The organism is Bartonella sp. HY328 (assembly GCF_025449335.1).
Classification (GTDB): Bacteria; Pseudomonadota; Alphaproteobacteria; order Rhizobiales; family Rhizobiaceae; genus HY038.
Genome location: NZ_CP104883.1, coordinates 1,996,616 through 2,111,958 on the forward strand (window position 1 = coordinate 1,996,616; position 115,343 = coordinate 2,111,958).

88 protein-coding genes and 3 tRNA genes (2 of these 91 running past the window's edge) are annotated in these 115,343 nt (G+C 40.7%); 44 read left to right on the forward strand and 47 right to left on the reverse strand.

Annotated features, from left to right (window positions below):
• The 3 genes from N5852_RS08495 to N5852_RS08505 all read left to right on the forward strand — a co-directional run.
• Positions 1–1,173: the 3' portion of a peptidoglycan L,D-endopeptidase MepK gene (locus tag N5852_RS08495; protein ID WP_262097384.1), read on the forward strand. The gene continues 498 nt to the left of window position 1, outside the view; 1,173 of the gene's 1,671 nt are visible here — the last part of the coding sequence; its start codon lies off the left edge, out of view; its stop codon occupies positions 1,171–1,173.
• Positions 1,174–1,345: 172 nt separating this feature from the next.
• A complete protein-coding gene (locus N5852_RS08500) occupies positions 1,346–3,832 on the forward strand; it encodes a heavy metal translocating P-type ATPase (RefSeq protein ID WP_262097385.1) in 2,487 nt (828 codons plus the stop codon).
• Between the two features lie 125 nt (positions 3,833–3,957).
• Positions 3,958–4,920, forward strand: coding sequence for a COG2958 family protein (locus N5852_RS08505; protein WP_262097386.1), 963 nt, complete (start codon positions 3,958–3,960; stop codon positions 4,918–4,920).
• Between the two features lie 12 nt (positions 4,921–4,932).
• On the opposite strand, the gene N5852_RS08510 is transcribed toward N5852_RS08505, so the two are convergent.
• The 7 genes from N5852_RS08510 to panB all read right to left on the reverse strand — a co-directional run bounded on the left by N5852_RS08510 (position 4,933) and on the right by panB (position 13,290).
• The gene (locus N5852_RS08510) at positions 4,933–8,388 is read right to left on the reverse strand and encodes a chromosome segregation SMC family protein (RefSeq protein WP_262097387.1); all 3,456 of its coding nucleotides are present in this window, start codon (positions 8,386–8,388) and stop codon (positions 4,933–4,935) included.
• Between the two features lie 146 nt (positions 8,389–8,534).
• Positions 8,535–9,395, reverse strand: a complete 861-nt coding sequence (locus N5852_RS08515; protein ID WP_262097388.1) for a VOC family protein — start codon at positions 9,393–9,395, stop codon at positions 8,535–8,537.
• A 153-nt stretch (positions 9,396–9,548) separates the two neighbouring features.
• Positions 9,549–10,274, reverse strand: a complete 726-nt coding sequence (locus tag N5852_RS08520) for a DsbA family protein (RefSeq protein ID WP_262097389.1) — start codon at positions 10,272–10,274, stop codon at positions 9,549–9,551.
• Between the two features lie 290 nt (positions 10,275–10,564).
• The gene (locus N5852_RS08525; protein WP_262097390.1) at positions 10,565–11,071 is read right to left on the reverse strand and encodes a DUF721 domain-containing protein; all 507 of its coding nucleotides are present in this window, start codon (positions 11,069–11,071) and stop codon (positions 10,565–10,567) included.
• Positions 11,072–11,311: 240 nt separating this feature from the next.
• Positions 11,312–11,386: transfer RNA gene (locus N5852_RS08530), tRNA-Glu, on the reverse strand.
• 175 nt (positions 11,387–11,561) lie between these two features.
• Positions 11,562–12,380, reverse strand: coding sequence for a TrmH family RNA methyltransferase (locus N5852_RS08535; RefSeq protein ID WP_262097391.1), 819 nt, complete (start codon positions 12,378–12,380; stop codon positions 11,562–11,564).
• Between the two features lie 100 nt (positions 12,381–12,480).
• On the reverse strand, positions 12,481–13,290 hold the full coding sequence (gene panB, locus N5852_RS08540; protein ID WP_262097392.1) for a 3-methyl-2-oxobutanoate hydroxymethyltransferase: 810 nt from the start codon (positions 13,288–13,290) through the stop codon (positions 12,481–12,483).
• Positions 13,291–13,646: 356 nt separating this feature from the next.
• Between panB and N5852_RS08545 the strand changes: the two genes are divergently transcribed.
• Together N5852_RS08545 and N5852_RS08550 are read left to right on the forward strand one after the other, a co-directional pair.
• Positions 13,647–14,621, forward strand: a complete 975-nt coding sequence (locus N5852_RS08545) for an SPFH domain-containing protein (RefSeq protein WP_262097393.1) — start codon at positions 13,647–13,649, stop codon at positions 14,619–14,621.
• 384 nt (positions 14,622–15,005) lie between these two features.
• The gene (locus N5852_RS08550; RefSeq protein WP_262097394.1) at positions 15,006–15,467 is read left to right on the forward strand and encodes an NfeD family protein; all 462 of its coding nucleotides are present in this window, start codon (positions 15,006–15,008) and stop codon (positions 15,465–15,467) included.
• Between the two features lie 117 nt (positions 15,468–15,584).
• On the opposite strand, the gene hemH is transcribed toward N5852_RS08550, so the two are convergent.
• A complete protein-coding gene (hemH, locus tag N5852_RS08555; RefSeq protein WP_262099732.1) occupies positions 15,585–16,598 on the reverse strand; it encodes a ferrochelatase in 1,014 nt (337 codons plus the stop codon).
• Between the two features lie 194 nt (positions 16,599–16,792).
• Positions 16,793–17,170 carry an outer membrane lipoprotein Omp10 gene (locus N5852_RS08560; protein WP_262097395.1) on the reverse strand — a complete coding sequence of 126 codons (378 nt, stop codon included), beginning with the start codon at positions 17,168–17,170 and terminating at the stop codon, positions 16,793–16,795.
• Between the two features lie 592 nt (positions 17,171–17,762).
• On the opposite strand from N5852_RS08560, the gene N5852_RS08565 reads away from it, so the two are divergent.
• Together N5852_RS08565 and N5852_RS08570 are read left to right on the forward strand one after the other, a co-directional pair.
• Positions 17,763–19,127 carry a sigma-54-dependent transcriptional regulator gene (locus N5852_RS08565; protein ID WP_262097396.1) on the forward strand — a complete coding sequence of 455 codons (1,365 nt, stop codon included), beginning with the start codon at positions 17,763–17,765 and terminating at the stop codon, positions 19,125–19,127.
• A gap of 178 nt (positions 19,128–19,305) precedes the next feature.
• Complete coding sequence (locus tag N5852_RS08570) at positions 19,306–19,548, forward strand: hypothetical protein (RefSeq protein WP_262097397.1); 243 nt, start codon at positions 19,306–19,308, stop codon at positions 19,546–19,548.
• A 162-nt stretch (positions 19,549–19,710) separates the two neighbouring features.
• On the opposite strand, the gene N5852_RS08575 is transcribed toward N5852_RS08570, so the two are convergent.
• From N5852_RS08575 to N5852_RS08590, 4 genes are all read right to left on the reverse strand, one after another.
• Complete coding sequence (locus N5852_RS08575) at positions 19,711–19,854, reverse strand: DUF1127 domain-containing protein (RefSeq protein ID WP_262097398.1); 144 nt, start codon at positions 19,852–19,854, stop codon at positions 19,711–19,713.
• 236 nt (positions 19,855–20,090) lie between these two features.
• A complete protein-coding gene (locus N5852_RS08580; RefSeq protein WP_262097399.1) occupies positions 20,091–21,545 on the reverse strand; it encodes a glutamate synthase subunit beta in 1,455 nt (484 codons plus the stop codon).
• Between the two features lie 77 nt (positions 21,546–21,622).
• A complete protein-coding gene (gene gltB, locus N5852_RS08585; protein WP_262097400.1) occupies positions 21,623–26,347 on the reverse strand; it encodes a glutamate synthase large subunit in 4,725 nt (1,574 codons plus the stop codon).
• A 740-nt stretch (positions 26,348–27,087) separates the two neighbouring features.
• Positions 27,088–28,728, reverse strand: a complete 1,641-nt coding sequence (locus tag N5852_RS08590; RefSeq protein ID WP_262097401.1) for a Na+/H+ antiporter — start codon at positions 28,726–28,728, stop codon at positions 27,088–27,090.
• A gap of 341 nt (positions 28,729–29,069) precedes the next feature.
• Here N5852_RS08590 and N5852_RS08595 point away from each other — a divergent pair, with 341 nt between their 5' ends.
• The gene (locus N5852_RS08595) at positions 29,070–29,570 is read left to right on the forward strand and encodes a hypothetical protein (protein ID WP_262097402.1); all 501 of its coding nucleotides are present in this window, start codon (positions 29,070–29,072) and stop codon (positions 29,568–29,570) included.
• On the opposite strand, the gene N5852_RS08600 is transcribed toward N5852_RS08595, so the two are convergent.
• Positions 29,563–29,982: a SufE family protein gene (locus N5852_RS08600; RefSeq protein WP_262097403.1), complete on the reverse strand. Its 420-nt coding sequence runs from the start codon at positions 29,980–29,982 to the stop codon at positions 29,563–29,565. The genes N5852_RS08595 and N5852_RS08600 overlap by 8 nt on opposite strands.
• A gap of 556 nt (positions 29,983–30,538) precedes the next feature.
• Between N5852_RS08600 and N5852_RS08605 the strand changes: the two genes are divergently transcribed.
• Complete coding sequence (locus N5852_RS08605; RefSeq protein WP_262097404.1) at positions 30,539–31,021, forward strand: hypothetical protein; 483 nt, start codon at positions 30,539–30,541, stop codon at positions 31,019–31,021.
• A 228-nt stretch (positions 31,022–31,249) separates the two neighbouring features.
• On the opposite strand, the gene N5852_RS08610 is transcribed toward N5852_RS08605, so the two are convergent.
• Positions 31,250–31,558: a DUF5330 domain-containing protein gene (locus N5852_RS08610; protein ID WP_262097405.1), complete on the reverse strand. Its 309-nt coding sequence runs from the start codon at positions 31,556–31,558 to the stop codon at positions 31,250–31,252.
• A gap of 579 nt (positions 31,559–32,137) precedes the next feature.
• Here N5852_RS08610 and N5852_RS08615 point away from each other — a divergent pair.
• Both N5852_RS08615 and N5852_RS08620 read left to right on the forward strand, forming a co-directional pair.
• Complete coding sequence (locus N5852_RS08615; RefSeq protein WP_262097406.1) at positions 32,138–33,334, forward strand: sensor histidine kinase; 1,197 nt, start codon at positions 32,138–32,140, stop codon at positions 33,332–33,334.
• Complete coding sequence (locus N5852_RS08620; RefSeq protein WP_262097407.1) at positions 33,297–34,022, forward strand: peptidoglycan-binding domain-containing protein; 726 nt, start codon at positions 33,297–33,299, stop codon at positions 34,020–34,022. The genes N5852_RS08615 and N5852_RS08620 overlap by 38 nt, the downstream gene beginning before the upstream one ends.
• A gap of 331 nt (positions 34,023–34,353) precedes the next feature.
• Here the strand turns inward: N5852_RS08620 and N5852_RS08625 are convergent, their stop codons facing one another.
• The 4 genes from N5852_RS08625 to N5852_RS08640 form a co-directional block, all read right to left on the reverse strand.
• Positions 34,354–35,979 (reverse strand): DUF2497 domain-containing protein, encoded by a 1,626-nt coding sequence (locus N5852_RS08625; protein WP_262097408.1) that lies wholly within the window; start codon positions 35,977–35,979, stop codon positions 34,354–34,356.
• A 534-nt stretch (positions 35,980–36,513) separates the two neighbouring features.
• Positions 36,514–37,860, reverse strand: coding sequence for a TolC family outer membrane protein (locus tag N5852_RS08630; RefSeq protein WP_262097409.1), 1,347 nt, complete (start codon positions 37,858–37,860; stop codon positions 36,514–36,516).
• 229 nt (positions 37,861–38,089) lie between these two features.
• The gene (locus tag N5852_RS08635) at positions 38,090–38,764 is read right to left on the reverse strand and encodes a protein-L-isoaspartate O-methyltransferase family protein (RefSeq protein ID WP_262097410.1); all 675 of its coding nucleotides are present in this window, start codon (positions 38,762–38,764) and stop codon (positions 38,090–38,092) included.
• A 239-nt stretch (positions 38,765–39,003) separates the two neighbouring features.
• Entirely contained in the window at positions 39,004–39,717 is a 714-nt protein-coding gene (locus tag N5852_RS08640; RefSeq protein WP_262097411.1) for an SDR family NAD(P)-dependent oxidoreductase, read from the reverse strand.
• A gap of 530 nt (positions 39,718–40,247) precedes the next feature.
• On the opposite strand from N5852_RS08640, the gene N5852_RS08645 reads away from it, so the two are divergent.
• Positions 40,248–41,009, forward strand: coding sequence for an NAD kinase (locus tag N5852_RS08645; protein WP_262097412.1), 762 nt, complete (start codon positions 40,248–40,250; stop codon positions 41,007–41,009).
• 110 nt (positions 41,010–41,119) lie between these two features.
• Here N5852_RS08645 and N5852_RS08650 read toward each other — a convergent pair whose 3' ends face one another.
• Entirely contained in the window at positions 41,120–41,950 is an 831-nt protein-coding gene (locus N5852_RS08650; protein WP_262097413.1) for a TrmH family RNA methyltransferase, read from the reverse strand.
• 192 nt (positions 41,951–42,142) lie between these two features.
• Here N5852_RS08650 and N5852_RS08655 point away from each other — a divergent pair.
• The 3 genes from N5852_RS08655 (at position 42,143) to map (ending at position 43,355) form a co-directional block, all read left to right on the forward strand.
• A tRNA-Tyr gene (locus N5852_RS08655) sits at positions 42,143–42,226 on the forward strand.
• 26 nt (positions 42,227–42,252) lie between these two features.
• A tRNA-Gly gene (locus N5852_RS08660) sits at positions 42,253–42,326 on the forward strand.
• A gap of 243 nt (positions 42,327–42,569) precedes the next feature.
• On the forward strand, positions 42,570–43,355 hold the full coding sequence (gene map / locus N5852_RS08665) for a type I methionyl aminopeptidase (protein WP_262097414.1): 786 nt from the start codon (positions 42,570–42,572) through the stop codon (positions 43,353–43,355).
• Between the two features lie 66 nt (positions 43,356–43,421).
• On the opposite strand, the gene rarD is transcribed toward map, so the two are convergent.
• Complete coding sequence (gene rarD / locus N5852_RS08670) at positions 43,422–44,324, reverse strand: EamA family transporter RarD (protein WP_262097415.1); 903 nt, start codon at positions 44,322–44,324, stop codon at positions 43,422–43,424.
• Between the two features lie 292 nt (positions 44,325–44,616).
• Positions 44,617–44,913, reverse strand: coding sequence for a DUF1344 domain-containing protein (locus tag N5852_RS08675; RefSeq protein WP_262097416.1), 297 nt, complete (start codon positions 44,911–44,913; stop codon positions 44,617–44,619).
• A gap of 385 nt (positions 44,914–45,298) precedes the next feature.
• Between N5852_RS08675 and aroC the strand changes: the two genes are divergently transcribed.
• From aroC to N5852_RS08690, 3 genes are read left to right on the forward strand one after another with little or no spacing between them, the layout of a single operon-like run.
• Positions 45,299–46,387: a chorismate synthase gene (gene aroC, locus N5852_RS08680; protein ID WP_262097417.1), complete on the forward strand. Its 1,089-nt coding sequence runs from the start codon at positions 45,299–45,301 to the stop codon at positions 46,385–46,387.
• Between the two features lie 53 nt (positions 46,388–46,440).
• A complete protein-coding gene (ribB, locus tag N5852_RS08685; RefSeq protein WP_262097418.1) occupies positions 46,441–47,556 on the forward strand; it encodes a 3,4-dihydroxy-2-butanone-4-phosphate synthase in 1,116 nt (371 codons plus the stop codon).
• Between the two features lie 56 nt (positions 47,557–47,612).
• Positions 47,613–47,882 (forward strand): exodeoxyribonuclease VII small subunit, encoded by a 270-nt coding sequence (locus tag N5852_RS08690; protein ID WP_262097419.1) that lies wholly within the window; start codon positions 47,613–47,615, stop codon positions 47,880–47,882.
• A 109-nt stretch (positions 47,883–47,991) separates the two neighbouring features.
• Here the strand turns inward: N5852_RS08690 and pip are convergent, their stop codons facing one another.
• The 7 genes from pip to N5852_RS08725 form a co-directional block, all read right to left on the reverse strand.
• The gene (gene pip, locus N5852_RS08695; protein ID WP_262097420.1) at positions 47,992–48,939 is read right to left on the reverse strand and encodes a prolyl aminopeptidase; all 948 of its coding nucleotides are present in this window, start codon (positions 48,937–48,939) and stop codon (positions 47,992–47,994) included.
• A 27-nt stretch (positions 48,940–48,966) separates the two neighbouring features.
• Positions 48,967–50,316, reverse strand: coding sequence for a bifunctional UDP-N-acetylglucosamine diphosphorylase/glucosamine-1-phosphate N-acetyltransferase GlmU (gene glmU, locus N5852_RS08700; RefSeq protein ID WP_262097421.1), 1,350 nt, complete (start codon positions 50,314–50,316; stop codon positions 48,967–48,969).
• A gap of 42 nt (positions 50,317–50,358) precedes the next feature.
• Positions 50,359–51,096, reverse strand: coding sequence for a cytochrome c biogenesis CcdA family protein (locus N5852_RS08705; RefSeq protein WP_262097422.1), 738 nt, complete (start codon positions 51,094–51,096; stop codon positions 50,359–50,361).
• 148 nt (positions 51,097–51,244) lie between these two features.
• The gene (locus N5852_RS08710; RefSeq protein WP_262097423.1) at positions 51,245–52,189 is read right to left on the reverse strand and encodes a phosphodiester glycosidase family protein; all 945 of its coding nucleotides are present in this window, start codon (positions 52,187–52,189) and stop codon (positions 51,245–51,247) included.
• Between the two features lie 222 nt (positions 52,190–52,411).
• A protein-coding gene (gene prfB, locus N5852_RS08715) for a peptide chain release factor 2 (RefSeq protein WP_262097424.1) occupies positions 52,412–53,540 on the reverse strand; the annotation gives its coding sequence in 2 pieces (ribosomal slippage) (positions 52,412–53,470 and positions 53,472–53,540; 1,128 coding nt in all).
• Positions 53,541–53,740: 200 nt separating this feature from the next.
• Positions 53,741–56,218, reverse strand: a complete 2,478-nt coding sequence (locus tag N5852_RS08720; protein WP_410004207.1) for a penicillin-binding protein 1A — start codon at positions 56,216–56,218, stop codon at positions 53,741–53,743.
• A 340-nt stretch (positions 56,219–56,558) separates the two neighbouring features.
• Positions 56,559–57,716: an N-acetylmuramoyl-L-alanine amidase gene (locus tag N5852_RS08725; protein WP_262097425.1), complete on the reverse strand. Its 1,158-nt coding sequence runs from the start codon at positions 57,714–57,716 to the stop codon at positions 56,559–56,561.
• Between the two features lie 934 nt (positions 57,717–58,650).
• On the opposite strand from N5852_RS08725, the gene N5852_RS08730 reads away from it, so the two are divergent.
• Positions 58,651–61,476, forward strand: coding sequence for an Rne/Rng family ribonuclease (locus N5852_RS08730; RefSeq protein ID WP_262097426.1), 2,826 nt, complete (start codon positions 58,651–58,653; stop codon positions 61,474–61,476).
• A gap of 119 nt (positions 61,477–61,595) precedes the next feature.
• Positions 61,596–61,943, forward strand: a complete 348-nt coding sequence (locus tag N5852_RS08735; RefSeq protein WP_262097427.1) for an ADP-ribosylation/crystallin J1 — start codon at positions 61,596–61,598, stop codon at positions 61,941–61,943.
• A gap of 164 nt (positions 61,944–62,107) precedes the next feature.
• On the opposite strand, the gene N5852_RS08740 is transcribed toward N5852_RS08735, so the two are convergent.
• The 4 genes from N5852_RS08740 to N5852_RS08755 form a co-directional block, all read right to left on the reverse strand.
• Entirely contained in the window at positions 62,108–65,539 is a 3,432-nt protein-coding gene (locus tag N5852_RS08740) for an AsmA-like C-terminal domain-containing protein (protein ID WP_262097428.1), read from the reverse strand.
• Positions 65,540–65,864: 325 nt separating this feature from the next.
• Positions 65,865–66,500, reverse strand: a complete 636-nt coding sequence (locus N5852_RS08745; RefSeq protein WP_262097429.1) for a hypothetical protein — start codon at positions 66,498–66,500, stop codon at positions 65,865–65,867.
• A 334-nt stretch (positions 66,501–66,834) separates the two neighbouring features.
• The gene (glnA, locus tag N5852_RS08750) at positions 66,835–68,244 is read right to left on the reverse strand and encodes a type I glutamate--ammonia ligase (RefSeq protein ID WP_262097430.1); all 1,410 of its coding nucleotides are present in this window, start codon (positions 68,242–68,244) and stop codon (positions 66,835–66,837) included.
• 104 nt (positions 68,245–68,348) lie between these two features.
• Positions 68,349–68,687, reverse strand: a complete 339-nt coding sequence (locus N5852_RS08755) for a P-II family nitrogen regulator (protein ID WP_182419131.1) — start codon at positions 68,685–68,687, stop codon at positions 68,349–68,351.
• Between the two features lie 233 nt (positions 68,688–68,920).
• On the opposite strand from N5852_RS08755, the gene N5852_RS08760 reads away from it, so the two are divergent.
• The 6 genes from N5852_RS08760 to N5852_RS08785 all read left to right on the forward strand — a co-directional run bounded on the left by N5852_RS08760 (position 68,921) and on the right by N5852_RS08785 (position 74,852).
• Positions 68,921–70,450, forward strand: coding sequence for an NAD(P)H-hydrate dehydratase (locus N5852_RS08760; RefSeq protein ID WP_262097431.1), 1,530 nt, complete (start codon positions 68,921–68,923; stop codon positions 70,448–70,450).
• A gap of 317 nt (positions 70,451–70,767) precedes the next feature.
• Positions 70,768–71,166 (forward strand): 30S ribosomal protein S6, encoded by a 399-nt coding sequence (rpsF, locus tag N5852_RS08765; protein ID WP_182419129.1) that lies wholly within the window; start codon positions 70,768–70,770, stop codon positions 71,164–71,166.
• Positions 71,166–71,414, forward strand: coding sequence for a 30S ribosomal protein S18 (gene rpsR, locus N5852_RS08770; protein WP_182419128.1), 249 nt, complete (start codon positions 71,166–71,168; stop codon positions 71,412–71,414). The genes rpsF and rpsR overlap by 1 nt, the downstream gene beginning before the upstream one ends.
• A 194-nt stretch (positions 71,415–71,608) precedes the next feature.
• Complete coding sequence (locus N5852_RS08775) at positions 71,609–72,658, forward strand: YybS family protein (protein ID WP_262097432.1); 1,050 nt, start codon at positions 71,609–71,611, stop codon at positions 72,656–72,658.
• A 30-nt stretch (positions 72,659–72,688) separates the two neighbouring features.
• The gene (gene rplI / locus N5852_RS08780; RefSeq protein ID WP_262097433.1) at positions 72,689–73,261 is read left to right on the forward strand and encodes a 50S ribosomal protein L9; all 573 of its coding nucleotides are present in this window, start codon (positions 72,689–72,691) and stop codon (positions 73,259–73,261) included.
• Positions 73,262–73,619: 358 nt separating this feature from the next.
• The gene (locus tag N5852_RS08785; RefSeq protein WP_262097434.1) at positions 73,620–74,852 is read left to right on the forward strand and encodes a cyclopropane fatty acid synthase; all 1,233 of its coding nucleotides are present in this window, start codon (positions 73,620–73,622) and stop codon (positions 74,850–74,852) included.
• Here the strand turns inward: N5852_RS08785 and N5852_RS08790 are convergent.
• From N5852_RS08790 to N5852_RS08810, 5 genes are all read right to left on the reverse strand, one after another.
• Positions 74,841–75,584 carry an SDR family NAD(P)-dependent oxidoreductase gene (locus N5852_RS08790; protein ID WP_262097435.1) on the reverse strand — a complete coding sequence of 248 codons (744 nt, stop codon included), beginning with the start codon at positions 75,582–75,584 and terminating at the stop codon, positions 74,841–74,843. The two genes, N5852_RS08785 and N5852_RS08790, sit on opposite strands and share 12 nt — an antisense overlap.
• Before the next feature lie 27 nt (positions 75,585–75,611).
• On the reverse strand, positions 75,612–77,159 hold the full coding sequence (gene purF / locus N5852_RS08795) for an amidophosphoribosyltransferase (RefSeq protein WP_262097436.1): 1,548 nt from the start codon (positions 77,157–77,159) through the stop codon (positions 75,612–75,614).
• Between the two features lie 82 nt (positions 77,160–77,241).
• Positions 77,242–77,820, reverse strand: coding sequence for a CvpA family protein (locus N5852_RS08800; protein WP_262097437.1), 579 nt, complete (start codon positions 77,818–77,820; stop codon positions 77,242–77,244).
• A 356-nt stretch (positions 77,821–78,176) separates the two neighbouring features.
• Positions 78,177–79,577 carry a DNA repair protein RadA gene (radA, locus tag N5852_RS08805; RefSeq protein WP_182419120.1) on the reverse strand — a complete coding sequence of 467 codons (1,401 nt, stop codon included), beginning with the start codon at positions 79,575–79,577 and terminating at the stop codon, positions 78,177–78,179.
• 190 nt (positions 79,578–79,767) lie between these two features.
• Entirely contained in the window at positions 79,768–81,264 is a 1,497-nt protein-coding gene (locus N5852_RS08810; protein ID WP_262097438.1) for a replicative DNA helicase, read from the reverse strand.
• A 460-nt stretch (positions 81,265–81,724) separates the two neighbouring features.
• Here N5852_RS08810 and N5852_RS08815 point away from each other — a divergent pair, with 460 nt between their 5' ends.
• Both N5852_RS08815 and N5852_RS08820 read left to right on the forward strand, forming a co-directional pair.
• Positions 81,725–83,926, forward strand: a complete 2,202-nt coding sequence (locus N5852_RS08815) for a TonB-dependent siderophore receptor (protein WP_262097439.1) — start codon at positions 81,725–81,727, stop codon at positions 83,924–83,926.
• A 123-nt stretch (positions 83,927–84,049) separates the two neighbouring features.
• Positions 84,050–85,759, forward strand: a complete 1,710-nt coding sequence (locus N5852_RS08820; protein ID WP_262097440.1) for an ABC transporter ATP-binding protein/permease — start codon at positions 84,050–84,052, stop codon at positions 85,757–85,759.
• Positions 85,760–85,848: 89 nt separating this feature from the next.
• Here N5852_RS08820 and N5852_RS08825 read toward each other — a convergent pair whose 3' ends face one another.
• Complete coding sequence (locus tag N5852_RS08825; protein WP_262097441.1) at positions 85,849–86,169, reverse strand: heme-degrading protein HmuQ; 321 nt, start codon at positions 86,167–86,169, stop codon at positions 85,849–85,851.
• A gap of 191 nt (positions 86,170–86,360) precedes the next feature.
• Here N5852_RS08825 and N5852_RS08830 point away from each other — a divergent pair, with 191 nt between their 5' ends.
• From N5852_RS08830 to N5852_RS08860, 7 genes are all read left to right on the forward strand, one after another.
• Positions 86,361–88,568 (forward strand): TonB-dependent hemoglobin/transferrin/lactoferrin family receptor, encoded by a 2,208-nt coding sequence (locus N5852_RS08830; RefSeq protein WP_262097442.1) that lies wholly within the window; start codon positions 86,361–86,363, stop codon positions 88,566–88,568.
• A gap of 224 nt (positions 88,569–88,792) precedes the next feature.
• Positions 88,793–88,978 carry a hemin uptake protein HemP gene (gene hemP / locus N5852_RS08835; RefSeq protein ID WP_262097443.1) on the forward strand — a complete coding sequence of 62 codons (186 nt, stop codon included), beginning with the start codon at positions 88,793–88,795 and terminating at the stop codon, positions 88,976–88,978.
• A 9-nt stretch (positions 88,979–88,987) separates the two neighbouring features.
• Positions 88,988–90,049 (forward strand): hemin-degrading factor, encoded by a 1,062-nt coding sequence (locus tag N5852_RS08840; RefSeq protein WP_262097444.1) that lies wholly within the window; start codon positions 88,988–88,990, stop codon positions 90,047–90,049.
• 178 nt (positions 90,050–90,227) lie between these two features.
• Positions 90,228–91,139 (forward strand): heme/hemin ABC transporter substrate-binding protein, encoded by a 912-nt coding sequence (locus N5852_RS08845; protein ID WP_262097445.1) that lies wholly within the window; start codon positions 90,228–90,230, stop codon positions 91,137–91,139.
• Positions 91,140–91,147: 8 nt separating this feature from the next.
• Positions 91,148–92,254, forward strand: a complete 1,107-nt coding sequence (locus N5852_RS08850) for a FecCD family ABC transporter permease (protein WP_262097446.1) — start codon at positions 91,148–91,150, stop codon at positions 92,252–92,254.
• Positions 92,254–93,042: a heme ABC transporter ATP-binding protein gene (locus N5852_RS08855; RefSeq protein ID WP_262097447.1), complete on the forward strand. Its 789-nt coding sequence runs from the start codon at positions 92,254–92,256 to the stop codon at positions 93,040–93,042. The genes N5852_RS08850 and N5852_RS08855 overlap by 1 nt, the downstream gene beginning before the upstream one ends.
• Positions 93,043–93,213: 171 nt before the next feature.
• The gene (locus tag N5852_RS08860) at positions 93,214–94,197 is read left to right on the forward strand and encodes a TerC family protein (RefSeq protein ID WP_262097448.1); all 984 of its coding nucleotides are present in this window, start codon (positions 93,214–93,216) and stop codon (positions 94,195–94,197) included.
• An 88-nt stretch (positions 94,198–94,285) separates the two neighbouring features.
• Here N5852_RS08860 and hemF read toward each other — a convergent pair whose 3' ends face one another.
• On the reverse strand, positions 94,286–95,200 hold the full coding sequence (gene hemF, locus N5852_RS08865) for an oxygen-dependent coproporphyrinogen oxidase (protein ID WP_262097449.1): 915 nt from the start codon (positions 95,198–95,200) through the stop codon (positions 94,286–94,288).
• 209 nt (positions 95,201–95,409) lie between these two features.
• Complete coding sequence (locus tag N5852_RS08870; protein ID WP_262097450.1) at positions 95,410–95,871, reverse strand: tRNA (cytidine(34)-2'-O)-methyltransferase; 462 nt, start codon at positions 95,869–95,871, stop codon at positions 95,410–95,412.
• Positions 95,872–96,203: 332 nt separating this feature from the next.
• Between N5852_RS08870 and N5852_RS08875 the strand changes: the two genes are divergently transcribed.
• Complete coding sequence (locus N5852_RS08875; protein ID WP_262097451.1) at positions 96,204–98,045, forward strand: ABC transporter ATP-binding protein; 1,842 nt, start codon at positions 96,204–96,206, stop codon at positions 98,043–98,045.
• Positions 98,046–98,279: 234 nt separating this feature from the next.
• Here N5852_RS08875 and msrB read toward each other — a convergent pair whose 3' ends face one another.
• Complete coding sequence (msrB, locus tag N5852_RS08880) at positions 98,280–98,687, reverse strand: peptide-methionine (R)-S-oxide reductase MsrB (RefSeq protein WP_262099734.1); 408 nt, start codon at positions 98,685–98,687, stop codon at positions 98,280–98,282.
• Between the two features lie 377 nt (positions 98,688–99,064).
• On the opposite strand from msrB, the gene N5852_RS08885 reads away from it, so the two are divergent.
• Positions 99,065–99,505 (forward strand): Ros/MucR family transcriptional regulator, encoded by a 441-nt coding sequence (locus tag N5852_RS08885; protein ID WP_262097452.1) that lies wholly within the window; start codon positions 99,065–99,067, stop codon positions 99,503–99,505.
• A gap of 420 nt (positions 99,506–99,925) precedes the next feature.
• Here the strand turns inward: N5852_RS08885 and N5852_RS08890 are convergent, their stop codons facing one another.
• The 4 genes from N5852_RS08890 to N5852_RS08905 all read right to left on the reverse strand — a co-directional run bounded on the left by N5852_RS08890 (position 99,926) and on the right by N5852_RS08905 (position 104,923).
• Positions 99,926–101,329 carry a hypothetical protein gene (locus N5852_RS08890; RefSeq protein WP_262097453.1) on the reverse strand — a complete coding sequence of 468 codons (1,404 nt, stop codon included), beginning with the start codon at positions 101,327–101,329 and terminating at the stop codon, positions 99,926–99,928.
• Positions 101,330–101,382: 53 nt separating this feature from the next.
• Positions 101,383–102,756 carry a hypothetical protein gene (locus N5852_RS08895; RefSeq protein ID WP_262097454.1) on the reverse strand — a complete coding sequence of 458 codons (1,374 nt, stop codon included), beginning with the start codon at positions 102,754–102,756 and terminating at the stop codon, positions 101,383–101,385.
• Positions 102,757–102,995: 239 nt separating this feature from the next.
• Positions 102,996–104,264, reverse strand: coding sequence for a CCA tRNA nucleotidyltransferase (locus N5852_RS08900; protein ID WP_262097455.1), 1,269 nt, complete (start codon positions 104,262–104,264; stop codon positions 102,996–102,998).
• On the reverse strand, positions 104,261–104,923 hold the full coding sequence (locus N5852_RS08905) for a CoA pyrophosphatase (RefSeq protein ID WP_262097456.1): 663 nt from the start codon (positions 104,921–104,923) through the stop codon (positions 104,261–104,263). Before N5852_RS08905 ends, N5852_RS08900 begins: the two co-directional genes overlap by 4 nt.
• Positions 104,924–105,270: 347 nt before the next feature.
• Between N5852_RS08905 and N5852_RS08910 the strand changes: the two genes are divergently transcribed.
• From N5852_RS08910 to N5852_RS08930, 5 genes are all read left to right on the forward strand, one after another.
• On the forward strand, positions 105,271–106,299 hold the full coding sequence (locus N5852_RS08910; RefSeq protein WP_262097457.1) for an AAA family ATPase: 1,029 nt from the start codon (positions 105,271–105,273) through the stop codon (positions 106,297–106,299).
• Positions 106,299–107,213, forward strand: coding sequence for a DUF58 domain-containing protein (locus N5852_RS08915; protein ID WP_262097458.1), 915 nt, complete (start codon positions 106,299–106,301; stop codon positions 107,211–107,213). The genes N5852_RS08910 and N5852_RS08915 overlap by 1 nt, the downstream gene beginning before the upstream one ends.
• Positions 107,210–110,053 (forward strand): DUF4159 domain-containing protein, encoded by a 2,844-nt coding sequence (locus N5852_RS08920; RefSeq protein WP_262097459.1) that lies wholly within the window; start codon positions 107,210–107,212, stop codon positions 110,051–110,053. Before N5852_RS08915 ends, N5852_RS08920 begins: the two co-directional genes overlap by 4 nt.
• A 10-nt stretch (positions 110,054–110,063) precedes the next feature.
• Positions 110,064–112,256: a glutamine amidotransferase gene (locus tag N5852_RS08925; RefSeq protein ID WP_262097460.1), complete on the forward strand. Its 2,193-nt coding sequence runs from the start codon at positions 110,064–110,066 to the stop codon at positions 112,254–112,256.
• Between the two features lie 667 nt (positions 112,257–112,923).
• On the forward strand, positions 112,924–113,442 hold the full coding sequence (locus N5852_RS08930; protein ID WP_315973215.1) for a lytic transglycosylase domain-containing protein: 519 nt from the start codon (positions 112,924–112,926) through the stop codon (positions 113,440–113,442).
• Between the two features lie 194 nt (positions 113,443–113,636).
• Here the strand turns inward: N5852_RS08930 and N5852_RS08935 are convergent, their stop codons facing one another.
• The gene (locus tag N5852_RS08935; RefSeq protein WP_262097461.1) at positions 113,637–114,344 is read right to left on the reverse strand and encodes a metal-dependent hydrolase; all 708 of its coding nucleotides are present in this window, start codon (positions 114,342–114,344) and stop codon (positions 113,637–113,639) included.
• Between the two features lie 282 nt (positions 114,345–114,626).
• Between N5852_RS08935 and ruvX the strand changes: the two genes are divergently transcribed.
• Entirely contained in the window at positions 114,627–115,091 is a 465-nt protein-coding gene (ruvX, locus tag N5852_RS08940) for a Holliday junction resolvase RuvX (protein WP_262097462.1), read from the forward strand.
• 52 nt (positions 115,092–115,143) lie between these two features.
• On the forward strand, positions 115,144–115,343 hold the 5' portion of the coding sequence (locus N5852_RS08945) for an HAD family hydrolase (RefSeq protein WP_262097463.1). Its footprint extends 457 nt past the window's final position; the window shows 200 of its 657 coding nt (coding positions 1–200); the start codon lies at positions 115,144–115,146; the stop codon falls past the right edge of the window.

A 115,343-nucleotide genomic window follows, 5' to 3' on the forward strand; every position in this document is an offset into this window, starting at 1 on the left:
ATGGATGTCGGCAATGTGCGCCACTGGCCGCGTATGAGCCGTAGTGAACTTATGGCATTGTTTCCAGATGGTAAAACCATTCACGTTCCAAGCGATGGCAAGCCATTAGCGCGCTATCAACAAGCCATGGCAGAATATAATGCACGTAAAGGCCGCCCTGCCCAAACAGTTATTGTAAAAGATGAAGGCAGCTCAGGCGGTGGTTTATTTGCCAAGCTTTTTGGCGGCAAAAAGAAAGATCCAGCTCCGCAAAAGCAGACTGTTGTAGCTTCCCGCCCTCAAAATCTGCGCCCACAGGCACCACAAATTATCCCACAAGAGGTTGAACAAGAAGCAATTGACGATATGATTGATTTGCCAGAAGGTGGTCAAGCGCCAATTCCTTTAGCCTCCCCTGCGCGTACACAAGAAATACCGACACCTAACACACCAAATGATAACATAGCTGCACCCCAAGATAGCGTTAATGATCTCATCGCTAATTCAAATTCGATTCCAGTGCCCGGCTTCAAGCCAGGTGATATTCCTGTTTTGGCGGTTGCTGCGCAGCCTAATGCCAACAGCAACAATCAAGCGGTTAGTGCGGTAAATGATGCAATTGGCGACACAATTAATGCGCATATGGCTCAACCAAACACGTTAACGCCTTCCGACGATACGATGACAGCCTATAATATTCCGATCCCAACCATGCGCCACCAATCGCCGGAAATCGCTCAAAAAGGTGATCAGATAGCCGCTGCCATTGCTAGAACAAGCGCAAATCAACCAAAGTTGGAACCAACGGCAAATAAGGCTCCTATTCGCGCCGATGAAGTCAACAGCATTATTAATGGTAATAGTGAGCTTATTCCACTACCAGATGAAGATTATGCTGATGGATATAATGGCTCAACACAAACAGCTAATACTGGCCAAAAGTCTGCCATTGATAATAGCCTATCAGTCGCATCTGTAACTCCAAATAAAAACACCAGCAGAGCACCAAGCACTAATCCTCAAACTGTAGAACAGCTAATCAGTAGTGATGATAAGGGGGCTGCCCAAGAGCTTCACAAGATTCCCGCTTTGGTATTTGCCGCAGGCCTAAAGAAAGAAAAAGCCCAGCTGCAAAATGCAAAATTAACTGGACGTGCTATCAACTTTCAGGCCATAGCTCGTATTAACAACTAAAACTACTATGTATTTTATTGAATTTATTAGACTTAACGGATCAGATTTTTATCTGGTCCGTTTTATTTTTGCTTGACCCTACTTAATAATAAAACCAGATTTTTATAAAATCCCCCTTGACCTTCCCATGATAGCAAGCCCTATCTTATAACTAAGATGAAAGGGATATATCATGTCTGAAATAAAATCAGGCTCTTTACAGCAGCAAAATACATCAGGGCAATTTACCACCAATCTTCCGATAGATGGCATGACTTGCGCAAGTTGCGTGCGCCACGTTGAAAAGGCAATTAGCAAATTGCCAGATATTGATGAAGTGAGTGTAAACCTTGCCACCAATATGGCGACAGTCAAATCGCACCAAAAACCTGATATTGCTGCAATCAAGAATGCTGTCGAAAAGGCTGGCTACAATATAGACGAAAAAACACTGGACTTTGATATTGAAGGCATGACCTGCGCAAGCTGTGTGCGCCATGTCGAAAAAGCCTTTAAAAATACCGCTGGTGTTCGTGATGCAAGCGTAAACCTTGCAACAAACCGCGCCCATATTATCTATATCGGTGACGACAACGCGATCACATCTATGGAAAAGGCCGTAGAAAAAGCAGGCTATAAGGCAACCCCAATATCAGACAAAACACCGCCAATCGACCGACAAGAAGTTGAATCAAAAAGCCTTTGGCGATCATTTATTATTGCCATTGCATTAACATTGCCTGTTTTTATCGTTGAAATGGGTGGCCATATGGTGCCGCCATTTCATCATTGGCTATTGATGACTTTTGGTGAAATGCCAATTCGGCTATTTCAATTTCTATTAACAACCCTTGTGGTTTTTGGCCCGGGTTTACGTTTCTTTAAAGCTGGCATTCCTGCGCTTTTACGCGGTGTCCCCAATATGAATTCATTGGTTGCAGTTGGTTCGTTTACGGCATGGGGCTATTCAACCCTTGCAACCTTTGCTGGTCAAATATTGCCAGATGGCGCAAACCACGTTTATTTTGAAGCCGCCGCAGTTATTGTTACCCTTATTCTTCTTGGCCGTTGGCTTGAGGCAGGGGCACGTGGACGCACCAGCCAAGCCATTCGCGCTTTGGCTGGGTTAAAACCAAAAACAGCACGGATTGATGTTGATGGCACGCCTAAAGACATTGCACTTGAAGATGTGGCCATCGGCGATCATGTTATTATTCGCCCGGGTGAAAAGCTACCCGTTGATGGCGTGATTATTGCTGGCTCATCGCATATTGATGAGTCAATGATGACGGGGGAACCGATTGCCGTTGCTAAGAATATTGGTGACCAAGTATTTGGTAGCACAGTGAATGGTCAAGGCACCCTTACCTATCGCGCGGAAAAAGTTGGCGCAGATATGCTTATTTCGCAAATTCAAAAAATGGTTGAAGATGCGCAAAGTTCAAAACTACCTATTCAAGCCATGGTTGATAAAGTGACAGCCATCTTCGTGCCAGCCGTTTTTGCAGCGGCTTTTTGCACCTTTTTAATTTGGCTATATATTGGCGGCACCAGCCATTTAAGCCAAGCGATTGTTGCCGCAGTATCTGTTCTTATTATTGCTTGTCCCTGTGCAATGGGCTTAGCCACGCCAACGTCTATCATGGTTGGCACAGGACGCGGCGCACGCCTTGGTGTCTTATTTCGTAAGGGCGATGCGTTGCAATCTTTAAACGAAACAAAATTGGTAGCTTTTGATAAAACTGGAACTTTAACCCTTGGTAAGCCAGAACTCATTTACTTTGAAACTGCAGAGCCTTTTAATCAAAACGAAATTCTTGCGATGGTTGCCTCAATCGAAGCAAAATCAGAGCATCCACTTGGTAAAGCTATTATTGATGCTGCGCAGCAAAAAAAATTATCGCTTTTAAAGGTTGATGAATTTGCTTCAAAAGCCGGCTATGGATTAAGCGGCACTGTCGAGGGCAAAAATATAGCCATTGGCAATGCTCACTATATGGAAACTTTAGCCGTGGATATTGAAGCTTTTTCTCAGCTTTCACAAAGCTATGGTAAGGAAGGCATGACCCCATTTTATGCAGCAATAGATGGCAAGATTGCCGCAATATTTGGTGTTGCTGATCCAATTAAACCACGCGCTATTGAAACAATTAATGCCTTGAACCGCATTAATATTGATGTTGCAATGATAACAGGTGATAACCGCCTTACAGCGCAAGCAATTGGTCAAAAGCTTAATATTAAGCATATTGAAGCCGAAGTTTTGCCTGAAGGCAAATTGGATGCCGTCAAACACCTGCAAGAAAAAGCCAAGAAAGTTGCCTTTGTTGGCGATGGCATCAATGATGCACCTGCCCTTGCAACTGCCGATACGGGCATTGCTATCGGCACGGGCACCGATGTAGCAATTGAAAGTGCGGATGTAGTTTTAATGTCTGGTGATCCGGCAGGTGTAATCAATGCCATTGCTTTATCACGCGCAACAATAAAAAATATTAAGGAAAATCTATTTTGGGCCTTTATTTATAATATTGCCCTTATTCCAATTGCTGCTGGCATATTATACCCAATATGGGGAATTTTATTATCGCCAATGTTGGCTGCAGGTGCCATGGCATTATCGAGCATATTTGTTTTAACCAATGCATTACGGCTTAAAAGCTTTAAACCGGTCATTTAATCATTATTTATCTTTAAAATAGAGGCGCAATGCCTCTATTTTACAATATGTGTTTATAACCAACTTACTGTAATTGACAATTGCCGCAAGATTATCCGAAATTAACAACGTCAAGGGGATATATCATGGCATTGCATTTAGTTGATAAAGTCGCAGAATTTTTAACAAATAATCCAAATCAAAAATTTACTGCACGTGAAATTGCTCAATGGATTTACGATACTTATCCAAACGAATGTAAAGTAAAACAGAAAAATTCAAAAGCACTCAAAATGCCATTGGATACTCCTGAGGCTTTAATTCAGCAACTCATAAAAGAAATTGGAGCAAGACGCCATCCTATCGAACAACAAGATATTAAACTTACTGAGGGTCGGCCACGCAAATACTATTTTACTCACGATAGTGAAACTGCAGAGGTTACCGAAGCCGAAACCCTGACAATTCCAATTACCATACAAAATAATAAATCAACGACGCCAACAGGCGAACATGCGCTTTACCCATTATTAGCAGATTATTTAACCCAAGAATTTGGCATCTATAGTAAACGCATAGATGAAAAGCGTTCTTCTAACAAACGCGGCCCCAATGGTAACAAGTGGCTTTATCCAGACTTGGTTGCCATGGAAAATCTCAGCAAAGACCGGAATCAAGAAATCAAAAATTGCGTTAAAGAATATTTTGACAAGAAAACACGGCTTTGGTCATTTGAAGTCAAAATACTTATCAATAGTTCTAATGTTCGTGAGGTGTTTTTTCAAACGGTTAGCAATTCCTCATGGGCAAATTTTGCCTATCTTGTTACTAACGAAATTAATAGTGATGCCCTTAAAGAAATAAGAATATTATCTGGCGTTCATGGTATTGGTCTTATTGTGCTTAACATTAAAAATGGCGACGATATTAGTGAAAGCCAAGTTTTAATACCAGCGCGCGAAAAAAGTGACGTGGACTGGAACAGTGCTAACCGACTTGCTGAAGAAAACAAGGATTTTTTAGAATTTATTAAACAAGTGAGGCACTTTTACCAAACTGGCGATATCATTAAAAATAATTGGTTTAAGGAGCAGATTTTATTTGATTAATTCGTTAACGGTTTAAACGTCTCGGAGTGTTTCAGCTGTGCGCAAATCAACCGATACCAATTGCGATACGCCCTGCTCGCCCATCGTCACACCAAAGAGTCGATCCATGCGCGCCATGGTGATTGGGTTATGGGTAATAATAACAAAGCGTGTATCGGTTAATTTTGTCATTTCATCCATGAGGTTGCAGTAACGCTCGACATTATGGTCATCCAATGGCGCATCAATTTCATCAAGCACACAAATGGGCGCAGGATTAGTTAAAAACACCGCAAAGATTAGTGCCATTGCCGTCAATGCCTGTTCACCGCCCGATAACAGCGTCATGGTTTGCGGTTTTTTACCAGGGGGACGCGCTAAAATTTCAAGCCCTGCATCCAATGGATCATCAGACTCTATCAGTTGCAATTCAGCTGTACCACCACCAAATAAATGGGTAAATAATCTTCGAAACTCGCTATTCACCTTAGTAAAAGCTGCAAGCAGGCGTTCTCGCCCTTCACGATTTAGGGCATGAATGGCTTGACGTAATTTTTTTACAGCTTCAATCACATCATCCCGTTCTACCGTCATTGAAGCATAACGTTCTTGTAATTCGCTACTTTCTTCCTCTGCCCGCAGATTAACGGCACCCAAGCGCTCGCGCTCAATACGGGCACGATCGAGGTCACGCTCTAAGTCAGCAATATCTGGCATTGTATCAGACAGGTTAAAGCCAGCCATTTTTAGCGTTTCTATCGGCTCAACATTTAGGGCTTCGAAAATACGTGTTTCAATATCTTTACGCCGGTCAATCGCGGCATTGAAACGCTCTTCATTACGGGCGCGTTCCTCCCGCGCATGAGAAAGGGCTTGAATGGCATTGGTTGCCTGAAGATCCAATCGATTTTGAGTATTTTCAGCAAGTGCCAAAGCGTCACTAACCGACTTTACCTCATCTTCCGCTTTAGCAATTAGCTGAAATAATCTATCACGCTTCTCGTCAAAATCATCCGGTGCGCTTGCAAGGTCTTCCATTTCCATCATGGCTTCACTCACACGCTCTTGCAAATCTGTAAATTGCTGATTGCTAGCGCTTAAACGCGCTTGCCAAGTTTTTCGTTCTGGTGCAATAGCTTCTAAGCGCCGTTGTCTTTGGAAATTATCCCTTTGCCAAGTTTCAAGGCTAGACCGCATCTGCGCAAGCATTGCCCTCTCACTTTGCAAAAGCGCTTGAAGGGCAGCGATTTTAGCATCCAATTCATCAAGTGGTGCTAGTTCTTCCAGCTTAATTGCCGTCTCTTCATTTAAAATAGCATTTTCTTCAAGTTCTAGTTCAAGGCGTTGATAATTTTCCTGCAAATGGTTTAAGCGGCTAAGACGCGCATTAAGGCTAAGTTCAAGCTCTTTTAACGCTGACTGCTTTTGGCTATGGCTATCTCGCATTTGGCGTAAACTGGCGCGACAATCTTTTTCAAGGCTTAATAATTCTTGCAATTGCTGATAAGCAATTGCTTCATCGCTTTTTGCACGCTCTGCTTGCTGTTGGCGCTCTAAAATAAACTCCTGCACTTCAGCAAGCCTATTTTTTTGTGCTAAGCGTTGCGCACTAGCTGTCGGTGCATCTGCCTTAGCAACCAAACCATCCCAACGCCAACATGCCCCTTCACGGCTTACTAAAACTTGACCTAATTGCAAATCTTTTTGCAAGCTATCACCATCATCTGCTTTAACTAAGCCGATTTGCTTTAAGCGGCGCAGCATATTATCAGGCGCTTTAATATAATCCGCAAGAGGTTCACAGCCAATTGGCAATTGCGGATCCGTACCAATAAACTTTAAATCCCGCCAAAATAGCAAAGCATCTTCATCAAGGGCAGCTTGCAAATCATCACCAAGCGCTGCGCCCAATGCTGCCTCATAGCCTTTTTCAACACTCAAATGCTCAACAACAGTATCCCCGCCATTTAATGAAGATGCAGCAATAATTTGTTCAAGCGTTCTTGCTTCGGCCTCAAACCCGCTTAACTGCCGCTTTAATTCATCATGATTTTTGCGGCACTGATCATAATTATTTCTCTTTATTCCTATTTCTTCTTCAATTTGCGGCAATTGCTCTTCAAGACTATTTAACTGTTCAAGGATCGCTTCTAACGCCTCGTTTAATTCATCTGCTTGCTTTTGACCTTCAGTCTCTTTTTCCAAAGCTGCAATAGCATTTGCTAAGGCTTGCAAGTCTTGGTTTAATTTATCACGGCGGCGACCAAGATCAGATAATAGACGTTGCAATTGCTGCTCACCTGCATTTAACTCGGCACGCTCAGTATTAAGATTAGCAAGATCCGCCTCTTTGTTTTGAGTAATTTGTTGTAAATCTTCATATTGGATGCGTAGTTCTTCTCCCTCCGCACCTCCATCACTTTGAATATCTTTTAGCTCTTGCTCTTCACTATCAAGGCGGCTGATAAACTGCTTATATTCGCCAATTAGCCCTTCTTCGCGTGTAACGTCACGTTGTAATTGCTCTATGCGCCGCATTAACTCTGATTGACGATGGAGGCTTCTTGATTTTTCATCTTCCAGCGCCTGCACTTCTAACGTAATGCGTTGGTGGCCTGCCCTTGCCTTGGCCATATTATCACGCAATGGCGCTAGAAGAGTTTTATTTTCCGCCTGCTCGCGTGCGAAACGCATTTGCGCTTCCGCTTCTGAGCCAACTTTTAAGGTTGCCTTGGTTAAAGCCGCTTCCATTTCAGCTTCTTGGCTTTTAGCTTGTGACCAACGCAAATAAAATAAGCCTGCCTCTAATTGCCTAATCTCGGCTGACAGTGTTTTAAAACGATTGGCTTGCCGGGCTTGTCGCTTTAAGCTTTCAATACGACTACTTACATCAGCAACCACATCATCAATCCGCTCAAGATTGGTTTCTGCTGCACGTAGGCGCAATTCGGCCTCATGACGGCGGCTATGAAGCCCGGAAATACCAGCCGCCTCTTCCAACAAAGCACGCCGCGCTTGCGGCTTAGCTTGGATAAGCTCACCAACGCGCCCTTGCCCCACCATTGACGGAGAACGCGCGCCAGTGGATTGATCCGCAAACAGCAATTGCACATCTTTTGCGCGCACTTCTTTGCCATTTACTCGATAGGTAGAGCCTGCACCGCGTTCAATACGGCGCGAAACCTGCAACTCATCAGCGTCATTAAAACCGCTTGGTGCGCTATGATCGCGATTATCAAGATATAACGTAACTTCTGCAAAATTTCTTGGGGGGCGGGTATTATTACCTGAAAAAATAACATCATCCATGCCAGAGGCACGCATATTCTTATAGGAATTTTCACCCATAACCCAGCGCAGCGCTTCGACGAGATTAGATTTGCCACAACCGTTCGGGCCAACAACACCTGTTAGCCCGCCCTCGATGAAAAATTCCATCGGCTCGACAAATGATTTAAATCCCACCAGTCGCAGCTTGCTAAACTGCATATAGCGCACCCACCATGCTTATCCTACTTAAGTGTATCCTGCTTGTTTTATATTATAGCTGCTACACTATTTATCAGTAAAATGTAACTGAAATAATGGGGATTACTGGCTGTTAACCGTAAAACTAACCGAACTATAAACACATATTACGCGACAAATTCCAAAATTGCACCATTAGCATATTGCGGATCAATATATATTGTTTGATGGGACGTTTCATGCCAAGCAATATTTTGCGCTTCCAATAGCTGCTTTACCTTGCCAAGATTATTAACCACAACGGAAAAACCTGCATAGGCTTCATGCGGCAAGTCATCAAAATTAATATGACCAAAAATACGGTTTAACTCATGGGGCGGGAAAATAAATAATTGCGCGGAGTTTTCTCCTGTTACAAGTTTAAAACCATCACCGTCTTGCGTTATACTACCATTAGCAAATAAAGCCGCATAGGCCTTTGCAGTATGATGTGGATCTTTGGATGCAATATAAATTGTTCCAAGCGCCTTTGCGCCATTTTCATGTTGCATCAAATCAGCTTGCCAAACGGTGTGTCTTGTTTTTTGCTCACACAAAAAGAAAATACCATTAGGAACATGTTTGGCGTCAATCGTTACTGTTTCAAAAGCCGCAATATCTTCCTCGCCATTGGGCATAATAACCGGCCTTGAAAAGCTTTGCACATCGCCAACATCAATACCAAGCGCGATTAAAGCATCGTGAGCGCGTTTTGCGCTGTCTATACGTCCAACAACGGCGTGCAAGCCCTCGCCTTGCTTAGCAAGCTTTACCCGTTGAAGATCACTTAATGGTGTTTCACTCACCACACCCAAAAGCTCAAAATAATCGTGACTTAGCATAATTGTATAATTGGCAGTCCCCATATGACTAGAGTGTAAACCACGTGGACTTAACGTAAAGCCAAGTTTTTTATAATCCTGTGCAGCCTTTTCGAGATCATTTACAAGAAGATAACAATGATCAATACCTTTTACCGGATGTGTCATACTCAAAAACCCTTTAAAACAAGATTATGATACCTCATGCATATATAGCGCATGAATGTTTTTAGTAAAATAAAAATCCCGCTATAAACAGTATTATAGCGGGATTTCAAATATTATATTAAATTCCGTGTTAGCAGTATGTAAACGCTTATATTATTGAGCGTCACTCTTTGGTGCATCACTTACACCAAGTTCTTTAAGTTTTGCATCAATTAAAGCAGACATCTCGGCGAAAGACTTAGTTCCCTGCACAGGATCACCATTAATGAAGAATGTTGGTGTTGCTCTCACACCGAATTCCTCTAAACCACGCTTTAAGTTAGCGCGCAAAGCATCATACATTTTTTGATCGGTTACGCATGCCTTAAATTTATCATCATCAATACCAGCAAGCTTGGCAAGCTGCTTAAGTGGTGTTTCAGCATCTGGTACAAATGCCCATTCAGCCTGCTTTTCAAACAATAATTGAATAAATGGGAAGTAGCGATCTTCAGGCACACAGCGTGCTAACATAAAACCTACCGCTGCACGATCATCGCCTGCAAATTCACGAAATACGATACGTACCTTGCCAGTATTGATATATTTTTCGCGAATTTGTGGCAAAGTATTTACAACAAAATCGGCACAATGACTGCAAGTTAATGACGCATATTCAACGATGGTTATTGGGGCGTTTTCATCACCCTCAACCATGTCCTTTATCTGGCCAGGTCTTAACAACTCTTCAGCAGCAACATGAGCTAAAGGTTTTAGCTGCTGCAATTGCTGTTGTGGCGTTGCATTTTGTGCAAAAGCAAAACCACTTACACTCCCCAAAAAGATCGCTGTTGCAGCTGCAAGTGAAGCGAAATATTTTTTCTTGTTAATGATGGCCATATGACTTTCCTTTAATTATCCTCAAAGCATGCAGGCATTAAGGATCCAAATTTTGTAAAACGCAATTTAACTTGCTTGCATAAAGCGTCAAGCACTAGTTGATAAACTTACTGTCAATTAGGAAATGACAATAAAAAGCCATCAACCCAATCTGTATTTGTACTAAAGACTAACCTTAGCAGTTTTAATCATTGTGTCACATGCTATTTTATTAAAAAAATTTAACTGAATATGTTACACAATATATCGAAACCTTAATGAAATTAAACCTAGCTAACAATTCATTGTGACTATTTTGAGTTAGCATCCTTTGATAAGATGTGGCAGCCAAGCTCAGTAAGGCATTTGCGCAACCTATCTGAGTCAATATCGGCAGTATTTTTTTCCACTTGCGCGATGCAAGCCTTATCTATAATTTTAGGTGAATGCTGCTTCTTTTTAAAAGACGACACCGGCTTTTGTTCAATCTTCAAACGATCAATAGCATGGAACCCAAAGAAAACATTGACCTTTTGGACAATTTCCATACTTTGGTGTTGAATAGACATAGCGGAAAAACCTTCACATGCCACCAATAGCGTTGCAGGTTCATAAGAATCATATTGGGAAACGCGCCGGCGCCAATTAATTTTTAGAGGTAGGCAATTATTTGCAATATCATCACCAACAATTTGCGACCAAGCCTCAATAAGCTCGATGCCTATGCCTGCCCTTTTACGCAATAATGGATCAATCAGAGGTGATGTTGTATCGGCAAGCGGTGTAAAACCAAACTTTTTATGTTTGTCGGGCTGCACTTTTAAATCACCTTACTGCTTTATATTAAATTTCAAAAAAACACATTACACTTTTATTATTCATTATAAATAACAGCAAATATAGAAGTTGATATTTTATATCATAGCTTAAAAAATAAGGGAATAATTTAACTTCAGATACAAATTAGAAACCAAATTGCACGAAAATCAAAAGTGGCAATAATCATAAAATAACTTATTAGAATCCAACAAAAACTCAATAAAAAATAGAGAGTAAAGTGGTACGCCCAAGGGGAATCGAACCCCTGTTTCCGCCGTGAAAGGGCGGCGTCCTAACCGCTAGACGATGGGCGCCCATGCAGTGATTGCGCTTATAAACACAGATTTTAAAAACCGCAAGCCGTATTTTAGAAAAAAATCATTTTTTTTTACAAAATGTGGATATCTTTTTCAAATTTGCAAAAATCTCACTCTACAGCACTCACTTTCAATTTGCTGTTTTTTCAAAAAAGACACTAAACATATCATTTTAAAAAATTCGCTCAGGCACAGCAAAATGCGATAAAGCTATGGCAGCAGCAGTTGCGACATTGAGGCTATCAAAATCTGCAGCCATTGGTATTCTTAAAGTTTTAAATTGTTGCAATATTTGGTGCGGTAGCCCTTCGCCTTCCGTGCCAAAAAGCAAAGCGGTGCGTTTTGCCGGCTGGCTATCCAATAATTTTTGTTGAGAGGATGGGCTAAAAGCAAATACCTCAAAACCAGCATTTTGCACTTTATCAATGATGTTAAAAATATTATCACTTTTAATATGCGGTATTTTAAGCGCTGCGCCAACCGATACTCGAATGGCCTTACGATAAAGCGGATCGCAACAGGTTTCATCCAAAATAACGCCATCAGCTGCAAATGCCGCGCTATTTCTAAAAATGCCACCAATATTATCGTGGTTAGAAATACCACATAAAAGCACCAATAGTGCTTGCGGAGGTAAATCGTCCAGAAATTCATCCAATGTAGCTGGGCGTTTTCGCTGGCCGATTGCCAAAATACCGCGATGAAGGTGAAAACCAGCAATTGCGTCAATGACATCTTGGCTCGCCACATAGATTGGACAATGAGCCGCTTTACCTTCTAATAAAGGTAAAAGCCCATTTAAACGATTTTGCGCAATAAGAATCGATTGCGCTTCAAAGATTGTAGAATTTAGCAAAACATTCAATACAACCCTTCCCTCCGCAATAAAAAGATCATTGCGGCCGACAAGATCCTTCTCTTTGACATTCATGTAGTCAGCAATACGCACATCATCAGCATTTTCAATTATAATCGGATTTATTGTGGTCATTTATATAATTCTTTGGAAATGAAACGGTAAAATAATTTGCTAAATTCTATAGCAATGGCGCAACTGCACATCATTACGATAGAATTTATTATGTCAGCGTTTATTTATATATTTCGTCTTCATTGGGAAAAGAACGCGTTTTTACATCTTCCGCATATTGGGAAAATGCCTTATCCATCGCCTGTTGAAAATTTGCATATTGGCGAACAAATTTAGCTTTGTGATTGCTCATGCCAAGCATATCTTCCATCACTAATACCTGCCCGTCACACGCATTAGACGCACCAATACCAATTGTTGGAATTGTAACCATCTTGGTTATTTTATTAGCCAATGGCTCAACCACGCCTTCAATAACAACCGCAAAGGCACCAGCTTCTTCAATGGCTTTGGCATCCGTTTCAATAGCTTGCCAGCTTTCTTCGCTGCGCCCTTGTGTTTTAAAGCCGCCAAAGGTGTTAAAAGATTGCGGAGTTAAACCAATGTGGCCCATTACAGGAATGCCACGCTCAGTTAAAAATTTTACGGTTGCAGCCTGCCTAACACCGCCTTCAAGCTTAACACCGCCACAGCCCGTTTCCTGCATGATACGCGCCGCATTGCGAAAAGCCTGTTCTGGTGATTCTTCATAAGAACCAAAAGGCATATCAATAACCACCATAGCCTTTTGCGTACCACGCATGACAGCTTGACCATGCGCGATCATCATCTCAAGTGTGACCGGAATTGTGGATGGTAAACCATGTACCACCATGCCAACACTATCACCTACCAGCAGGAAGTCGCAATATTGGTCAGCAATCTGTGCCATAAAAACGTGATAAGCGGTCAAGGACACAATAGGTGTCTGCCCCTTTTGTGCTTGAATTTGTGGTGCAGTTTTACGGCGAATGGCGATGGGTTTGCTCATAACGGAGCCCTTTATGCGATGATAACTTAAAATGCGAATAGATATTTATGCCAAACCATATTTTAACCCAATAGGCAAATCGACAAAGATAAAATCTTCAACACGCCTTTACTGATATTGCGATTTTATCAATTTCAACAATCTAATTTGGCTGAAAATATAGTATTAAAACCAGGTTTTTAGTTAACAAAGGCCTTTTGATCAAAATTTTAGTTAATATATTATTAAAAAGCCTATTTTTTGCTTTTTTATATCGGTAAAATATGAACTTATAGGCGCACTTATAACAATGCTTAATAATAGTTTTAAAAACAACATTATAAGCGTTAACCAATTAACTTAGAAAGAAATGTATCATGGCATTACAAGGAATGGGCATCGCCCTTATTATCTTAGCTGCCCTTATCATTCTTACCTTATTCAAAGGTATTAAAACGGTACCGCAGGGCTATAATTATACGGTCGAGCGTTTTGGTCGTTATACACGAACAATGGCACCCGGCCTTAATCTTATTGTGCCATTCATTGACAGTGTGGGTGCAAAGATTTCCATCATGGAACAAGTTCTTGATATTCCAACGCAGGAAGTTATCACCAAAGACAATGCATCGGTATCGGTTGATGCTATTGCCTTCTATCAAGTACTGAATGCCGCACAAGCTGCCTATCAGGTATCTGATCTTGAATATGCAATTATCAACTTAACCATGACCAATATTCGTACTGTTGTTGGTTCTATGGATCTTGATGAGCTTTTATCCAACCGTAACATCATCAATGACCGTCTATTACAAGTCGTTGATGTTGCAGCTCATCCATGGGGCTTAAAAATGACCCGTGTGGAAATTAAAGATATTCAACCACCACGCGATTTGACCGAAGCGATGAATCGCCAAATGAAGGCAGAGCGCGATAAACGTGCGCAAGTTCTTGAAGCAGAAGGTGACAGAAATGCCAATATTCTGCGCGCTGAAGGCTTGAAGCAAGCACAAATTTTGGAAGCTGAAGGTAAAAGAGAAGCTGCATATCGTGAAGCTGAGGCACGTGAACGTTTGGCTGAAGCAGAAGCAAAGGCAACCGAAGCTGTATCTAAGGCTATTGCTGACGGCGACGTGCAAGCGATCAACTATTTCGTAGCGCAAAAATATACCGAAGCTTTAGGCAAAATTGGCTCTGCCAATAACAATAAAATTGTGTTGATGCCATTTGAAGCATCATCGCTTATTGGTTCTCTTGGTGGCATCGGCGCCATCGCCAAAGAAGTATTTGGCAGCGATTCAAAACCATCTACCAAGCCAGTACAACGGCGCACGGGTTTTGATAACGAATAGGCGCAAGTTGATCATTCACGATTATTGATCATTAACAATTATAGTCTGCAATTTCTTAATTTTCATTTGCAGACTATATAAATTATATCAATTGTTTTTGCTTACGGTTTTTACAAAAATCAAATGCGCTTATAAAGTTAAGGTGACATTCAATCGAGCCGTATTCTCACCCTATTCTTTTCTAACTTGTAAGAAATTTTTAAATTATTTCACCCAATATCAAATTTTACACTTTATCTTGGCTTAAATGCCAATATATATTATATTTTATATTGAGATTGCATTTTTTCTTTTGGCTACAATATAAGATAAAAAGCAATTTAAAACATGATTTTACTTCATCATATTTGAAGTTGTTCTAAAATATGCAAATGGATAGGCTGAATGTTAGACTTTTTGGAAATGCTTGGTTATTGGTGCTGGCTTATTGTAGGCTTTATATTGCTGGTTTTGGAGCTGTTTGTCGCTGGCGTCTATCTTATGTGGTTTGGCTTAGCTGCAATTGCTACAGCAATTGTTGTTTGGCTGTTAGAAGGTCATTTTCCAATTTTTGCAATGTGGCAAACACAGCTTTTCATATTTATTATTTTTTCAGTAATCACCGTATTAATTGGTGTTAAGCTCAACCAAAAAAGCAAAATGACCGATGCACCATTTTTAAATAACCGCACTGAAGAATTGATCGGTTATATCTCCACCTTAGAAGAACCAATTATTAACGGCAAAGGTCGGTTGAGAATTGGCGATTCCTTATGGAATATTGTAGGGCCAGATCTGCCGTCAGACACAACGGTTCGCATAAAATCTTATCAAAATGGATTTTTTGAAGTTGAGAGCGTTAATTAAACTAAGATTTTAGATCAGAAGCAAAACCCCATAATTTGTATTATGGGGTTTTTATTTTATGCTATAAAATATAGAACTTGCTTTTTTAAATGCGTTCCAACGTAATTTGGTTTTTTCCTATTTTACCCAACCAGACAACTCTTGGCGAACCAGCGATTCAATAACCTTCATGCCCAAATCACTCGCATTAAGACATGGAATATGCGAAAAATTAATCCCACCATTTTCATGAAAACTTTCGGCTGCTTCGTGGCCGATTTCATCAACAGTTTCAAGACAATCCGCCACAAAACCTGGATTAAAAACCGCAATTGATTTAATACCTTTAGCTGGCAATTCATCTATAGTTTTATCGCTATAGGGCTGCAACCATTCTTCAGGCCCAAATCGTGACTGGAAGGTCATTAGCAGTTTATCCTCACCCAAACCCATTCTTTGCCGTAAAGCATTGGTTGTTTTTGCGCAATCTTGCGGATAAATATCACCGCGTTTTGCGTAGCTTTGTGGAATCCCGTGATAAGAAGCGATCAGAACATCTGGCGTAAAATCAAGAGTTGCCAAATGGTTGTCAATGGATTGCGCCAAAGCATCGATATAAATAGGATTGTCGGGATAAGGCGGCACTGTACGAATAGCTGGCTGCACACGTTTGGTCTTTAACGCATCAAAAAATGCATCATTAACTGTTGCCGTTGTGGTTGCTGAATATTGCGGATAAAGCGGAAACAGTGTAATTTTGTCACAACCCTGCTGCTGTAGCTTAGCCGTCACCTCGCTTATAGATGGCTGTCCATAACGCATCGCCCAATCGACGATGATAGTATTGTCATTGTTAAGATCGTGTAATTGCTCAGCCAATCTTTCCGCTTGCAAGCGCGTATAGTGGCGTAATGGCGATTCGTTAGTTTCCTTAAACCAAACACGATCATAGGCTGCACCAGATTTTTTAGGCCGAACACTCAAAACAATAGCCTGCAAGATAGGCTGCCAAATGATGCTCGGCCATTCGATCACACGTTTATCCGATAAAAACTGCGAAAGATATTTACGCATATTCCAATAATCTGTTCCATTTGGCGTTCCTAAGTTAACAAGAAGAACACCTATTTTTGACTTAGGCACTGGCTGCATCATATTGAAACTTTCATCATTTTATAAAAGGTTTAAATAACATATTTCGTTTAAATAGGTAATTTTTCTCAAGTTTTAAGAGGAGTCCTAGAATTTGTCAAAAATATAAAAACCCTGCATTCAACGATGTTAATGCAGGGCAAAACAAAACAAAAATGATTGAATAAATCCAGTTAAAACAATATCAAAGCCGATTATTGCCTTGCAAGGGTAAAATGAGATCCAGATTCAGTGGTGCATAATAATCTGCTATTCCCAGATAAAGAACAATTGACACGTGACACTGTGCCACGCACCAATGAGCGCATTTCAAGAGAAACCAACTCTGGTGATGTCATAGCATAATTACCTTCCGATAATTTCTCCTGTGTATCAACCGAGCGTGTTTCGAAAATACCGTTGTGAAATGTAGAAAAAGCGACACCTTCAGAATCAATCCATTGCCCCTCAATACCGCGATTAACCTGTGGCTGCACAATAGGATTAATTGGCCCTGTCACTTCTGGTGCAATACACCCGCTAAGGGCAAGGCCGATTACTGCAGTTGAAACGAGGGATAAAAAAAACTTCATTTTTAACTCCAAACCCATTTGGGCAATTATGATGGATAAAATAACTATTCCCAGTTTGGGCTAAAATAATGGATTGCATTTTTTAGAAGAAGCATTTTAAGCAATGGTTCAACCTTATAGTGCAATTTCCATCATAATTTTTCAAAGCGTTTATTTTACCGTTTATCATCTTCATAAAATTAACATTTCTTTATTAAATAAAACTGTTTTTTTTCAAAGCAATGGAAACTTTAAAAAATACGTTAAAAAAGTGTTAACTGTTGCAATTATTCATCAATAGCCAAATATAAGCAAATTTGAATATATAACTGTTTTTCTGCTAAATACCATATACAATCCATATATATACGTTTACCAAAAGCGTTAGCATTTTACCACTCAGTCTAAAACAGCACTGGAAATTGATAAAGGTTAAACCATATTAGCTATATAAGCATATGCCCCTAATTTATACGGCAATTAGACTACTTTTTGCATGCCCGTTTTCTTTCTATACGGATAGGTATGTAAAAATTTTGAGAATTGATGTGATCCAAAATGCAACTAATTTATCTACTGACCGTTATACTGGTAACTAGGAGTATTAAATATAATGGTTAGTACAGTTTTAGTTGCTATGGAAGATTTAAGCCGTAGGCAACGCATATCCAAGTTGCTGATTAATCAAGGTTATCGCATAATCGAGGCTAGTAGTGGCTATCATACATTAGACCTACTTCGTCGGCGTCCTAATATTATTTTAGCACTGTTGGACTTACAAATGTCTGACATTAATGGTTTAAATTTTATTGATACTTTGCGCACAGCCGGTATTCGCTCGCCTATTGTTATCGTTTCAGCTAAAGACGATAGCAAAGAGTTGGTGCGCGCTCTTGAATCAGGCGCGAATGATTTTATAATTGACCCATTTTCAGATATTCGTTTGATGGTAACTATCAAAAACACCATGCAGAGAACCGCAATTGAACGCGAGATAAAAAGCATGCACAGGTGTTTTGAGGGAAACTTGCACTTTTCTGACTTAGTTGTGAATAGCCTTGCTATGCAAACAACTATAATGGTAGCCAAAGATATAGTCGAACATGAACATAATGTTTTAATAACAGGTGAACAAGGCACTGGACGAAACAGTATCGCAACGATCATGCATCGAGAAGCTGGCAATGATAGTTCCACTTTGCGTAGTATTCAATGTCGCTATACCTTAAATCATGAAGAATATGCTGAGGAGTGGCAACGCAATGTGCAAAGATCGCTTAGTGATTTTTCGCAAGGCACTTTGCTTTTTATCAATATAGAAAGCCTCAATCAAAAAAACCAACAATTTTTATATGATAGTTTACTTGCGTTAAATGTTGAGAACAACCGTAATATTCGTTTGATTGCGACTGCAACACCTGAATTAAATGAAATTTTCAATGATGGTCATTTTAATAAAAAGCTTTATAAACTATTTGCAGAACGGCAATTATCTATTCCTCCGCTTAGAAATAGGCGCGAAGACATAGTTGATATTGCAAAAAATCTATTAGTCCATATTATTACTGAGACAGGCTATTCACATGTTTCGGGGCTGTCTAATTCTGCAGTTAATTTTTTATCACAATATGATTGGCCAGATAATATATTAGAATTGGATAGGATATTATTTCGCGCCATCCTTATGAGCTCTGGACCACTTTTATCTATAACTGATTTTCCACAGCTCGTAAAAGGCGAAGTTACCGAGCCGGAAATAAAGGAAAAAAGCAATAATTCGGGAGTTGAAGATTTTATTTTTGATAAAACCGGCCATGTTGTTTCTCTTGATACTTTAGAACGGGTCGTCATTCAAGCTGCGATGACCCGATATCATGGGCGTATCAGTGAGGTTGCTCGGCGCTTAAAAATCGGTCGATCGACCCTTTATCGTAAGCTGGTAGAACTCGAGATTGAGACTGAAAAAAACGATATGTAAAATATTGCCAGTTTTAAAATGGTAATAATAATTTTGGTCTAAAACCGCTCCCGATATTAATTGATAAGCATCGGGGGCGCGTTGGATTGTATTTTGATATAATAGTACTTGCAAACACACTGCATCTGTAATGTTGTTAATTTTACTATAAAAATTGCGTAAATTCACAAAAATACAAATGCAATATTTACTTTCCGGTTCAAATTTTCCTTCGACAGTGACCGCCTTAACCTTTTTATTTTTTTTCATAATAGATAAACAAAAATATAGCATTACTACAGAGCCGCAAAGCCAAAGATTTAAATATGCAACTATATTTTGCGCGATCTTAAAAAATAAGCAGCGATATATAAAACAGCCAAAAATAAATTTTGCGCATAAAAAAACACCTGCTGCGGGAGGAGGTGCAGCAGGTGTTTGAATTGAAAACCGACTGGGAGGAGGAGGAGATGCCGGTCTTCGAAAACTTCCATGGCTTGGGAGGAAGAAATAAGCCCCGAAAAAATATTAGACATTAATTTAATGTCTGTATCCCATTTAATAAGCACTCAGCCAATCAGCGAGCGCTTTAATTAAACTTTAATTAGCGTGTTGCACGACGAGCAATTGAAGGAATCTCAGCGCGATTTATGCCAAGGTCGTTAAGCTCACGTGTTGAAAGGCGATTTAATTCATTAACCGTTGTACGGTAACTACGCCAATTGTTGAAAGAGCGAACCAAATTCATTTTAATCACCTAGATATTGTTTATTAAGCTTTATTGCTTTGTTAAATAATATATAGGACTTTCACTCAATTTTGAGTAGAGCTAAATTTGCATGGCTGCCTAACCGATTTGGCAAAGATCACAGGCCAAACCATAACAGTCCCGAACACCATAGTTTAGGTGAAGGTTTAGCGTGTAAATAATCTATGACATCCAAAAGCGCACCTAAAAAGACAGCTAGATGCGCTTTTAATCGCCTAACGAGGTAATAAAGTTGACCCCATAAGGTATTTATCAATCGCATGAGCAGCTTGACGACCTTCACGTATAGCCCAAACTACCAAAGATTGACCACGGCGCACATCACCCGCAGCAAAAAGCTTGTCAATACTGGTTTGATAATCGCGGTCATTTGCATTAACCGAACTACTGCCACGACGGTCAACAGTAATATTTAATGCATCACCAAATTCATCAAGCACGCCTTTTTGGTAAGGGCCAGAAAAGCCAATAGCAATAAAAGCAAGATCAGCACGGATAAAAAATTCGGTACCGGCAATGGGTTTGCGCTTTTCATCAACATGGCAGCATTTCACATGGGTTAAATTGCCCTCTTCACCAATAAATTCAAGCGTCGCCACCTGAAACTCGCGAATAGCCCCTTCAGACTGGCTGGTGGAAGTACGCATTTTGGTTGCCCAGTAAGGCCAAACAGCTAGCTTATCTTCTTTTTCAGGTGGTTGTGGACGAATATCTAACTGCGTTACCTTAACTGCACCTTGGCGAAATGCTGTTCCAACACAGTCAGAAGCGGTATCACCACCGCCAACAACAACCACATGCATACCATCAGCTACAATAGCAGGCGATGGCCAACCAGCAGAATCGATATTTTCGCGGCCAACACGGCGATTTTGCTGAACAAGATAATTCATAGCATCATGAACGCCATAAAATTCTGATCCTGGAATACCAGCAGGGCGCGGCGTTTCTGAACCACCGCAATAAAGCACCGCATCATATTCATCAAGCAATTCCTTAGCGGGTTTATTGACACCAATATTAACGCCGCAATGAAATGTTACCCCCTCGCCCTTTAATTGCTCCAAACGGCGATCGATCAGTGATTTTTCCATCTTGAAATCAGGAATACCATAGCGCAGCAAGCCTCCTGGGCGGCTTTCACGCTCATAAACATCAACATTATGCCCGGCGCGCGCTAATTGTTGAGCTGCCGCCATTCCTGATGGACCAGAACCGATAATGGCAACGCTTTTACCAGTACGCATGGCAGCAGGTTGCGGATTTAAAAAGCCAAGTTCATAAGCCTTATCAGCAAGAGCCTGTTCAATTGTTTTAATATTAACTGGGGCATCTTCCAAATTAAGGGTACACGATTCCTCGCATGGAGCAGGGCAAATACGGCCGGTAAACTCTGGAAAATTATTTGTAGTGAGAAGATTACGAATAGCTTCTTCCCAACGGCCATTATAGGTTAGATCATTCCAATCTGGGATTTGGTTATGGACAGGGCAGCCTGTTGGCCCATGACAATAAGGCACACCACAATCCATACAACGAGCGGCCTGTTTCTTTATTTCATCAGAACTTAATGGAATGGCAAATTCGCGAAAATGGCGAATACGATCGGCCGCAGGTTGATATTTTTGCGACTGGCGGTCAATTTCAAGAAAACCGGTAACTTTTCCCATAATATTTTATCTTTCTTTAATCTGCATAAGGCGATGGGCTGCGCGGTTCTTTGCCGCGCAATCCCGTTAAAAGCAGTCTATTCGGCTGCTGTGCCCACACGCAAAATTTCCATTTCTTCCAATGCACGGCGATATTCAACAGGCATAACTTTTACAAATTTTGGACGGAACATTTCCCAATTATCCAAAATTTGTTTTGCCCGCGTTGAGCCAGTATAATGGTGATGATTAGCTATCATCTGCATCAAACGCTCTTCGTCATGACGCGTCATATTGGCTGACACATCGACACGCCCCTTATGCATAAGGTCGCCACCGCGATGATGCAGCTTTTCAAGCATATCATCTTCTTCTGGTACTGGCTCCAATTCAACCATCGCCATATTGCAGCGGCGTGAAAAATCTCCTGCCTCATCAAGCACATAAGCAACGCCGCCCGACATGCCAGCAGCAAAGTTTCGCCCTGTTTGGCCAATAACAACTACAACACCGCCAGTCATATATTCGCAGCCGTGATCACCAACGCCTTCAACAACAGCAGCAACACCAGAATTGCGCACCGCAAACCGCTCACCAGCAACACCACGGAAATAGCATTCACCTTCAATGCCGCCATATAGAACTGTATTGCCAACAATGATTGAATCCTCGGCAATGATTTTGGAATCATCCGATGGTCTGATGATAATGCGGCCGCCTGACAAGCCTTTACCCACATAATCATTACCATCGCCAATGAGTTCAAAAGTAATACCTTTGGACAAAAACGCACCAAATGATTGCCCAGCCGTGCCGAAAAAACGAGCCGTAATTGTATTATCAGGCAAACCGCGATGGCGATAACGCTTTACCAACTCGCCTGAAAGCATAGCACCTGTTGAACGATCAACATTGCGGATGACCGTCTCGATTTCAACCTTTTCACGCCGTTCCAACGCAGGCTCAGCAAGTTTAATTAATTTACGGTCAAGAACATCATCAATCGGATGGTACTGCAATTGCGTATGATAAGTATCTTCTTTTTTAGCCTCTGGCATATGGAACATTTTGGAAAAATCTAAGCCCTTAGCTTTCCAATGGTCCACTAATGCTGTTTTATCCAATAGATCAGACCGACCAATAATATCGTTTAAATGACGATACCCCATCGCAGCCAAGAAACCCCGTACTTCTTCCGCCAAGAAAAAGAAGAAGTTTATCACATGTTCAGGCGTACCCTTAAAGCGCTTACGTAAAACAGGATCTTGGGTGGCAACACCCACTGGGCAGGTATTTAAATGGCACTTACGCATCATGACGCAACCAGCAGCGATAAGTGGCGCAGTGGCAAAACCAAATTCGTCAGCACCAAGCAAAGCACCAATAATCACATCGCGCCCCGTACGCAAACCACCATCAACTTGCAAAGCAATGCGTGAACGAAGACCGTTTAAAATAAGGGTTTGCTGCGTTTCAGCAAGACCAATTTCCCAAGGGCTACCAGCATGCTTTAGTGATGTTAAGGGCGCAGCACCAGTGCCACCATCATAGCCAGACACAGTAATATGGTCAGCTCTTGCCTTAGCAACACCGGCAGCAACTGTACCAACCCCAACTTCAGACACCAATTTCACCGAAATATCAGCGGCAGGATTGACGTTTTTAACGTCATAAATAAGCTGTGCCAAATCTTCAATCGAATAAATATCATGATGCGGCGGCGGCGAAATAAGACCAACGCGCGGCGTTGAGTGACGGGTTTTAGCAATGGTTGCATCAACCTTATGACCAGGAAGCTGCCCGCCCTCGCCCGGCTTTGCACCTTGCGCTACCTTAATCTGGATCATATCAGCATTGACAAGATATTCAGTCGTCACACCGAAGCGACCTGATGCCACCTGCTTGATTGCAGAACGCTCAGGATTTGGTGTACCATCCGGCAATGGATAAAGCCGATCTGGTTCTTCGCCGCCCTCGCCAGTATTAGATTTTGCGCCAATGCGGTTCATGGCAATAGCAAGAGTGGTATGGGCTTCACGCGAAATGGAGCCAAAGGACATTGCACCAGTTGAAAAGCGTTTTACAATATCAATTGCTGGCTCAACCTCATCAAGAGCAACGGGTTCTAAACCGCGCTCGCTAGCAAGCTTAATATGGAAAAGACCGCGAATATTTCTGTTTCTTGCGCTTTCACCATCAATACGTTCGCAATAGGCTTTAAACAATTCTGGGCTAGTTGTGCGCACAGAATGTTGCAATTCGGCAATTGCATCGGGTGTCCATGCATGTTCTTCACCGCGCATACGGTAAACATATTCGCCGCCCACATCGAGAAAATTCTTCAACACTGGGTCATTGCCAAATGCCCCCTTATGGCGAAGCGCGCTTTCTTGGGCAACTTCCGCAAGATCAATGCCTTCAATAGTCGTTGCCGTACCAGTGAAAAAACGATCGACAAAGGATTGCTTTAAACCAATGGCATCAAAAATTTGCGCACCACAATAGGATTGATAGGTAGAAATGCCCATTTTAGACATAACTTTAAGCATGCCCTTACCAATAGACTTAATGAAACGATAAACAACTTCATCATCGCTTACTTCTACTGGAAATTCGCCGCGCCGATACATATCGATAAGTGTATCAAAAGCAAGGTAAGGATTAATTGCTTCAGCACCAAACCCCGCAAGACAGCAAAAATGATGAATTTCGCGCGGTTCACCCGATTCAACCACCAAACCAACAGAGGTACGCAAACCACGGCGGATAAGATGATGATGCACCGATGCCGTTGCCAGCAGCGCTGGAATAGGAATACGATCTGGCCCAACTTGGCGATCTGAAAGAATAATAATGTTATAGCCACCATGCACCGCAGCCTCGGCACGTTCACAAAGGCGGCTAACCGCACCCTCCATACCATTTGCACCTTCTTCAGCCGCATAGGTCATATCAAGTGTTTTGGTATCAAAACGGTCTTCCGTTTGGCCAATAGCACGAATTTTTTCCAAATCACCATTGGTCAAGATCGGCTGGCGCACTTCCAAACGCTTGCGCCGCGATGTGCCAACAAGATCAAAAATATTAGGACGCGGCCCAATAAAAGACACAAGGCTCATCACCAATTCTTCACGGATTGGATCAATTGGCGGATTGGTCACTTGGGCAAAGTTTTGCTTAAAATAAGTATAAAGCAGCTTTGACTTTTCAGACATGGCCGAAATTGGCGTATCAGTTCCCATTGAACCAACAGCTTCTTGCCCCGTGGTTGCCATAGGCGACAATAATAGCTTGGTGTCCTCTTGGCTGTAGCCAAAAACTTGTTGGCGGTTAAGCAGTGTCACATCTTTGCGCAGCGAGCGCGGTTCAACCGGACTTAGCTCTTCCAAAATAAGCTGCGTGTTATCCAACCACTTTTGATATGGGTGACGTGTTGCAATTTCAGACTTTACTTCCTCGTCAGAAATGATGCGGCCTTCCTCAAGATCAAGCAGCAACATGCGACCGGGCTGCAAACGCCATTTACGCACGACTTTTTCCTCAGCTACTGGCAGCACACCAGCTTCAGAAGCTGCAATGACAAAATCATCATCGGTGACAATATAGCGCGCTGGGCGCAAACCATTACGATCAAGGGTTGCACCAATTTGGCGACCATCGGTAAAAATAACCGCAGCAGGTCCGTCCCAAGGTTCCATTAACGCCGCATGATATTCATAAAATGCGCGCCGTTCATCGCCCATAAGTGCATTGCCAGCCCAAGCTTCTGGCACTAACATCATCATGGCATGAGCAACGGAATAGCCACCTTGCACCAAAAACTCTAAAGCATTATCAAAACAAGCAGTATCGGATTGACCTTCATAGGAAATAGGCCAAAGCTTAGAAATATCATTGCCAAATAATTCTGAATCAACCGATGCTTGGCGCGCCGCCATCCAATTAACATTGCCGCGCACAGTATTAATTTCACCATTATGGGCCACCATGCGGAAAGGGTGCGCAAGCTTCCAAGATGGAAAAGTATTGGTTGAAAAGCGTTGATGCACCAAAGCCAAGGCACTTTCAAAACGCTTATCTTTCAAATCCTTATAATAAGCACCAACTTGATAGGCAAGAAACATGCCTTTATAAACAATAGTACGAGATGAAAGCGAAGCGATATAAAAACCATCATCGCGCCCTTCTGTCTCGTCAAAAATGCGGTTTGAAATAACTTTACGCAAAACAAATAAACGGCGTTCAAAATCATCCTGCGTGGTTAAATTGGCATTGCGACCAATGAAAACCTGACGATGAACCGGCTCAGTTGCGACAATTGCGGCTGCTTTAGATAGGGATGCGTTATCAACGGGCACATCACGAAACGCAATAAATTGCTGCCCTTCTGCAATGATCACTTCACGGATGATATTTTCAATATGGGCGCGCATAGTTGCATCTTGCGGCATAAAAATATGACCGACACCATATTGCCCCACTTCTGGAAGAGTTACATCTTGAAGCGCCATTTCTTCACGAAAAAAGCGATCTGGTATTTGCACCAATATGCCTGCGCCATCGCCCATTAATGGATCGGCACCAACGGCACCACGATGGGTTAAATTTTCAAGAATAAACAAACCATCTTCAATAATCTTATGGCTTTTTTGGTTCTTTAAATGGGCAATAAAACCAACGCCGCAAGCATCACGTTCATTAATGGGATTATAAAGACCTTGCGCATCAGGAAAACCGAAAGGCTTCGTAGTTTTTTTTTGTGCTGTTTTGGCTAAAACAGTACTGGAAAAACCATTTGAAGAGGATGGCGTAAACTGCGTCATCGTGAAGCCTTTCTTTAAACATGTTCCTATTTTTTAACAATTACAAGGAACGGATTATTCATATGCTTGCTTTTCATAAAAATAGTGGCTTAAACTTATTGCTTTGCTGAATTTTCTTTACAATTCAAAAAGATAAAATACTCGCCCCAAGTGCCAATTGCTCTAACTCAATATGCTTAATGCCACTTATGACAGCAATACTGTCCTATTTATGGCAGAAAAATTAGAACTCTTCAAGTACTTAATGAAAACTATTTATGCAAATTGGGTAATTTTATTGCTTAAAAGGCGGGCATTTATTGCAAAAAAAATCATCATATTTTTGACGATCGTCTATTATTTATGCGATAAGCGCGCATTTTTGAGGGCATCGTACAAATTTTGCCCTAATTTTGATTATTTAATGAAGAGTTTTTAGAAAAGTTGCACAAATTATAAGCAGTACAAATTTTAGTCATTGTGGTGATTTTTTTATGCAACATGTGGAAAAAAGCATCTTTTGATCAAAAAATTAGCATAAATCAATTGAAAATCCGCTTAAATGCCTAAAAATTTGATTTTTTTCACACAGAAATTAGTGGTGATCTTCTTTAATCGCCCTATTGAAAAGTTGAAGCCTATTAAACGCAGCTTTTATTGCTATCGTAGAAGAAGCGATTAACAACATAAATTACACATTTATGGTTTGAGCATAGTAAATATGATTATCCTATGCTCAAACTAGCAGCAAATATCAGCACTCATGCATTAGAAAAGCGCGTTTCAAGCAGATCAACTTCACGAATAAATTTATCAACTGCTTCTTCGGATAATTGATGGCGGCGGCCATAATTATAATAGACCTCACGTTCTGCTTTCAATGCAACAAGGCGTAATTTTCGCTCAATTTCAGCGGCATGCAAATTCGCACTCACTTGCTCATCGGTTGCAGAAAGTTCTGCTAAGCGGTCTCGATACCCCTCCATCACTCGCGATCCCGCAAGCGTATAAAGGTCGGCATCATTGCGCCCCTCACTCATGCTATGGACAGCTTTTTCAACCGCTTTAATGGCTGCTTCTGCTGCACTTGAGCGCGCCTTTTCTTCTTCTTTTTGATGAGATGGCTCAGGTGGCAATTCGATATTATTCAATAAATAAGGCAAGCTGATACTCGCAACAATTAATGATAATAAAATAACGCCAGCTGCTAGAAAAATGGCGAGGTCACGACCGGGAAATGGTGAATTGTCGGGCAAAAACAAAGGAAATGTTAAAACACCCGCAAGGGTAACAGTTCCACGAACACCTGCCAGAGATGTTGCAGTAATCAAACGCCAACCCGGCGCATAAGGCTTTAATCCCTTTTTATGGGCGCGCGCCAAGGTAAACTTTAGAGAAATCCAAACCCAGATAAAGCGTAAAACTGCCAAAGTTGCGTTAATTGCCACTACATAGAAAAGTAGCCAAAGCGGATTTTCATGCCCAGCTTGCTCAACCACAGAATGAGCACTGGCGATAATTTGCGGCAGTTGCTCACCAAGCAATACGAAAATAATACCATTTGCAGTAAATTGAACCGTATTCCAAACTGCGTTTCTTTGTATGCGAATAGCGGCAAGGTTTTTTAACTTATCTTCGGTGAAACTCATTGAAATGCCAGCAGCAACGGCGGACAAAATACCAGATGTATGGGCTTCTTCTGCCAATAGATAAGCAGCAAAAGGAATAAGTAAGCTAACCAACACATTAGATCCGGCTTCATCGCCGAATTTTCGCGTCCAAAAACTTGTGAGCTTTGTAATAATAAAAGTAGTTGCAACACCAATTACCAAACCACCGACTGCCGTCCATAAAAAAGTTGATATAACAACAGTAATTGAAAAAAGACCATACATTGCCGCGTCAAGTGCAAAGCGCATGCTAACAAGACCTGACGCATCATTTAGAAGCGATTCACCTTCCAAAATATGCATAAGCCGTTTTGGCACTGCTACACGTTTTGCAATGGCTGAAACAGCTACTGGATCGGTTGGGGAAATAACCGCCGCCAATGCGAAACTTACCGCCAATGGCATTGTTGGAATAAGCCAATAGATAAAAAAGCCCGCGCCAATAACAGTTGCTACCACCAAGCCAAGGGCCAAGGCTAAAATTGTCCATTTATCACGCTGCAAGCCTTCCTTAGGAATGCGCCAGCCATCAAGAAACAGTAAAGGAGGTAGAAACAAAAACATAAACAATTCAGGTCTTAACTTAACGCCAAGATCTGCAACGCTGGCGATAAAAAAACCAACAGCAATTTGAATAAGCGGGATGGGAATAGGAATTGGGGAAGCGCGTGAAATACCACTGCTTATCACGACCGCAACAAGAAGAATAAGAACAATAAAGACAGATTCCACAACCAAACCCCAATATGCAACACTTTAATCAAGGGGTACCCCCCTAGCCTAAAGACTCAAATTTAAAAATGCTATAAATCATCTGATAGATAAGGACAAATGTGATTTAGAAAAAACTTCAATCATTCTTGTGTCAGCAATAGGGCTAAAATCATCTATATTTTATGACTACTCAATCACAGTTATGTTAAGTATAATAAACGCATGGGATTTTAGATAATAAATTTAATCATTAAAGCGGAGCAATGCCAACAAATATAGATTTATCCATTATAGCTTAAGGATGGGATTGTATATATTAGTCGTTTTTAAAAAATATTTTCTTGATAAGTGAATTTTTAATGATGAAATCAAAGATAAAAAGCCAATACGCAGTTTTGATGTCAACTTATGTGCTAATCGGACCATTTTTTGGGGCGCTACCCTATCTTGTTGTTCTCTTCATATTCGGCATTATAAAAAGCGAAACACTTTATTCCTTGATTAATCTTGATTTTTACATTGGTTTTATTAAGCTTATATCAGAACTTATACCTGTGGCTTATCTGCTAGGCTTGCCTGCAGCAATGCTACAAGGCTTATACAGTTGTTGGCACCTAAAAAACCATACTGCACCAAAAAAATCATTAAATTTTCTGTTTCTTGTTATAAGCTCATTCATCATCTCAATGAGCATTATAACATATTTTACGTATAAAGAGACGTCCCTTGCGATGCTCTTATTACGCAGCATTTTAATGACTTTTCCTTATGCATTGTCATCTTTGCTCGCTATTTACTTATGCAATAAAACCATAAAGCGCTTAATGGATAAAAAGCCCATTAAGCAGTATGTCATTTAATTTGCAAACGCGCTTCTTGCTGAACTCGCCCAACCATAGAGCGCAATCCGTTTGATCGTTGCGGCGTTAAATTTTCATCCAAGCCTAATTTTTTCAATAATGCTTCAGCATCGATTTCTAAAATTTCTGAAGCCTTATGGCCAGAATATAATGCCAATAAAATATAAACGAGGCCACGCACAATATGCGCATCGGAATCGCCGATAAAATACATTACCGGATCATTTTCACCATCAACCTTATAGTCTAGCCACACTTGGCTGACACAACCTGGCACCTTGTGAACATCATCACGCGATGTTTCTGGATAGGGGGACAATTCATGACCAAGTTCGATGACATAACGATAACGATCCTCCCAATCGGTTAGGAATGAAAAGTTTTCAATGATTTCATCAATTGTCTCAGTCATTTTTACTTCTTTCGCTTTTTACGCGCTTACCGCTCCGCATTTTTACAAGCACAAGCTGTCATTTTACTATCACTTCACCGCACTCATTCACGTGTTACAGCTTTTACATCAGATAGATTCCCAAGCAAGATGCAACACGGCTTTATTTGAAGCATAATTTGATGCCTTTTCCAAGCTCTTTCATAAAGGCTTAAAATGGTATTTGATAGTAAAGGCACTTTCTCCATGTGGTGTCTGACGGTTATTATCACTTCCTAGTGGGATAGAGCATCAAGATGCGTTTTTCTAGGACCTTCCCTAGTACATAAGCTTTCCACGCCACCAATTTTTAACCAATCGCTGATCTGTTGGCGTGCCCTGTGCTTTGATAAGCATTCACCAGTAAGCCTTAACATAATACTAACTTTTCAAAACGACCAAAAAGTTTGTGATTTTAATGATAGTGCCCTTTAGACCTAGCTTACCCTATTAATGACTTTAAGTTGAATTTTACACTTAACAAATATGTTTGATTGTATAATCATATTTCTTGACTAAATTTTAAATGGGTTTAGCTATGGAACCAACAAAAATACAAAAAGCTAGTACATTAATAATAGCTTATATCTCATTAGGCCCGTTAATCGGAGTGTTACCCTATATTTTTTTTATCGCAATAACGATGATAATAGATGATGGAGTTTCTGCTACATTATTAAATTTAGAGTTTCATAAAACCATTCTGGGTATTGCATTTGGTATGACATTTTTAGCCTATATTTTGGGCTTACCGGCGGCTATTATTAATGGATTATATTATTGGTGGTATGTCGAACATAACCGTCCATTAAGTTTCGTTCGCAAAACTTTATTTTGTATTATAACATCATTTATAATTGTTTTTGTTATGGTTCGTTTTATCCATACAAAACAAGTCACTATGTTCACTTCACTTTATGTAAGTTTAATATCTGCTATTTTCTATTCAATGTCATCGCTTTTAGCGATTTATTGCTGTGACAAACTAAGCAGTTACCGCTTAAAAAAACGAATACGCTAGATTTTACTTAAATCACGTTAGCTTGTAAGCGCACTTCTTGCTGACCACGACCAACCATAAAACGCAATCAGTTTGAGAATTGAAATATTACATTTCAATCAAGTCCCAATTTTTTCAATAATGATTGAGGATTATTTTACGCGCTTTGACATGAAAATTTATAATCTTTAACAGCCAAGGAAAAAATAATGTCGACAACATTTTAATTATACTACCAATCAAAAAACTTTATTGAGCTTCCAAATTGTTTTCTGTTTCTCCGCCTAATTTTTCATTTAAAAATTCATAGGAAATGCGTGCGCCTTCAAGCGCTTTATCTTTTAAACCAGCAAAAAATGTTTTTCCTGTAGCACAAGTTTCAGGATTTCGATCACAGAATCCACTTAAATCATTAAGCGTAGATTGGAACGCAAATACACCATCAAGGGTCGAATGAGACTCTCCGCTGTTATGCGCTCTTTGCTCAGAAGGGGCGAAATAAGCGACTGCTATAAAAAGCAATATGAGAAAAAAAGTTACCTTAATCAAGAATCTCATGCAAGATACACCCCAATAGTTATGACCAATCAAAAAAGATAACATGTTGATTATAATATATATAATCAACATATATTTATTTAAAGCTTTAAATATTTTCAACCAATATGGATTACTCTCAAGCGCGTTAAATTACCTGCACTATAATTAGTCGATAAAAGCTGTAAAACTATTCCAGCCTCAACATAAAATTCAAACCCATGATAAATCAATAAGTCTGAAATGAGGCTAATTTGTCCACACTATATCAATAAAATATTGATGAATCATTTATCAAAACAACATCAATATAATTTCAGCTTTTAATAAGAGATATCACCATCCTCTTTAAATATCGGTACAAATAAATAGTCGCATTGCCCAATAAAAATTAAATTAGATATATAATTTGCTTATTTTAAAGCGGATCTATGTTCATAGAAAATTACGGTTTTAAACCATATTTTGTTAACCATAATTGCAGGTTTGCGGACTAAATGCGGCAAAAAAAAGATCAGTTATCATTTCATTAAGCCCTTAAAGGCAATTTAGCATCACCGCCAAGTACACAATACTTAGCAATAAGCAGCTATCACACAAATGGTAATTATGGAACATCAAGCATCTATTAAACTCACGGTTTCAACTCAAGGCTACATTCGCGCCTATCAAGGTGAAACCCCAAATTATGGCTTTTTTCAAAAAGGAAAACACCTTTCCGAAACAGCTCATATTAATGATAAGATAGCTTTGATGACATTGCTTGATAATGCCCGAATGGGGAAAAAGGATAATAATAGCCAATCTTTCCGTTTTTTAGACATTGATGGCACGTTTACTAGCTTTCAAATGAGCAATGCGACCCTTGGCATTAATGGTATAAGCATTGACTGCCAATTGGTGGATGAAAAAGCGGCAATGGAGATATCATCTGCCGAAAGTTTCAGCAGTAATAAAACGAGCAATGACATACAAAATCAACTGCCACTATTTACACTTGCTGCGCACGAAATGCGTGAACCGCTTAACGCGATAATAGGCTTTAGCGATTTTCTTATTCATGAGTTTGCGGGAACACTTGAAACTCAGAAACAACGCCAATATGCACAGCATATTAAAGATTCAGGCAACCACCTTCTTGAACTGATAATAGCCTATCTTGAAAAACAAGAATTGCAAAACGCCCCAATAGATCAAGATGTTGATAGCACTATTGCAGAGGCTATAGCTATAACTGGCCATCGCACAAAAAATCGGAAAGTCGTATTTGAACCGAGCTGCCACAAAAATTATTATACAACATTGAAGAGTTTCCAGCTAAAGCAGGTTTTAATTAATCTCATTACCAATGCTGCAAAATATAGTGACGATGACTCCATTATCACGATACAGCAGCGTGTATTAAAAAATAACAATCTGCTCATTACAGTTAGCGACACGGGTACAGGAATTGCCGAAGAGGACATAAAAGAACTCTGCCAACCTTTTAAAAGAGCCGACAATGTATTATCCTCCGATATTGACGGCCAAGGCATTGGTCTTTCACTGGTATTTGGGATTGTTGAAGCAGCTAAGGGTAGTGTTACAATCAGCAGTAGGAGAAACCGAGGCACCACAATATCTATTACACTGCCCCTTGGTAACGGACCAATGATTGATGAACACCTTAAACAACAAAAAAGTGACTGTAACAATTTGCATCTTTTGTCAATGAACGATAAAAACCAAGCAGCAAAACTTCATGAAAAATATTTAGGCGATGGCAAAAGCAAAAACCAAATCAACAAAACGGCGTAAAACAAAGAAAAAAAGCCAACAGCGGATTACCAATGTAATCTCGTCACGTGTAGCACTGCTATTAAAATGGCTTATTTATTCTGCGGGAAAAACAATTAAAAATAACCCACTGCTATCCTTTGGCTTTTTTCTATTTTTATGCTTGACTTTATTTCTAGCATTTAGCAGTTTTTTTAACCAAAATATGATTGCGCGAAGCTTTTTCTTCACTTCCCATATCGAAAAAAACCCAACGACAACTGCAAACTCTCTTACTATTGAAAGCTTGTTGAGCGAAGAGACCAATAGCCAACAAGCCCAAAATCATAATTCTATTCCAGCTTTGGAAAATCAAATCGTTCCATCACCTCGTCCACAGCCCTCTCAAAACTCAGCAATACCACGCCAGCAAACGCCGTCATTGATGGGGGTACCACAAGTTAAACCCAAACCATTAACAACGAATAATTTGCCGACAACAATATTATCAAAGGAAAAAGCCCAAATTATGCGTGTGCAAACTGCATTACGTAATTTTGGCAATATAGACCTTATTGTAAATGGCGTCATCGATACCCCTACAAAAAAAGCAATTATCGCCTTTCAAAAAAAATTTATGATGAATGAGACGGGCATAATTAATCGCCAGTTACTCAATAAACTTCGCGAACTCGGCCTATTAGAAAACGACACGAATGGGCTTTATTGACCACTTTGCAGATTAAAACTAGTTCGCAAAAACGTGCAATTAATGGGACTTATGCAAGATTTTCAATTAAATATTTCTAGCAATAGCTGAAATAACGATTGCGGGGAAACTATTTCCCAATAAATAACCAAGCTTAATAAGCCGTTTCTTCAATAATTAAACAAGTGCTAAATCAAAATAAAAACACCCTGTATTCATTTAATACAGGGTGTTTTCAAATTTTATTGCCATTAATATACTGCTCAAATGCTGCTTACTTTTATCACTTTAATAAGCTGCAAAAATCTCGCATTTTTGCTAATTTTTTTTAATCAATGTATAATTCAATAGACTATCGAAGTTGAGCTTGAATAACGCGCTTTATCTCTTCCCTTAAAACCTTTTCAAAAAGGTCGCTAAAGTGCTCATCAAGCCATTTGGCGATGTAAGGACGCAATAAGTTTTCAGCTGACCTTTCAAAATCAGCATCCAACGCTTTATCCATATTGTCCATTTCGCGCTTAACCTCTGCCTCGATCATCTCTGTGGCTTTCTGCTCTACGCGCGTTTGCGGTGTGCTTCGCGTAGACACACTTTGCGGACGAAGCGGGGCTTGCGGTAAAGATGAGGCGGTTTGAAACGCTGTATCTTTCGCAGGAATACTCATAAAAGCAGAACGCAGTGCCTGACTCAAAAAATGAGGTTTTTGAGGTGCTGAACGAGGAAACGGTACATTATTGTGAGCACTACGCGCACTATTATCTGCTTCACGCGGTTCGGCTTGAGCCTCAGGCGCCACCAAATTTTGCATCTGTTGGTTATCCACCACTTGGCGCTCGCTTTGCGCCACATCAACATTAGGCCGATGCATGCTAACATTAGCAGGCCGCTGATTGGGATTTAATTCATTGGGAACCTGCGGATCTACCGGAAACTGTTGCGGATTGATCCGCGCTTCGTGTCTTTCACTAGCCTGTGGTTCAGCATTAAAATTCGGCTGCTGTATTGGTACTCGTCTTTCTGCGAGGGGATTTTGCCGAACACTACTTTGCGGTGGTGCAGCATTTAGCCGTGTATCAGCATTTACAGTGCGAGGCTGCGGTGGCATAGGACGATTGGTATTTGGTTGCGACGCTGCATTGGCTTGCATTTGCTGATTACGCATTGCCGCATCATTTGGCTGGCCAATATCTCTTTGCTGAGGCGCAGGCCGCGCTTGTGGCATTTCACGTGCTCGCATTGCTTCCATTGCGGCTTGCGGTGCTGAATGTTGGGGTGGAATTGCTTGATTTGCGGAAGGATTTAGCGCTTGAGCATTGCGTTGCTGCAATGGCTGCCCTTGAAATTTTACAGCCTGATCTGGTGTGTTTTGTGGGCGCGGCTGGCCAGCCACCATTGGCTTATTGACTGAGCTTTGCAAAGCATTGCCTTGAACTGGTGGTTGATTGATATTGCCGCCATGGGAAGCTCCGTTAACAACACGTGACTGGGGAATGGCACTTGGATTTGGAACTTGTGACGCACGCTCTGGTGATGGGGTTTTAACCATCATTACTGCAGGTGGAGGTGCCACGTGTTGGCGTTCATCATGAACAGCATTAGCTTCCATTGGGCTATCACTGTCTTCGCTATGGCGTAAACCAATACGCGCTGCTAATGCGTTCATAGCATCCTGCACAGGTGGAGCTTCGGCATTACTTGGACTAACATCACCATATTGTTGAACATTAAGTCGAGAACTGCGCTCGTCTCCTACCGACATACGCGCCATTGGATCAGGCGATAAGTGATTTTGATTTGCTCTCGTTTGATTATCACTAGTATTATCACGCTGTACTGAAACGGCGGGTGCGGTCGTTTCTTGCCTATTTAAATTTCTATTCGGTGAAGGCCCCGTATTTTCTTCGATGATCTCACGAATAGATGCGAGAAGCTCATCCATGCTTGGCTCTTGCATTGCATTTGGACTTTGTGCCATCAATCCCACCTAACTCTCAGTAACTGCCGAAACATAATTTGAATATATGATATCTCTTATTTACTCGTAACCATGAGATAATCCAGCGTAAACAGACAGCCTTTCATATTTTGTAAAAAACTTGTTAAATCTAAAAAATAACCACAACATTAGTATATTTTTTTTAATTATTACATTCCAGTCCCAAAAGGCTTTTTTCATCAAACTTAACATTTATTTTTTGAAAATGACCCAATATCGGACATATTAGCTAAGAAAAAGCTATAAGATAGGCAAATTATAATTTGTTAAAACAAAATCAAACCAACAACATTCTAAAATACATTTGATTCGATTTAACATAGCCCACAAACTTGTTAAACATCCTCGTAATTCACCAAAACTGAAACAATACCTCGAAGCATCAACCAGTTACTGCGCGACAAACTTTATAAAAGAACATAGGTCCCCGCCGCAAAGTAAAATAAGCTAAAACTAATATATATTAGCTATTTTATTGAAAACGCCCCTTAAATAGATGCTTACCGTAAATTATTAGCGTGGAAATGGTGGACGCAAACCAAACCATTTAAATTGCACCGCATCAAAATGAATTTTAGGGTCGTAATAAGTTACTTGTAAGTTCAATTGTTGAGCGCTCATACGACCAATTGCAACAACTAGCCCATAACTTGCAACAACAGCATCACGCTCTGCCGATACTAGGCTTACTTGAGAATCAATAAGCATACCGCGAGAATTCAATACATCGAGGGTAGTAGCCTGCCCTACCCTATTTTCCTCGATACGACCATTAAGAGCAATTTTATTAGCAGCAACACTATCGCGATAGGCGGCAACAGATGCCTTAGCACCATCTAATTGTGAAAGCGCAGCACTTAACTCTTGGCGAACTTGATCAACATAAAGGTCAACCTGAATTTGCGATAAACCAAGCTGTTCTTTAGATTGGCGAATCTGTGCGGAGGTGCGACCACCTTGATAAAATGGCACATTTAACGCAAGCCCAATCGAGTTAGCTCTACCGCTGGTACCTGGACCATCATAAACTTCATTATAAGAACTCGCCAATCGCAAGCTAACCTGCGGAAGCAAGGCCCCTTCATTAGCTTTCACGCGATAAGAAGCGGCGTCAACTGCATAACGTGCAGATAAAATTGCAGGATGCTCTACCCTTGCAATTTCAAAACCCGATTTCGCATTGCGAGGAAGACCACTTGCCGATGTTGGATTATCAAGTTTTTCAGCTTCGACACCAATAACCTGACGATATATTGCTTCTTTAGACTTCACATCAGCTTTTGCCAGATGCAATTGTGAAACAGCAAGAGCACGTTGGGCTTCAGATTGCGCAAGGTCAGTTCTAGTGCCCTCACCAACCTCTAGCTTAGCTCTATCGGCACGAACTTGCTCATCAAGCGCGGCAAGATTTTCTTGGCGCAATGCAGCAATGCGCCGTGCCATATAAACATCAGCATAAGCTTCAACAGCTGAATATAGCTGATTTTGTTCACTATTGCGCAAAAATTCACGCTGTGCTGCTGCCTGCAACTCTGCGGCGCTAATATTATTTTTTGTTGAAAAACCGTCAAAAATTACTTGATCAAGCTGAATACCGACGGAGCCAACAGTTGAATAATAGGGATTTCCAGCACTATTCCCACGAGTATAGCTAGCAAATGCTGCTATGGAAGGACGATAACCAGACCGCGCTATTGCAACATCCTCATCTTTAACGCGGACTGAGGCACGGTCGGAATTGAGGCGACTATTATTATTGTAAGCCTTTGAAAGCGCTCCCATCAAATTTTCTGCCTTTGATGGCGCGCTTGAAAGAATCGTGCCTGAAACCAGCAGAGCTGCCAACAGTGCTTTTTTCATATTTTTCACAATCCCAACCAATCTCAATTATCACTTTATTTATTGCTATAGCCTAGCTGCGAATTTCGCAATACCAAGCTTATTTTTTTTAAAGTCACAGATAGCCTATCGCTCATAAAATCAGCAAGCGTTGCATGAAAACAACTAGATTATAACTCAACTTTAAAAGGCGTTGCTTATCAATGAACCTATACTCAAGCAAATTTAACAAAAAGGCATTGATATAATATTAAAATACAAATTCTTGTTTCTTTAAAAAGCCAGCCAATGGTTTAACAGCAAGATTAAAACCACGGCGCACAGATATTACACCATCTTCTTTAATGAAGAGGCGAGCAACACCTGCATTACCGTGCCCGACAACAGCAACGAGGCGTCCACCTTCACGCAATTGAGAAAACAAAATTTCCGGCACAAAATCAACAGAACCTTCAATCACAATAACGTCAAATGGTGCCTCTTTCTTATAACCTTCCTGCAATGGTCCATTAACAACAACAACATTATCATAACCATTATTTTCAAGATTATTTTTCGCAGTCTGCGCTAAAGCCTCATCACTTTCAAGCGCAATAACCGAACTTGCCAATTCCGAAAGAACAGCAGCACTATAGCCCGTCGTAGAGCCAATATCGAGAACTATATCGCTTTTGGAAACATCTACAAGCTGCAAAAGTTTGGCAAATGGTGCAGCCTCCATGATAAAGCGGGCTGGCTCGCCATTGCCTACAGGCTTTACCTCAACATCTTCATCAATATAGGAAAATTTCTTAAAATCTTCTGCGACAAAATTTTCACGCGGCACGGTAAGAAGAGCCGACAATACAGAAAGGCGTGTTACATCAACAGTGCGAACTTGATTATCAACCATTTTGCGGCGAAGTTCAGCATAATCTATATTCATAAGAAATCCTTCCGGCATTTTTTTATAAAGACGGCAACCTGCCTCTATTTATCGCTATGCGAAGCAGAAGTCCACTCAAAATCAAAAAATAAACTTGATATTAAAAATGACATCGACTTTTTCAATTTGCACCCTTTAAACATGGTTAATGGCAAGAGCAACTAAAATAACAACATTATAAGCAGATTCACACTCTATGAGAGTGTCAAGCCTTTCACAAAATCCAATTAGCGAAGGCTTTACCATATTTCCTTATAGGGCCGCAATTCAACATTAAACGACCAAGCACCGCGCGGCTGGTGCGCAATATGCCATAATTCCTCAGCAATATCATTGGGTTGAATGAAATAATCGTCATTATTATTGCGATTCATCGACCATTGCACATCGATGACAGCATCTATAACCACATAAGCAACGTGGATCCCTTTGGGGCCCAATGAGCGGGCAATTGATTCTGCCAAAATTCTTTGTGCAGCTTTTGTCGGCGCAATACCGGCAAAATTGCTTTTACCGCGAATAGCTGCTGCATTGCCTGTAACAATGAAAACACCATGGCCAAGTTCAAGCATCAAAGGTGACAATTTGCGTGTCACATGCAAAAACGCCATAACATTAGTGTTAAAATTCATCGCAAGTTGCTGTGGATCTATCTCCAAAAAATCGCCAAAAACACCTTGAAACGCGTTAAAGACAACAACTTGCGGCAAACCATGATTTGCAATAATTTCATCGAGCTGACGATCAAATGCTTCCATATCAGTAATATCAACTGGATATCCAAAAGCGCCTTCAATTTCAGCTTCATATTTTTCTAGCCGGCCGTGATTTCGCGCAATCATCGCAACATCATAGCCACCAGCAGCAAAACGCTTTACGGCCTGATAACCAGTCCCCACACCAACACCAATCACCAAGGCGCAAGGATTTTTGTGCATGACTGGCTCTTCCATTATGTGCTCCATAACCGTTTTGTGCAAAAAGCACATGACCTAAATTTGACTGACCATTTAAAAAATCTTTAAGACCTTTTGATAGCATAAGCCATATTTTTTTTCATTTAATTGCAAAAAGCAATTTTTAAAGCAAAAGCTCAGCTATAATAAATAGATAATCGCTTCTTCAAAGACATTGATTGTCACAACTGCTAAGCTACAAACAGCGACGCTCCAATGATTGCTTAAACTCAAAAAGCTCATTTATAAATCTGCTGTCACAGATATTTATAAAAGATACAATGCCTTGTTCAAGCTTTTTAATTTCAATATTGCGATTTAAAACTGTTTTAATACCCAAGATCAAAAGCGATAATTCTTGAACGACAAAAAAACACTTTCATAAAGTAAAAATTATTCTGATCCCAAAACTACCAGATTTTTAAATTTGCTTATGACACTGATTTGAAGCATATTATCGCCTGATTATAAAATTTAATATATTTTTCCCATTAATACCAAATTTTAAATTAAAAAGTTCACACTCAATGGTAAAATTTCACTTCATTGCTGCGCAAACGCCAAATGCTGCAAAAGCAGCGCAAGCCCTTATCAAACGCTATGGGCAAAATAGCGCTGAAGAAGCAACAACTATCATTGTCCTAGGCGGCGATGGAACCATGCTACAAGTGGTGCGCGATTTTATGAATAGTCAAAAACCAATTTATGGTATGAATCGCGGCTCCATTGGTTTTTTAATGAATGAATATGAAATAAAAAATCTTCCCGAACGTGTTGCCGTTGCCCATATGGAAGAAATTCATCCATTAGAGATGATTGCAGAATCAAAACTAGAAGGAAGCATTAAAGCCCTTGCCATCAATGAAGTGTCGTTGTTTCGCCAATCCTATCAGGCCGCAAAAATTAAAATCAGCATTGACAACCAAATCAGAATGGAAGAATTGATTTGTGATGGCATTATGGCAGCAACCCCTGCCGGTTCTACCGCCTATAATCTATCGGCACAAGGACCTATTTTACCGCTATTGGCACCACTTATTGCGTTAACACCCGTAAGCCCATTTCGCCCACGCCGTTGGCATGGCGCGCTTTTGCCAGATACTGCAACCATACGTTTTGATATGCTTGAGCAAGATAAACGACCCGTTAATGCCGCCGCTGACAATATTGAGGTTAAAACGGTTACCAGCGTAACCATTTATTCAGCCAAAAATATCACTGCACGTATATTATTTGACCCCAACCATTCTTGGGATGAGCGAATCCTATCTGAGCAATTCAAATATTAATTTTTTGATTCGCACAGATTTTGCAGAACCTTTAAAAAAACCACGAGTAATCCATTACTCGTGGTTTTAAGTGCTAAAAATCTGAGTAGTCGATAATAAGAGCTAAAAAACTATTTAGCTTTTAAAAAATTGCGTGCCGCATAAAGAGCAATAGCAGTAGCATTAGAAACATTGAGCGATTTTATTTCACCAGGCATATCAAGACGCGCAAGATAGGATACGGTTTCGCGTGTTTTTTGCCGCAAGCCCTTTCCTTCTGCACCCAAGACCAAGGCGATTTTTTTGCCTGTAAAGGTATCTTCCAATGCAAGCGGCCCTTCAGAATCAAGACCAAAGGTCGTAAAACCTGCCTTGTGCAACTGCTCAATTGCAGTAGCAAGATTACCGATACAAATATGATCAATAAGTTCTAGAGCACCAGAAGCAGATTTAGCTAAAACGCCTGATTCAATTGGCGAATGGCGTGCAGTCGTTATTAATGCGCCGCCATTAAACGCTACTGCCGAACGCATAATTGCCCCAACATTATGGGGATCAGTTACTTGATCCAATACAACGACAAGCTCACTATCACCGAGGGCTGAAAGCGCACGCGGACGTAATGGCAAAGCTTCAAGCATGGCGCCTTGATGCACGGCATCAGACCCTAGCAACCGATCTATCGCCCGTGGTTCAACGAATTCTGGCTCAATCGGCAAATCCTCTTGTGCAATTTCAAGCCGCGCAAAAGCATTTTGGGTTAGCAAAAGCCGCTTAAGCTTACGGCGAGGATTAGCCAAAGCTGCCCGCACAGTATGCAAACCATAGAGGCGAACGAGTCCATCAGGCACAGTTTCAGGTGAAAGTGCCGGACGATTTGATTTAGGGCCGCTATTTTGGCTGTCTCTATATTGACGGCGCAAACGGGCATAATGGGAATCTTTAGGAGTTTTTGAGTTCATGAGCCATTTATAGGCGTATTTACTATCCACGGATAGAACTAATTTTTCACATTTTTATATTTTTTTTCATTTTTTTTGAAATAGGCTGTTGACTTCTGCTCAACTTATCGCCATAACCCACTCCGCAAGCTGCAACGAATTAAGGTTCTACAGATTGCAAAGTTAAAAGCTGGTTCAGCTAGCTTGAAAAGTGGAGTGGTGCCCGAGGGGTTAAAGGGGACGGACTGTAAATCCGTTGCGTAAGCTACGTTGGTTCAAATCCAACCCGCTCCACCATTTTTCTTTAGCTGACATATTAGCTTGCGGGTATAGCTCAGTGGTAGAGCAGCAGCCTTCCAAGCTGAATATGCGGGTTCGATTCCCGCTACCCGCTCCAAATAAATTTCCCAAAAAATAGATTATCTTTAATTTCGTTGCTTTTATTTGCATCTGGCCTTTTGTTCTTTGATGTAAATTATTACGTGATGCCAGCAATTGATTCTTTATAATTTAGCATATTTATTTGTTTACCTGACAATGAATGAGCATTAGGACGCTAAGCTAATCAAAACTTAAAAAAGTTTGATTCTTTTATTTTAAGTTGATTCGATAAAATGCTATAAGGGCCGGAAAAACCAACATGCTTAAAAGAAAAAAAGTTCCGATTAAGGGCGAAAAGGAAATCGCCAAAATGCGGGTTGCAGGCGCATTAACTGCCAAGGTGCTAACGGCAGTAAGCCCTTTAATAAAGGCTGGAACAACTACGGCTGAAATTGATAGTTTTTGCCACAATTATATTATCAATCAGCTGCATGCTATTCCCGGCAGTCTTGGGCAATATGGCTATCCCCATACTGTAAATACATCAATTAATGAAGTTGTTTGCCATGGCTGGCCAAGTGATCGAAAGCTTGTAAATGGCGATATTATTAATGTCGATGTAACTGTAAAAAAAGATGGTTTTTATGGCGATAGCAGCGTAACCTTTATTGTAGGTGATACGAGTGAAGAAGGCCAAAAACTAATTAAAACAACTCAAGAATGTCTTTATAAAGCGATTAGATTGGTAAAACCGGGTGCAACCTTGGGTGATATTGGTGCTTGCATACAAAATCATGCAGAAAAAAACGGCTATTCAGTGGTGAGAGAGTTTTGTGGCCATGGCATTGGCAGTAAAATGCATGAAGAGCCTAACGTGCTTCACTATGGCAGTCGCGGTAAAGGATTGGTGCTACAAGAAGGTATGACCTTCACAATTGAACCTATGATCAACCAAGGCACTGAGGATACTATAACCTTAAAGGATGGTTGGACAGTAATAACTGCTGATAACAAGCTTTCTGCCCAATTTGAGCATACTGTACTGGTGACCCAAAAAGGCGTGGAGGTTTTAACCCTGCGTAGCGACGAAGATTTTAAAGTTTAAGTATTGGGTTATAAAAATAAAATATTCTCATCATGTTTAAAGCTGCTCAGTTAGGTAATTACTGCTCTAGTTTTTTTCTTTTGCTATGAGGGCGCGATAATTAATTATCGACGAAGCGGTATAAATAATAAGGGCCAACCAAATAAGCGAAAATGCAATCAACTCAACATGGCTAAACGGTTCATCAAATAGAAAGACCGCGAATAAAAATAGAATCGTCGGTGTTATATATTGCATAAGCCCCAAGGTCATTAAATTTAGTGCCTTGGCGCCGGTTGCAAATAATATGAGTGGAATGGCGGTTAACGGCCCTGCCCCAATAAGCAATAATGTATCCAATGCGCTACCATCAGCAAAATGGTCGGTGCCGCCAGCTATAAAATAGGCCTGCATGAGAACAGCCGGTATAAAAAGAATAAGGGCTTCTAACATAAAACCTTGTGCTGGACCTATTGGCAAAGACTTACGAAATAAAGCATAAAGGCCAAATGTAAACGGCAAAACCAGAGAAACCCATGGCAAACCACCTTTATTAATGGCAAGAATCGCAACAGCACAAACAGCCAAAACAACCGCCAGCCATTGAACAGGAGTTAAACGCTCTTTTAAAAAAATGAAGCCTAGCAAAACATTTAATAGCGGATTTATATAATAACCAAGGGCTGCATCAACCGCATGATTATTACCAATTGCCCAGATGTAAACACTCCAATTACAGGTAATAAGTGCCGATGTTACACATGCCATAGCAAGAATCTTGGGGCTTTTTAGTGCATTTAATAAATCACCAAATCTACCAAGATACAGCAAAATAAGTCCGGCTACGGGCACAGACCAAATAATACGATTGGCAACCACCTCTAACACGTCAATATGCGCAACAGCTTTCATATAAAGAGGAAAAAGCCCCCAAAGGCCATAAGCACCCAATGCCGCTAACAGGCCGCGCATATTTGATGTTTGCATCATCGCCATACCCAAATTATCAAAGATTTTAAGCGGTAAACTAGCCGCGCGAATAATAAGAAACTAAAATAGCATGTTCCACTATTTTTTAACTCTTACAATAGTTATAACTCTTGGCAAGGCAAATAAAATACTCAACTTCGATTTAATATCTGTTCAACCGTTAAAGATAAAAAAAGCCTAGCATTCATAATGCTAGGCTTCGCCTCACTTAACCAAAAAATACTTAAATATACGAAATACAAGCAGTTTGTCGCCGTAAATAACTAAGCCGCAAACAGCTCAAAGACTTCAATCAGTTCGCCTGTGTTTGCCCATCGGGAAGTTCTACATGCGTATTTTCTCCCTCAGGCTCGATATCAGTGACATAGCGCTTTGATCCATCTACATCGTAAAATACAGTCACTTTCATTCCCGGCTGAATGACACTAAAATCAAATTCACCAGGCAAAGCATAGCTTTTGCCATCGGTTAATTGCATCGTATTTGTGTCGGGATCAATTGCTGTAATTGTTCCTTGAGCACTATCAGCAAATGCAGAAAATGGAAAAACAACGGCAGCTAAAGCACCTAAAAATAAAAGTTTGCGCATAAAAATTCCTTTTATGGGAACTCGGCCCATAACTCTAGTAATTAAAACCCCCAGCCAAAATAACCAAGTCGACCTTGAGTTACATTGCCCCGCTAACGAAAATTCTCAAATTGATAATATCAATTAAACCAACAAATAGCATCAATCTCTATAAAAATTCCTAATAACTTTACTCATTATATAAAGCACAATCAAATGGGCTAGTGATTAAGATTATATGAAAGGCGATATTAATGCTGGATGAATTTATATAAAGCAGCTGAATGTGACGAAAGATTGTAAAAAAACATCAAATTTTGATTATATAGTGTTATCATATTTGACCAAGCCCCAAAACACCAATAAAACATCCCTATCAGAATTTTAGATGAGTTGAGCAATTATCATGTCTTTCAATACATTTGGTCATATGTTTAAAGTTACAACCTGGGGAGAAAGCCATGGTAGCGCAATTGGTTGCGTAATTGATGGCTGTCCGCCCGGCATTATATTTTCGCTTGATGACATTCAAAAAGAGCTGGACCGCCGAAAGCCTGGACAATCGCGCTTTACCACCCAACGCCGAGAAGATGATATTGTAAAAATACTATCTGGCGTTCTAGCTGATGGTGACAACCTCATCACCACAGGTACACCCGTTTCAATGCTTATTGAAAACACTGATCAACGCTCAAAAGATTATGGCACTATCGCTAATAATTATCGGCCGGGCCACGCTGACTACACCTATGATGTTAAATATGGCATTCGTGATTATCGTGGGGGTGGCCGTTCATCTGCTCGTGAAACTGCTATGCGCGTAGCAGCAGGCGCATTAGCACGCAAAATTTTGCCAGAAGTTAAGATTCGTGGTGCCATTGTACAAATTGGTAATCTATCAATTGATAAAAGCCGTTGGAGTTTTGACGAAATTGATAATAATCCATTTTTTTGCCCCGACCCGATGATGGTAGAGCCTTTCACCAACTATCTTGACGAGATTCGCAAAAGCGGTTCATCAATAGGTGCAGTTGTAGAAATCATTGCTGAAAATGTACCAGCTGGACTTGGTGCACCAATTTACGCCAAACTGGATCAAGATATTGCCGCTTATATGATGTCAATCAACGCAGTTAAAGGTGTTGAAATTGGTGATGGATTTGCCTCTGCAGCGCTGCGCGGTGAAGAAAATGCCGATGAAATGCGTATTGGTACTGATGGCAAGCCAATGTTTTTAGCCAATCATGCTGGCGGTATTTTAGGTGGTATTTCTAACGGGCAACCCATAATTGCTCGCTTTGCTGTTAAGCCAACCTCGTCAATGTTAACACCGACTAAATCAATTGATAAAGATGGTAATGAGGTAGATGTTATAACCAAAGGCCGTCACGATCCATGTGTAGGAATTCGTGCTGTTCCCGTGGGCGAAGCAATGATGGCTTGCGCCCTAGCCGATCATTTTCTTCTTCATCGTGGCCAAACCGGCCGAATTTAAAAGATCAAAAAAAAACTGAGATTTAACTTGTAGATTTATAGAAAGTCCTTCAAATGAATCAAAAACAAAAACATGTGGTTGATGCCATTCGCGCTTTTGAACGCGGAGAAATGGTTGTTGTCATGGATGATAACGGCCGCGAAAATGAAGGCGATCTTATCGTAGCCGCAAGCCTTTGCACGCCAGAGCAAATGGCATTTATCGTGCGCCACACATCTGGCATTGTTTGTGCGCCAATGCCGCATAGCGAAGCAAAACGTTTAAATCTAGCACCAATGGTTGCCGAAAATGATTCTCCCCATTCCACTGCTTTTACAGTGACTGTTGATTATCGCCACGGGACCACTACTGGTATTTCAGCCAATGACCGCACATTAACCGTACGCAACCTTGCAAATCCCAATAGCGGTGCTGCTGATTTTGTTCGCCCTGGCCATATATTTCCATTAATCGCTCGTGAAGGCGGCGTTTTAATGCGCTCAGGCCATACAGAAGCAGCAGTTGACCTATGCCGCCTTGCCGGCTTGACGCCAATAGGAGTATTGTGTGAACTTGTTAATGATGATGGTACAGTGATGCGTGGGCCACAAGTGTCCAGCTTTGCCAAAGAGCATAATCTTCATGAAGTGACGGTAGCAGATTTGATCGCTTATCGTCAAAGACAAGAAAAGCTTGTTGACCATATTGGTGAAATAGCGGTTACCACTGCGGCAGGCCCTGCTATTGCCCACACCTATCAATTACCTTGGGAGCCTATGCAACATGTTGCAATCGTTCTTGGCGATATACGTGATGGTGAAAATGTGCCTGTACGCCTTCACCGCGAAAATGTTTTAAGCGATGTTTTTGGTACAAAAGATGAAATAACAACAATTTTGACAAAAATGATGGCAAAGGAAAAACGCGGCGTTCTTGTTTATTTGCGTGAAGGCTCAGTCGGCGTCGGTTTTGATGCCCATGACATGCGCAGCCGTGAGCTTATTCTTGAAGGCCATGAAGCCCATAGCGAAGCAGTAACCCGCGAGGATGAATGGCGACAGATCGGCCTTGGCGCGCAGATTTTAAAGGATTTGGGCATCAACTCTATTGTGCTTTATGCTTCAAAAGAACGCCATTATGTTGGCCTAGAAGGATTTGGCATCCATATTAGCCGCACAGAAATTCAATAAGTCTTGGTCTGCTATAAGGCACGCAAGATAGTTTTTAAACTTTTAGGTATATAGTAATGTCAGAACAAACAGCCCCTAATCAAGACAATAGCGATGTTTCAACCATGAGCTTTGAAAAAGCTTTAAGTGAACTAGAGCATATTGTTGAAAATCTTGAACGCGGCGATGTACCGCTTGAACAATCTATCCTTATTTACGAGCGTGGGGAAGCATTAAAAAAACATTGCGACACCTTGCTAAAAACTGCTGAAAATAAGGTTGAGAAAATTCGCCTTAACAAAAACAACGAAGCAGATGGTGTTGAACCACTTGATCAGCAAGACTAAAATAAAGGGCGTTTTAAACGCCCTTTATTTTTATAAAATGTTCAAGGCCAACTATATTCAGTATGGTATGACATTCTTTTACGGTAGTGCATTACTTAACTTAGGTTTATTACCCAAATCGTTTTGTTGCTGCAATGAGTGCTTTTGCAATACCGGGTTCATTCACGGCATGACCTGCATCTTCAATGATGTGCAATTCAGCTTCTGGCCATTTTTGCTTCAACTGCCATGCATTGATGAAAGGCGTACACATATCATAGCGACCGTGAATGATGATTGCTGGAATATGCCGGATTTTATCAACATCTTCTAACAACTGATCGTCTTTTTTCCAAAAACCACGATTTTGAAAGTAATGGCTTTCAATACGCGAAAAAGCAATCACAAAATCATCATTGCTAAAAGCTGCAACCTGTTCTGGATTAGGCAATAAATTAATTGCCGATCCTTCCCATTGCCCCCAAAGCTTAGCCGCAGCTAACTGCACGTTTTTATCATTACTGGTTAAGCGCCGATAATAGGCTGCAATCATATCGCCCTGCTCTTCTAATGGGATGTGATCGCGAAAGGCTTCAAAACGATCCGGGAATATAAGGCTTGCACCACGTTGATAAAACCACTCCACCTCAAAACGACGCAGCATGAATATGCCGCGTATGATCAGCGAACTCACATAATCTGGATGGGTTTGCGCATAAGCAAGAGCAAGGGTTGAACCCCAAGAACCTCCAAACACTTGCCATTGATCAACGCCCAAATGGATACGGATTTTTTCCATATCGCCAACCAAATCCCAAGTGGTATTTTCCCGCAATTCGGCATAGGGGGTTGATTGTCCGCAGCCGCGTTGGTCAAACAAAATGATACGATATTTTTGCGGATCATGTAAACGGCGCAAGGTCTTTGTAATACCAGTCCCCGGTCCGCCATGCAGCATAATCACTGGCTTCCCATCAGGATTACCACATTGCTCAACATAAAGACTATGAATCTTTGAAACTTTTAGCATCTCTTGATGAAAAGGTTCTATTTCAGGATAAAGACAATCAAGGCTCATAATCACATTCTCAAATAGTTGGACGCTTTATTTTTGCGCTTTCAATGATGAAAAATAAGCACGCAATGACTTAGCCTTATCTTCCTTATTAACCTGTCGTGCCCTTGCCAAAGCTAAAGCATCGGATGGCACGTTATCGGTAACCACACTGCCCGATCCAACATAAGCACCATCACCAATGACAACAGGTGCAATTAATGCACTATTTGAACCAATAAATGCGGCATCGCCAATTTTTGTTTGCCATTTATTAAAGCCATCATAATTGCAAGTAATTGTACCCGCACCAATATTAGCGCGCGCACCAATCTCGGCATCTCCAATATAGCTAAGATGATTAACTTTAGCATCCACACCGATTTGCGCATTTTTAATTTCGCAAAAATTGCCAACGCGTGACTTTGCGCCAAGTTTTGCACCCGGTCGAAGCCGCGCGAATGGGCCAATAGACGCTTTTTCACCAATAAATGCGCCCTCAAGATGGGAAAAGCTATGAATAATAGCTCCCGATGAAACTTCAACTTTAGGGCCAAAGACTACATTTGGCTCAATTTCGACATCTGCCGCAATTTTGGTATCAAAAGAAAAATATACGCTTTCAGGTGCCTGCATGGTAACACCATCAAGCATCATAGCTTTGCGGCAGCGTTGTTGCCAAATTTGCTCGGCTTGGCTTAGTTCCAAGCGGTTATTAATACCAATGACATTATCAAACGGAATTTCAATGGCGCGAACATCAAGGCCAGCTTTTGCTCCAAGCGCAACAATATCGGTTAAATAATATTCGCCTTTGGCATTATTATTTTCTATTTTTTCCAATAATGACAGGGCATGCTTGCCATTAACAGCCATTAAACCACCATTGCAAAATTTTATTTTCTTTTGTTCGCTGGTTGCGTCTTTTTCTTCTATAATGGCTTGTAGTTTACCGTTTTCGATAATTAATCGACCATAACCATGAGGTGTCTCACTATAAAAACCCATCACCACAATATCAGCACCCGCCTTAAGCTCTTGACGCGCAAGGCTTAAAGCTTCCGCTTGAATTAATGGTGTATCACCAAATACAATCAAAACATCGTCATAATTTTTAGCCAATATTTCACGAGCCGCCAATGCAGCATGGGCTGTACCAAGCCGTTCCTTTTGCTCAAAAAAGGCTGCATTGGGCGTTAAGGTAGATACAAAATCCTGCACGTCTTGCGCGCCACGTCCCACTACAACAGCAAGCTGATTAGAGCCTGCCTTTTCCATAGCCTGAACCACATGCCCAATAAGCGGCAATCCTGCAATTTTATGCAAAACTTTTGGCAAACTGGATTTCATGCGAGTACCCTCACCCGCACCTAAAACAACAGATAAGCAAGAACGTGACATGAAATCCTCTATATAACAATTTTAGTATGCAGTTTTACTTACCTAACCTAATTTAAGTAAAAACGGAAATGTATCAATAATCCAATTAGACACATTTTGCATTTGGCCAGTAATGAAGGCAAGTCCGGCAAGAATTAACAAGACACCAATTATTTTTTCAACAACACCAAGATGAATACGCATTGAAGCTAAGGCTGACATAAAACCTGCTGAAAAAACAGCAGCGATCAAAAATGGAACGCCAAGTCCAAGGGAATAAACAGCAAGCATTGACGCCCCTGTCCAAACGGTATCGGACCCAGCTGCTATTGAAATGATCGGCATTAGAATTGGACCAATGCACGGCGTCCAACCAAAAGCAAAAGCTAAGCCCATGATAAATGCACCAACTGGGCCTGATTTGGTTTGCTTTGTTTGGAACCTTGCTTCACGCAACAATAGTGGAATGCGAAAAACGCCTAAAAAATGCAATCCCATAATAATGATAATAATACCGGCACCGATAGCTATTTCAGATTGCCAACGCCGCAAGAAGTAACCGATAAAAGAGGCACTTGCTCCCAACAGCACAAAAATAAGCGTAAAACCCAAAACAAAAGCAATTGCAGGAATAAGAATTTGCTTATCAATAGCAAAGCCTACTTTTTTATCTTTGTTTCGTAACTCTTCGTAACTCACGCCCGCCATATAGCAAAGGTAAGGGGGAACCAACGGCAAAACACAAGGAGACAAAAAGGATAAGATACCCCCAAAAAACGCCCCCCAAAATGATACTTCCATCGCTAACCTATCGATCTTCAAAAATTAATTTTACAAAATAAGGACGAGTTTAAAAGTATATACAATTACCCAAGTCATGAACCGTCAACAAGCTTATTTTCTTGTCTAAATCATGTCCACCATGAATAACTTTATTAACAAAGCCATATCAATCATTCTTGTCAAGAGTTACAGCAATAATTGGCCCCAATCCGTGCCACCAGTCTTTACGCGAAAGTTCTGGTGAATAAAGACTCGAAATTGAGCCATCAAAAAATAATGCATTTGGTGTTTTTAGCTTATCTCGGAAAAAACGCGCCATCTCATCAAAATTGACCTTTTGTTCAGAAATAATAAAAATTACTTCACCATCATTCGTAACACCAACGCCATTGCGATATTCAAGGTAGGGAGATTGCGGAATAAACCGGTGATGAATCTCATTATTAATAACCAGCATCGGTCCAGATTGAGTGGCAAGTTGTGGTTTTAAACCACGAGCAATAAAGCTATCTGTATCCAATATACCAGCTTTACCATTATTAATGAAAAAGACCCCATTGGGTTTCATATGGAAGTTACCCGGACCATCCTTGGTGGAAATAGAATGAAGTTCTTTGCCATTTTCAACATAAAGCCCCACAGCAGTGTAATCAGCATGATACATGCCAGCATTCATCGCAAAAGCAATTGTTTTATTTTCAGCATTTAGGGCATTTTCTAACCGGTAAAACCGCTTATAGGGCTTACCATCAGCGCCATTTAAAAAGAGTTCAATTCTATCAAGACTGGGATTGGCACGGCAAACCACATAGGTTTTATATTCAAAGCTATCCGTGGAGCAAAATTGCTTTTTCAAACGTTCATCCACTGGGATAACTGGTGGCGGCAACACAATCTTTGATGTTTCTTCATCTTGCGGAGTGTTTCGCTGTTCCACCATATCTGGCTGTGGCAACAAACCAACTATTGGATCATTATCCTTGGTCGTAATATTCTGTTCAACACTATTTTGCCGAATATCATTGTTGCGATTTTCATTAAAAAACCACATAAAGCTCAAAATCAGTGCCATAACAACAATGACAAAAAAGCCGTAATAAAATAGCCGCATTGCAAAAACACCTTTGATATTAAATTAAAAAATCAAAACAGAATACATGAAAAAATAATTTTATTTCAACAAGTTAAACTAAATTGTTAAAGAAAATTAAAATAAGTTTGAAGGATAATTTATCTTTCACAAAAAAATATGGCGCATTTATAACGCATAAGCGAATAAATGCGCCTATAATTTAACCCAGTATTTTTAATAGGTTAACAAAAAGACTTAAACTTAATCAATATCTGCGACATCTTCACCGCCGCCATGCACACGTTGCGCAAGTGCAGCCTCCATGAAAGCATCGAGATTGCCATTTAAAACATCTTGCGGATCGGTACTTTCAACACCCGTACGCAGATCTTTGACCAATTGATATGGCTGTAAAACATAAGAACGGATCTGATGCCCCCAACCAATATCAGTTTTGCTGGCCTCAGTTGCATTGGCAACTTCTTCGCGCTTTTTCAGCTCTTCTTCATAAAGTCGAGCGCGTAACATTGACCATGCCGCAGCACGGTTTTTATGTTGCGAACGCTCGGCCTGACACTGCACAACGATACCCGTTGCAATATGAGTAATACGCACAGCAGAATCTGTGGTATTAATATGCTGACCACCAGCACCTGATGCGCGGTAGGTATCAATGCGAACATCAGATTCGGAAACTTCCACCTCGATATTATCATCAACAACGGGAAAAACCCAAATACTTGCAAAAGACGTGTGCCGGCGTGCATTAGAATCGTAAGGTGAAATACGCACCAAACGATGCACGCCTGATTCTGTTTTAAGCATGCCATAAGCATTATGGCCCTTAACAAGGATAGTTGCTGACTTAATACCAGCTTCATCGCCATCATGAACTTCCATGATATCGACCTTCATGCCGTGCTGGTCTGCCCAACGCGTATACATACGCAGCAGCATATTGGCCCAGTCCTGACTTTCAGTACCACCTGCCCCAGCATGAACCTCCAAATAGGTATCATTAGCATCAGCTTCGCCAGAAAGCAGCATATCAATTTGTCGCTTATCAATTTCCTGCTTCAAACCCTTAATAGCTTCTTCTGCATCTTTGATAATGCTAGCATCACCCTCTTCCTCTCCCATGGCGATAAGCTCAACACTATCATCAAGGGTTTGGCTTAATAGCCTTATACCAGCTATTGATTCCTCCAGCCGTTGGCGCTCACGCATCAAATCTTGCGCCTTTTGTGGGTCATTCCAAAGCGAAGGATCTTCTGCTTGCTGATTTAAATATTCAAGGCGTTTTAATGACTGATCCCAGTCAAAGATGCCTCCTCAGCAGGCTTATGGCCTGCCTAATTTCATCTACCAATGTTTCAATTTCTGCACGCATAATTACGCCACAACCTCTTAACTGATATACTTACATTCATTTTACAGTTATCAACTCAAGATTTTAAGCTGCAAAAATAAATGCGTTTCTTTGTCTTTTGCCTGTTTGCTAACTTAAAGTCAAACCGACTTCAATATCAAAAGCGCATATTTGCTATTTGCAAATATGCGCTTCAATTTCAACATGGTGAAATTTTAAACCTAGTAAAGTCCACTCGAACCACGGCCAATCGCATCATTGACGGTGGGTGACATAAGCGGTACGCGTACACCTTCCTTAAAGGATTCAGCCCCACCGATAACTTGATAAACATCTGCTGGGCCGGTACCAGGTTTAAATGCTTCAACCATTACATTTGGGTCGCCAGCATGGGCTTGCATACCGGTTTTACGGTCAATTGCAATAAGGCTCATACCTTGCGGTACTTTGAAATCAATTTTCGGCTTACCCTTCATAGCTGGCTCCATAAAGTTACCGAAAATTGGCGCTGCCAAAGCACTACCAGTTCCGCCAAAGCCCAATGAGCGTGGGTTATCATAGCCAATAAACACACCAACAACAATATCAGGTGTAAAACCAACAAACCAAGCATCTTTGGAATCATTGGTGGTACCAGTTTTACCAGCAATTGGTCGGTTTAAATAGTTTAAACGGGCCGCAGTACCGCGTTGTACCACGCCCTGCATCATCGACGTAATCTGATAAGCGGTCATTGGATCAAGGACCTGATCACGTTCGTCAACCAATTCTGGCTCAGGTTGATTATCCCAAACGCTCACATTACAATCTTTACAAATACGTTTATCATGGCGATAGATAGTTTTGCCATAGCGGTCCTGAATACGGTCAATCATTGATGGTTCAATCGCGCGTCCACCATTTGCAAGAACAGAATAAGCCGTTACCATGCGAAGTACAGTGGTTTCACCTGCACCAAGCGACATTGACAGCACGGGCTGCATCTTATCATAGATACCGAACCGCTCTGCATATTCAGCCACCACTGGCATGCCTAGATCGTTGGCAAGGCGCACAGTCATAAGGTTACGCGAGCGTTCAATACCGTAGCGCAGTGTCGATGGTCCAGCAAATGTACCGCCATAGTTTTTAGGACGCCAAATATTGCCTGAGCCTTGGTCAATTGCAACGGGGCCATCAAGCACAACAGATGCTGGCGTATAACCATTATCGAGCGCAGCGGCATAAACAAAAGGTTTGAAAGAAGAACCGGGCTGGCGGTAAGCCTGCGTTGCACGGTTAAATTCTGATTGTGAATAAGAAAAACCACCAACCATTGCTAAAACACGGCCAGTTACCGGCTCCATAGCAACCAACGCGCCCTGCACACGTGGCGGTTGTCGTAATTGATAGGCATTGTCGGTGCCCTTTTTCTTTTCAACAAATACAACATCACCCGGCTCTAACACGCCGGCAGGACTTTTTGCTGTACTACGACGACCATTGCCATCAATAAGGCGATAAGCCCATTTCATATCAGCCGCACTAATCGTTGCTTTTACACGCTGTGGCGATAAAGCATTGGAAAGTTCGCGCTCAGGCTGCAAACCAATTTGCACGCTGTTATTATCTGCAGAAAGGACAACCGCTAATTGCCATTCTGGCACATCGCTAAAAGCTGGAATTTCACCAAGAGCAATACCCCAATCACCTGCCAATGAAATTTTCTTATAAGCACCACGCCAACCAAAATTTTGATCAAACTTAACAAGACCACTTTGAAGTGCGTTACGAGCATATATCTGCAATTGTGGATTTAAGGTGGCACGGACGGAAAGGCCGCCCTCATAAAGGGTATTTGAACCATAGCGCGCCATAAGTTGCCGGCGCACTTCCTCGCTAAAATAATCTGCACCGAAAATATAGCTATCTTTGCTGCGCAAAGTGACACCAAGCGGTTTTTGCTTTGCAGCTTCTCCATCGGCTGCATCAACATAACCATTTTCCACCATGCGATCAATAACCCAATTGCGGCGCTCTAGTGCACGCTCTGTATGGGTAAAAGGATCATAGTTTGAAGGCCCCTTAGGAAGAGAAGCAAGATAAGCAATCTGCTCCAAACTAAGTTCATTAATCGATTTATCAAAATAGGTAAGAGCTGCGGCGGCAATACCATAAGCCCCCTTACCTAGATAAATCTCATTTAAATAAAGCTCTAAGATATGGTCTTTAGAATAGGCTTTTTCGATACGCATCGCAAGAATGGCTTCTCGCACTTTTCGTTGCATTGTTGCATCGGAGTTCAACAAAAAGTTTTTGGCAACTTGCTGCGTGATTGTAGACGCACCTTCAGGACGACGGCCCGACCCCATATTTTTCATATTATTGACAACGGCGCGCGCCAAACCTTCAGGATCAAGCCCAAAATGGTTATAAAAATTCTTATCTTCAGCTGAAATAAAAGCAGCCTTTACACGGTCTGGAACAGCCTGAATGGGTAAGTAAAGCCGTCTTTGATTGGAAAATTCCGCCATGAGACCGCCATCTGCTGCATGAACGCGCGTCATGACTGGTGGTTCATATTTTTCCAAAACTTCATAATTGGGAAGTTCATCTGATACTTCATTGACATAAGCGGTTGCGCAGCCCAGCCCAAGAATTGCAAGGGTTAATGCTGAAGTAACTGTATATCCCAGAATTTTTCGAAACTTACGTGACACTGTTTTCAGACCATTATAAATTGAGAAAAGCTATTGTTAAAAAGCCATTTGCATTGAAATACGTCAAAGACAAGGAAAATGACAAGGAAAATAAAAATATTTTTAAAATCTTATATCATTTTTTCTAAAAATGCCAATTTTACCGTGGATGCTGTTGATACATAGTGACGTTTTTCGCTTTTATTAATAGGCTAGCGCGGAAAAGAATCTTGGATGTATATTTTGGCATTATTCATTTTTTACAATCTATTAAATTTTAGTAACATTAAAAACCTGCGATAGGCACATAAATTGTAAGCTTTGTTGCGACACTTTTTATTGTGCTATGCCGGCAACCAAGTTACGGCACAGCCTTTTCCATTCGCATTTGCGCATATTTTTCAATCGCATTGCTAATCATATGCACCATATTGTGCCGCCATGCGAGATCTGTAATAAGCTTTTCGTCATCAGGATTAGATAGATATCCAAGTTCGATCAAAACTGATGGAATATCGGGGGCTTTTAGGACCATAAAACCTGCATAACGATGGGGGTTATTAATAACGCGTATTTTGCCTTCATTAAGCGATGAAATAACCCCTTCGGCAAATTGTGAAGAAAAGCCATCGGTTTCACGACGTGTCAAATCAATCAATATATCGGCAACCTCTGGTGGCTCATCAGGTGGTAAATCACCTAAAAGATCTGATTTATTTTCATTATCAGCAACGGCCTTTGCCAAGGAATCAGACGCTTTATCCGATAAGGTATAAACCGTTGCACCTCGAATTTCGGGCAAATGAATTGAGTCTGCATGAATGGAAATAAACAAGTTAGCACTATGGCTGCGCGCTAATTGAACACGCTCACCTAAGCGCAAAAACGTATCATCATCACGCGTGAGAACAACCTTAAAATTCTTTTCATCAAGCGCAGCTTTTAAAGCCTTGGCAAAGGCTAAGGTGACATTCTTTTCCTCAACACCGCTAACACCTATAGCACCTGTATCAAAACCGCCATGTCCGGCATCAATAACAATAGTAAACTCATTATTTTTAACATTGCCTGCATGGGCATTTTTTTTATCATCAACAATATTGTCAGGATCTGTTCGCCGCAATTGTTCAAATTTGCGGGTTTGCTCTACCGCCTTATCAAACTCCTTTTCCGGCACCGTCTTTATATCAATAACCAGCTGCCAAATATTATCATTAAGCGGTTCAACATCAACACGCTCAATCGCAAAGGCGTGTTTCATGGTAAAAATCATCCGAGCCTGCGCCGCATTAATCGCTCCATAACGCAATTCTTTTGCCATGCCGCTCATCGTCACCGCTTTCGTTGGCATTAAAAATTCTGCTTTTGGCAAATCAATGACCAAACGTGGCTGATTGTCTAACAGCATAAGACTATAATTTGGTTTTTCATTGAAAACCGAGATAATTCTTAACCGGCTATTATCACCACTAAGACGCGTATTTAAAACTTTAAATTCTGCTGAATTATCCCTCGCCACATCTATAGGCGCGCCAAAGCTTTGAACAATCAAGGCACAAAAAAATGCTATTGGAATAAAAATCACAAATAAGCAGCGCGCAAACATTTTTTTTGATAAAATCATCAATATAGAACCAATAGATATGAGTAAGATAAAACTAGACCTGGCCAACACAAACCTAAGTCAGCAAGTCGCCAATTCACGATGTTTTAGATTTAAATATCGCAAGATTATGACCTTCATGCTGTGTTTTCTTATTTTTTCTGCGCCAAAATTGCAAGACCTTACAGCAAACAGCCTAGCCACTTTCCCTTGCGATATAAGATTTAATCCTATTCATTCTCTTTCTATTATTATTTTCTAATATTCTAAAAATCATAATTCTTGGTCTAATTGATGGATTTTGCTTGCAAGATTGCTTTCTACACAATAGAACAAAAAATGCTGAATTTTGTAATATGCGGTATTAATTGGCGTTCATGTGAAGGATACATGGCCAAACTACCAGAATGAGCAGAATATTGGTACGAGGAAAGGTATAGGAACCAAACGAGTTTTGGCAATTTTGGCTAAAAGATTTGGCTCTAACCTAGATGGAATAATCTTTGGGTAGCATTAGTGTGACAGACTAGATTGATCCCATTAATTGATTTTATACATTTTTACCGCTTAAGCTGAAGAGCTTTTGTAAAAATGGATTTTAATAAAGTTTCGCTGATCCGATATTCGGATTATAGTATAATCGTTTTGCCAGGAGCCGTTATGCTTCATTCAGAACGGATGAAAAAAGAGAAAATGACCGATAGTCTTGCCTTCTGGCAATGCTATGACGCACGTCATTGCTCCGGTCCGGCAAAACCTGTATTTGCAAGCCAATGTAAAATAACAGCAACGCGCAGCATTTATCTGCTGATCGCGAAGCTTATAGCTTTGGTTTGTTGGAAATTGCAATATGACAAACAACAAAATGCTCATAGATGCCTCCCACCCGGAGGAAACACGGGTTGTCGTTACACGCGGTAACCGGATTGAAGAGTTCGATTTTGAATCGGATCATAAGAAACAGTTAAAGGGCAATATTTATCTGGCCCGCGTCACGCGGGTTGAGCCTTCGCTACAGGCTGCCTTCGTAGAATATGGTGGCAATCGTCATGGATTTTTAGCTTTTTCTGAAATTCATCCTGATTACTATCAAATTCCCCAAGCTGATCGCCAAGCATTACTTGAAGCGGAAGAACTTGCTGCAAAACAGGAGCAAGATGCTGAAGAAGCAAGCAAAAGCGCTAATCGCAAGAAAAACAACCGCAAGGCTCAATCAGCCGCCGCAGATAGTGACAGTATTTCAGAAGACAATGAAGAGTTAAACAGCCCTATTGATACAGAGGGCGAAGACGATTTAGATCTTACATCGGATGATACCGACAGTGATGAAGATAGCGTTGAATCTGTTGGCGCGGAAGATGCCTTGGAAGAACTTCCAACATTACAAAAGTCTTATAAGCGCGATTATAAAATTCAGGAAGTCATTAAAAGACGTCAAATCATTCTCGTACAAGTCGTAAAAGAAGAACGTGGTAATAAGGGTGCGGCGTTAACCACTTATCTTTCGCTTGCTGGTCGTTATTCAGTTTTAATGCCTAATACTGCCCGCGGCGGCGGTATATCCCGTAAAATCACCAATCTTAATGACCGCAAACGCCTTAAAGACATTGTCAAGGAACTTGATGTTCCTAAAGGTATGGGGATTATTCTGCGTACTGCTGGCGCTAACCGCACCAAGGTTGAGGTAAAACGCGATTATGAATATCTCATGCGCCTTTGGGAAAATGTTCGCACGCTTACACTGACATCCGTTGCTCCGGCCCTAGTTTACGAAGAAGGTAGTCTTATCAAGCGGTCTATTCGTGATCTTTATAACAAGGATATTGAAGAAATTGCAGTTGCTGGCGAGCGCGGCTATCGTGAAGCTAAAGATTTCATGCGCATGCTTATGCCAAGCCACGCCAAAGTGGTACAACCTTATCGTGAATTAACGCCGATTTTTGCACGCAACGGCATTGAAACCCAACTTGACCGTATGTTGCAACCCGAAGTAACTTTGAAATCCGGTGGTTATCTTGTTATAAACCAAACCGAGGCTTTAGTTGCTATCGATGTCAATTCTGGACGCTCTACTAAGGAGCATTCAGTTGAAGAAACTGCCGTTCAGACCAATCTTGAAGCTGCAGAAGAAATTGCACGCCAGCTGCGTTTACGCGATTTAGCAGGCCTTGTTGTTATCGATTTTATCGATATGGAAGACAAACGCAACATCCGATCGGTTGAAAAAAGGCTCAAAGATTGTCTCAAAGATGATCGCGCCCGTATTCAAGTTGGCCGCATATCTCATTTCGGCCTCATGGAAATGAGCCGCCAGCGTATTCGAGCATCTGTGCTTGAAAGCACAATGCAAGTTTGTCCGCATTGCGCTGGTACGGGCTATGTGCGCTCCCAATCATCGGTGGCCTTGCATGTTATGCGCTCGATTGAAGAATATTTATTGCGTAATGGCCAAAATAACATCATCGTTCGCACTCCAGTTAGCACCGCACTTTATGTGTTGAATCATAAGCGTAAACTACTTTCAGATCTTGAATTGCGTTTTGGCTTAACCATTAGCGTTGAAGCTGATGAAACCGTTGGTGCCCAGCATTTAGCAATTGATAAAGGTACGCCAGCAGAAGGTACACCAGCCGTTATCATACCAATAACTCCTATCATCGAAGAAGAGGAAATTTATGAAGATATCCCTGAAATCGAAGATGAAGAAGAAGTTGTAACGGTTAACGAGCCACAAAATGACAATAAACGACGCAAAAACAAGAAAAAGCGTGGCAATAATGACCGCAGACAAGAGGCTAATGGCGATAGCGTAACAAGCGATCTAAGCGAAGAAGAGCGCAACCGCCGGCGCAGACGGCGCGGTCGCCGTGGTGGTCGTCGTAACCGTGACCATTATGATAATGATCGTAAGCGCTTGCCATTTGCGGAACCTGTAGGGCCATTTGCACAAGCAGCTCTAGCTGAAATACGTCAAAGCCGCCGCAACCGCTTCCTTCCTGCAGCTGAGCCCGTTGGCTTTTTCCCTAAAGCAGTTACAGGAAATAGCGCAGTAAATGCTACGCAAAACGGTGTACAAAAAATTGCCATTACGACACCACAAACCACCTCGCAAGCAAAAGGTAATGGCGAACAAAAGTCAAATAGCCGTGGCCGTGGGCGTGGACGCCAATCAGGAAGAAATAATAACCAACCGGTTGTGGCAACAACAGATAATTTGGCCCTAGCATCGAGCAAAAATGCTGCCCAAAATGCAATTATTCCGCATGCGGAACCGGTTGGCCCGTTCACCAAGGTAGAAGCAGCCGCCCCAGTTGCGGTTGAAAAGCCAGTGACGAAAGCTAAACGAAAAGCGCCAGCAAAACAAAAAGCTGCCACACCACGACGCGGTAGAGCTGCTACAAAAACAGATAACGTAGTTGAAGCGACAGTAAATGAAACTGCTGCCACAAACGTTGTTGTTGTGCCAGATACTAAAGACAGCGAAGTTAAAGCGGTTACAGCAAAGCCACGCACGCGCCGTAAACGCAAAGCTGATGATGTTAGCAGCGATAATGCTGAGCTTGTTGAAAATACACAAACAGTAGCAGCAAAGGAAACAGAAATAACCGTTTCCTCATCGCAAGATGGCGACAAGCCAAAGCGCGGCGGCTGGTGGCAGAAAAAAGGCTTTTTTTGATCACTAGAACAATGACTAAATAGATTAGCTTGCCATTTGGTATTGACCTAAAAAATTTTTATAGTTTATTACCCGCCATATAATAATATATGGCGGGTATTTTTATAAGAGGTCACACTATGATGGTTGAAACAGTTACTCTTTGGCGTCCAGTTGGCCCAGAAGAATTAAAACTTATTGAGCAAACAGATATGACCGCCCTTCCACCAAGATTACCTGACCAACCGATATTCTACCCAGTTTTAAGCGAAGATTATGCGATAAAAATTGCAGGTGATTGGAATGTTGCGCGCAGTGGTTCTGGCTTTGTAACTCGCATGGAAGTTGATAAGGCTTTTCTTGATCAATATGATATTCAAGTTGCTGGCGGCAATGCCCATGAGGAATATTGGATTCCAGCTGAAGAGTTAGATGCATTCGATGCGGCAATCATTGGAAAAATTGAAGTTACCCACGAATTTCACTAAATTCAAAGCTTTTAAATTAGCCTTTAAGGCAACTATGGAATGCCTAATTAAATTGTTAGTTTAGGCAATGCAGGCGCATCATTTTCATAAAATAGATTTTTAAGGAGTGCTTTATTGCAAAGAGATCTACTGTATCTGAACAAGGTTTTTATTTTATAAAAATGTTATTGCTGTTTATATTCAAATATCTGCCTAAAAATACCCGGCGCAATGGCAGAAATTGGATTCACAGTTACTTTGGGTTCGCGCGCCTTACCTTCAATTTTAAAGGTGATACCAATAAGACCGCGATCGCGACCATTGCCTAAGATTGTTCCCAACACTGGCACATCACCGAAAACACGGTTAATACCATAGGCTGGCATAAAAGTCCCTGTCATAGACATATTACCCGATGCATCATAGACAATACCTTGAAACGTCGCGCCAATTGTTTGACCACGAATGACACCGCCATCCAATACCAAAAAACTATCCCCCTTGCCAATTTGCGCAGAAGCCGTCTCAATAACAGCAACAGACACATCAAGCTTACCATCAACGGCTTGATTAAGGCTCTTACCGCCATTATGCGGCGTTGATGACACTAAAGACGCAAGACGTGGCTCATTAACAATTTGAAAATTTTGCACGTTAACGGGTCCTTTTAAAGTACCATCTGCACCAGATTTTAACGACAATTGTAAAACACCACCGCGAACTTTATCGTAAAAATCCATGAAACGTAAAAGCCCACCGGCATTAGCTGCATTAACGGCAATGTCACGACTATTATTGTTGCGCGTAATTTTCGCAATAATTGGCTTTTTGTCACCCGTCAAAGCATTAAAAGTAACATCTTCACTGGAGGATCCTTGGCGAACCATTTTAAGTTTTACATTGCTCAAAGTTTCATCATAAAAACCACTAAGGCTATCAATATCGGCCATGAGATCAAGGCTATCATTAGACTTAGCTTGGCCTTGATTTTGCCCGCCGCTCACCATTTTTATTAAAGCACGAGCATCAAGTTTTTTACCATTCGCCACGATACGATAACCATTATTAGTCTTACGCAAAGTCAAACCTAAGCTATCGCCACGATTAAGATTGGCTCTTGATAAATCTGCCGACTGCAATGCACCATTTTGAATGAGTATATTGCCGGCAATCATAAAACTATTACCTTTCAAGCTGAAATTATGAAGTTCAATAGTTTTAACATTGCCACCACCATTCTTGAATGAAAATTGCACTTCGCCAGCAATACCCTTACCCTTGGTCCAACTGACCCATGGCAAACGAATTTCGGCATTAGAAACATCCGCTTTCACAGGACGGGCGCCCTCTATGGGCGCCCCGATTTCTAACGCAACAGTTCCTGAGACAATGGAATTAAGACCTGGCATCAACTTTTTTCGAATATCATCTGTTAATTGAATACGAATAGTTTCACTGGGTATGATATCAGAAGGCCCCATAGGACGGTGCAAGTTAATATTAGCTGGAATTCCATTCAGATTTGCATCGGCAACAATTGTAATATCGCTTTTGTTGAGTTTTGCGCTACCTTTGGCCTGCGTAATAAGAATATTTCCATCAAGCGGGCTTAACAGTGATAATTGGTCAAATAATAACTCACTTGACCAATCGATGAGAGATTTATCAGGGCGCGGCATTAATGGAAAACGTATTTTCAACAATCCAGAAACGTCGCCACTAACCTCTTCAGCCTTAAAAGGAACCTTATCCTTAGCATTTATGGGATCTAGGCTAACCAATCTTACAACATCGCTAACCTTACCTTTAAAGCGCGCGGAAGCATCTGCAAAAACTTTAATATTGGGCCGCCATGGAATAACAAAATAACCTTCACTCAACTCAATCTTATCTTGTTCATTATCGATATAAGAAATCGCACTATCCATAAAAATTTCTGTAGTGGTACCTTTAATAACAACACGCCCTGCGCCTTGGCGCAAGGGGGGCAAATCACCAACCAATAAAGTTGAAACTCTTTCAAACTCCCCCTCAAGAACAAGTTCATTCTCACTTAACACTGGTGGTACACCACCGGGTACAAATATGCCTTGCGGAAAATTAATTTTCAAATTGGCATTTTTGACCTCGCCACCTGCAACATGACTTACAACCCATCGACGCGCACCTGGTGACAAATTAATTGGCCATATCTGCTTTATTTCATCGCTCGGCATTTGCGGCATAGAAAACTCAAGCAGTGCCTGTGGTGATCCAACACCAAATTGCAAACTTCCGCTCCCGTCGATTTTACCATTTTTCGTTTCGAGTGATAGTTGGGAAAAATCAACAAAAGCTCGTTTTGCGAAAAAGCGACCTTTAATCTCACCGTTAAAATCAAGGCGTGCTGCCTTTACATCGTCTGGTTTGACTGCACCATCATTCATGACAAGGTTAAATGCATATACACCTTGCTCACCACTCATCGCGATCGATTGCACACCACCTTTTAATGGCAAGTAGAGCGAGCCAAGAATTAACTCTGAAGGCAAAATCGCAATCTGTCCATCACCACTTTTATAAGCCAGATTTATTTCACCACTTGTTGCAATATCATTGTCTTGAGCAATATCGGTTCCAGTTTCACCTAGGCTCAAAGTCAATCCCAATTGCGTCGTAGTTTCAGTTGTTAAGGCGCCTTGCAAAGCAAGATTGACTTTTCCACGGCTACGAAAATAATTATTATTTGGTCGTCCATCCGCAAATATGCGCGCAACACTATCATCGGCGCCAAGCTGAAAAGGAAAATCTTTCATAGAAAGCACAAAGCTATCAGCAGCCCCAGAAGCAGAAGTATTAACCGTGGCTTCCAGCGCTATTTTTTGATCTTTCCACGTTAAACTTCCTGTTGCTAAGATATAATTATTCTCATATTGTAGCGATAATTCATCTATATAAACCGTCTTTTGCACCGTTTCGCTACCAAAATGAACCGACACATTGCGAATAACCACCAAATGGGTTTCTTGACTTTTTAAAGCTGAAAAAACCCCATCTAATGCCTTAAATAAAGCAAGAGAAATGGTATCAAAATCTAGATTTCCCGACTTATCCTGCGGTAATTTATCTAAAAAATTACCATCATTAGATGTTGGCATCTGGATCCTACTATCCGCAATTTCAAATTGCGCTACCTTGATATTACCTTTTAAAAGTGGCGAAGTGGCAAGGCCAAGTCGTAAAGTTCCAATTTTATCAATCTTTATACCGCCTTTAACATTGCTTAGCCCAACATTATGTGCCTCTAGTGCCAAATGATAACTATCATCAAAGGAAAGCGATGCATCATCTATTTTAGTCTCAGCTACATTGGCTAATTTACCTTGCAAGGCCGCTTCCATTTTTTGCGCCAGCATATTGCCGCTGATACCAACCTTTAGTAGGATGGCAAGCAATACGCTAAAAAGCACGAGTAAAATAAAGCTATAAACCAAACAGCGCTTAGCGAATAGAAAACAAAAAGGCACAATCCGCCGCTCGCGAATTTTAATACCATCTGATTGCATAGACGAAGGAAAGTGATGTAATTTTTTGATGCTTCGCTTAGAAAAGCGAATTTTTTTGTGTTTGTTAGTCAAGGTAAATCCATCGCCCCCATTTTTGCATTCCAAAACCCCGTATAAGTTATTCACTTTAAATCAGCACTATAAAATAGCACTATAATTTGGCACTATTATCTCTTTGTCGCCAAGCTATCAATTGCACTTAATCGACGCTCTAAGCAATAACTGTAGCTACATTTATTTTGCTTAAACATGGCACTAATTGTAACCAGTCCATATAATATATAATTTAAAGTATAAATTGAACAGAAAGTAAAATAATGCATTAAGATATTATCTTAATGCATTATTTTTAAAGCTAAATTAAACTTACAACGTAAAAATGAATAACAAACTTAAATTATTTAGCGTCAACAATTACAGGCTTACGTAATTGAGCTTTTTCTATACCAGGAAATGCGCGTTGATAAACAAGCAATTGCATTGGATTATCTGCAGATAAAATATACCACTTGCCTTCGTCAAGAACGGCAATAACATCCGATGTTATTTTTTGTCGCTTTAGCTCATATGCATTTGTGTCTGATATCGATGCGCTTTGCTTTTTAACCTTCAATTCAACAACTGTCGTTGATGGAATAATAAAAAAAGGCTCGCCAGTCTCTTTATTCTGCCTCTGTTGGGCTGTAACATCTAGTGTACCAGCTTTCTTATTTTTAAGATCAACTTCCCAACTGAGAACTTTCGCAATTTCAGTAAAAGATGTTATATCACGCTTAATATTTTCTTTAACTTTTATCTCATCAAGCGGAATACCATCAACTGGTTTAGAGATTTCGGTTAAAATTTTGATCACCCGTGGCGGGATACCGGCAATTAAACCATCCACATTTTTGTTAACTGTCGCATCACGATAATTGCTTGCAACCTCATTAAGCGCTTTCAACTCGCTTTGGGTTGCTTCTCGCGCAAATGCCACATTGCTCAAAACGATGCTTGCAAGAAAGCTTGCAACTAATAGCTTCTTAAGTTTCATTGTCCTGCCATACTCACTTTTAAATTTTTCATTAGCAATTTTAATAAAAAAGCCAAACTTTGTGCAAGCTAAGCTCTTAGCTTTCATTAACTCAAGAGCTTTAGATTATCTATCAACAAATCAATAGCCTAAAATTGATTGATAAAAAGCGAATACATCAAAAAAAAGGCATATTGAATATCACTATTCAATATGCCTAAACAGTTTGCAACAGACTTTAAGAAACCGTTACAGAAAACTTTTCCTTAAAATTTAAAAAAAAGCTAACAATGGATAGACCATTAAGAACAACCCATTGTTTTATATATTATATTTAAAAGATATCAAAGATCCATTAAACGGAATAATACATGTCAAATTCAATTGGATGCGGCGTCATTTCATAACGCATATTTTCTTGCATCTTAAGAGCGATAAATGAATTGATCATTTCATCATCAAATACATCACCGGCCTTAAGGAATGCACGATCCTTATCAAGTGATTCAAGTGCTTCACGAAGGCTACCACAAACCGTTGGAATTTCCTTGAGCTCTGCAGGTGGTAGATCATAAAGATCCTTATCCATTGCTTGACCTGGGTGTATTTTGTTCTTGATGCCATCAAGACCAGCCATGACAAGCGCTGCAAAAGCAAGATATGGATTTGCTGTTGGATCTGGGAAGCGAACTTCAACACGCTTGGAAGCAGGTGAAGAACCAAAAGGAATACGGCAAGAAGCAGAACGGTTGCGTGCTGAGTAAGCTAGCAATACAGGGGCTTCATAGCCAGGAACCAAACGCTTATAAGAATTGGTTGATGGATTTGTAAATGCATTAACTGCTTTGGCGTGCTTGATTACACCACCGATAAAGAATAGGCAGCTTTCAGAAAGACCAGCATATTCGTTACCAGCAAAAGTTGGCTTACCATCTTTCCAGATTGATAAATGCACATGCATACCCGAACCATTATCACCAAAAATTGGCTTTGGCATAAAGGTTGCTGTTTTGCCATAAGCATTGGCTACCTGATGGACAACATATTTAAACATTTGCATTTTGTCGGCTTCGCGCACCAATGTGTCGAATTTAATACCAAGCTCATGCTGTGCAGCTGCAACTTCATGGTGATGTTTTTCAACAACAACACCCATATCAGTTAGAACGCTCAACATTTCTGAACGCATATCCTGACATGAATCAATTGGCGGCACTGGGAAATAGCCACCTTTAACGCGTGGACGATGAGCAAGATTACCGGTTTCAAATTCAGAATCATCATTTGATGGCAATTCGTTGGAATCCAAACGGAAACCTGTATTATATGGATCAGCCTTAAAACGCACATCATCAAAAATGAAAAATTCAGCTTCAGGACCTACAAAGATTGTGTCGCCAATACCAAGCGACTTCAAATAGGCTTCGGCTTTTTTTGCGATAGAACGTGGATCACGATTATAGGCTTCACCGGAAATTGGATCTAAGATATCACACATGATAACCAAGGTTGACTGGGCAAAGAACGGATCCATATGGGCAGTTTCTGGATCTGGCATCAACACCATGTCTGATTCATTGATTGCTTTCCAACCAGCAATTGATGAACCATCAAACATCACACCATCAGCGAACATATCTTCGTCAACTTGTGAAATATCCATGGTTACATGGTGCATTTTACCCTTTGGATCGGTAAAACGAAGATCAACAAAGCGAATATCATTATCTTTAATCTGCTTTAGAATATCATTTGCAGTTGTCATATTAACTTCCCTTATAAAAACGACAAATTCCGGTTTGGAAATCTGCTAACCACAAGCCATACTAGCAAAATATTTCTTGCTGGGGTAGCTTTGGAAAATAAAATTTAGATAGCATCAACGCCTGATTCACCAGTACGAATGCGGATCACTTCTTCGATGGACGACACAAAAATCTTACCATCACCAATACGGCCTGTTTGCGCCGCCTTGCGGATGGCTTCAATTGCTGGTTCAACAGTTTCATCAGCAACAATGACTTCAACTTTTACCTTAGGCAAAAAATCGACAACATATTCAGCACCGCGATAAAGCTCTGTATGTCCTTTTTGACGTCCAAAACCCTTAGCTTCAATGACCGTTATTCCTTGCAAGCCAACTTCCTGTAGGGCTTCCTTGACCTCATCAAGCTTAAATGGCTTAATAATTGCTTCAATCTTTTTCATATTTGAAAGGCCTCCATTTAAAAATCCACCCTAGGGTTTCTGATATTCTATACATGCATGAACCATGCCAATTGCAAATTCAACATAAAAAAATTATATTCTTGTTGAAATCGCCTTAAAATAGCACTTTATAACACTATGAGCTAAATTCAAACCTTGAAAATGAGTCTATACTACGAAGCAGCACATCGCTTAAATTTTAGGCACAACCTACAAAAAAGAGGCATTAGCATATGAAGGACCACAACATAACGGATAGTTTTTTGTTGAATCCACAAGAAATGGCGCAGGCAGATAGCTTGACCATTAAGAATGGTGGCCTTTCTGGTTATCAATTGATGCTTAATGCTGGCCTTGCAGTTGCTGATACATTATTGAGACATTTTCCTGATACAGCTAAAGTGGCAGTCCTATGCGGACCAGGCAATAATGGCGGTGACGGTTATGTCGCTGCTACTGTCATTAAGCGGCGCGGTTTGGAAGCGACTTGTTTTAGCGATACACCACCTCGCCCACAAAGTGATGCGCAAACTGCTGCCAACAATTTTCAAGGCTCAATTAAGCCAACTGCAGAATTTAAACCTGACGAGTTTGACATTATTATAGATGCCCTATTTGGCGCTGGTCTTGATCGTCCGATAAGCGGCAGCGACGCAGATATTATCAACCTTGCCAACGATAGCGGCAAGCCAATTGTTGCGGTGGATTTGCCATCGGGGATTTCTGGACTCAGGGGTGACATACTGGGCGTTGCAATTAAAGCACAATTGACGGTGACTTTTTTTCGCATGAAGCCCGGCCACCTACTTTATCCAGGCAAATCTTTGGCAGGGAAGGTAATTTGCGCCGATATAGGCATCAATCACAAAGTATTAGATGAGATAAATCCTAAAACCATGGTCAATATTCCATTCATTTGGAAAGATAAACTCCCCATTCCCGACCATAATAGTCATAAATATAGCCGCGGTCATTGTGCTGTTTTTTCAGGACCATCAACCAGTACGGGCGCAGGACGCCTAGCCGCACATGCCAGTGCACGCGCCGGCGCTGGTGCAGTCACATTACTTTCGCAGTCAAGCGCGCTTTTGGTAAATGCTGTACAACTCACATCAGTTATGTTGCATATTTATGATAAAATTGAAGATATCATCGAATTTATGCATAACCGCAAGGTAAAAGCGGCGGTGCTTGGGCCCGGCTTTGGCGATCGCATGCGCGCACGTGATATTGCACTTGAACTTATTATAACCCAAAGCCTTGATGCGCTTATTCTTGACGCTGACGGTATTACAGCCTTTACAGAAATACCGCAGCGATTATTTAGCTCTGTCGAGCGCTCGACAACTAAAGTCATATTAACACCCCATGAGGGCGAGTTTAAAAAGCTTTTCCCTGAAATAGCACGCAATAAATTCTTGTCACGCCTAGAAAAAGCGCAAATGGCGGCCGAACAATCAAAGGCCGTGATCCTTTATAAAGGTGCAGATAGTATAATCGCTTCACCTGACGGCCGCGCAGCCATTAACACCAATGCGCCTGCCTATCTTGCAACAGCAGGATCAGGTGACGTTCTTGCCGGCCTATGCGGCGGCTTTGTTGCCCAAGGCATGCCAGCATTTGAAGCTGCCTGTACTGCCACTTACCTTCATAGTGAAGCAGCGTCGATTTTTGGCCCAGGCCTCATCGCAGAAGACCTTATCGACACCTTACCTCAGGCCTTGCGCTGGTTACTACAACCTGAAATGGCAATTACAATTTAAACATTCGAACCACTGATGCATTGAAATGCATTTTATACAGTTTGCAATCTGTTTAAAATGGATAAATATGCTTTATGCCCTTGCTTTTTCACTAAAAACCCTTTAAGCACTGCCTCGTCTACCCGAGGCTATTGGCTGGGGGCTGAACGGAGGGCTATAGGTTTTGCCTTTAGCTTTAAAAATTAATTTTAAATCCTCCCGTGTCTCCGCTCTCGAACGTCTCACCGTGCGTCCTTTCTTCATCTTTCAAAAGAATAGAGAAGTCGCAGAGGCTTTGCGCCAGTATATCGGGTATTAATCGAAGAAAGGCAAAGCAAATGGCTCTTTATGAACATGTGTTCCTTGCCCGACAGGATGTTGCTCCGCAGCAAGTAGATCAGCTTGTAGAAACCTACAAAGGCGTGATTGAAGCAAACGGTGGCAAAGTCGGGCGTATCGAAAATTGGGGTATTCGTCCCCTAACCTATCGCATTCGCAAGAATCGCCGTGCATATTTTGCATGCATCAACATTGATGCTCCAGCAGCAGCAATTGCTGAAATGGAACGTCAAATGCGTATCAATGAAGACATTTTGCGCTTCATGACCATTCGCGTTGAAGCTCACGAAGAAGGACAATCAGCAATGTTGTCTCGCCGTGATCGCGATGATGAACGTCCACGTCGCGGCCGTCGTCCACGTGACAATGATGAAAATTTCGGTGAAGGAGAAGAATAATGGTTGATATTAATCAGATCCCAAGCCGTCGTCCTTTCCATCGTCGTCGTAAAACATGCCCTTTCTTAGGCGCTAATGCTCCAAAGATCGACTACAAGGACATCAAGCTTTTGCAGCGTTATATTTCAGAACGCGGCAAAATCGTTCCTTCACGTATCACAGCTGTAAGTCAGAAGAAGCAACGTGAACTTGCTCGCGCTATTAAGCGTGCTCGTTTCCTTGGCCTTCTTCCTTATGTAGTGAAGTAAGCAATTTTTTTGAAAGGTAGAAGTAACTTCTGCCTTTCATATTTAATCAATATTCAACATTCTATTTAACTATTATAGCTTTTAAAGTTTTAATAAAATTATAAGCAAAAATAGTTGGTTGGGGTCATGCCTCTAACTGCGAAAATCTTAGCTAAAACAAGCGAAGATTTTAGGAAAAGCAGGACAGCAAAGCAATGCAACAAGACAAAAGTTTTTTTAATATTGTTATTTTAAGTGCGATAATATCAGGTTTTGCAGGTGTATTTACACTTTACATGACTAAATATTCGCCATTATTAGCTTATATTTTTAGCTTTTTAACAATTCTTCCAGCTATTATTGTGAGCCTTATTAAGGGTATTCGTGCTGGTGCAATAACAACAATTATTGCTTTTATTCTTTGCTGCTTTACCTTGCCTATTAACCTTTCTATTTCATTATTTATTAGCTTGTTACTTCCTGCACTTTATATTAGCTTTATGCTAAGTATTGTTGCGGTAAGAAGAGATACCAAAGAAGCAAATTGGGTTCCACTATCAAGCATATTATTTAATATTTGCATTATCTGCGTTGTCGTCGTGGTAATGCTAACGGGATTTTTCAACATTTTTTCGGCTCAACCGCTTTTGTCCGATGCGACCTTTAATGAAATACAGTCGCATTTTAATGCTGAAAATTTTAACTCTTTAACCAATTTGAGTTTGGACCCTGATAAAATTGACCAAATCAAATTAAGTATTGCCCAAATTAAATTAATTATTGATGACAACTTTGTTTTTTATACCATAGCAGGTATTACATTGCTTATCATTAGTAGCCTATTTAGCATGTTATTACTTGCGGTTTATACAGCTTGTCGTTTTGTGGCAAACAAAAACTTAAGTCCAAGGCCCCGCAACTTTTGGCCTACCGATTTGGTAATGCCGCCTATGGGGATTACCGTACTTTTGGTTGCTTTAATTGCGAGCGGCTTTCCGGCAATGAATTATACATTATTGCTTTGTACAATCTCATTATCTATAGCTTTTTCGCTTGGTTTTTTTGCCAGTGGGCTCGCCTTTATTCATCATATTACCATCGGAAAATCATGGCGTGTAATCGCCTTGGTGTTAGCTTACATCCTAATTTTTATTTTTGCTTTCTCTGGCATTTCAACCATGATTGTAATTGCTCTTGGCGTTCTTTCTACGGTTTTGCGCGCTATCAAAGATAAAAAACAACAAATCGATACCCCTTTAAATTAAAATTTCAATCCCAACCTTAAGGATAAAATCATGAAAGTAATTCTTTTAGAACGCATCGCCCGCCTTGGTCAGATGGGTGACATTGTAACCGTTAAAGACGGTTTTGCTCGTAACTTCCTTTTACCAAAGGGTAAAGCACTTCGCGCCAATGATGCTAACCAATCTTATTTTGATAGCAAGCGTGCACAGCTCGAAGCTCATAACTTAGAGCGTAAGAGCGAAGCTGATCAAATCGCAGCTAAGCTTGAAGGCAAGAGCTTTATCGCTATTCGCCAAGCCAGTGAAACAGGTCAACTTTATGGTTCAGTTTCTACTCGCGATATCGCTGAAGCAATCACAGCTGATGGTTTCACTATTGTTCGCACACAGGTTGAGCTTGCACACCCAATCAAGACCATTGGCCTTCATACTGTAACCTTAGCCTTGCATCCTGAAGTCTCCACCACTGTAACAGTTAATGTTGCTCGTTCAGCTGATGAAGCAGAGCGTCAAGCTAAGGGTGAAGATCTTTCTGCAATTGATCGCGATGAATACAAGCTTCCACCAGTTGAAGAAGATGAAGATGATGCTGACTTCACCGACGAAGATGAAGATCAAGCTTAATAAGCTTTTATAAATAGTACATTTACTATTTCTAATAATTGTGATGCACGCTTTTAGCTTATAATATAGCATGATAAACAAAAAATGATCACACCCAGCTGCAAAGTCGGGTGTTTTTTTATTTTAATTCTTAAAAATTTCACTACACTTATAAAATAGATAAGCATAAAGCCGATTCATAATTAATATAACCACATAGAAAGTTTTATTATGGTCTCAACGGTTATTGGCTATGGGTGAACTTACTTGCCAAAAGATAAATACCAGTAACAGTATTAAGCGCTGTTATGATTGATGCAATTATGTATTGATACTCCCTGTTTCGTTTTGGCGATGGGGTTTTTGCTAGGTGAGGATTATGTTTAGTTTACTTACAACTCTTCTTAAGCATCTTATAAAAAAAGGCAACCTTATCGTCACCGATGCAAGCGGCACGCTATTTCAATATGGTGATGGTGAAGGCTGTCCCATTCATGTACGCATAAATAACGCCAAATGGGAAAAAGAAATTGCGCTTGATCCTGCATTAAAGTTCGGCGAAGCTTACATGAATAGTGGTTTTGATTTTTTAAAAGGCGATATTTATAGCTTATTAGAACTTATATTTACCAATTCGGGAAAAAGCGCCGAAAATGAACTTTGGATGCGAATTTTAAATGCTGTTCGCACCAGCACTAAACGCTTTATGCAAATGAATAATTTGAAGCGCTCAAGCGGTAATATACGTCAGCATTATGACTTATCAGGCCAGCTTTATGATTTATTCTTAGATTCTGATAAGCAATATTCTTGCGCCTATTTTGAAACTCCAGATTCTACGCTTGAGGAAGCACAACTTGCCAAAAAGCGCCATCTTGCAGCAAAACTATCAATTAAAGAAGGTGAACGCCTTCTGGATATTGGTTGCGGCTGGGGCGGCCTAGGGCTTTATATGGCACGTTTTTTAAAAGCCAATGTGACAGGAGTTACACTTTCCCATGAGCAGCATGCCGTCGCGAACCAACGCGCCAAGGATCAAGGGCTTGAGCAGCAATGCCGATTTCTTCTTCAAGACTATCGCTTAATTAAAGAACAATTTGATAAGATAGTTTCAGTCGGCATGTTCGAGCATGTTGGCATTGGCCACTATAAAGAATATTTTTCTCATGTGAAACGCATGCTAAAGCCTGATGGCGTTTTTGTCCTTCATTCTATTGGGCGCAATGATGTGCCAGGTGTAACCAATCCATTTATTCGAAAATATGTTTTCCCCGGCGGCTATATCCCTGCCCTCTCTGAAGTCATACCCATTATTGAAAAAACTGGGCTGGTCATTACAGATATTGAAATATTGCGTTTGCATTATGCTGACACTTTAAAAGCATGGCGTGAGCGTTTTTTAAGCCAGCGTGATAAAGCCAAAGCTTTATATGATGAACGTTTTTGCCGCATGTGGGAATTTTATCTTGCAGCATCAGAATCCGCTTTTCGTTGGCAAAATATGATGGTTTTCCATATTCAGCTTGCCCATCGGCAAGATGCAGTACCAATTACCCGTGATTATATTGCAGAAGAGGAAAACCGTCTGCGTAATATTGATTTAATCGGGTAGATGATAATCAACAAACCGATTACGCCGCACGTCAAATAACCGGCCATGATCATTTAAGCCTGGTGCGACAAGTGGCATCATCGAGCTTGCGACTTCTGCTGCGGTTGGTAATGTTAACGGATCCTCTCCCGGCATGGCTTTAGCGCGCATATCGGTTCGAGTAGCGCCAGGATTGACAAAGTTGATACGTAAATTTGTTTGACGCATCTCATCTGCCCAAGCACGGCCAAGTACTTCAAGCGCCGCCTTACTTGCACCATAGGCGCCCCAAAAAGCACGAACCCGATGTGCGGCTCCTGACGACATTAAAATTGCTCTGCCAGCAGCAGCTTTTCTTAGCAAAGGTTCTGTGGACCGGATGAGCCGCCATTGACTGGTGACATTGATAGTCATTATCTGATCAAATTCACTCGCTTCAATATGGGCAACTGGAGAAATCGGCCCTAATATACCAGCATTTGCCAATAATATATCTAGGTGACCCCATCGTTCAAAAATTAATGCACCGAGGCGATCAATACCATCCATATCGCTAAGATCAAGCGGTACAAGTGTTGCTGTACCACCTAATGCTTGAACCTCGTCGTCAAGCTCTTCCAAGCCGCCAATGGTTCTTGCAACGGCAATAATATGACATTGCCGTTTAGCAAGCTCGAGGCAAAAAGCCTTGCCTATACCGCGTGATGCACCGGTTACCAATGCTAGCTTGCCACCAAGTGAAAAATCTTGCACACTATTCTCCCTTTTTGGCAAATAAAATTATCGGCTGGTTCGCAACACAGATAATTTATGGACGTTGTCACTGCTATGCTCATCGGCCAAATAGGTTGGATAATCACCGGTAAAATAATGATCGGTAAATTGTGGATTTGCGTTATTGCGTGGCTCGCCGCCTACCGCACGGTAAAGACCATCAATTGACAAAAACTCTAATGAGTCAACACCAATATATTCGCTCATAGATTTTAAATCAGGATATTGATTAGCCAGAAGCTTGGATGCTTCTGGTGTATCGATCCCATAAAAATCTGGATAAAAAATCATTGGGCTCGCAACACGAATGTGCACTTCACGCGCACCAGCATCGCGCAGCATTTGTACAATTTTAATCGAGGTTGTACCGCGCACAATAGAATCGTCAACTAAGATAACCCGCTTGCCTTCAATCACCGCACGATTGGCTGAGTGTTTCAATTTAACGCCAAAAGCGCGGATCTGTTGGGTAGGTTCAATAAAAGTACGACCGACATAATGGTTACGAATAATGCCAAGCTCAAACGGTATGCCACTTGCCTGTGCATAGCCAATAGCTGCAGGAGTTCCCCCATCGGGCACCGGAACTACGACATCACCATCACACGGTGCTTCCTTGGCAAGATTAACCCCCATGTTTTTGCGCGTTGTATAAACATTGCGTCCACCAACAACGGAATCAGGGCGAGCAAAATAGACATATTCAAATAAGCATAAGCGCTCTGGCTTGGGATTTTCAGGTGCAATCACTGTTGTTGAAATAGTGCCATCCTTTTGCACTTCACAAATAATGACTTCACCATTTTTGACATCACGAATGAATTTAGCCCCAATAATATCAAGGGCGCAGGTTTCCGAACAGAAAATTGGCTTGCCATCAAGCTCACCCATAACGAGAGGACGAATACCCAAAGGATCACGTGCTGCAATTAGTTTAGTACGCGTTAATGCTAGAATAGCATAACCACCTTCAACCTGCCGTATAGCATCGACAAAACGGTCGGATGAAGATGCTTGCTGTGAACGCGCGATCAAATGCAAAACAACTTCAGTATCGGATGTTGATTGGCAAATTGCACCAGATGCAATAAGCTTACGGCGCAGTGTAAGACCATTGGTAAAATTACCATTATGGGCAATAGCAATGCCGCCCACTTCCAATTCAGCAAATAGCGGCTGAACATTGCGCAATACGGTTTCGCCAGTTGTCGAGTAACGCACATGGCCAATAGCCATGTTCCCCGGTAAGCGTGCCAACATTGCAGGATCGGTATAATGATCACCAACAAGCCCCATCTGCTTTTCAGAATAAAAAGCCGCGCCATCATAGGAAACAATGCCTGCCGCTTCTTGGCCACGATGTTGCAAAGCATGTAACCCTAAAGCTGTCAGGGTTGCTGCATCTTCATGCCCTAAAATACCAAAAACACCACATTCTTCATGAAGGGTATCTCCATCAACTTCCAATTGAAATTGGTCTAAATCAACTTTATTTGGTGAAGTGTTAAATTGAGAAGTGGTGTATTGAGAAAAGTCATTGAAAGAGGTTTTCATTCGCCAATGTGCCTTCGCAGCTATTTCCAAAACAGATATATAGCATGCTAAGCATCATTCTTAAATATGCGATAGAAAAAAATTACTCAACTGGCTGGCCTGCTTCACCATTATTCAACAAATCATTTGGAGAAGTTTCAGTTGATGGCTTGATACGGTCTGCCATACCCCATAATTTGACCGAGGCTTCATTTAATGTATCGCGTAATTTATAGGCAACAGAATCAATTGCGGGTTTGGTTTTAGCATTTTTGATCCAATCAACCTGATCTGCAGGTTTTACCAATTCGTTCAAAAAAATCACTGCAACTGCTAAAATTAAAACTCCGCGAGCCAACCCGAAAATAAATCCAAGAGTACGATCAAGCGCACCGATGCGGCTATCCACAATGATATCGGCAAGCTTCATAGTAAATATAGAAATAACAAAAAGAAAGAACAAAAAAAGCACGACAATCGTGACAGCAATTGCCACCGTCTTGTTAGAAAAATAAGGTGAGGCAAATTGCAACGCATATTCATAAAGAAAAAATGTAGCTGCTGCGGCTAAAACCCATGATAGCAACGACAAAATTTCGCGTGAAAATCCACGAATAGTGGCAAGAAATGCGGACAGCAAAACAACCACAACAACAATAATGTCAAGCAAAGTAACGGGCATTAGTTTCTTCCTAATTTTTAATTTAATTTACAGCCAAAGCTATTATGGCTTCAACCATAGAATTATTATCGTCTAGCTAATTTTCTGCAAGCGAACTTACTTGCGAGAAAAATACCATAAAATGAAAAATAATATTACATTTTATAACTGCGTTTGCACATCCTGAACTTCTCCCCACGCAATAGACCTAACAAAAATGAAAGATCTTTCAAATGGGAAGAATTGCATCAATGGCATGGTCACGTTAAAAAAATCATTAACTTTGCTACAAAAAGCAAATAAGCCACAATTTTTGTTGATAATAACGCATTATGTCAAAACCACGTTAATACTATAAATAATCTTGATAAATTTCACTATTGATTATCACGTCCTGCTTTGTTTTTTGCCAAAGCAATACGTGCAACAAGATCAGGAAGATTATCAAGTTCACGTATAGCAAAATCATTTTGGTTCATTTTTTCCTTACCAGCCTTCGGCAAAGTGGCACGTTTAAAGCCAAGTTTTTCAGCTTCCTTCAAGCGTTGCAAGGCATGTGCAACAGGGCGAATTGCGCCAGAAAGACTAATTTCACCAAAATAAACGCAATCAGCTGGCAATGCGACACCGGCAATTGATGAAACAAGGGCAGCTGCAACAGCTAAATCTGCGGCAGGTTCGCTAATGCGATAACCACCTGCAACATTTAAATAAACATCATGGCTTCCAAAGCGTACACCGCAATGCGCTTCAAGAACGGCTAAAATCATAGCCAAACGGCTACTATCCCAACCAACGACGGCGCGGCGCGGCGTACCAAGTGAAGATGGAGCCACAAGAGCTTGAATTTCTACAAGAACTGGGCGCGTTCCCTCCATACCAGCAAAAACAACTGCACCCGGTGCTTTTTCATTGCGCTCGCCTAAGAATAATTCAGATGGATTAGCAACTTCACGCAAGCCCTTATCTGACATCTCAAACACGCCAATTTCATCCGTTGCACCAAAACGGTTTTTAACTGTGCGCAAAATACGATAATGATGGCCGCCCTCACCTTCAAAATAAAGTACGCCATCAACCATATGTTCTACAACACGAGGACCGGCAATCTGACCATCTTTAGTGACATGTCCAACCAAAACAACTGCAGCCCCAGTTTGCTTTGCGTAACGGATCATACTTTGTGCGCCTATGCGCACTTGCGTCACCGTACCAGGTGACGAATCTGCGCCATCCGACCAGAGTGTCTGAATAGAATCTATGATAACCAAATCAGGCCTACGCGCCGTACTAAGGGTTGCTAAAATATCTTCAACATTAGTTTCAGCCGCCAATTGCACGGCAGAATCGGCAACGCCGAGCCGCTGCGCACGCAACCTTATTTGAGCGATCGCTTCTTCACCCGACACATAAACAATATTATGGCCTTGCCGCGACAAAGCGGCGGCGGCTTGAGTTAATAGTGTAGATTTGCCAATACCCGGATCGCCGCCCACCAAAAGAGCGGAACCGCGCACAAAACCACCACCGGTAACGCGATCAAGCTCCGCTATGCCAGAACAAATACGCGGCGCATCTTCAATTTCACCCGAAAGATCAGTTAGCTGTACAGCGCGCCCCTTACGCGCGCTTGCCTTTGCAGGACCAGAACCGATACCACCATTCGTCCCCTCTTCGACCAATGTATTCCACTCACCGCAAGCATCACACTTACCCGACCAGCGCGAATAGACCGTACCGCAATTTTGACAAATGAATTGAACCTTTGAACGCGCCATAAATCTTTACTAAAATCCTTATTTATATAACCTAATGAAGAGCAAAATCATGAATATATTTTACCGCCAGCCTGACAATTAGCACTATATAGGAACTTTCATCTCATATTTTCAATATAAATCAAAAAGGGAAAGTCTTACCAACTTTCCCTCATTACGTTTACGGCATCGCCGCGTATCAACTATCACTTTATTCAAAACGTTCTGGCAAACGATCTTCTTCAGCAAGATCAGAGAAGCGCGTAAATTCTGATTGGAAAGCAAGCTTCACGGTACCTGTTGGACCGTGACGCTGTTTTGCAATAATTACTTCAGCCTTGCCAAAGGCTTCTTCCATGTCGGTTTGCCATTTCATGTGCTCTTCCGTACCAAGTTTTGGCTCACGGTTTTTAATATAATATTCTTCTCGGTAAACGAACAATACAACGTCCGCATCTTGCTCAATCGAACCTGATTCGCGAAGATCTGAAAGCTGTGGACGTTTATCTTCACGCGATTCCACCTGACGAGAAAGCTGGGAAAGTGCGATAATCGGCACATTCAACTCTTTGCCCAATGACTTCAAGCCGGTGGTGATTTCGGTAATTTCCTGTACGCGATTTTCTGATGAGCGCTTGGATGAACCAGACATAAGCTGCACATAGTCTACTACCAAAACATCAAGGCCGCGCTGGCGCTTTAAGCGGCGTGAGCGTGCAGCAAGCTGAGCAATGGAAATACCACCGGTCTGATCGATATAAAGTGGTACTTGCTGCATGGTCTTGGTCGCGCGAAGTAATCTTGTATATTCTTCTTCTGAAATATCACCACGCCTAATTTTTGATGACGAAATTTCTGCCTGTTCAGCAATAATACGGGTAGCGAGCTGTTCTGACGACATTTCGAGCGAGAAAAAGCCAACCACGCCACCTTCATTGGTGCCATTATTTTCCTTGGCTTTTTCCGCATTATATGCAGCAGCAACATTAAACGCAATATTTGTTGCAAGCGAGGTTTTACCCATACCCGGACGACCAGCCAAAATAATAAGATCGGAGCGTTGCAAGCCACCCATACGCTCATCAAGTGTATGGATTTGTGTTGGAATACCAGATAATTTTGATGTACGTTTATGAGCAGCTGCAGCAAGCTCAACGGCTTTGGTTAATGCTTCACCAAAATTTTCAAAACCACCACCATAGCGGCCTGTTTCAGCCAATTGGAAAAGGCGCTGCTCAGCTTCTTCAATTTGTTTACCCGGCGCATGGTCAACTGGTGCATCATAAGCATTATTAACAACATCTTCGCCAACGCTAATTAAGGCACGGCGAATATATAGATCATAGATAGAGCGACCATAATCGGTAGCATTAATAACAGTTACTGCTTCAGTTACCAAGCGTATAACATAGTTAAATACCGTCATATCGCCAAGCTTTTCATCAGCAGGAATAAAAGGCTTTACCGTTACTGGATTTGCAGTCTTACCCATACCAACAAGGCTAGAGATAACTTCAAAAAGCTTTGCATGCAACGGCTCGTAAAAATGTATAGGTTTTAAAAAATCCGATACGCGATCGAAAGCATCATTATTAATCAACAATGCGCCAAGCAATGCTTGCTCAGCTTCAAGATTATGGGGAGCTTGACGATAACTATCACCTTGGCCCTTGGCTTTATTGATTGAATGGATTGTCGCTTCTGCCATAATGAATCACCTGAATTTATCTAAGCTCATCAAATACGCCGATCATCAAGCGCAAGCAATATTATTAACCAAAAAACGAAATTAAATAAATTCATCCACATTTGATCCACACCCCCCAAAAAAGGAACAAAACGTATAACAGTTTGACGGTGTATTTAATCTCTATCTAATTTAAATTGGTGGTAATAAAACAATTTTACTTTAAGCCCATCAACACAATAAACATCTAATATAATATTGTTATATTAATTATTCTAATTAAAAATAAAAAATAAATAAAAATTATGTATAATTAAAATTATTTTGTACATCGCTAGTAAAATTAAAAAAAATATATTATGGCGCAGACATTAATCCCCAACGAATGAACCTTTGTTAGCAAATTCACGTTTTTAAATTTGTTTAAAGTCATTTTTAAAACAAATGGCTTTCTTAAAATCTTGCTGTTAAGGAAACATCAATGCGTAAAAATTGGAAACTTGCTATATTGTTTTTAGCGCTTCAACCATGCAGCATCAATTATATTTATGCGCAGAGCAATAGCCATGAGACCGATGATGAAACCTTAGATACAGTCATCGTTAATCGAGCAAATTTCCGCAGTTTAACGGAAGGCACAGGCAGCTATATTATTGATGATATAAGTTCTGCCACAGGATTAACGCTCACTGCGCGTGAAACACCGCAAAGCGTATCAATTATTACCAATCAAAAACTAAAAGACCAAGCATCAAGCAATATTGCCGACGCCTTAAAAAATACCACTGGCATCAATGTGTTACGCGAATCTGGCATATATCGCTTCCAATCGCGTGGCTTTTATATGGATCAAATTCAAGAGGATGGTGTTAATTCCTACGCGCCAGGCGCCCGAATAAATGCCTATAGAGATGCTGGGGATTATAGCGATCTTGCAATCTATGATCACATTGAAGTATTACGTGGACCAACTGGCCTTATGCAAGGAACGGGAGAGCCTGGCGGTACGATTAATTTAGTTCGCAAACGCGCTAAAGACGAGTTTTCAGCAACCAATACATTTTCTGTCGGCAATTGGAGCAAAATCCAAGAAACCATAGATATAACCGGTCCACTTAATGCTGATAAGAGCTTGCGTGGCCGCTTTGTTGGCAATTTTGATAAGGCTGGTTCTTTTAAAGACAATATTGATCATAAAAATGGTATGATTTTTGGTGTTATTGAGGGCGACATTGGCAATAACACTACTTGGCAATTAGGAGGTCTTTTCCAAAAACGCAATGAAGTCCCAGATTTTTATGGCGTCCCCATGACCCGTGATGGCAAAGATGCCGGACTATCTCGCTCGACCTACCTTGGCGCTAAATGGAACCGCTTGGAAAAACAAAAAACCAATGGATTTTTTGAAATTGACCATGAATTTTCTAGTGATTGGAAGTTGAATGCATCAGCTAATTATAACCAATTTAAGTCACATAATGCATTTTCAGCTCTTATCGCTAAAAATGGCTTAGGAATTGATCGTCTTGCCAGCGTTAATGACGCAATCCGTTATGATAATGACGGACAACAATTTAGCACTCAAATTAAATTAACTGGCGGTTTTGAGCTTTTCAACCGCAAACAAGAAATATTTGGTGGTATTGATTATTCTTACAATGATTATGATTCACATATGCGCGTTGTGCCCAACTCTACAAAATATAATATAGATAATTTCACCGGAAATGAAATTATTGAGCCTAATTGGTCAAATAACAGCATCCTTTATACCGATGTTAAATTTAATACAAAATACAAGGAAACAGCTGGTCGTTTTGGTGGTCGCTTCAACTTTATTGACGGCTTATATGCAATTATCGGTACAAGGGCAACTAATTATCAATATGATAGCACCTCAAAATACTACCGCTATCGAGGTAACCCAGATGACGATATTATACGCGACCATTATGAAAAGACAAAATTTATTCCCTATTATGGGCTTAACTATAATCTTGATGATAATGCTACACTTTACGCTAGCTACACAGAAATATTTCGGCCGCAATCAGCGCTTGATAAGAATGATAATTTTTTGCCACCAGTTACTGGCACCAACAAAGAAATTGGCATAAAAAGCACTTTCTTTGACGGACGCGTTGATGCTTCCTTTGCATTATTTGAAATTATTCAAGCAAATCGTGCGATTTATAACAATATTGAAAGATATTATTATGCAGATGGAAAAGTGCAAAGCCGTGGCTTTGATATAGAACTTAGTGGCGAGATTACGAAAGGCTGGAATGTATTTACAGGCTATACCTATAATCGCAGTAAATATCTTGAAACAGAATCCACTTCAATTATCGCTGGCAACAATTACAGTCCTGCAACACCTCAACATATGTTCCGCTTAAACACCACTTATGTCTTACCCATTGATAATGACAAATGGAAAATCGGCGGCGGTGTTCGCGCGCAAAGCAAAACCAAAAGCGTCTATAATATTGAACAAAAAGCCTATGCAGTTTGGGATTTAAGCCTACAATATAATTTTAAAGAGAATATTTATTTGCAAATCAATGCTAATAATATTTTTGATAAGCGTTATTATGAAAATAATCGCGTACGTGACAAAACCTTCAGCAATTACTTTGCTGATCCAAGAAGTATCTTAGTCACCTTTAACGCCACATTTTAGTTTTTGCCCACCAAAAGCCTATATTGGCTGAATATTTCAGCCAATATAAATTAGCTTACCATAAAGAATATCAAAACGATAAAACTTAAATTAGCAATTTACCAATTTATAAATAAGGCTGAGATGAAATATTCTTATTATTTCAAACTATTTTTGGCACCTTTCAGCCTTAAAACATTTAATTGGCAAATTTGGGCTTCGCTTATCCTAACCATAAGCTGCCAATTCCTGTTTGTATATATGAGTGTTTTTATCAATGAGTGGCAAAAGCTGTTCTACGATGCGCTTCAGCAATTTGATGGTGAAGCAGCATTTCACTTAATTTTTATTTATATATTTTATTTATCAATTGTTATTTTAAGCATTGTTGTTGGCAGTGCATTCGGCAAAATTTTAGTGTTTTTATGGCGACGAGAACTGAACAATTATTTTAGTGACAAATGGCTAGATGACCATCGCCATTATATGCTGCGTTTCAACCAATATCCTGATAATCCAGATCAACGTATAGCCGAAGACATAAGATTATTCACGGCTGAAAGCGTTTTTTTATTCAAATCGCTATTAACCCATGCAACGCGATTGTTAACCTTTATTGTCATTTTGTGGAATCTTTCACCGCTCGTTGATATCACCTTAAAGGATGCACAATATACATTGCATGGCTATGTATTTTGGATAGCCCTAGCCTATGGCGTTGTATCAACATTAATTATCCATTGGATTGGTAAAATCTTACTTTCTCTCAACATAGATCGCCAACATAGGGAAGCTGATTATAGAGCAAAGCTGGTACGACTGACGGAAAAAAGTGAAGAAGTTGCATTTTATAATGGTGAAGCATCCGAAAATAAACATCAAAAGCAACTATTTGATGCTATAGGCGATAATTGGTTTCAAATCATCAAAGTTGAGATAAAATTAGAATCTATAACCGCATTCCAATTTCGCTTAACCAGCTTTATTCCAATTATTGCGGTACTGCCATTTTTTTTGAATAAAACCATAACCTTTGGCGACGTGATGCAAATACAAAGTGCCTTTGCCATTGTAGCTGATGGCTTTGGCTGGATAGCCACTTATTATAAGCGTTTGATTGAATGGTCATCATTCATCAAACGCTTGGCCGAATTTGATACAGCCTTAAATATTTGCCCTATAGCAACAAAATGCAACCAAAGCGACAATGATCTATCCAAGCAACGAAGCGTCCCTAAAAGCTCCTTTCTTTCCATCCAAAATGTTAAACTTTTTTATCCAGATAAAACACCATTAGGCTATTTTCCTGATATTAAACTGGAAAAAAGCGATTGGCTTTTGGTTGATGGCAAAAGCGGTGCAGGAAAAACAACATTTTTACGCTATTTAGCTGGACTTTGGCCGTTTTGCCAAGGAGATCGCGCGTTTTTCGGGCGCATGCTCTTTTTACCACAAACGCCTTATTTGTTTAAAGGCTCGCTACGCACTGTCATAAGCTACCCTGCAAATAATAATTTTAACGATGAAATCATAAAGGATGCACTGAAATTGGTAAGCCTAAACTTAGGCGACAAAATAGACCATGATGACAATTGGCAGCAAATATTATCAGGTGGCGAGCAACAGCGTGTCTCTATAGCCCGCGCTATACTTTACCAGCCAGATATTCTTTTTCTTGATGAAGCAACCAACCAACTTGATCACGATAATGCACTTAAATCCATGTCTTTATTGAAAAAACACTGTCCCAATACAATAGTCATCTGCATAACACATCAAGATGAAATCAAGACACTATTCAACCAAAAACTTGTTAAAGACGACCAAAAATGGACGTTACAAATAAGTAATTAAAGCTGACTTAACTGTATTAAAAAAAATGGCTGCTTTGTATTATTGGTTTAAAAAAACAACCACGAGCAAAGCAGCCGATCTATCAGCGATTAAGCCTTTTCAGACAAAATAACTTCAAAACCTTCAAAATGTGGTGGTCCCGCAAAAACATGGCGGCGTTCACCAGCACCCTTATGGGCATCGCGGAATTGCTCTGACTTCGTCCAACTGATAAAATCTTCACGATCTTTCCAAACAGCATGCGAAGAATAGAGGCTGGTATTTTCATCCTTATCAGTGTCACATTTAAGTAAATGAAACTCTACAAAGCCCGGCAATTCTTTCAAACGGCTTTCACGCTCTCTCCAAATAGTTTCAAACTCGGCTTCATTACCTTTATTGACTTTGAAACGGTTCATTGCGATATACATAACTTATTATCCTTTAATATATAACGGATCATCAACCCTGTTATTAAACCAGCCCAAATGATAAAAATCAACTTTTTTCTTGACTGTTAGTATCATGTTTAATAGTGACTATCCATGATATGAAGCGTAGCCAGCCAATCTAATGTGGCAAGCCAAAGCTTTTCAAAAGAATTGAGAAGGATGGTATCTTAATGTATTGGTTACAATTAAAGCGTTTAAAACATTATGCAGCATTTGGCGTTATTGCCATTTGCGCAGCAAGCCCTGCATCAGCGCAAACAACGAATCAGACTACAAATGCAACGTCTGATTCTCAAACGCTAGATACTGTCGTGGTTGAAGGTAAAAAAGAAAGACTTGACCGTAAAGCCACAGTATTAACAGATAGTATTTCAGGCGAAACAATTGCCAAAAAACAGGTTGATGATATTAATGATATCTCAAGACTTGATCCTGCTATTTCTTATAGCCGCGGCTCGGACAGTTTTACCATTCGCGGACTTGATCAAAACCGTGTTTTAACAACAATTGATGGCGTGCCTATTACTTGGTTTCCTGATCCTTCAAACCGAAATTTAACTGGGGGCATTTCCTCATTTAACATCTCTTCACTTTCAAGCCTTGATATCGTGCGTGGTTCAGATTCTAGCCTTTATGGTTCCGGCGCACTTGGCGGTGTTGTTATGCTCCGTACTCTTGACCCAGAAGACCTATTGACTGGTGACAAAAATTGGGCCTCCCTTACTAAAGGAAGCTACGATTCATCAAATCGCAGCTGGCATATTGACGAAGCTTTCGCTGTGCGCGCCAATGATACTTATTTCTTGTTGCAAGGCGGTTATGTTGGCGGCAAACAGCGCGAAAATAACGGTTCTGTTGGTGGTTATGGCGTTGATCGCTCAATCGCTAATCCAGCAGACTTTGATAATAATAATTTGCTTTTCAAAGTTTATCAGCATGTCGGCAAAGAGCATCGCTTTGGCTTCACGGCTGAACGATTTTATTTTGATGGCACCACACATGGCTTAAATCAAGCCGTACGCACTTATACGCCAGGTACATTCTATGAAGATCAAACGAAAAAACGTGAACGTTTTTCTGCATCTTATGATTACATGGGTAATGGCGATGGTTGGCTAGATGAAGCACATGCCAATGTTTACTGGCAGCGCCAACGCTTAGAAACTAGCCAATATGGTAATCGTATTCCTGTACCAACAGGCTTTTACTTACGCGACGCACAGACGGAAGAACGTGTATATGGCTTCAATGTCAATGGTTTTAAAACATTGCAACTGGGTGCAACAAGCCATACAGTTCGTGTTGCAATTGACACGTCATTTTCAAGATATCAGCAATATGCTGGTGGTGAAGATAGCTGCCCACCCCCACCCTACACACGCCCTTTCATGACTTGCCAATTCATGCACGTCAATCAAGCAGATTCACCTACAACAGAAAGTAAGAATTTTGGTTTTGCTTTTGAAGATGAAATTGCATTTTATGATGGTCGCGTAAGAATTACACCTGGTGGCCGTTTTGACTGGTATGAGCGGGATCCAAAACACAGCGCACGCTATGAACAAAATTCTGGCTTCACTGGCTATCCAGATTCGCAAAGCGACTCACGCTTTTCACCTAAGTTACGTGGTGAATGGGATGTTGCCAATAAGGTCACACTTTACGCACAATGGGCTCAGGCATTTCGCGCTCCAACTGCCTCTGAACTTTATTTCAACTACACAAACCCAGGATTCTATTACACCCGCGGTAATCCAGATTTAAAACCTGAAACAAGCAATGGTTTTGATATTGGTGTTCAACTTGGCGATAAAGATTTAGGTGGCTCAATCAGTGTGTTTAGCAACCGTTACAAGAATTTTATCGACCAAGTTAGCTTAGCCGGTAATAGAGAATTCCCACTTGGTCGCTTTGAAAATATTAACCGTGCACGCGTTACTATTTCTGGTGTTGAAGCAAAAGGTCATTGGCAAATTGGTAATGGTTGGCATACAAATTTTGCCCTTGCCTATGCTGAAGGGCGCGACACCGATAAGGATGAGTATCTAAACTCTGTTCCACCTTTCAAGGGCATGGTTGGTTTAGGCTATGCGCAAGAAATTTGGGGAGCAGATGTTAATTTAACAGCCGCTGGCAAACGTAATAAAGTAGCTAAAAATTCAGATTATGCGCGCGCCCCTGGTTATGCTGTTGTTGATTTAACTGGTTGGTGGGAACCAATGGGTGAAAAAGGGCCACGCTTACAAGCTGGTGTTTATAATCTTTTTGATAAAACCTATTGGAATGCTTTGAATCTACGTTCTTCAACATCCTATCCTAAAGAATATTTTAGCGAACCAGGCCGTAGTTTCAAATTATCATTCATTCAAAAATTTTAAATCAATATAAAGAGGTAGGTCTATCCTACCTCTTTATATGACCTTGTTAAATTAGTGCGCTAAGCAATTGATAGTTATATAAAATGCGTTTATTGCGCCTTCTCTACTTTTACAATTTATTTAGTCTAACTAAGTGTAACAAAGCAACAAATACCAACCCTTAATGCGCTTTTCCCTTTTATAGCGCGGCTCTTAAAAAACGGAGAAATAAAATGGGAATGATCATGGGAGATGCAGTTAAGAATAAGTTAGCAGATGATGCAGATCTGTCTGCTGCGACATTGCTTACACCGCCAATCATAGATAGCGCTCAACTTTTTAAAAATAGTCGTGAAGTTATTATCATTCACGAAAATACCACTTATCGCTTAAAGAAAACGCGCTTTGGCAAGCTAATATTAAACAAATAGGAATTTTCCATGTTGAACGCAAAAGCACAAGACATCATCACCAAACATAAAGCCGCAGTCGCTGAAAGTGGCGTGAAACTGCGCGAACGCGATTTTGTGAAGTCTATCGGCATCACTGAAGCTGAACTCATTTGCGCCTATGCCTGTAACAGTGAAGCCCGCCAATTAAAGGTAGACATTGCTGATCTTTTAGAAAAGGCTAAAACTTTTGGTAAAGTCTTATGCATTGTACGCAATGATTCAGCCGTACATGAAATGCGCGGACATTTTGAAAAAACCTTTTATGGTGAAGGTGCATCGCTCACATTAGGCGAAATTGACTTGCGCATTATCAATAAAAACTGGGCTTTTGCGTTTGAAAAGCAAGTTGAGATCATGGGCAAAAAATATAATAGCATCCAATATTTTGATAAGTTTGGTACTGCTGTATTTAAGATTTATGAACATGAAGGCACCGACCATGATGCATGGAAAGCTTTTGCTGACCAGAATTCACTTGGTACACCAACCGACATGATCAGCGTTGAGCCTTTTACAAAAGAAGCAGCAAAGCGTGAAGGTGATCTTGATATTGAAGAATTCCGTCGCCGCTGGAGTGAAATGAAAGATGTGCATCAATTGCATAATATTTTAAAAGATATGCAAGTTGAGCGCCATGAAGCAAACCATATTGTTGGCGATCGTTTTGCTTACGAATTGGATAAAAGTGCGATCAAAACCATGCTTGATAAATCTCATGAACAAGATTTACCAATTATGTGCTTTGTTGGTAATCGCGGTTGCATCCAAATCTTTACCGGCAAAATTGGCCCAGTCAAACCTTATGGTGAATGGACTAATATTATGGATGAGCAATTCCACCTTCATTTACTGGAACCCAATGTTGCTAAAATTTGGGCTGTAAAAAAGCCAACCAAAGACGGCGAAATCACCTCTATGGAAGTATTTGATAAGGACAATAATCTTATCATTCAATTCTTTGGCAAACGTCAAGAAGGCGAAAAAGAACTAAGCGCATGGAGCGACCTAATGGCATCGCTACCACGCCTAGAGCAAAGCGCTGTTGCTTAATAAGTTAAAATTGGTTGGAGGAAAAAACAAAAACCTTTCCTCCAACCAAACTTTGGGTAAAACGTAAAATTTTGCTTAAACTCTCACTCTTCAACAATGATACTCATCATAATTAATATCTTAAAACTGACAAATTAATTTTAACATTAATCAATAAAGAAAATCACAGGATAACACGATGTTTTATAAAACTATCAAAAAGCCGTTTTCTCTTTGGCAAAAGATACTTATCCAAACAATTCTTATTCTGTGCCTGTTTTCGGTTAGCCATACCGCACAAAGCGCGGAAACCGAAGTTTTACCTAAAGACTCCAAAATTATTGTTATTGGTGGCGCTTTAACCGAGATTGTCTTTGCACTTGACGCACAAGATAGGATCATTGCTCGCGACATGACCAGCACCTATCCAGAAGCTGCCAAAGCTCTACCAGATATTGGCTATATGCGTGCTCTATCTGCCGAAAATGTACTTTCTCTCGCCCCAAAAGGTATTTTGTTGGTTGACGGCAGTGGCCCAAAAACAACCATTGACATTTTGGAAAAAGCATCAGTGCCGATGGTCATTGTGCCAGAAAGCTTTAGCCGCGATGGTGTTATTAACAAAGTGCGCAGCGTTGGCAAAGCGCTAATGCTTGAAGATAAGGCTGAAGAACTTATTGCTAAGCTTAACGACGATTTCAACAAAACCGATGAATTGACTGCCAAGGTCACAGAAAAGAAAAAAATTCTTTTCGTACTTTCAGTCCAAAATGGTCGCGTTATGGCGGCTGGTAGCAATACGGCCGCTGATGGCATCATCAAGCTTGCAGGCGCTGAAAATGCTATTACCGGATTTGAAGGCTACAAGCTCTTAAACGATGAAGCATTACTGGCTGCAAAACCTGATATGATTTTGTCAATGTCGCCATTTCCAGGCCGTCCTGTGACCACCCAGCTTACCGATTTACCAGCTGTTAGAGCAACCCCTGCAGCTAAAAACAATATGATTAAAGATATGGAAGGGCTTTATTTGCTTGGCTTTGGCCCGCGCACAGCTGCTGCAGCACGTGATGTCGCAGAATTGCTTTATGGCCCAAATCAATTGAAATAGGAATAATAATGTCTTTGTCGAGCCACACTGTGCCTGTTCCAAAGAGCGAAACTCTTGCGGCAATGAAAAAAGGTGACAGAAGTCTTCGTGGTCAATTGGTTTTAATTACCCTTGTACCAATCTTCATTATCTGTGTCCTTTGTGGCCTTTTATTAGGACAATCAGAGGTTTCATTACTACGACTAATTAGCAACTATTTTAGTGCAGATAACATTAAACAAGTGCAAGAGAGTAATGATTACCTCGTTCTGATAGACATTCGTTTGCCAAGAGTTCTTTTAGGTATATTGGTCGGCAGTGCCCTTGCTGTTTGCGGTGTTTTAATGCAAGGCTTATTCCGCAACCCTTTAGCAGACCCCGGTATTGTCGGAGTATCGGCCGGAGCAGGTTTTGGTGCAGTTGTGTTTATTGTGTTAGGACATCTTCTGCCTGTGAGCCTAACACCAATAATTGGATCTTTTGGCATTGTATTGAGTGCATTTTTAAGCAGTTTGGTTATTACTCTACTGCTTTACTCCATTGCAACCCACAACGGAAAAACATCCATTGCAACCATGCTTTTAGCCGGCATTGCTATTTCATCATTTCTTTCGGCGATCATTGGTATTTTAGTTACAAAAGCAAATGATCTTCAACTACGCGATATCCAGTTTTGGAGTCTGGGTTCATTGGTTGGAACAACAATGGATAAAGTGCTCATTTCAGCGCCATTCATCATAATAGGTCTTTGCATTGCCCCCTTTTTAGCCAATGGTTTAAACGCCCTTGCATTAGGCGAACCCGTTGCTGGACATCTAGGGTTTCCAGTGCAGAGGCTCAAAAACATATCAATTACCTTGGTTGCCTTAATGTGTGGTGCGGCAGTTGCGGTCAGCGGTGGCATTGGTTTTGTTGGTATTGTTATACCGCATATATTGCGACTAATTATTGGCCCTAACCATCGTTACCTTATCCCCTGCTCCGCACTGCTGGGTGCGTGCTTAGTAATTTTAGCAGACTATCTTGCAAGAACAGTTAATTATCCGGCTGAATTGGCAATTGGCATAATAACGGCACTTATCGGTGCCCCCTTCTTTCTTTGGATTTTATTGCGCCAACGCGGGATGATGTTATAATGATAAAAGTTGAAAATCTTAGCGTAAATCGCGGTAAAAAAACAATTATCGAGAATTTAGCTATTAATATTAAAGCGGGTGAATTAACTGTTATTATAGGCCCTAATGGTTCTGGCAAAACAACTTTACTCAGCGCACTTTGCGGTGAGTTACAATATGGCGGTGATATTTACATCAATGGACAAAATACACGTCATATAAAAGCATGGCAACTTGCTTGCCAACGCGCTGTTTTGCCACAAGCCAGCACTATGTCTTTTCCATTTTTAGTGCGTGAAGTGGTGGCAATTGGCTTATCAGCAGGCAATGGCCGCTTATTAGCTAGTGATGATGAATTAATTTATGCGGCTTTAAGTAAAGTGGACTTAGTTGATTACCATGCAAAATTTTACCAAGAGCTTTCAGGCGGTGAACAGGCGCGGGTTCAGCTTGCCCGTGTTTTATGCCAAATTTGGCAACCCGAATATCAAGGCAAGCCTTGCTGGCTAATGCTTGATGAGCCAGTTGCCGCCCTTGATATAGAACATCAATTAACGGTTATGAATATCGCCAAAGATTTTGTTAAGCAAGGCGGTGGTGTCATTGCTATTTTGCATGACTTGAACCTTGCAGCCCGCTATGCTGATCATCTTATTTTAATGCAAAAAGGTAAGATTGCTGCCAAAGGCACGCCACAAGAGGTTATCACCGCGACAAACCTAAAAAATATTTATAATTGCTATCTACCAGTCAATTCCCTGCCTCCTGCCCATGTGCCATTCATTCTACCTCAAGCGGATATGGTTTAATTTTTTTTAAACCTTACCCTTGAATTGAGTAAAAAGCAGCCCTATCTTGTTTGCATGGGCCGGGCCCCTCTGGTAGTTTAATTTGAAAAACTGCGATGTCGGACCACTTCGAGTTATCTTGAGGTCCGCCCGATTTTGTCTGTGGATCTCTTCCAATTAATTGAGGTCTTTATGGACATGTTTTTTATGCCTTTTCTAGGCACCCCAATTTGGCTGTGGCTATTTTTCCTTGTAATTGTTTTATTTCTTCTCGTGCTAGACCTTGGTCTTTTTAACCGTGGTGACCATGAAATTGAAATCGGTAAAAGTTTAAAATTATCCGCCTTTTATATTAGTCTTGGCGTTGCTTTTTCTGGCATTGTTTATTGGCAAATGGGCGCAACTGAAACAGCGCAATATTTAACCGCCTTTGTCGTTGAAAAAACCCTATCGCTTGACAATATTTTTGTCATTGCGCTTATTTTCTCTATGCTGGCTATTCCTCGCCAATATCAACATCGCGTATTATTCTGGGGGGTATTAGGTGTTATTATACTGCGCGGTTTAATGATCGGCTTTGGCTCCGCTATCGTCGCCAATTATCACTTTGTTCTTTACCTCTTTGCAGCATTTCTTATCTTTACGGGTATTAAGATGCTTTTTGCCAAAGATGAAGCAGAGCCTGATATGAGCCGTAATCCGGTATTATGTTTTGCCCGCAAATATTTGCGCGTAACAGATGATCTTCACGGTAATAAGTTTTTTGTTAAAAAGCAACAAAACGGCACATTATTGCGTTTTGCAACACCGCTTTTCCTTGCACTCATAATGGTAGAATTTACCGATATTATTTTTGCAGTAGATTCAGTACCAGCTGTATTTACCATTACAACTGACCCGTTCATTGTTTATACGTCGAATATATTTGCGATATTAGGTCTTCGCGCATTGTTCTTTGCGCTTGCTGCTGTGTTGCACCGCTTTGCCTATTTGAAATATGCACTTTCAGTATTGCTTATTTTCATCGGCAGTAAAATGTTTATCGCCGATCTCATGAATTGGGATAAATTCCCTGCGATTTGGTCGTTAATTATTACTTTTGGTATTTTAACAATTGGTGTTGTTGTATCACTGTTGAAAACAAAAAATAGTAACCACCATTCAACAAATAACTAAGATTTAATCGACTTTTATTAACTAAAAAAACGCTGCCAAATTATAATATTTGACAGCGCATAAAAAATTTTGATAAACTATAAAAGCCTTAAGGCCAGCGCACGGCAGGCGGTAAAGAGGAGAGAATAGCATCTACATTGCCTCCGGTTTTTAAACCAAAAAGCGTACCGCGATCATAAAGCAGATTAAACTCCGCATAACGACCGCGTTGAATAAGTTGCTCTTCGCGCTGCTCCTCTGTCCATGGTTTATTAAAATTTTGCCTTACGATATAGGGATAGACAACTGCAAAGGCGCGACCAATATCACGAGTAAAATCAAAATCGGCATCAAAGCCGCCCTGCTCTTCACTAGAGTGCAACCAATCATAAAAAACGCCGCCAATACCACGTGGTTCTTGTCGATGCTTTAAATAAAAATAATCATCGCACCATTTTTTTAGCTTGTCATAATCAGCAACATCCTTGTGCTTATCACAAACAAAGCGAAATGCTTTATGAAATGCAACACTGTCGCTATCTTGCTGGGTGCGCCGCTCACTAAGCATTGGAGTTAAATCTGCACCACCACCAAACCACTGGCGTGTTGTTACAATAAGCCGCGTATTCATATGAACAGTTGGTACATGTGGGCTTTGCGGATGGGCAATTAAAGAAATAGCAGAAGACCAATAACGCGGATCTTCCTCTGCGCCAGGAATTGCCTTACGTAGCTCAGGTTCAATCTCGCCAAACACTGTCGAGGTCATAATCGCCGCTTTTTCAAAAACGCGACCATGAAGAACAGATCTTACACCACCACCTTGCAAACCACCTTGTTTTTGCCAAGGGATACGCTCAAATTTTGCAGGCGCATATTCGCTAAGCTGCCCTTCAAGATCACGTTCAATCTGTTCAAAACTTAGGCAAATACGGTCGCGCAAATCTTCAAACCATTTTGAAACCTGAGTTTTTTTCTCGTCAATATCTGCCGGTATATCACTTGGAATCAACGGAATCTTCATAAGCGTTCTCTTAACAACGGGTTAAATTTGTGGTGCTTAGCAATTGTTCTATGTCTAACCGCGAACTGCAATGCTCCATGTAAGCTTTACACAGCTTTATATGCAGATTGCCTTAGTAAGCTGGAAACTTATTAATCAATATTACGTTTTCTTATCAAGATCGGAGTTTTATAAAACATAAAATCTGCTAATAAGATCTGTTTCAATGCTTAATCATTTAACAAAATTTGCCGCTTGGCTTCACCTGCTGCCATAGCAACGCTTAAAGCCAAATTGAGCGAGCGTGCATGAGGGCTCATGGGAATGGTAACTCTTTCATATGCGTAATTATGAACATCATCAGGAACGCCTGCGGATTCACGTCCAAAAAGCAAGCAATCATCAGCTTTAAACGAAAAATCATAATAGGCTTTATCAGAATGAGTGGTAAATAAAATAATGCGCCGCTTTTCCGCTGCCATCAATTTAGTAAATTCTTGCCAATCCTGATGGCGGCGTAAATGGGCTAATTCCACATAATCCATGCCCGCTCGTTTCAAATTACGGTCAGAAATATCAAAGCCTGCTGGTTCAATAATATTGATACCTATATCAAGACATGCACCAAGGCGAATAATAGTGCCTGTATTACCGGGGATATCGGGTTGGTATAAAGCGAGCTGTAATATCATTGAATGAACAAACCATTTGAAATGAAAATATGATATAAGGCATTAAACGGATTCAAACAAAAAATTCAACATAATTTGCTTTTTGTGTGCATTCCATTCCCCAAACAATCTATATGTAGCTTTAAGCGCCTAAAGGCCATATTGTTAAGTTTTTAAAACTCGGCTTGTTGTAATAAACGGCTTACGATATAATCATTTCAATTAATATGTTGATGGAATTTAGCCTTTAATGGCAATTTAAATTTCTTATATCCTTAGCACCTATCATTAAAAGCAGTGCAAGATTAATATTTATAACGGTAGTTTTTTGGGCCGTTAAAAGGAGATATTTCATGTTTGGATGGTTTGAACGCAGGCTTGATGCTTTTCCTGCCGATCCACCAACAATGCCACCACGCGGCCTTGTTGCATTTTGCATTCATTATACAAAGGGCGTTTGGGGGTGGCTTGCTGTAATGGCGGTGTTTACTGCCCTTATAGCGATAATGGAAGTTTCACTATTTGGATTTTTAGGCAATATTGTTAATTGGTTGTCATCAGAAAGCCCTCAAACATTTCTTACCAATCAATCAGGTAAGCTAGGTTTCATTGCTTTCATCGTATTGGTACTATTGCCCGTAACAGTTGGTATCCATTCCTTAATCTTGCATCAAACATTGCTTGGCAGTTATCCAATGCGTATTCGTTGGCTTATTCATCGCTATTTATTGGGCCAATCCATTAGTTATTTCCAAAATGAATTTTCTGGACGGATTTCGGCAAAGGTTATGCAAACAGCATTATCGGTGCGTGAAACCATCATGAAACTATTTGATGTCCTTAATTATGTTATCGTTTATTTTACCGGTACATTAATTTTAGCCGCAAGTGCGGATTGGCGGTTAATGTTGCCTTTTATTGGCTGGCTATTAACCTATATCGCAATTCTTAGTTTTTTTATTCCAAGGTTGCGACGCGCTTCAGAAGCACAGGCCGACGCGCGTTCATTAATGACGGGACGCGTCGTTGATACTTATACCAACATCGCCACAGTCAAACTATTTTCTCATGACCAGCGCGAAGAGGCTCATGCACGGGATGCTTTTGTTAGTTTTCAAGAAACTGTTCACAAACAAATGCGGCTTCTTTCACTGGTTTCTTTTGGAGTTTATGCCAGTAATTGCCTACTTCTTTTTGCCGTTGGCGCCTTAGGATTGTATCTTTGGCTGCATGCTGCGGTGATGGTTGGTGCTGTTGCGGTAGCAATTGGCCTTGTCTTGCGCCTTAATGGCATGGCACAATGGATTATGTGGGAAATGTCGGCATTATTTGAAAATATCGGCGTTGTTGCAGATGGTATTAATTCTATTGCTCGTCCGCGCCTTATTGAAGATAAACCTGATGCCAAGCCGCTTATTGTCACCAAGGGTGATATTCGTTTTGAAAATATTGGCTTTCATTATGGTAAGGGTAAAGGTGTTATCAGTAATTTGAACTTGAATATTCTACCGGGGCAAAAAGTTGGTATTGTTGGCCGTTCTGGTGCGGGAAAATCAACCCTTGTCAATTTATTGTTACGCTTTTTTGACGTTGAAGCAGGTCGCATTCTAATTGATGGGCAAAATATTGCCAATGTTACCCAAGAATCACTTAGAGCTAATATAGGAATGGTGACACAAGATACTGCATTGCTTCACCGCTCGTTACGCGAAAATATCATATATGGCCGTCCTGATGCTAGTCATGACGAGATAATAGCTGCGGTAAATGACGCAGAGGCTGCAGATTTTATCGACCAATTGCGCGATCATTCAGGCAATACAGGTTTTGATGCGCAAGTAGGTGAGCGTGGTGCCAGACTTTCAGGTGGCCAACGCCAACGCATAGCCATTGCAAGGGTTATGCTCAAAGATGCACCGATTCTTATTCTTGATGAAGCTACATCGGCTCTCGATTCCGAGGCTGAATTTGCTATTCAAGAAAATTTGATGAGGTTGATGGAAGGCAAAACTGTACTTGCAATTGCCCATCGTCTTTCAACAATTGCCGCGATGGATCGTCTTATTATCATGGAAAAGGGTGTCATCGTTGAAGACGGAACCCATGATGAGCTTTTAGAAAGAAACGGCATATATGCAAAGCTCTGGTCACGCCAAACCGGCGGCGTTTTGAGCTTAGATGAGGAGGATGAGTGACTTTATACGCGTTAATCATAACCACATCAGCTCCAAAAGTCCTAACTAAAACCTACAAGCAATAGCTAATTCATTAAGCATTAATTTTTTAAAAATTAAAATAAAAATAAAAAGTGATAGATTATTTAAATCTATCACTTTTTAAATTTAGAAAACCGCAAACAATACATTTTATATAAAAAAATAAGCATTAATATTTTAATATTGATGAATATATACTCAATAATAAATAATTTATACTATTTTATCATAACTTAACGCATAGCCGTTCATACAAAATCTAAGACCAGTAGGTTGCGGACCATCAGGAAAAACATGGCCTAAATGTGCATCACAATCAGCACAACGAATTTCAGTTCGTTCCATTCCATAGGAATGATCATCAACGCAAACCACAGCATCTTCGTTGATCGGCCGCATAAAACTTGGCCAACCTGTGCCTGACTCATACTTATCGGTTGAATTGTACAACGCATTACCGCAGCAAACACAACGGAATATTCCAGGAGTTGAGGTATCAAAATCTGGGCTAGAAAACGCGCGCTCTGTACCATGCTGGCGCGTTATTTGATATTGTATAGGAGTAAGCTGTTCTTGCCATTCCTCATCAGTTTTAATGACTTTTAATCGTGTATTATTCAAACTAATCACTTTTATTACCTGTTTTCGATTATTTATTATAAAATTAGAGTAACTCCAACACAATACAAGTGCTCAACTATTTAAAATTAAATTCAAAATTTTAAAATCAATTTTTTGCGATAAAAGCTTACATTTTTTTAATAAAAAATATCTGCTTATTTATCATATAAAATATATTGTAATATAATTGAAAGACCGATATCGTTTCCTATATAGAAAATAATAGAATTTAGATATCACCTCGATTGACAATTTTATATGTAATGGTATTAGCAACATAAATAGCTAAATCCTAGTCAAATAGATTTGTATAGGCTTTTTGATAAGCCATATTTTTTTATTTTGACTTGATAAAACAAGACCAAAAGGAACAACTTATGGAAAGCTCTGATAATAATGATACAGACCGGGCAATGTTGATTGCATTAACCGCTGATATCGTCGCCGCTTATGTAAGCAATAATGATTGCCAAGCAGCTGAACTACCAATGATCATCACCAATGTTCATGGTGCATTATCCAGTATTGATGCAACAAATACCGTCGAGGTGGTTGCTGAGAAACCAAAACCTGCTGTTAACCCCAAACGTTCAGTTGGTGAAGATTATATTATTTGCCTTGAAGATGGTAAAAAATTCAAGTCATTGAAACGCCATCTTATGACCCATTATGGCCTAACTCCAGAACAATATCGTGAAAAATGGGATCTAGATCCTAATTACCCAATGGTTGCTCCTAATTATGCTCAAGCACGTTCTGAACTTGCAAAAGAAATGGGCTTAGGTCGTAAGCGCAAAAAGCGGGTGGCCAAGCAATAATATAACTTCAACACCTGCGGGGGAGTTAAGTTATCTTAAAATAATTTGATAATTATAATATAGATTCTACCGTTCACAAGGTGACACTTAATATTTACACTTTATGTGACAAAATGGCGTTAATGTTTAAAAGAGTTATTTTACTCAATAAACATCGCCATTTTTTTTTGCGCTATTATTATTCATAATCACGTCTATCGAGATTTTAAAGTATATAGAACGTTTTTTAGAAATTTTCCCTTAGAGCGTTTTCCGAAAAGTGTGAAGCGGTTTTCGGACAAAAAACGCGGTGTAAACAAAGAATTAGAGCGCCGATCTGATCCAGTCAGATCGAAATGCGCTCTAAAATCTACTTGCTATGATGCGGACTGTTAATCTGCAAATATAAAAGGCGTTATGGTGAAGTATTTGTTATTTTATTTATGGATTTTCAGTTGCAAATAGTTTCTCAGCAATTATCAATTTGTCTTTATCTATATTCTTATCATAATTTGTGATCTCAAGATGGCATGCACCAGCTTTATCTTTTGTATAAAGATCAAAAGACAGATCATCACGGATAAATACATCGCGATTAGCAAAACGTGCCTTTCGATAATGATCATTGTCTTCCTTCAAATATTTCAGCATTGAAACGAACTGTGGTCCGCAGCTATAGGAAATAGTGGCGGCGTCTTCCGCTTTATCAAGCTCGACAATACCCATATCTTTTGGCAACCCATCTGGAAAATCTTGCATCACGCCCCAGCCTTTTGGTAATTTAAGCTGCTTTTTTGTTTGCGGATTAGTGTAAGTGGTAACAATATCTGGCGGATTATCCGGCAAAGTTGCAATAATTTGCTCTATTATATTGATACGCTGAGCAGCATTTGGATAATGTCCCTCATCTTCATAAACAGAGGATACTACCGTCCAAATCCTATTTTTGAGTGGAATAAGGTAATAAGTATCAAGGTGCGGACAGCAAAAACCTTTTACCATATACTGCCCTTTTAAAACCGATCGGCCAGCAACAGTCACGTTTTTATAAGCAACAATAGAGCTTCCATCAACTTTTTGCAAGGTGCTGGCGGTTAGCTGTGCGTCAAGATTTTCTGGTGTAACTTGGCGGCTTGAACCCAAAATTTCAACATCATCGCCATATATAACCAACAACCCATCATAATTTTTGCTGTGTTTTGAAGTTTTGATAAAAAACGGTTCCGATATCGATGTTTTTAGTCCTACACGTAAGCTTGTGGCATAGGCATTCCAATCACCTTTATTATGACCAGTTTGGCTAAGCTTAATTTTTTGCTCACTCCACGGAATCGTCAATTCAAAAGCTTCATCAGACTTAAGCGGTATCATGCTTGGCAAAATAACATCAAATAATGCGCGTAGTTGTGAATACTTAGCTCGTTTTGCGCAATCACTCAAACGTACACCCCATATTTGTCCACTAACATCCATATGAAATTCACAAGGCGCGGTTGGGCTATTATATGATTGGATTGGATGACCAGCAATAGTGCCATTTGGCTTAAAATCTATACTGTTATCGCTTGCTGGATCGTCATTATAAAAACTTTCATCGCCTTTAGTTAAATAAATGCGAATATCATTTTTATAGTCATCCAATACAATAAGATCACCATCAATGCCATTCCACTCAACATTAACATCAAGCGGCAATGATATAATCCGTCCCGTATAGGGATTTTGCCATAAGGCACCAGCTGCTTGCAAAGGTGCTATACTTAAACTCCACAATACTGCACAGATTATCCATTGTAAAAGCAAAGTGCATTTTAGCCCTTTGCCATGCTTTTTAAAATAAAGCATTGCGCCCCCCTCAAACTTGTTAGTCAATGCAAAAATGCACCAAACTATAAAATCTACCGCTTGCCCGTTGCAAATAGTTTTTCTGCAAGGTCGAGCTTTACCTTGTCATCATCAAAATCGCGGATCTCCAAATAACACGCGCCAAGTCTATCGCTTGTATAGACTGAAAGCTGAGAACCAATATTCATCCAGACAAGACGATTACCAAAATGCGTTTTTTTAAAGCTTTCTGCATATCCTTGAGCGTATTTTAAACCACGTTTAATTTTAGGTGCACAGCTATAAAGAATAGGAAAGGAGTGTTTAAATAGGTCTTCAATATTGCCTTCCCGCACAATGCCTAAATCAGTAGGCTTACCATTATCAAACTCTTGCAACACTACCCAGCCGTTTGGTAATTTAAGCTGCTTGTTTGTTTGCGGATTGGTGTAAGTGGTGACAATATCTGGCGGATTATCTGGCAAGCTTGCTATAATTTGCTCTATAATATCAATCCGCTTTGCAGCATTTGTAATTTGGTCGTCAAAAGCAACATAGGATGTTACCACCCAAATTCTATTTTTTAACGCAACCAAATAATAAAAAACATTCTTTCCCTCTGTCTTGGTGACGTGTCCTTTCCAAACGGTTCGACCGGATATGCTGGTTTTAATAAACTCATCAACAAAATCTCTTTCTTTAAACTGCTGCATTAGTGTAATTGATTGCTTGTCGAGATTTTTATCATTAACAGGATAATTGTTAACGCGAATGAGCACATTTTCGGAATAAATCACAAGGCTACTATCAAAGTTTTTAATATTGCCAACCTTGCCATAAGATGTTCCAAAAGCCTCCCTATTCGCAGATAAACCTTTATAAGTTGAAGTAGCTGACCAATCCCCCTCTCCTAAATCAATAATTTTGTCAGTCCATGGTAGTATTAATTTAAAACTATCACCTGCTTGACGTGGCTTCATAGTTTCTAAAATAATATCAAATAATTTACCTTCAATTGGATGCTTATAGCCCTTGGTGAGCGCAACCCCCCAGACGCGATCTCCCATATCGATAAAGAATAGTCTAGGATTTTTTTTATCGTCAAAGATTTGAACCGGATAGCCCTTTAATACTGCATTTGGTTCAAATATAATTGGTTCATCATCATCAAAATCTTGATAAAAAAAGTCTTCCATATCTGGGCCAAGGCTTATGCTTAAATCTTCGCTATCAAAAATAAAGATGATGTTAATGCCTTCGATGCCCTCTGCTTCAATACTTACATCTTCGGGAAACGTGCCAATACGCCCCGTTTTAGGGTTTTGCCAAGATACCGAAGCCGCATAAGCGCTACTTAAACCCAACAGCAAAATTGCCATATGGACTAATAATTTAATGCCAATAATTTTTAAATAATTATATTTTTTAATGCTTTGATTGTGTAACATCACATTTCCCCACCAACGTCATGATATTTTTTAAGCATACCCAATAATCAAACTGCGTCTCTTTATTTTTGCCAATTATTATAAAGTCATTGCCTATTCGCCTAAGCAATTTAATCTTGTTTTAATTTGCGTTTTAGCTTTTTCAACCATGTTAAAATACAGAAAATCCCTGATAATCGCGAAGCGATCATTCTTTGACACACTTCGCCATAAATATTTGATTTTTTATACAAAAATGCTTATTTAATATCCAAATCTTTTAATAATACGTCTCGTTTTGCTAAAAAGCCGCTATCAATCCAGTTTTGTTCCATTCCTTTAAGCAGTTGGCCTATTTTAACCCCCGGTTCAATGCCCAGCGCAATTAAATCTTCACCGCTTATTGGCATTTCTGGCACGGGCCAATTTTCAACCAAGTTAATCATGCGTCCATAATTAGCAGCCTCAATCAAAGCCGCCTCTCCCTTTGGATTATGGGCTTCATCAATGCCGCGGCTTCGTGCCTTAGCTTGCATTAATCGCAAATGATCAAGCACTGCTTGCGCACCATTTTGGTAAACCAGTTTTTTAATCAGCATATCAGCATCGCTAAATTTTGGCGCTGGTAATAACGCCCATTTTGACAAGCGTTTTTTTTCAATATTCGCAAGTTTTAGACGGTTACCTAGGGTAGAAACCCGTTCTGCATCAGGTGGAATAATTGCTTCTAAACGCAAAAATGGATCGACATCCCAACCAAAATGTTGCTCGCTGGCAATTAAGCCATGAATAAAATCAATGCCCCATTTTTCACTTTCTGGCAAAATAGCGGTTAAAATACCGGCTTGGCGCATCCATAATAAAGCGCGGCTTGGGTCTTTGGCGCTTAGCAATTTTTTAAGCTCTGCCCAGATACGTTCTGCCGATAATTTGTTTAAGCCATTTTTCAATCGTGCGGACGCTTTTAAGCCCTCAGCATCGGGACGGCCTTTACCATAAAAGGCAAAAAAGCGAAAAAACCGCAAAATACGCAAATAGTCTTCTTTGATGCGGTCTTCCGCATTGCCGATAAAGCGTAATGTTGAGGTTTCAATATCAGCAAGCCCACCGACATCATCATAAATTACACCTTCATGGTCACAATAAAGCGCATTAATGGTAAAATCACGCCGTTGCGCATCAATCTGCCAATCCTTACCAAAAACCACACTTGGATGACGGCCGTCACTTGTCACATCTTGACGTAAGGTTGTAACCTCAAATGGGTGATGATCCACCACCACGGTAATCGTGCCAAAACCTTCGCCCGTTGGCACGGCATGAAAACCAGCTTGTTGTGCAAGGCGCGTTGTTGCATCTGGCAAATGGGTGGTGGCAATATCTATATCATTAATTGGCTTGCCCATTAAAGCATTACGCACAGCACCGCCAACAATACGTGCCTCACCATTTTGACTACCTAAAACTTTCAGCAGTTTTTGTAGTCTTTCATCAAAAAGCCAATTTGCTTTGTCTTTAGTTAATTTCACGCATAAAGCCTTTCATAAAGATGCACAATCATACCAGCCGTTGCGCCCCATATAACATAGTCTTGATAATAAAGTGCGTACCAAGAGCGCTGTTTACCATCAATCTCTTTATGCATTTTTTGATGATTTTTAGGATCCATCAAAAAAGCCATTGGCACTTCAAATATTTTTTCAACTTCAGTAGGATTAGCGATAAAATCTTGCTGTTTTTGTAATGCTGCAACAATCGGAGCAATTTTATAACCTGTGCCAGTAAAATAACTTGGCAATTTTCCTAAAATAGCAACATTATCATCATGCAAAGCTATTTCTTCGCGCGCTTCACGCAAAGCCGCATCAATATCATTCTTATCGCTAGAATCAACACGCCCACCGGGGAAAGAAATCTGCCCTGAATGATTGCGCAATTTTGAAGAACGCTCAGTAAATAGGATTTTTGCACCGTCAATATGATCAATTACGGTGATTAACACCGCTGCTTTTTTCCAAGTTGGGGCATGATAATCAATAGGTTCAGCTTTATTGGCAGCACCCATAAGATGATAAGAAATGGAAAGATCACTGTTAAAATTTGCAGCGTCATCATGGGTATGAGCATTGAATTGCTCTTTTTTATAAAAACGTGTGGTAAAATCAGCTAATGAAAAATCATTACTCATTTGCATTCCTTCATTACAACCCCATTTGCATTCTTTTATTGCAATAAGCGACAGAATTTGCAGCATCTCACATATTTTCAACCACCAAGCCATTGATATTTTTATTAGTTTATTGGTCTTACGTCACAAATAATTGCAGCAATATCGTTTATTTAGCAGTTGACTGAGGTGATTTTAGATATTTTAGTGCAAAGATTTTACATAATTTGGGCAAGAAGTCATGAAATAGTCATTGTTGACGTTTTTTCAATGGATTATTTATCAAAAGCCAATAAAGTCACTTTGAACATAATACAATAATGATGCTATTGCAAAAAGCACGATATTCACTTGGTATTGAGGACGACATGAACCAGACAATAGAAGACAATAATAAACAAGCTACAAGCGAAGCTTCAACCAATGAGGATATTATTGCAAAAGCGGATGCCGTTCATGACGAATTGAAAAAAATTCGCAAGTCTATTGGCAACGTGATTTTTGGCCAAGAACAAATTGTCGAGCTTGCGCTTACTGCCGTTCTGGCTGGTGGCCATGCTTTGCTTGTTGGTGTCCCCGGCCTTGCTAAAACGCGTCTTGTTGAAACTTTGGGACGGGTGCTTGGCTTAGATGAAAAGCGCATCCAATTTACTCCCGATCTTATGCCATCGGATATTATCGGTTCTGAAGTAATGGAAGAAGGCGACGATGGTCGGCGTAATTTTCGCTATATTCAAGGACCAATTTTTGCACAATTGCTAATGGCCGACGAAATCAACCGTGCTTCACCACGCACCCAATCAGCACTATTGCAAGCCATGCAAGAATATCATGTCACCGTTGCAGGTAGCCGCTATGACTTGCCGCGTCCTTTCCATGTGCTTGCAACCCAAAACCCACTTGAGCAAGAGGGAACCTATCCACTTCCGGAAGCACAGCTTGACCGCTTTTTAATGCAAATCAATATCCATTATCCGGACCTTGATACCGAACGGCGCATTTTGATTGAAACAACCGGCATTAATGATACCAAGGCGGAAGCGGTTATCACATCGCATCGTTTGATTGAAATGCAAAAAATCATTCGCCAAATGCCAGTAAGTGAACAAGTTATTGATGCAATTTTAAAACTTGTACGCTCTGCCCGTCCTGATAGCGATAATGCAATTGCCCAAAAATATATTTCGTGGGGACCCGGGCCACGCGCCGCGCAAGCCTTGTCCTTATGCGTGCGGGCACGAGCTCTATATCAAGGCCGGCTTGCCCCCTCAATTGAAGATGTCTATGCTTTGGCCGAGCCTGTTTTACAGCACCGCATGGCGCTTAATTTTACAGCGCGGGCTGAAAATATTCCCGTATCGCGCATTATTGCTGATTTGGTAAAGGCACAAAGCTAATGGCCATCGGCGCGCTTACTCCACCAATTAAGGTAAACTCCCTTCTTGCAAATGCTGGAAAGGATGCCCGCCAAATCAGCGCGCTGGTTCTTCATGCCCGCAAAATTGCGATGAGCATTTTGGGCGGTTGGCATGGCAAACGCAAACAAGGAAGTGGCGATAATTTTTGGCAGTTTCGCCCCTATGATAGCGGTGAATCTGCAAGCCGCATTGATTGGCGCCGTTCTGCCCGCGATAATACGCTTTATATTCGTGACCGCGAATGGGAGGCGGCGCAAACAGTATTTTTATGGCCAGATCAAAGCCCCTCCATGCAGTATAAATCAAAATATTGCGAACATTCAAAAGAAGAACGCGCTTTACTGCTAACTCTTATTTTAGGTGAAGTTTTTGCGCAAAATGGTGAGCGTATTGCCATACCATCTATTTTACCGCCTATTTCAGCACGTAACGGGGCAGAGCGCATGGCAATAAGCCTTGTTAATCATCAGCCCGCAGCGAATAGCATGGATTTGTCAGTATTAAGCCGCTATAGCCATCTTATTATCGCCAGCGATTTTTTAGATGATATGAGCGTTTTGGAACAACGCTTTACCAAGCTTGCAGAGCTTAATATCCGCGTTCACCTCATTCAAATATCAGACCCAAGCGAAGAGGTTTTTCCGTATCAAGGCCATGTGTTATTTCAAGACCCTGAAAGCGGATTTGAACTTGATGCAGGACGCGCGCAAATATATCAACAAGATTATTGTCAGCTTTTTGCCGCAAGACGCGCTCACTTAAAAGATATTTGCCGCCATTATGGTTGGGGTTTTTGCTTAAGCCTTACCGATGAGCCAGTCACCAAAACCTTAAGCGCCTTAAATATTGCCATGAATGCCGATCTTGGCTTTCGGCGAGGACATATTGCATGATACCACTTAGCTTTGGCACCCCTCTTATTTTAATAAGCCTTGTTGTGCTGCCAGCAATCTGGTGGCTATTACGCATGACTCCGCCCCGCCCGCAACGAGAAGTTTTTCCACCGCTTCGTATTTTAGCAAGCCTTATTAAGAAAGATCAAACCCCCACTAAGTCACCATGGTGGTTGGTTTTATTACGCCTTGCCATTGCCGCACTTATTATTATCGCCTTGGCGCAGCCTACATGGCGCGAAGACAGGCAACTTGTTCAAAATAAAGGCGCACTTGCCTTGCTGATTGATAATAGCTGGCCATCAGCCAACAATTGGCAAAACCATAAACTCACCGCACGCAAATTGATCGAAGAAGCCAATAATCATAATTTGCCAATTTATATTTTAGCGAGCAGCGAGCCACAAAATAGTGAAACCGGTCCATTTACTGGCAGTGAAGCTTTGAGCCGGCTTGACGCTATAAAACCAATGCCCCTTGCTGCCGACCGCATGCAACTGGTTGAAAGGCTAAAAAATATTGGTCAAAACAATTCAAATTTACAAACAGATTTACAAATTACCTATCTGACCGATAGTTTAAGTGAAAAAAGTGATAAAGCTAGTTTTGATCAGATCCAGCAAATTCCCCATAGTATTTTTCAAATATTTAGTAATGACAAAGCAAATTGGATTGGCTTAACCAGTGTTAATAATCAAAGCGATAAAATGATTATTAACGCCATTCGCAGTGATGAGGGCAAAATGGAAAATATTCCACTTTCAGCCTTTGATAGTGATGGTCGCAAAATTGGTGAAGCACAATTGCATTTTGATCGTTCTGCGACAAACGGTCAGGCAGAAATAACCACGCCGCTTGAAATTCGCAACGATATAGCTTGGCTACGCCTTGATGATAAAGCCTATGCTAGCGCAACTTTAGCGGTGGATGCATCAAATAAAAGACGGCGCATTGCCATGCTTGCGCCTTTAACCAGCGAATTGCCACAACCCTTATTATCGCCGCTTTATTATACTGCCAAAGCTTTAGCGCCTTATGGCGATATGATTTATAGCACAAAAGGCGATATTGACGAAAATATCAAAACATTATTAGCATCAAAACCAGCAATGCTAGTAATTGGTGACATTGCCAACATACCGCCACAAAGTGAAGAAGCCATTACGCGCTTTATCCATGATGGCGGCACATTGCTGCGCTTTGCTGGCCCTAATTTAGCGGCGGCAGAAAGCAATGATGGTCTTTTACCAGTAAAGTTAAGACGCGGCGAGCGCAATCTTGGCGGTGTGATGAGTTGGGCCAAGCCGCAAAACATTGCTCCCTTTGCAGCCGATAGCCCATTTGCAACCCTTACGCCACCACAAGATATTGAAATAGCGCGGCAAATATTGCCTGAACCATCTGTTGATCTTCGGGATAAAAGCTGGGTCAACCTTGCCGATGGAACGCCACTGGTGACAGCGCAAACACGTGGCGCTGGGCGTATTATTTTCGTCCATACTTCTGCCGGTCCAGAATGGTCCAACTTACCATTAAGTGGATTTTTTGTCGATTTACTACGCCAATTTGTGGCTCTTAGCCATCAACCGGTTAGCGTTAATGATGGGGAAAGCAGCACGAAAGCACTTACACCATGGCGCATATTCAATGCTGAAGGCTTTCCGCAAGCGCCATCGCCAAGTGATAAGCCTATCAGTCTTAACGGCAAAACGCCAATCACTGCCAGTCTGGATCACCTACCTGGTCTTTATGGGCAGCAAGACGCACTTTACGCACTTAATTTATTAACCAGTGACAGTCACTTAAAACGAATAGAGCTGCCAAAAGGCGAAAAAATTGCCCATAATAGCTATGACGAAAATGATACAATATCTTTAATTGGCATTATGTGGGGGCTGGCTTTCTTATTGTTTATTATTGATAGTATTATCATGCTCATTTTAGGTGGCTTAAATTTCAAAAATTTAAAGCGCAGTAATCTTTCACCTTTAATCATATTAATGGTGCTTTTCTGTGGCTTTACATTAAGTGTGACTGGCCCCGATTTGGCGCAAGCGCAAGCAGCAAATGCTGACGTTAGCACCACCCAAAGCGAAGCAGATCTTGTCATGCGCGCTGGTAAAACCCATCTTGCTTACGTTAAAACCGGAGATGATGCCATTGATGCAACCAGCAAAGCAGGGTTAGAGGCTTTAAACCAATTTATTGTGCAAAGAACCACCATTGAACCTGGGCAAGTTATTGAACTTGATCTTGATAAGGATGAGCTTGCTTTTTATCCACTTATCTATTGGCCGATTGATGCCTCAACCAATATGCCAAGCCAAAAAGCGATTGGCAAGATAGATGCTTTCATGCATCAAGGCGGTACAGTCTTATTTGATACACGAGATGAAATTACTTCAAATCTTAATCTTGACGGCTCACCATCAGCCAATACCAATCGTTTGAGAGAAATTTTGGCAGGGCTTAATGTTCCACCATTGGAGCCACAACCTCAAAACCATGTAATTGGCCGTTCTTATTATATTATGCCAGATTTTCCAGGCCGATATCGCGGTTCGCAATTATGGCTTGAAGCAACCCAAAACAATGGTGAAAACCGGCCAGTCAATGCTGGTGATGGCGTTAGCTCAATTTTAATAACCGCAAATGATTTTGCCGGTGCCTGGGCGCATAATGGCAAGGGTGACTGGCAATATCGGCTTGTTCCTGATGATAATATGCAACGTGTATGGGCTTTTCGCGGTGGTTTAAACATTGTTATGTATGTGCTTTCTGGCAATTATAAATCCGACCAAGTTCATGTGCCTGAAATTTTAAAACGCCTCGGCCAGTAGGAAAAAGACAATGCAATATTCTATTGAATTTGAACCACTACTGCCAATAATGCTTGTTTATATATTAATTGCCATTAGTTTTTTAGTGGTAATCATCACCATTATTTCGCGCAAACGCGGCTCGTTTTTGCGCCTTATCATGGCGGCTTTATTTAGCCTTGCTTTAATGAATCCAGTCTTTTTACAAGAGCAGCGTGAACCAACCAAAGCGGTAGTTGCAATTATTGTTGATAAAAGCCAAAGCCAAAAAATGGATAAGCGCGAGCAAGAAACTTTAGATACGCTTGAAAATGTCAAAACCGCATTAAATGCATATCCGCAATTTGAAACACGCATTATCGAAGCTGGCAATCCATCAACCAATGATGATGGCACAGCCACACGGCTTTTTGGGCCACTTGAAAAAGCCCTTGCGGATGTTCCTCCTGCCCGCCAAGGAGGTGCAATATTCATTACCGATGGGCAGGTGCATGATATTCCTGATTTTTCAGCCTCGCAATCGAATAGCCAGACTCATAATGGCGCCAATAGCCAATTGAACATTCATGCACCGATTAACGCGCTGATTACCGGAAATAGTGAAGAATATGATCGCCGTATCCGCTTTATAAAAGCGCCGCGTTTTGGCATTTCCAATCGTGAGGTAGAATTATCCATGCAAGTGGATGATGCGGGAAAAATTGCTGGACACTCCAAAACCGCAGATGTCACCATAAAGGTCAATGGCGAAACATTATCAAAACAAATCGTTGAAATTGGCAAAGAAACCAGCTTTTCAATCACTCTGCCCCATGCCGGCAATAATATTATTGAATTATCCACCCCAGCATCAAGCGATGAAGTGACCGACATTAATAATCATGCAGCGATTTTGATTGATGGTGTGCGTGAAAATCTAAAAGTTTTGCTGATTTCTGGCGAGCCACATAATGGCTTACGCACATGGCGCGATTTGTTAAAAAGCGACACCAGTGTTGATCTTGTGCATTTTACTATTTTAAGACCACCGGAAAAACAAGACAATACACCTATGAACCAGCTTTCCTTGATTGAGTTTCCAACAAGGGAATTATTTGTTGAAAAGATTAATGATTTTGATTTGGTCATTTTTGACCGCTATCAACATTATGACGTATTGCCGCTCATTTATTATGATTATTTGGCCAATTATGTAAAACAAGGCGGCGCCTTGCTTATGGCAACTGGGCCAGAATTTACTGGCGAGAACTCACTTGCCCGCACACCCTTATTTAGCATATTACCAGCCCTTCCCAATGATATGATTGAGGAAGAAGCCTTTTTGCCAAGCCTTACCGATCTTGGGCATAAGCATCCCATTACCCGTGGTCTTGAAGGCAGTACTGTTAATCCCCCCAAATGGGGGCGTTGGCTACGGCAAATTGACGTTGTGCCCAACCAAAATGCACAAATATTAATGAATGGCGTTAAAGATAAACCGCTTTTCCTTGTTGCCCATGAAGATAAGGGGCGCGTTGCCATGCTGCTTTCTGACCAAGGTTGGCTATGGGCGCGCGGTTATGAGGGGGGCGGTCCTTATGCTAGCCTTTATCGGCGCACAGCGCACTGGTTGATGAAAGAACCAGAGCTTGAAGAAGAAGCACTTTTTGCAACCAGTAAAGGCAATGATATTCACATTCGCCGCCAAAGCATGAAAGATAATGTTGGCAAAGTGCAAATAACCTTGCCATCGGGCAAAACCCAAGAGCTAACCTTGCAAGCAACGCATGATAATAGCACTGAGAATAACAAAGCTAATCAAGACAGTAAAAACCAAGGTAATACAAGTAAGAGTAATGGCGTATTTACTGGGGATTATCGCAGCGAGGAAATTGGACTTGTTCATATAAAAAATGATGAGTTTGAAACGCTGGCCTTGGTTGGCCCGATTAATGCACCTGAATTTGGCGATCTTATTTCAACAAGCCAAGTTTTACAGCCAATTGCAGATGCTACTAATGGCGCCGTAATAAGGTTAAAAGACACCCAAAACGCTAACTTGAAAAAACCAAACATCGAAATTTTAAAAGATAATGCCAAGCCGCTTAAAAATACCATTCACTTGCGTGAAAGTAGCGATAGTAAGCTGATTAGTGTTGCAAGCTATCCACTTTATACTGGATTATTAGCCTTGCTAATCAGCCTATTGATTATAAGCGGCATGTGGTACCGCGAGGGTCGTTAATTCTATCAAGAGTAATGATCGATTAACCTAAAAGCCTTGGCTTATAGCTAAAGAACCTCTTCATCGCAGGCATTGCAATGAAGAGGTTTTTTATTGAGCACATTTTCCAAAAGCTACAAGTTAAAATCTTCCAGCCATTCACCTTGAATTTTTGACAATAGAATCAACATTATTGCTGTCTTATTGGGCGGTATATTGCAAATATCATTTTGCACTAAATACTACTATACTTGTTCCATATTGGTAATAAATCATAAAATGAACTTAATATAATCACTTTGCAGTCCTTCTTTGGCTTATTTTATCTATCATAAAGTAATCAATAAAATGATTAGCCGGTTGAGCAAGTGCTCACACAAATGAAAGACCGCCATTTAGAAAACCTTAAACTAAAAAAATTTTTTGCCCAAAGAACCGATTAAAAACCGCAATTGTCGCATTTTTAACAGATGTAACTTGCATAGTTTTTTAATTGATAAATTTTTTGCAAGCATATTTGGGAATAGAAATTTTCGATATTCCCACGGAACCAATTCATATCATAGGCGTTCAACACACTCAAACTATAATATAGTTTGAAATAATTTTGTGCGTGCATTGTTTAACTCCATTGAAAAATAGCAAATTATTAAAAATTTGCAATATAAGTAAGAAGATTACAAACAACATGAAAATAATAAGCTTTATAACTTTATTGATTACTTTTTTTGCGGCCTCCTTCCAAATCGCAAATGCTGTCCCCAAAATTGATAAAAAAATCGAGCGCTCTCAAAAGCTTGATAAAAGCAAAGCGCAAAACGATGGCGAAAGTCGCCCTTATGAAGATATTATTAAAAAACATGCAGCCGCCAATAATGTGCCGGTGGATATGGCCCATGCAGTGGTTAAAACCGAAAGCAATTATAATAAAAATGCTCGCGGACGCGCTGGCGAAATTGGTCTTATGCAAATTAAATTATCAACCGCGCGCAGCCTTGGTTATCGTGGCTCTGCAAAGGCTCTTTATGCCCCCCAAACCAATATTGAATATGGAATGAAATATCTTGGCCTTGCCCACCAATTAAGTGGCGGCAATATGTGCGATACAATTTTAAAATATAATGCCGGACACGCGGCCAAACGTATGAATCCAGTTTCTGCCCGCTATTGCAGCAAGGTTAAATCTTATCTGGCCTCATTAAACTAAATTATTTGTCGTCAACTACAATTAAACCAATATAAGACAGAATTTTTTCGTGTCACGCATAATTATGCATGACACGAATATGCTAAGGCCGATATTAGAACGTTTTTCGAAAAGTGGGAAGCGGTTTTCGGGCAAAAACGCGGATTAACTATGGATTAGAGCGCTGATCTGATCCAATCAGATTGAAATGCGCTCTAATGAAACTCTAAAGCATCACCAACTATTGCTTCAACAACCTTGGTGTTTGAACCTTCTAAGCCTGCAATAAATTTATCTGCCGTTTGGTCAAGCAATGGGAAAGTACCATAATGGCAAGGAATTGCAGTTTTAAGATTTAAATAGCGTTGGCAAGCAAGGGCTGCGACTGCGCCGCCCATTGTGAAACAATCGCCAATTGGCACGATACCAATTTCTGGCGCATGTAATTCGTCAATTAACTTCATATCAGAAAAAATATCGGTATCACCCATATGATATAGAGTTGGCGCATTTTCAAAATGGAAAACCAACCCATTTGGATTACCAAGGGCAAAAGACTGGCCATTTTCGTTCATCATAGCCGATGAATGAAGCGCATTAACAAAAGTAACACTATAACCATCATGATGCTGCGTACCACCAGTATTGCCTGGACAAATTTTGGCAACACCCTGTGCGCTTAACCAATCCCCCAAATCAGCATTGGCAGTAACAGGTATATTTTTTTCAATAGCAATCCTAACCGTATCACCAACATGGTCGCTATGGCCATGGGTTAAAGCAATGTGGGTGACGCCATCGGTTATTTTCGCTAAATCAAGCGCAGCTGCTTTTGGATTTCCAGTTAAAAACGGATCAATCAAAATAATAGCAGAGCCTACTTCAATGCGAAATGCCGCATGTCCAAGCCAAATAATCTTCATAAAAATCTCTCCTATCGGTCTATCTATGGCTACCAAGCCAAGCAGCTGTTAATATTTACTAAGGTCTAGATAAGCCAAATGGCACAGAAATTACAAATAAATTTATAATGAATTTAAATATAGCTTTTTTAAAAAGTTAAAGCACGGCGATATCGTCCTAACTGCCCACTAACGATTTGAATATTTTTATAATTTATGCAAATGATATCCAATTGATTTTGCCTATTCAAAATTAAAAATCGACGTATGTAATTAAGCCCTCCATAGAATAAGGAAACCGTAATGACGGTGATTACCATTGAAGACGCCCCCCAATATCTAGTTGATGGTCAAAGCATTATTGGCCTTGATCTTGGCACTAAAACAATTGGCCTTGCGGTTTCTGATATTGGTTTAAGCTTTGCCAATCCGCGTCCGGTTTTAAAACGCAGTAAATTTACCAAGGATGCGCAGGATTTACTTAGAGTATTAGAACAAGAAAATATTTGCATTATGGTTATTGGCTTGCCGCTTAATATGGACGGCTCTAGTGGCCCAAGAGTACAGGCAACTCGTGCCTTTGTGCGCAATATGGAAAAACTCACCACTATACCATTTATCTATTGGGATGAACGACTATCAACAGTTGCGGCAGAACGCAGCTTGATTGATATGGATGTATCACGGGCCAAGCGATCCGAGCGCATTGATTCTGCTGCTGCCAGCTTCATTTTGCAGGGCGCGCTTGACCGGCTTGCCAATTTATAATTCCAAATCATCTAAAGTTATTTTTTGCAAAAACGCCAAAGAGGACGATAAAATGCATCTTATTATATTTGACTGCGATGGAGTGTTGATTGATAGCGAAACCATTTCAGCGCAGGGCTATTGTAATGTTTATGCCCGCTATGGACAAACAATCGAGCCAAAGGATTTTTATCCTTTTATTGGCATGAAACAACTGGATATTATAAAAACCTTGCGCGGTAAGGAAGGTGGCACAATTCCATTAAGTGCTGA

Bases quoted from the DNA above. Each gene is read 5' to 3' on its own strand.
- gltB (WP_262097400.1), bottom strand. From the start codon at position 26,347: ATGACGCAGTTTACGCCATCCTCTTCAAATGGTTTTTCCAGTACTGTT.
- rarD (WP_262097415.1), bottom strand. From the start codon at position 44,324: ATGATGCAAACATCAAATATGCGCGGCCTGTTAGCGGCATTGGGTGCT.
- N5852_RS08645 (WP_262097412.1), top strand. From the start codon at position 40,248: ATGGTAAAATTTCACTTCATTGCTGCGCAAACGCCAAATGCTGCAAAA.
- N5852_RS08875 (WP_262097451.1), top strand. From the start codon at position 96,204: ATGTTTGGATGGTTTGAACGCAGGCTTGATGCTTTTCCTGCCGATCCA.
- radA (WP_182419120.1), bottom strand. From the start codon at position 79,577: ATGGCGCGTTCAAAGGTTCAATTCATTTGTCAAAATTGCGGTACGGTC.
- N5852_RS08625 (WP_262097408.1), bottom strand. From the start codon at position 35,979: ATGGCACAAAGTCCAAATGCAATGCAAGAGCCAAGCATGGATGAGCTT.
- ribB (WP_262097418.1), top strand. From the start codon at position 46,441: ATGAATCAAAAACAAAAACATGTGGTTGATGCCATTCGCGCTTTTGAA.
- N5852_RS08545 (WP_262097393.1), top strand. From the start codon at position 13,647: ATGGCATTACAAGGAATGGGCATCGCCCTTATTATCTTAGCTGCCCTT.
- N5852_RS08760 (WP_262097431.1), top strand. From the start codon at position 68,921: ATGAAGGACCACAACATAACGGATAGTTTTTTGTTGAATCCACAAGAA.
- N5852_RS08815 (WP_262097439.1), top strand. From the start codon at position 81,725: ATGCGTAAAAATTGGAAACTTGCTATATTGTTTTTAGCGCTTCAACCA.
- N5852_RS08735 (WP_262097427.1), top strand. From the start codon at position 61,596: ATGATGGTTGAAACAGTTACTCTTTGGCGTCCAGTTGGCCCAGAAGAA.
- N5852_RS08845 (WP_262097445.1), top strand. From the start codon at position 90,228: ATGTTTTATAAAACTATCAAAAAGCCGTTTTCTCTTTGGCAAAAGATA.
- N5852_RS08850 (WP_262097446.1), top strand. From the start codon at position 91,148: ATGTCTTTGTCGAGCCACACTGTGCCTGTTCCAAAGAGCGAAACTCTT.
- N5852_RS08615 (WP_262097406.1), top strand. From the start codon at position 32,138: ATGGTAATTATGGAACATCAAGCATCTATTAAACTCACGGTTTCAACT.
- N5852_RS08600 (WP_262097403.1), bottom strand. From the start codon at position 29,982: ATGACTGAGACAATTGATGAAATCATTGAAAACTTTTCATTCCTAACC.
- N5852_RS08630 (WP_262097409.1), bottom strand. From the start codon at position 37,860: ATGAAAAAAGCACTGTTGGCAGCTCTGCTGGTTTCAGGCACGATTCTT.
- glnA (WP_262097430.1), bottom strand. From the start codon at position 68,244: ATGACAACTGCAAATGATATTCTAAAGCAGATTAAAGATAATGATATT.
- purF (WP_262097436.1), bottom strand. From the start codon at position 77,159: ATGAAAACCTCTTTCAATGACTTTTCTCAATACACCACTTCTCAATTT.
- N5852_RS08635 (WP_262097410.1), bottom strand. From the start codon at position 38,764: ATGAATATAGATTATGCTGAACTTCGCCGCAAAATGGTTGATAATCAA.
- pip (WP_262097420.1), bottom strand. From the start codon at position 48,939: ATGAGCCTTGATTGTCTTTATCCTGAAATAGAACCTTTTCATCAAGAG.
- N5852_RS08930 (WP_315973215.1), top strand. From the start codon at position 112,924: ATGAAAATAATAAGCTTTATAACTTTATTGATTACTTTTTTTGCGGCC.
- glmU (WP_262097421.1), bottom strand. From the start codon at position 50,316: ATGTCACGTTCTTGCTTATCTGTTGTTTTAGGTGCGGGTGAGGGTACT.
- N5852_RS08560 (WP_262097395.1), bottom strand. From the start codon at position 17,170: ATGAAGTTTTTTTTATCCCTCGTTTCAACTGCAGTAATCGGCCTTGCC.
- N5852_RS08610 (WP_262097405.1), bottom strand. From the start codon at position 31,558: ATGAGATTCTTGATTAAGGTAACTTTTTTTCTCATATTGCTTTTTATA.
- N5852_RS08550 (WP_262097394.1), top strand. From the start codon at position 15,006: ATGTTAGACTTTTTGGAAATGCTTGGTTATTGGTGCTGGCTTATTGTA.
- hemH (WP_262099732.1), bottom strand. From the start codon at position 16,598: ATGCAGCCAGTGCCTAAGTCAAAAATAGGTGTTCTTCTTGTTAACTTA.
- panB (WP_262097392.1), bottom strand. From the start codon at position 13,290: ATGAGCAAACCCATCGCCATTCGCCGTAAAACTGCACCACAAATTCAA.
- N5852_RS08800 (WP_262097437.1), bottom strand. From the start codon at position 77,820: ATGCCCGTTACTTTGCTTGACATTATTGTTGTTGTGGTTGTTTTGCTG.
- N5852_RS08905 (WP_262097456.1), bottom strand. From the start codon at position 104,923: ATGAGTAATGATTTTTCATTAGCTGATTTTACCACACGTTTTTATAAA.
- N5852_RS08640 (WP_262097411.1), bottom strand. From the start codon at position 39,717: ATGGAAGAGCCAGTCATGCACAAAAATCCTTGCGCCTTGGTGATTGGT.
- N5852_RS08830 (WP_262097442.1), top strand. From the start codon at position 86,361: ATGTATTGGTTACAATTAAAGCGTTTAAAACATTATGCAGCATTTGGC.
- rplI (WP_262097433.1), top strand. From the start codon at position 72,689: ATGAAAGTAATTCTTTTAGAACGCATCGCCCGCCTTGGTCAGATGGGT.
- N5852_RS08575 (WP_262097398.1), bottom strand. From the start codon at position 19,854: ATGAATTTGGTTCGCTCTTTCAACAATTGGCGTAGTTACCGTACAACG.
- N5852_RS08515 (WP_262097388.1), bottom strand. From the start codon at position 9,395: ATGACACATCCGGTAAAAGGTATTGATCATTGTTATCTTCTTGTAAAT.
- N5852_RS08785 (WP_262097434.1), top strand. From the start codon at position 73,620: ATGTTTAGTTTACTTACAACTCTTCTTAAGCATCTTATAAAAAAAGGC.
- N5852_RS08650 (WP_262097413.1), bottom strand. From the start codon at position 41,950: ATGAACTCAAAAACTCCTAAAGATTCCCATTATGCCCGTTTGCGCCGT.
- N5852_RS08510 (WP_262097387.1), bottom strand. From the start codon at position 8,388: ATGCAGTTTAGCAAGCTGCGACTGGTGGGATTTAAATCATTTGTCGAG.
- hemP (WP_262097443.1), top strand. From the start codon at position 88,793: ATGGGAGATGCAGTTAAGAATAAGTTAGCAGATGATGCAGATCTGTCT.
- map (WP_262097414.1), top strand. From the start codon at position 42,570: ATGCTTAAAAGAAAAAAAGTTCCGATTAAGGGCGAAAAGGAAATCGCC.
- N5852_RS08500 (WP_262097385.1), top strand. From the start codon at position 1,346: ATGTCTGAAATAAAATCAGGCTCTTTACAGCAGCAAAATACATCAGGG.
- N5852_RS08505 (WP_262097386.1), top strand. From the start codon at position 3,958: ATGGCATTGCATTTAGTTGATAAAGTCGCAGAATTTTTAACAAATAAT.
- N5852_RS08885 (WP_262097452.1), top strand. From the start codon at position 99,065: ATGGAAAGCTCTGATAATAATGATACAGACCGGGCAATGTTGATTGCA.
- N5852_RS08810 (WP_262097438.1), bottom strand. From the start codon at position 81,264: ATGGCAGAAGCGACAATCCATTCAATCAATAAAGCCAAGGGCCAAGGT.
- N5852_RS08745 (WP_262097429.1), bottom strand. From the start codon at position 66,500: ATGAAACTTAAGAAGCTATTAGTTGCAAGCTTTCTTGCAAGCATCGTT.
- N5852_RS08870 (WP_262097450.1), bottom strand. From the start codon at position 95,871: ATGATATTACAGCTCGCTTTATACCAACCCGATATCCCCGGTAATACA.
- rpsF (WP_182419129.1), top strand. From the start codon at position 70,768: ATGGCTCTTTATGAACATGTGTTCCTTGCCCGACAGGATGTTGCTCCG.
- N5852_RS08755 (WP_182419131.1), bottom strand. From the start codon at position 68,687: ATGAAAAAGATTGAAGCAATTATTAAGCCATTTAAGCTTGATGAGGTC.
- N5852_RS08935 (WP_262097461.1), bottom strand. From the start codon at position 114,344: ATGAAGATTATTTGGCTTGGACATGCGGCATTTCGCATTGAAGTAGGC.
- N5852_RS08605 (WP_262097404.1), top strand. From the start codon at position 30,539: ATGGAACCAACAAAAATACAAAAAGCTAGTACATTAATAATAGCTTAT.
- N5852_RS08775 (WP_262097432.1), top strand. From the start codon at position 71,609: ATGCAACAAGACAAAAGTTTTTTTAATATTGTTATTTTAAGTGCGATA.
- N5852_RS08730 (WP_262097426.1), top strand. From the start codon at position 58,651: ATGACAAACAACAAAATGCTCATAGATGCCTCCCACCCGGAGGAAACA.
- N5852_RS08595 (WP_262097402.1), top strand. From the start codon at position 29,070: ATGATGAAATCAAAGATAAAAAGCCAATACGCAGTTTTGATGTCAACT.
- N5852_RS08565 (WP_262097396.1), top strand. From the start codon at position 17,763: ATGGTTAGTACAGTTTTAGTTGCTATGGAAGATTTAAGCCGTAGGCAA.
- N5852_RS08895 (WP_262097454.1), bottom strand. From the start codon at position 102,756: ATGTTACACAATCAAAGCATTAAAAAATATAATTATTTAAAAATTATT.
- rpsR (WP_182419128.1), top strand. From the start codon at position 71,166: ATGGTTGATATTAATCAGATCCCAAGCCGTCGTCCTTTCCATCGTCGT.
- N5852_RS08860 (WP_262097448.1), top strand. From the start codon at position 93,214: ATGGACATGTTTTTTATGCCTTTTCTAGGCACCCCAATTTGGCTGTGG.
- N5852_RS08890 (WP_262097453.1), bottom strand. From the start codon at position 101,329: ATGCTTTATTTTAAAAAGCATGGCAAAGGGCTAAAATGCACTTTGCTT.
- N5852_RS08620 (WP_262097407.1), top strand. From the start codon at position 33,297: ATGGCAAAAGCAAAAACCAAATCAACAAAACGGCGTAAAACAAAGAAA.
- N5852_RS08580 (WP_262097399.1), bottom strand. From the start codon at position 21,545: ATGGGAAAAGTTACCGGTTTTCTTGAAATTGACCGCCAGTCGCAAAAA.
- N5852_RS08705 (WP_262097422.1), bottom strand. From the start codon at position 51,096: ATGGAAGTATCATTTTGGGGGGCGTTTTTTGGGGGTATCTTATCCTTT.
- N5852_RS08710 (WP_262097423.1), bottom strand. From the start codon at position 52,189: ATGCGGCTATTTTATTACGGCTTTTTTGTCATTGTTGTTATGGCACTG.
- N5852_RS08820 (WP_262097440.1), top strand. From the start codon at position 84,050: ATGAAATATTCTTATTATTTCAAACTATTTTTGGCACCTTTCAGCCTT.
- aroC (WP_262097417.1), top strand. From the start codon at position 45,299: ATGTCTTTCAATACATTTGGTCATATGTTTAAAGTTACAACCTGGGGA.
- ruvX (WP_262097462.1), top strand. From the start codon at position 114,627: ATGACGGTGATTACCATTGAAGACGCCCCCCAATATCTAGTTGATGGT.
- N5852_RS08915 (WP_262097458.1), top strand. From the start codon at position 106,299: ATGGCCATCGGCGCGCTTACTCCACCAATTAAGGTAAACTCCCTTCTT.
- N5852_RS08925 (WP_262097460.1), top strand. From the start codon at position 110,064: ATGCAATATTCTATTGAATTTGAACCACTACTGCCAATAATGCTTGTT.
- hemF (WP_262097449.1), bottom strand. From the start codon at position 95,200: ATGAAGATTCCGTTGATTCCAAGTGATATACCGGCAGATATTGACGAG.
- N5852_RS08520 (WP_262097389.1), bottom strand. From the start codon at position 10,274: ATGGCCATCATTAACAAGAAAAAATATTTCGCTTCACTTGCAGCTGCA.
- N5852_RS08855 (WP_262097447.1), top strand. From the start codon at position 92,254: ATGATAAAAGTTGAAAATCTTAGCGTAAATCGCGGTAAAAAAACAATT.
- N5852_RS08675 (WP_262097416.1), bottom strand. From the start codon at position 44,913: ATGCGCAAACTTTTATTTTTAGGTGCTTTAGCTGCCGTTGTTTTTCCA.
- N5852_RS08840 (WP_262097444.1), top strand. From the start codon at position 88,988: ATGTTGAACGCAAAAGCACAAGACATCATCACCAAACATAAAGCCGCA.
- N5852_RS08825 (WP_262097441.1), bottom strand. From the start codon at position 86,169: ATGTATATCGCAATGAACCGTTTCAAAGTCAATAAAGGTAATGAAGCC.
- N5852_RS08690 (WP_262097419.1), top strand. From the start codon at position 47,613: ATGTCAGAACAAACAGCCCCTAATCAAGACAATAGCGATGTTTCAACC.
- N5852_RS08920 (WP_262097459.1), top strand. From the start codon at position 107,210: ATGATACCACTTAGCTTTGGCACCCCTCTTATTTTAATAAGCCTTGTT.
- N5852_RS08910 (WP_262097457.1), top strand. From the start codon at position 105,271: ATGAACCAGACAATAGAAGACAATAATAAACAAGCTACAAGCGAAGCT.
- N5852_RS08570 (WP_262097397.1), top strand. From the start codon at position 19,306: ATGCAATATTTACTTTCCGGTTCAAATTTTCCTTCGACAGTGACCGCC.
- N5852_RS08535 (WP_262097391.1), bottom strand. From the start codon at position 12,380: ATGACCACAATAAATCCGATTATAATTGAAAATGCTGATGATGTGCGT.